Genomic DNA, 110,684 nt, shown 5'->3' with positions numbered 1-110,684 from the left:
AGGAGCTCACTTACGACGACATCGACGCCGCCGCCGACAAGCTGGACACCGGCAAGGAGGACATCAACAGCCTCCTGTCCGAGCTGCGCAGCCTGGTCCAGGAGCTGACCGAGAGCAGCTTCAGCACCAACGCCGCCTCCGTCTCGTTCCTCGACTCCTACGAGGAGGTCAGCGACGGCCTGGAGTCCGCCCTCGAGGCGATCCCGGCGATGGCGACCTCGCTGCGCCAGATGAAGACCGCGTTCGAGGACCTCGACAGCAGCCTCGCCTCCTCCTGAGGCGATCTCGTCCCGCGCACGGGGTCGGCAGCCACTGGCTGCCGACCCCGTGCTGGGAACGGACCCGGCACGGACCACGAGGGCAACGAGGGCAACGAGGGATACGGCGATGGTGAACGACAAAGAGAGCTACTGGTACGACGTGGCCACCGGCAGCGTCGTACGCGGCCCGGAGCGCAAGGACGGCTGGCTGGGCCCCTTCGGCACCGCCGAGGAGGCCGAGGAGGCGCCTGCGACCTTCATCGCCCACGCCCAGGCGTGGCTCAGCAGCGAGGAGGGGCAGCGCTACCTGGCGATGGCCGAGGAGGGCGGCGAGGAACTGAACCTCGACCTCGACAACGGGACAGGAGCCTGACCGTTGGCGATCATGCTCCCGGACAACCTGATCTGGATCATGGAGAAGATCGGGATCGACTGGCCCGACATCAACGAGGACGAGGTCCACAAGGCCGCCAACCTCACCCGCCAGCTCCGTGACGACCTCGAGGCGCTGATCCTCGCCGTCGACCGTCGCGTCGCCATCGACCTCGCCGACGGCGTGCGCAGCCGCGGTGGCGAGGCCTACGTCTCCGCCTGGAACACCACCCGGTCGCAGAACCTCCAGCAGGTGCTGGACGTCCTCGACCCCGTCGCGATCGGCATCGACGCGGCCGGCTACGTCGTGACCGGGCTCAAGACCAAGACGATCGCGCAGATCACCATCCAGGTCGCGACCCTGATCCCGATGCTCGCGCTCGGTCCGCTGGGTGCGGCCGCCGCCGCGGCCCGGATGATCGCGATGAAGTTCGCCATGGGCGTGCTCACCGACCTCGCCGTGTCGGCCGTCATCGACGCCGTCGACGAGCCGGTCATCAACGCGCTCAAGGACCAGGTGCCGCGACTGGTGCAGGCCGTGCTGGAGGCGCCCCTCGTCGAGGACACCGGCGCCGACCTCGGCGGCATGTACTTCGACCTGCAGGTCCTCGAGCAGGCGTCGGCCGACATGGACCAGAACGCCGGCGACCTCGAGTCGATCGTGACGCAGTACCTCTCGGACCTCGCGGCCCTGCACATCACGGAGTGAGCACATGAGCGTTCTCAAGCTGAAGTCGCTGTTCAACGACATCAAGTTCTCGATGGACTTCGCTGCCGTGCACCTCAACATCGGCCTGGCGCAGAAGCTGCGCAACCAGGGCCGGAGGCTCGACTCGGACGTGGTCCGGCTCCGCGACACCGACGCGGACGCCTCGCGCCTGGCGCAGTTCCGGCACAGCATCAACAACAACAGCACCCGCGACAACGACTCCGGGACCGACGACTACAAGCAGATGGTCGACATCCTGATCCGCCGCGGCGGCCTGCTCGACCACTACGCCGGTGCCCGCGACCTGAAGGGCTGGGCGGAGCTGAAGGACCTGGCGCCGAGCGCCCTCAAGGAGAAGGTCAGCAACGACGGCTGGCTGAAGACGATGCAGTACGTCAGCAACAACGCCGGGTTCCTGGGCCTGCGCTCGGTCGCCGCCACGGCGCACGCAGCGGCCGTCAGCGAGGTCCAGGCGTCGGTGGGCGAGGAGCTCAAGCCCGAGATCGTCCAGGAGATCCTCAACGAGGTCGTCAACCAGGTCAACGCCGGGGTCGAGGTGAACGGGGAGAAGATCTCCGTCGCCGACGTGCGCGACTACATGGCGTCGGTGACCGACGGCGCGGGCGACCGCCCGCAGTGGGACTTCGGTGCGGACGGCTGGAACTGATGAGCGGTGACGTCCCGCTCTGGTTCGACGCCTCGCCGCTGGAGCGGGACCGGTCGGTGGTGCGCCGCCTGGGGGCGCTGAAGCCCGGCGGCAAGGAGGGCAAGGGGACCGGCGACGGCGACGACGTCATCCGGGCCTTCGCCGCGGCCAACGGCCTCGACTACCGGGCGGCCGTCGGGCTCGACGTCCCCGACGCCCCGCAGCTGCCGGGACTGCACTTCGTGCACCGTTGCAAGGACGTCGTGGCGACGCGGACCGAGCCGTACGTCGAGCTCGGCAACCTCGGGCCGAAGCTCATGATCGGCGACAACTTCGAGCCGCACCGGGGTGGTTACATCGCGGTGCGCCACGGCCTGCCGCTGCCGCACGTCTACCTGGACGCCGGCAAGTTCGGCGCCCTGAGCCCGAAGAACGTGGTCGCGGCGGCGATCACCGTGGCGTCGTTCTTCGACGAGTCCGCAGGCGGCGACGACGACTCGCCGCTGGGGAAGTTCCGGAAGGCCGCGCCGCGGCTGGACCTCGGCCGGGGCAAGCTCAACTTCACCGCGCGCTGCCCGAAGGACGAGGCGGACCGGGCCCGGGCGCTGCTCACGGGTGAGCCGCTGGCCATCGCGAACGACATCGCGACCTCGTTCGACCTGGAGCTGTGCGACTCCTGGCTCTTCGCCTACAACAACTACGGCGAGGTGTCCACGACGCACGCGGACGTCTGGGCGTGGGTGTTCTCGACCGCGTCGCGGATGATCGACCTCGTGCACGCCCTCGCCGAGCTGATGCCTCCGGGCACGACCGTGGCCGCGCCGGGCCGGGACCTGCCCATCTACACCACGCGGCACGTGGAGCGGCCGTCCCGGGTCGAGGGCTCCCTCAAGTTCCTGAAGCGATCGCGGTGACCGGAACCCGTCGCCACCGTGACCACCGACGCAGGCGCACCGCCGGACTCGTCGGCGGGGTCGCCCTGGCCGTGGTCGCGTCCGGGTGCCAGGCCGGGCTGCCCGAGTCCGTCGTCAAGGGCTCCGAGGTCACCGTCGCCTGGTCCAGCGCGCTGACGAGCGCGAACCATGCCTCGCTCGCCGACGCGACGCCCGGCAACCGCGACGTGGCCGCGATGACCCGCGGGCGCTTCGCCGAGCTCGTCAAGGGCGCCGTGGTGCCTGACGAGGGCTTCGGGTCGGTCGAGGTCACCGGGGACGACCCGTTCACGGTCCGCTACGACCTGGCCGAGCCCACCTGGTCCGACGGCATCCCCGTCGACTCGGCGGACCTGGTGCTGGCGTGGGCCGCCGGCTCCGACGGCGAGGGCGGCTTCGACGCCGTACCCACCGGCCTGGCTGCGAGCGAGCGGCTGGCGTCGGTCGAGGAGTCGGACCGGGCGGTCGAGGTGGAGTTCTCCCGGCCCGTCCAGGACTGGCAGACCGCCCTGGACGTCGCCGTCCCGGCCCACGTGCTGGGCCAGCGGGCGCTCGACATCGAGGACCCGATGGAGGCCAAGAAGGCCGTCGTCGACGCCGTCCGTGACGAGGACGAGTCCACGCTGGAGAAGCTGGCAACCGAGTGGAACGAGGGCTTCCGGCTCTCCTCCGACGACATCGACGAGCAGCTGCTCGTCTCCAGCGGTCCCTACCGCGTGACCGACATCGCCGAGCAGGACTCCGGTGCCGTCAAGGTCGAGCTCGTCGCCAACGGCGAGTACACCGGCTCGCTGAACCCGTCGTTCGAGCGCGTCGAGCTGGTCGACATGTCGGACGAGGAGAAGGTCGCCGCCCTCGAGGCAGGTGACGTCGACGTCGCCCAGGTCGCGCCGGTCGTCGAGCGGCGCAAGCAGGTCCGCGCGCTCGAGCGCCGGGACTACGGCCTCGCCACCAGCCACGACGGCACCATGTGGGTCCTCGCGCTGCGCGCCGACGGCCCCTTCGAGCGCCGCGCCGCCCGCGCCGCCTTCCTGCGCGCCGTGCCGCGCGGCGACCTCGCCGAGGCCGGCGGGGGAGCCTGGGCCGACGCCTACACCTCGTCCAACACCGTCCTCTTCGAGCCCGACGGCGAGGGCTACGACATCGCCCAGGAGGACTCGCGCTTCGAGCGGGCCTTCGGCCGGCCCGCCAAGGACCCGGGTGCCGAGCGTGCCCGCGCCGGCGTGCCGGGCGGGACGAACGTGTGCGTGCTCTACGAGCGCTCCAGCCCCTTCGCGCAGCGGGCGTTCAAGGTGCTGCTGCGCTCGGTGGCCGAGGCCGGCTGGTCGCTGTCGGACTGCGGCACCTCCGAGCTCGCGGACCCGATGGCCGACGGCTCGGACTGGCAGGCGGCACTCGTGCGCGTGCCCGTGCCCCGCACCGCCGCCGACCTGACCCGCTGGTGGGGAGGCAACGGGCAGACCAACCTCCCCGGCCTCGAGAACACCCAGCGCGACGAGCTCATCGCCCGGTGGGACGGCGCGGCGGACCGGTACGACGCCCGCGACCTGCGGGCCCGCATCGAGCGCACCATCGTCGACGACGCGATCGCCCTGCCGGTCGCGATGAACCCGGTCGTCACCCTGCGCGTGCCCGGCCTCGACGGCGTCACCCCGCGGCCGGGCGCGACCGGGTCGCTCACGTCCGGGATCGCCGGGTGGAGCCGCACCGACCGCTGACCGGAGGCACCGGTCGGCCCGGGTAGGTTGGCGGTCATGACCGGACCTGTCACCACCGCCGACCTGCGCACGCGCCTCGCCGGGCTCCTCCCGGGCGTCCGATCGGACCTCGAGGCACTCGTGCGCATCCAGTCCGTGAGCGCCGACCCCGCCCGCCTCGACCAGGTCGAGGAGAGCGCGAGGGCCACGGCCGCCCTGTTCGCCGCCGAGGGGGTGGACGTCGAGATCGTGCGCGCGTACGACGGCGCGCCGCCCGCCGTCATCGGCGAGAAGAAGGGGCCCGAGGGCGCGCCCACCGTGCTGCTCTACGCCCACCACGACGTCCAGCCCGAGAACGACCACGCCGAGTGGGACTCCCCGCCGTGGGAGCCGACCGAGCGCAACGGCCGCCTCTACGCCCGCGGTGCCGCCGACGACAAGGCCGGCGTCATCACCCACGTCGCCGCGCTGCGCGCCTTCGGCGACGACCTCCCCGTGACCGTCAAGCTGTTCATCGAGGGGGAGGAGGAGGTCGGTTCCGACACCCTGCCCGAGCTGCTGAAGGCCTACCAGGACCGGCTCGCCGCCGACGTCATCGTCATCGCCGACTCCGGCAACTGGGACATCGGCGTCCCCGCGCTGACCACCTCGCTGCGCGGCCTGGTCCGCGTCGACGTCGAGGTCCGCACGCTCACCCACGCCGTGCACTCCGGCATGTGGGGCGGCCTGGCCCCCGACGCCCTGATCACCCTCTCGCGCCTCATCGCCTCGCTGCACGACGACCGCGGCAACCTCGTCGTCGAGGGCCTGCACTCCGGCCCGGCCGCCGACGTCGACTACCCCGAGGAGCGGTTGCGCGCCGAGTCCGGCGCCATCCCCGGCCTGGAGTGGATCGGCGAGGGCTCCGCCGTCGAGCGGCTCTGGACCAAGCCCGCGCTGAGCATCACCGGCCTCGACGCGCCGAAGGTCGACGGCGCCTCCAACACCCTCGTGCCCTCCGCCCGGGCCAAGATCTCGATGCGGATCGCGCCCGGCGACACCGCCGAGAACGCCCTCGCCTGCCTGACGCGCCACCTCGAGGCGCACGTGCCGTGGGGCGCGGAGCTCACCGTCACGGTCGTCGACACCGGCGAGGCCACCCAGATCGAGGCCACCGGCCCGGCGTACGACGCCGCCCGCGCCGCCTTCGCCGAGGCCTGGGACGGCACCGCCCCGGTCGACATGGGCGTCGGCGGCTCGATCCCGTTCATCGCGGAGTTCCTCGAGACCTTCCCGGACGCCTCCGTGCTCGTCACCGGCGTCGAGGACCCCGACACCCGCGCCCACGGCGCCAACGAGGGCCTGCACCTCGCCGAGTTCGAGAAGGTCCTCCTCGCCGAGGCCCTCCTCCTCCGCAACCTCGCCGGCTGACCCACCGCACCCCTCAACCCACCCGCGCCACCACGAAGTGCGTGGGTTCGCACCGCGAGGTGTGAGGGTTCGCACCGCGAGGTGTGAAGGTTCGCACCGCGAGGTGTGAAGGTTCGCGGCACGAAGTGCGGGTTGTGGTTGCGCGAGGTGCGAGTTGTGGTTGCACGAGGTGCGGGTTGGGGCTGCGCGAGGTGGCGGTCGTGGTCGTACGCCGACGCCACGACTCACACCTCGTGCCGCCAAGCCACGCATCTCGTGCCGCCACACCACGCATCTCGTGCCGCCACACCACGCACCTCGTGCCGCCAAGCCTCACACCTCGTGCCGCCACACCACGCACCTCGTCGTACGGCGTCCCGTTTCCCTCGAAAGTCGAGTGATTCTGTAGACTCACTGTTATGACGGTGACGGAGGACCGCGGACAGGTCGGCGAACGAACCCGGGTCGCGGTGATCGGCGGTGGCGCGAGTGGGGTGCTCACGGCGATCAACCTCCTGGTCCGCTCGGACGACCCCTCCCTCGAGGTCGTGATCCACGAGGCGAGCGGGATCGTCGGGCGAGGCATCGCCTACGGCACCAACGACCAGCGGCACCTGCTCAACGTCCGCGCGCGGCACATGAGCGCGTTCCCGGACTCGCCCTCCGACCTGCTCGACTGGGCGATGCGGACCGGGCGCAGCGACGACCCGCAGGGCTTCCTGCCGCGGGCTGACTACGCGATCTACCTGCAGGACCGGCTCGCCGACGTGGCCGACGACCGGCTGCGCGTGCAGGCCGGCCGCGTCATCGACGTCGTCGCGACCCCCGACGGGTTCGAGGTCGTCACCGAGCGGTCCCGCTCGCACGCGTCGTCCGTCGTGCTGTGCCACGGCAACCAGCCGCCGCGCCCGCTGGTCGCCGCCGCCACCGGCGAGGAGCTGCCCGAGGCGGCGTGGCACGTCGCCAACCCGTGGCAGCTCGCCCGCCTGCGCGCCCTCCCGGCCGACGCCTCCGTCGTGGTCGTCGGCACCGGCCTCACCGCCGTCGACACCGTGATCACGCTGCTCGAGGACGGCCCCGGCCGCGAGGTCACCATGCTCAGCCGCAACGGCCTCCTCCCGAAGCCGCACGTCGGCCAGGCGCACACCGCCTGGGTCACCCGCGTCCCGGAGGGCGACGGCCCGGTCACCGCCGACGAGGTCGCCGCGGTCGTCCGCGAGGAGTGCGCCGCCGCAGCCGAGCGCGGCGTCGGCTGGCGCGCGGTCGTCGACGGCCTCCGTCCGGCCACCCAGGACCTCTGGCGCCGGCTGCCGCACGACGAGCGCGTCCGCTTCCTCGAGGTCCACGCCCGCGAGTGGGAGATCCGCCGCCACCGGATGGCGCCCGACGTCGCCCTGCGCCTGCAGCGCTACCGCTACGAGGGTCGCCTGCACGTGCGCGCCGGACGCCTCGACACCGTCGAGGACCTCGGCGCCCGCTGCCGCATCGGCACCACCGCCGACCTGCCGTCGTACGATGTCGACGCGGTCGTCAACTGCACCGGCCCCCTGTCCGACGTGCACCAGAGCTCCGACCCGCTCATCCGCTCGCTGCTCGCGCGGGGGACCGTCCGCCCCGACCGCCTCGCGCTCGGCATCGACACCACCGAGGCCGGGCAGGTGGTCGACGCCGCCGGACACCCGGTCCCCGGCCTCCACGTCGTCGGCCCGCCCCGCAAGGGCACGCTGTGGGAGTCGACCGCGATCCCCGAGATCCGCGCCCAGGCCGCGCAGGTCGCCGCCGCCGTGGCGGAGCGCACGTCTCGCGGCAGCGTCGTCAACTGACGACCCCGGCCGGATCGCCGGTAGGCTGGAAGCCGTGTGCGGAGTCTTCGGTGTGTGGGCCCCGGGTGAGGACGTCGCCAAGCTGACCTACTTCGGTCTCTACGCCCTGCAGCACCGGGGGCAGGAGTCGGCCGGGATCTCGGTCAGCAACGGACGTCAGATCCTCGTCTACAAGGACATGGGACTCGTCTCCCAGGTCTTCGACGAGAACACCCTCGAGTCGTTCGCTGGGCACCTGGCCGTCGGCCACTGCCGCTACTCCACCACCGGTGCGAGCACGTGGCAGAACGCCCAGCCGACCTTCCGCCCGACCGAGGAGGGCTCGATCGCCCTCGGTCACAACGGCAACCTGATCAACACCGCCGCGCTGGCCCAGATGGTCCACGAGCTGCCGAGCGACGAGGGCGAGCTCGACATCCACGCCCGCGACCTCGAGGCGTCGACCAACGACACCAGCCTGGTCACGGCGCTCCTGGCACACCACCCGGACACGTCGCTGGAGTCCCGCGCGCTCGAGCTGCTCCCGCAGGTCGAGGGGGCCTTCTCGTTCGTCTTCATGAACGAGAACACCCTGTACGCCGCCCGCGACCCCGAGGGCATCCGCCCGCTCGTCCTGGGTCGCCTCGACCGCGGCTGGGTCGTCGCCAGCGAGGACTCCGCCCTCGCCACCGTCGGCGCCAGCGTGGTCCGCGAGGTCGAGCCCGGCGAGCTGATCGTCATCGACGAGGACGGCCTGCGCTCCCACAAGTTCTCCGAGCCGCGCCGCAAGGGCTGCGTGTTCGAGTACGTCTACCTCGCCCGCCCCGACGCCACCATCGCCGGTCGCAGCGTCCACGAGGCGCGCGTCGAGATGGGCCGCCAGCTGGCCCGCGAGTTCCCCGTCGAGGCCGACCTGGTCATCCCGGTCCCCGAGTCGGGGACGCCGGCCGCCTCCGGCTACGCCCTCGAGAGCGGCATCCCGTTCGGCCAGGGCTTCGTCAAGAACGCCTACGTCGGACGCACCTTCATCCAGCCCAGCCAGACCCTGCGCCAGCTCGGCATCCGGCTCAAGCTCAACGCCCTCGAGCACATGATCCGCGGCAAGCGCATCGTGGTGGTCGACGACTCCATCGTGCGCGGCAACACCCAGCGCGCCCAGGTGCGGATGCTGCGCGAGGCCGGTGCCACCGAGGTCCACGTCCGGATCTCCAGCCCGCCGGTCAAGTGGCCCTGCTTCTACGGCATCGACTTCGCCACCCGCGCGGAGCTGATCGCCAACGGCCTCGACGTCGACGAGATCGCCGCCAGCGTGGGCGCTGACAGCCTCGGCTACATCTCGCTGGAGGGCATGGTCGAGGCCACCCGCCAGCCGCAGAGCACCCTGTGCACGGCCTGCTTCACCGGCCAGTACCCGATCGAGCTCCCCGACGAGAGCCTGCTCGGCAAGCACCTGCTGGAGGCGACCCTCGAGCCGACCACGCACGGCGAGGCCCTCCCTGTTTTCAACAACCCGTGACCCCAACCGAGGAGACCGAGGGAACCGTGGCTGACAACGCGTACGCCCGAGCCGGCGTCGACATCGAGGCCGCGGACCGCGCCGTCGACCTGATGAAGGAGTGGGTCGAGAAGGCCCGCCGCCCGGAGATGATGGGCGGCCTCGGCGGGTTCGCCGGCCTCTTCGACGCGAGCGCCCTCACGTCGTACAAGCGTCCGCTGCTCGCGACCTCCACCGACGGCGTCGGCACCAAGGTCGCCGTCGCGCAGATGGTCGACAAGCACGACACCATCGGCTTCGACCTCGTCGGCATGGTCGTCGACGACCTGGTCGTCTGCGGCGCCGAGCCGCTCTTCATGACCGACTACATCGCGACCGGCAAGGTCGTGCCCGAGCGGATCGCCGCGATCGTCAAGGGCATCGCCGAGGCCTGCGTCGAGGCCGGGTGCGCGCTGGTCGGCGGCGAGACCGCCGAGCACCCGGGCCTGCTCGCGCCCGACGAGTACGACGTCGCGGGCGCCACCACCGGCGTCGTCGAGGCCGACGCGCTGCTCGGCGCCGACCTGGTCCGCCCCGGCGACGTCGTCGTCGCGATGGCGGCCAGCGGCCTGCACTCCAACGGCTACTCGCTCGCCCGCCACGTGTTCTTCACCCAGGCCGGCTGGACCGTCGACCGGCAGGTCGAGGAGTTCGGCCGCACGCTGGGGGAGGAGCTCCTCGAGCCCACCCGCATCTACACCAAGCCGGCCCTCGCGCTCGCCCGCGAGACCGAGACCCACGCGATGGCCCACATCACCGGCGGCGGCCTGGCCAACAACCTCGCCCGGGTGATGCCCGCCGAGCTCAAGGCCACCCTCGACCGCGGCACCTGGACCCCCGCCCCGGTCTTCGACGTCGTCCGCAAGGTCGGCGACGTCGCCCAGCCCGACCTCGAGGCCACCCTCAACTGCGGCGTCGGCATGGTCGCCCTCGTCGCCCCTGACTCCGTCGACGCCGCCCTGGCCCGCCTCGCGGACTTCGGCATCGACAGCTGGGTCGCCGGCGAGGTCAGCGAGGACCCGGAGCAGAAGGGCACCGTCGAGCTGGTCGGGCAGCACCCCGGCTGGTGACGCTGGCCACGCCTGCCGCTGGCAGGCACCGCCGGCGGCTCGCCTGAGGCCTCCCCAGCGTGCGGGAACAGCCACGGGCCATGTACCGTTGTCCTCACGAGACTCTGATTCAGCAGTCCGGGGCCCGGAGGGTCCCGGCCAAGTGTGCGAGGGGGCTGGACCCTATGGGCCGCGGCCGAGCGAAAGCCAAGCAGACCAAGGTCGCACGCGACCTGAAGTACCGCACTCACGACACGGATCTCTCTGCGCTGGCGCGCGAGCTCCACGGTGAGCCGGTGAAGCGTCCCGAGGACGACCTCGACGACGTCGACCTGGACAAGTGGTCGGACTACGCCGACCCCCGCGACTGAGTTCTTCTGCGCGAGCGCGTCGCCTGTCGTGCTCGCCGCACGGACCTCGCTGGCGCTCGGCCCGCGGGCGTCGCACGACGCGCCTCCGGCGCGGGAGCCGCGCTGCCGCGCACGCCGTTGCCTCCGGTAGGCGGTGACGTCCGCGTGGCGGCAAGCCGTTCGTAGCGCGAGCACGTAGCTCGTCGTTGCTCGCCCGTCGGTGGTCCGAGCGTGACTCAGCGCTGGGTGCTCAGCGCCCGGTGGTTGAGGTGTGAGGCGCGCCAGCGCCGAGCCTCGAAACCTCCGGGCCCTCGTGGCGGCCTGTGGCGGGCTGTGGCGACCCCGGACGGCGGACCAGCCGTCACTCAGTCGCGCTCGCGCATGACCACCAGGTCGCCGTGGGTGCCGTAGCCGGCGAGCGGACCCCCGAGCGGGCGGCCGTTGAAGGTCACCAGGCGCCAGCGGTCCCCGGGGACCGCCGGGTCCGGCGGGACGAGCGTGGGCCACGGGATGTTCGTCGGGTACGGCGCCGCCACGGTGCCGACCTCGCGCAGGTCGGTGTCGAACACCGGGAACCGACCTCGCACCGCCCGGCGGTTGTCCCGGCCGTCGCTGGCGAGCACCCGCCACGCGCCGTCGAGGCGCACCAGGGTGGTGCCCTCCGTCGCCGTACGGTCGCCGGCCGCGCCACGCAGCGACAGCTCGTCCAGGGACGGCCCCGAGGCGAGCACCGGGTGGAAGTCGAAGAACTTCCGCGCACTCACGTAGCCGACCAGCCACGACCCGTCGTCGTCGCGGACCAGGTGGGGGTCCCACACCCCGACGCTCGGCCCGTCCGTCGGCAGCGCGAGCGTCCGCGTCGGGAGCAGGTGCTGTCCGCGGGTCAGGTCGGCCGTCGTCTCGGCGAGGGTGACGCCGACCCGGGCGCCGCGCCGCGCCCGTGGGTCGGTCGGGAAGTCCGACCACGTGCTCGTGGCGACCAGCCAGCGGTCCCCGTCGCGCACGACGTGGGTGGCGTGGTCGCCGTAGCCGCCGGGCCGGTCGGGTCGTTGGAAGAACAGCACGGCACCGCGCCGCACCTCCCCCTGAGCGTCCAGAGTCCACGTCGAGGTGTGTGCCGTGCCGAAGAACCCGGGTCCCGCGCTGGTCGCGGAGACCATCACCGAGCCGTCGTCGAGGCGGTACGGCGTCCCGTCCGCCCACGTCACCAGCCGGACGTCCCTGAGCCCCAGCTGCCCGAACGTCCCGGCGCGCCAGCCGGTGACCGTCCCGGCCTCCGTCGAGGACCAGCCGGCGACCAGGCCGGCCAGCCAGGCCGGGTCGCGCACGTCGGCCGCCAGCGCCGCGCCGGGACGCGACAGGTCCACCCGCGCCCGGACGACCCAGGCGCCGTCCTCGAGCGTCAGCGCCGCGACGTGCGTGCCGGTCAGCGCCAGCGCGAGGCGGCCGGGGGAGCGGCGGACCTGGCCGTGGCGCCGGCTGCGGTGGACCCGCTCGTCGTCGCCGGAGCGGGTGGTGATGAAGACCCGGCCCTGGTCGACCGTCGAGGACAGCTGGGTCCCGTCCGGCCCGGCCAGGCTCGCCGTCGTACCCCCGCCGCGACCGGACAGTGACACCTCGACCGCGGCGAAGGGCGCGAGCAGGGGCAGCTGCCCCGTGCTCGACTGCTGAGCGCCGTCGTGCTGCTCCTCGACGAGCACGGTGCCCACGACGTCCACGGGCCGGTGGCGCGCGACGATCTCGAAGGCGGGCAGCACCCGCGCAGGCTCTCACGGAGAGGGTGGGGAACGCCGAAGGGCCCCGCAGAAGCGGGGCCCTTCGGTTGCACGTGGCCAGGGGCGGGGTCGAACCGCCGACCTACCGATTTTCAGTCGGTCGCTCGTACCAACTGAGCTACCTGGCCGGGCCCGCACACCATACCGGAGCACCTGCGAAGTCACGAAAGCGGCACCGCACCGTGGTCCCTCACCGGTCGGTCGCTGCCTGCCGTGGCTCGGTCGATGGGCGTGCGCGACGCCGCTCCCACTATGCTGAGCGGGCCGTCGCCGGGCACGTCCGGGCGACGGAGGGCCCCCATCGTCTAGCGGCCCAGGACACCGCCCTTTCACGGCGGGTACGCCGGTTCGAATCCGGTTGGGGGTGCTCGATGGCGCGGGTGGTGCTCCCGATTGGGTTCCTCGCTCGCGCATGGGTTAGAGTTCCATCCGCTTCACCGCGCAGTGAGAACTGCACGGGAAGGCGCCAAGGCCCCGTAGCGCAGTTGGTTAGCGCGCCGCCCTGTCACGGCGGAGGCCGCGGGTTCGAGTCCCGTCGGGGTCGCAAGAGACAGCCCGGACCGCAAGGTCCGGGCTGCTTGCTTTTTCCGCCCGGACCGGCGACCGGCACAATGGCCGCGTGCCGGTCGAGATGAGCCCCGAGGAGTTCGACGCGCTGGTGGACACCGCGCTCGACGAGATCCCCGAGGAGCTCGCGCGCCTGGTCCACAACGTCGTGGTCCTCGTCGAGGACGAGCCGCCCGAGGGCGAGCCCGACGACCTGCTGGGCCTGTACGACGGCGTGGCGCTCACCGAGCGCGACAGCGGCCTGGTGCCGCACCTGCCCGACCGGATCTTCCTCTTCCGCGGCCCCCTGCTCGACATGTGCGAGGACGCCGAGGAGCTCGCCGAGGAGGTCCGGATCACCGTCGTCCACGAGGTCGCCCACCACTTCGGCATCGACGACGCCCGCCTCCACGACCTCGGCTACGCCTGACCCGGCCCTGCTGTCAAGACCTTCGCGGTAGTCCCGGGTCAAAAGCACCTTCCAGCGGCGTGTCGCGGTGCTTTTGACCCGGGACTACCGCGGAAAGCCCCCGGACTACCGCGCCACGAGGAAGCCGACGGCGGCTGCGGCGAGGCCCAGAGCGACGGTGAGGGCGGCGTAGGCGGCGCCGCGGCGGGGGCCGAGGTCGCGGGTCTGCACGGCCAGGGAGGAGTACGTCGACAGGCCGCCGCAGAAGCCGGTGCCGGCCAGTGCGAGGGCGTGGCCGTCGAGGGCCCAGCCGGCGCAGAGGCCGAGCAGGAGGCTGGCAACGGTGTTGGCGGCCAGGGTGCCGTGGTGCCACCGGTCGTCGTACCGCTGGCCGAGGGCGTAGCGCAGGGCCGAGCCCGCGCCGCCGCCCAGGCCGACCAGGAGTGCGCCGAGGAGGCTCACAGCTCGTCCTCCCCGGGCAGCGGGGGAGCGAGGCGGCCCACGACCGCGACGGCGGCCAGGGCGGCCGCGAGCGTGCCGAGCACGTAGGCGGCGGCGAGGGCGGGCCGGCCGTCGGCGAGCAGCGCACGAGCCTGCTCCGAGGTCGCGGAGAAGGTCGTGAAGCCCCCGAGGAGGCCGGGACCGAGCCCGGCGGCCCAGACGGTCGAGCGGCGCGCCAGCGGGAGGAGCAGGAGCCCGGCGAGCAGTGCGGCGCCGGCGACGTTGACCGCGAAGGTGGTCCACGAGAAGCCGGGGCCGTCGGGCGCGAGTTCGACGGCGGCGTACCGGACCACGGCGCCGACCGCGCCGCCGACGGCGACCGCGGCGTAGTGGCGCGGTCCGACGGTCATGCGCCGAGCGTAGGGGGAGTGGCGGGTCAGAGCGCGCGGGAGGGGGCGCCGGAGCCGGCGCTGCCCTGCCAGGCCACCGGCGGGGCGCCGGCCGCCTGGCGGCGGAACTCGCCGAGGAACCAGATCTGGAAGGCGCGCTGCTCGGGCTCGCGCGGGGCGGTGAGCAGGCGCTGCGCCCGGCTGAACTCGTCGGCGGCGTCGAGCAGGTCGATCAGGCCGCCGATCTGCCGCGCGGTCTCGCGCGGCATCCGCAGGCGGAGGTCAACGGTGGTGCGGCCGCCGTCGTTGGCCTCGTCGACCTGCTCGCGGCCCATGTTGGAGCGCAGCGGCCGCTCGAGCGCGTCGAAGTGCTCGGAGAGGACCTTCGCCAGCGGGTAGTCGTCCTCGTGGGCGAGCGCGAGCAGACGGATCTCACGGCGCAGGTCGCGGTAGTGGCGCTGGAAGTGGCCGAACGCGACGACCGGGACGCCGTTGATCTGGACCGCGACCTCACCGACGCGGGTGTGGTCCTCGGCGAAGGGGCTGCGGGCGTAGGTGAGCTGGTACGGCGCCCCGCCCTCCTCGGACAGCTCCGGCGCCGGCTCGAACCAGACCGTCTTGCCGTCCTCCTCGATCTCCGCGCCCCACGCGATCGAGGCGCGGGCGACGATGTCGAGGCCGCGCCCGACCGTGGTCAGGCTGGCCAGCTGCGCCTCGTCGAGGGCGTCGAAGGCGTCGAGGTCGAAGGCGTCGAGGTCGAAGCCGCCGGCCTGGGTCGACGGCTGGGGCGCGATCGTCGATGCGTCGTGCACCTCGAAGCGGGGGTGCTCCGGCGTGCCGCTGACCTGCATCCGCACGGGCTGGTCGCCGTGCAGCACGGCGTTGGTCACCAGCTCGGAGATGCCGAGCTCGGCGCAGTCGACGAGGTCCTCGCGGCCGAGCTCCCGGCAGGTGGCCACGACCCAGCGGCGTGCGTCGTGCACGCTGCGCGGCCCGGGGGCCAGATCGAGGGTCTGCCGGTGCTGCACGGAGGAACCTTTCGCGGTGTCAGTGCCTGGGTCAGGGCGACATCGGCCTGATCCCGGGGGGTCTACCCGGTTGAACTCGCAACCAAACAACCGATTCTCACCCATTTGGTGACGGTCGCGACACGTACGGCGCCGCGCCGGACACCGCCCGGCACCGGCCCGCACAGTGCCGACACAGGGCCGGCACAGGGCCGGGAACGGCACGGACTGGTGGCGTCAAGGAAAAGTGACGGACGAGACCATGACCCAGTGTTGGGTATGCCGGAGCGGTAGCGGGAGAATGGTGGCGTGCGACACCCTGACGGTGACGTACCCCGACCGCGGACGGTCAGGCCCGCCGCCCGCAGCCACCCCAGCGCAGATGCGACTCAGGAGGAGCCATGGCAGCAGGCGACACCCAGCCGGAACCGTCCGACCGCGTGATCGTCCCCCGTTCCGACCGCCACCAGGTGGTCGTGATCGGCTCCGGCTTCGGTGGCCTGTTCGGCACCAAGGCCCTGCGCAAGGCGGACGTCGACGTGACGATGATCGCGAAGACGACCCACCACCTCTTCCAGCCGCTGCTCTACCAGGTGGCGACCGGCATCCTCTCCGAGGGCGAGATCGCCCCGCCGACCCGTGAGGTGCTGGCGGACCAGAAGAACGCCCAGGTCCTCCTCGGCGAGGTCACCGAGGTCGACCTCGAGCAGCGCCTGGTCACCTCCCACGTCCTCGGGCGCGAGCTGGTGACGCCGTACGACTCGCTGATCGTCGCCGCCGGCGCCGGCCAGTCCTACTTCGGCAACGACCACTTCGCCGAGTTCGCCCCCGGCATGAAGAGCATCGACGACGCCCTCGAGCTGCGCGGCCGGATCTTCGGCGCCTTCGAGATGGCCGAGCTCGGCGCGGCCCGCGGTGAGAACGTCGACCACCTGCTGACCTTCGTCGTCGTCGGTGCCGGCCCGACCGGCGTCGAGATGGCCGGCCAGATCGCCGAGCTCGCGCACCGCACGCTGACCCGCGACTTCCGCTCGATCAGCACCCGCAAGGCCCGCGTCATCCTCGTCGACGCCGCGCCGCAGGTGCTGCCGCCGTTCGGCAACAAGCTCGGCAAGTGGACCCAGGAGAAGCTGGAGAAGCTCGGCGTCGAGGTCATGCTCGGCGCGCTGGTCTCGCACGTCGACGAGCGCGGCCTGACCGTGAAGTACAAGGACGGCACCGAGAAGCGCATCGAGGCCGTCGCCAAGGTGTGGGCCGCGGGCGTCCAGGCCAACCCGCTCGGCAAGCAGCTCTCCGACCAGACCGGCGCCCCGCTCGACCGCGCCGGCCGGATCGCGGTCAACCCCGACCTCACGCTCCCGGGCTACCCCGAGGTGTTCGTGGTCGGCGACATGATCTCCCTCGACAACCTCCCCGGCGTCGCGCAGGTCGCCATCCAGGGCGCGAAGTACGCCGCCAAGGAGATCGACGGTCGACTCAAGGGCAAGCCGGCCCAGGGTCCGTTCAAGTACTTCGACAAGGGCTCGATGGCGATCATCAGCCGCTTCCGCGCGGTGGCGATGGTCGGCAAGCTCCGCATCACCGGCATCCTCGCCTGGCTCATGTGGCTCGTCGTCCACCTCTTCTACCTGACCGGCTTCAAGAACCGCGTCACCGCCGTCCTGCGCTGGGCGGTCTCCTTCATCGGCACCGGCCGCTCCGAGCGGACCTCGACCGAGCAGCAGATCTTCGCCCGGATGGCACTGTCCCGGCTCGAGCGCGGCGCCACCGACCTGGTCTCCCAGCCCGGCGAGTACGAGGACGCCGAGCGCCGTCGTGCCGAGCTCGAGGCGCAGGCGGCCGAGGAGGCGCGGCTGAGCGACGAGAACAAGCGTGGGGTGAAGGTCTCGGGCTGAGGCCGGCGCGGTCGCGGGAATCGCCGCTCCAGAGGTGATTCCCTCGCTTCCTGACCGTTGCAAGGGTCGGGAAGCAGCAGGAACGGTCAGGAAGTCCCGGCGTCGGGGACCCGGTCGCGCAGCGCCCGGGGGAGCAGGAACACGCCCTCGGCCTCGGCGGTCACGCCGTCCGGCCCGATCATCTGCGCCTTCGCCCAGGTCTTGATGCCGTCCTCGCGGTCCACCCACGCCTCGGCGCGCAGGTCGCCGAGCGGGGTGCCCTGGCGGTAGACGATCGTCAGGGTGCCGGTCATGCCCGGGCGGCCTCGGGCGCCGACGGCGTGCCCGAGCAGCTGGTCGAGCACGAGCGCGACCACGCCGCCGTGCACGAGCCCCGGCGGTCCCTCGAACGCCGGTCCGCAGTGGAACTCGCACTCCGCGTGCCCGTCGGGCTCGGTGTGCACCTGGATCGGCGGCGCGATCGGGTTCCGCATCCCGATGACGGGGTTGCCCCACGGCCGGCGCCGGCCGTTGAGCAGGTGTTCCTGGCCGAGGGTCTGCTGGCGTCGTACCTTGCGCAGGCGGGCGACGGCCGCCTCGACGTCCGCGGTCGCTGCGGCGACCTCCTCGGCGTCGACCTCCGACATCACGCACAGGTCGACCAGCTCGCGGGTCGCGGCGGCCAGCGGGCCCCACGTCGCCGTCTCGTGCTCGACCGCGGGGTCGGGGGTCTCGTCCCCGGGGAACGCCCAGTTCATGGCACCAGAGTAGAACACGTTCTCATTTGGCGAGCCCTGAAACCCGCTCGCGGGCGCCGACCGTGGGGTGGTGGGATGGACCCATGACTGCACTCGTGGCGCCGGACACCGCTCGCTGGGAGAGCTGGGCGGCGATGATCCGGGACTTCGGCGGTACGACGGAGATGCACGGCTCCGGCCACTGGTTCCTCGAGGGCGACCCGGTCCCCACGGCCGAGGGGTGCGCGGCGTACGTGCTGATGACCGAGGTCACCGCCCCGGCCGACCTCGACGGGACCCGGGTGCCGTCGTCGTACTTCTGGATCACCGACGGGACCGGCGCGCCCGACGACGAGGTCGTCGGCTTCCTGCACCTGCGCCACGGCCTCAACGACTTCCTGCTCGAGGAGGGCGGGCACATCGGCTACTCGGTGAAGCCGTCGGCCCGGCGCCGCGGGCACGCCACCGAGGCGCTGCGCCTCGGCGTCGTCGAGGCGGCGCGGCTGGGCATCGAGCGGGTGCTGGTGACCTGCGACGAGGACAACGACGCCTCGCGCCGCACCATCGAGGCGAACGGCGGCGAGCTCGAGGACGTCCGCAACGGCAAGCGCCGCTACTGGATCGTCAGCTGACCCCGGCGGCCTCGTCGCTCCAGCCGGGCCGCAGCTCCGGGCGGAGGCGGTAGAGCGCGCTGGTGAACCAGTGCGGGTCGACGACGCTGGAGTTCACCACGACCAGCGGCAGGCCGCGGCGCTCGAACAGCACCGTCCAGCGGCGGTCGCCGGGCTCGCCGACGATCGCGATGATCGTGTGGCCGCCCTTGATGTCGACGCGCTGGGTCTGGCCGCCGCGGGTGACCAGCAGCTGGCCGCGGCGGATGGTGAGCTTGGTGGTCACGCAGCTCGCGCGGATCGCCCACACCACCAGGGTCAGGAACGCGAGCACCCCCGCGATCCCGATCAGCGCGGGCGTGCGGTCCTGGCTGGCGACGTACCCGACCACGGCAGCGGAGAGCAGCGACACCAGCAGGACCCAGCCGAGCACCTTGCGCACGGTGTTGCGCACCGGGAAGTCGACGTCGGTCGTCGCCTCGAGCGCCTGCCGGTGCTCCTCCGGCTCGGTCCAGCGGCCGCGGCGCACGGTCTGCTTCGGCACCGGACGGCCCGCGGCGGGGGCGTCCTGCGGCGGTGCCTGGTACGACGACGGGGCGGGCGCGCTGACCCGCACCTTGCTCGACGGCTTGAGCACCGTCGGCTGCGCGGGCGGCGTCGGCTCGGGCTCCGGCGCCGGTGCGGCCTTCGCGCGGCCGCGCTCGCGACGCGGCTTGGCGGCGACGGGCTCGTCGGCGCCGAGCGCGTCGAGCACGGAGCGGCCCGCCTCGGTCGCGTCGGCCGCGGGGCGTGCGGGACGTTCGACCGGGCTGGTGCCGAGGGCGTCGAGGACGGAGCGGCCGGCGTTGCGGCTGTCCGGGCGCGGACCCTCAGCGGCGCTCAGCCGGGACGGCCGCTCGACCGACTCGGGGTCGGGGGCGACGTCGGGCTCGGGGGCGGACTCGCGGCGACGGGAGGTGGCGGGAGCAGCTGGGGCGGGGGTCGTCGTACCGCCGGACACGGAGCCCCGGGGCGCGCCGATGACGCGCGCGTCCTTGGCGTACGTCGCGCGCTTCGCCAGCCAGGCCCGGATGGTCTCGGTGTCCGGCCCGAACTCGTCGTTGCTCCCCATGGGCAGAGTCCTCCCTTTCCCTCACCCGCGCCGAGCGTACCCCGCCGTCCGGGCCCCGTCCCCGGTTCCCCGGTCCCGGCTGGCTGGTCCGTCCGGGCCAGTGGGAGCAGTCCTCCCGGGCCCGGCGCCGCCCGGTAGATTGAGAGTGATTCCCATCCCGGCCACCACGGAGGAGCGCGTGACCGACACCGACCGGCCCGCGACCGGCCTGCGCCCCACGCGCCAGCGCCTGGCGATCACCGCTGCCCTCCAGGCCTCCGTCGACTTCCAGAGCGCGCAGGAGGTCCACGACGCCGTCCGCCAGAACGGCGAGAAGGTCGGCCTCGCGACCGTCTACCGCACCCTGCAGGCGATGGCCGACGCCGGCGAGGTCGACGTCCGCCACAGCCCGGCGGGTGAGGCGACGTACCGCCGCTGCAGCACCTCGCACCACCACCACCTGGTGTGCCGTTCCTGCGGCCGGACCGTCGAGATCACCGGCTCCGCGGTCGAGAAGTGGGCCCACGCCGTCGCCGACGAGCACGGCTTCACCGAGGTCGCCCACACCGTCGAGCTCGTCGGCCTGTGCGCCGAGTGCTCGCGCCAGCAGCAGGCGCGGACGTCGTAGGCCCCGTGGGACTCGAACCCACAACCAAGAGATTAAAAGTCTCCTGCTCTGCCAATTGAGCTAGGGGCCCGGGAGATCGAAACTTACATCGGAACCACCCTCGGAAGGACATCCGTGTGGTTCGGCGCGATGTAGCCGCCCCGTGTGGGGCCAGTATGCCGGGCCGACTTCACGCCGCGGGCACTCGCCCTCGGCGGGCGCGGGACCCTGGCGGCGTTGCCATCCCAAGCTTGATGTTCCCTTGGCGTTCCTGGGGCGGCGCGACCTCCCCGGACGGTGAGAGCGCGTACGACCAACTGGCGCTTGTATGGGTACAGCCGGGTTATCGCTTCCGCTTCCCGTGGAGCCTTCTTGCGCTGGTCCCTCTGCCGGGCTCACAGCGGATCGTGATCGTCCTGCGGTGTGGCTGCGCCCACCCACTCGGCGAGGAGAAGGTGGCCGTGAGGGTTAGCCGCTATCGCGCTCTTGGCCCAAGTTTCGATAAGTCTTCGTGGTTGACGCGCCAGCCAAACGACTTCGGGGCGCCGCAGGAACACGCGTCGGCGCACCTCCCCGAGGTTGAAGCCGACGAGACTTTCCCAGAGCGAAAGAACACGTTCGGCGGCCTGCTCAGGTGACTCGCGCGGCGAATCCACTTCGCCACGGTTGCCTACGGCTGGCGCCCACACCTGTTCTGGGAGCGCAAGCGGTCCGCCCCGCCATTCGGTAGACGTATGACGAACTGGGCGTCGGCCGTTCCAGCCGCCTCCACCTCGGCCTGACATGCATCTCAGAGTAAGTGGATCGAGCGCCAGCCGCAGCCCGTGGTGCGACGGCGGTCTCGAGGCGAAGAGCTGGCACGTGCCCCACGACTAGCTCGGCTCTCGGACGACCGCTCTACGAAGGAAACTTCGGACCTTTCGGCCCGGACAGGAACTAGCGCCCCGCCCGGGGTGGAGGTGGTCATCGGAGGGCAGCCCAGGGATGCCTGCAGCCACATCCCGATCTGGTCACGCTGGGGGGATCCCCGGGACAGGGGTGCGGGGCTGGACCACAATGGGCAGTCGATGATCGGTGGGCCGCCCGGGCGCGCCGGGCCGTGATGGTGGTCGAGACGCGGAGGAGTGGCATGCACACGGGTCACCGTTCTGCGCTGCGCGCTCGCGTCAAGCCGGCCCAGGGCAGCGACCACGGCCTGACTGTCGGTTTCGCCATCCTGGTCATCCTGCTGGTCGCCGACCTGGTCACCGGCGTGGTCCTCACGGCGTCGTACGCGTCCGCGGTCATCGTGACCGCGCTGATCACCACGCCGCAGCGGACGGCGGTGGTCGCCGCCGTCACCCTCCCCCTGTCGCTGTCGTCGGGCTTCTGGCACGACTCGTTCGGCACCCGCGACTGGGTGGTGCGCTGCATCCTCGCTGCCCTCCTGTCGGCGGGGGCGCTCGTGGCGTCGCGGGTGTCCACCCGGCGGGAGGAGAGGCTGCAGCAGATGACCCGCATCGCGGACGTCGTCCAGCGGGCGCTGCTGCGGGCGATCCCGCCGGAGCTGGGCAACATCGCGATCGCGACCCGCTACCAGTCGGCGACCCAGGCCGCGGCGATCGGCGGTGACCTCTACGAGGCGGTCTCGACCGACCACGGGGTGCGCATCCTCGTCGGCGACGTGCGGGGCAAGGGCATCGAGGCCGCCGAGACGGCCGCGACCGTGCTCGGCGCGTTCAAGCACGCGGCGTCGCGGGCCCCCGACCTCGCGACCCTCGCGGCGACCCTGGACCGGGCCGTGTCCCTGGTCATCGACGAGGAGGACTTCGTCACCGCGCTCCTGGTCGAGGTCGACGGTGCGGAGCTGCGCGTGGCCAGCTGTGGTCACCACCCGCCGCTGCACATCACCGACGGCACCGGGACCGACCTCGACACCGGCGAGCCCTCGCCGCCGCTCGGGTTCGCGGTCGAGCCGGAGACGCGCAGCCACCCGTTCCCCGCGGGCAGCCGCGTCCTGCTCTACACCGACGGCCTGATCGAGGCGCGCAACGACAGCGGCGACTTCTTCGACCTCGACGCCGCCCACCAGGTCCTCGCAGCCGGCACCCCGGACGACGCCCTCGACGCGATCGTCCAGCGGGTCACCGCCCACGCCGGGCACCGGCTCGAGGACGACATCGCCCTGGTCCTGTTCGAGAACCTCGGCGACTCCCGCGCGGCCGCCAGGGCGTAGCGCCACCCCCCTGTTCCGATGCGTACGACGCGCCGGGACTTGCCCGAAATGGGTGAACCGCCCGCCGCCTGATCGGTGCGAACGTCGGTCCCACACCGACCACCCCCAGGAGCCCGCCGTGCGCCGTCGCTTCGTCTCGTCTCGGGTCGCGTTGATCGTCCTGGCCGTCGTGGCCGCCCTCCTCGCCGGCGTGGGCGCCGGGTCCCCGGCCACCGCCCAGCCGGCGCGACATCGACTCCTCCCGTCCGCCGTGCCCGCCGTGACGCCGCACGTCCTCGACGGCCGCGTCCATGCGCTCGCCGAGATCGGCCGCAAGGTCTACGTCGGCGGCACGTTCACGCTCACGCGCAACGCCGGCACGAGCGCGCAGCTCGCGACGCCGTACCTCTTCGCGTTCGACCGCGAGACCGGGCTCGTCGACGCGGCCTTCCAGCCCGGCCTCGACGCGAACGTCACTGCCCTGGCGCCCAGCGCCGACGGCTCGGCGCTCTACGTGGCCGGCACGTTCAAGAACGCCGGCGGCACCAAGGTCCGCAACATCATCAAGGTCGACGCCACGACCGGGGCGCTCGTCACGGCGTTCAAGAACCCCAGCCCCAACGGCGGGGTCCTCGACATCGAGCTCGTCGGCGACCGGCTGCTGCTCGCCGGGACCTTCACCACGGTGTGGGCCCAGCCGCGGCCGGGCCTGGCCTCCCTGGACGCGACCACCGGCGCGCTCGACGACTACCTGCAGGTCGCGGTCAGCACCAACCACAACTGGCCGTCGGGCACGGCCAAGGCGCCGGTGGGCGTCGGCAAGATCGCCGCCACGCTCGACGGGACGAAGCTGGTCGCGATCGGCAACTTCAAGAAGGCCGACGGGCTCGACCGTGACCAGGCGATGGTGATCCGCCTCGGCGAGACCGGCGCGAGCGTCGACCCGTCGTGGCGCACGCTGCGCTACACGCCGGCGTGCTCGAAGAACTCCTTCGACTCCTACGTCCGCGACGTCGACGTGTCGCCGGACGGCAGCTACTTCGTCATCGTCAGCAGCGGGGCGGGCTACAACGGCACCCTGTGCGACACGGCCGCCCGCTTCGACCTCGCCGTCACCGGCCAGGACGTGCAGCCGACGTGGCAGGCCGCGTCCGGCCAGGACTCGCTGCTGTCGGTCGCGGTCGCCGACAACGCCGTCTACGTCGGCGGGCACCAGAAGTGGATGAATGCCATCCAGAGCGGGGCCGACGAGCAGGCCGGCCAGGTGCCGCGCCCCGGGCTCGCCGCGCTCGACCCCGACAACGGGCTCCCGCTCAGCTGGAACCCCGGCCGCCATCCCCGCGGCGTCGGCGCGGAGGCCCTGCTCGCCACCGACCACGGTCTGTACGTCGGCAGCGACACCGAGTACGTCGGCAACCGCGAGCACCTCCGCCCGCGCCTGGCCTACTTCCCGATCGAGGGCGGCACGGCGCCGTACGCGGAGGCCGACGCGACCCTGCCGCGCAGCCTGTTCCGCCTGTCCGGCACCAGCGTCACCACGCGCACCTTCACCGGCTCCTCGATCACGCCCGCCAGCGCCGTCGCCACCAGCGGCGCGGGCAGCTGGAGCAACGTGCGCGGCGCGTTCATGGTCGGGTCGAAGCTGGTCTACGGCTGGACCGACAACCAGCTGCACTACCGGACCTTCGACGGCACCACCTTCGGGCCCGACCGGGTGATCAACCCCTACGTCGACCCGCTCTGGAGCACGGTCACCACGAGCGGCGGGTCGCAGACCTACCGCGGCCGGGCGCCCACCTTCTACGGCCAGATCTCCGGCCTCACCGGACTGACCTACGCCGACCACCGGATCTACTACACCCGCTCGGGGCAGAGCCGGGTCTACTGGCGGTGGTTCTCGCCCGAGAGCCTGGTCGTCGGTGCCGCCGAGTTCACCGTGCCGAGCTCGATCTTCCCGTCGCTGCGCGACGTGCGCAACCTCGTCCACGCCGACGGCAAGCTGTGGGCCGGCATGTCGACCAACCAGCTCTACAGCCTGCCGGTGAGCGACGGCGTGGCGACGGGCAGCTGGACCCGGGTGACCGGCAGCGGCATCGACACCAACCCGGTCTGGTCCAGCGGCACGACGTTCCTCGGCCCCGTCGCCAACCAGGCGCCGACGGCCGCCTTCACCTCCTCCTGCACCGGCCAGGCGTGCACCTTCGACGCGACCGGGGCCAGCGACCCGGACGGCACCGTCACGTCGTACGCCTGGGACCTCGGCGACGGCACCACCGCCACCGGGTCGCAGCCGAGCCGCGTGTACGCCGCCCCGGGCACCTACGACGTGACGCTGACGGTCACCGACGAGGACGGCGGCACCGGCACCGTCACCCAGCCCGTGGTCATCGAGGGTGTCGAGAGCGACGTGTCCTACCGTGACGCGACCGGCAAGGTCACCAACGGAACCAGCATCGTGTCCCCGGTGCCCGTGACGGCGGAGGAGGGCGACGGACTGCTGGCCGTCGTCTCGGCCTCCACGACCGCCGTACCGGCAGCGCCGGCGGGGTGGACGCAGGTCGGCAACCCGGTGCAGACCGACGCCATGACGACCGTGGTGTGGCAGAAGGTCGCCACCGCCACGGACGCCGGGCGCAACGTCACGGTCGTGCTGGGGGCGACGGCGGTGAAGGCGACGCTGACCGTGCTGGCCTACTCCGGCACCGACCCGGACGGCCCGGTCGCGGCGGTCGCCGGCAGCGCCGACACGACGGCCACCGCCACGCACTGCAGCCCGGTCGTCGACACGGCCGGGGGCTGGGTGGTGACGGTCTGGGCCGACCGGTCCGGGGCGACGACGGCCTTCACCGAGCCGGCCGGCTCGTCGGTGCGGCAGCGTCTGATCGGCACCGGAGGCGGCCACGTCGACCAGCTCGTCGTCGACACGGGCGGCCCCGTCGCGGCCGGTGCGTACGGCGACCAGGTGGCCACGGCGGATGCCGCTGCCAAGGGCACCAGCCTCACCATCGCCCTGCACTGACGCCTGTTCCGGCGGGGGATCGGGCCCCTGCCGGACCCATTTCCGGGACCGTCATGCGTGCGTAGCCAAACCTTCATCGAAGTTCGCGTGATCGATGCAGCAGAGAGGTTCCGTTGTCGCGCCAGATTGGTAGTGTCGTGCCTGCAGCGGCTGCAAGTTTCGGAAGGTTCAACGCCTGCGGAGATCTGTGGCCGACGGCGTATCTGGTTTGTGGTGTCCCAATCACGGGTCGGAGCGACGTGTCATCGCAGCCGCTGTGGGTCGCCGAGGTGGCGGCTCTCGCCCCGACAGAGGAGTAACGAGCAACATGGCTCAGGGCACCGTCAAGTGGTTCAGCGCCGAGAAGGGCTTCGGCTTCATCGAGCAGGAGGGTGGCGGCGACGACGTCTTCGTCCACTACTCGGCGATCCAGACCACCGGCTACAAGTCGCTGGAGGACAACCAGAAGGTCGAGTTCGACGTCACCCAGGGCCCGAAGGGCCCGCAGGCGGAGAACGTCCGTCCCCTCTGATCCAGGCTCGCCTGGAGGAGGAGACCAAGCGTCTTCACCCGGAGCCCCCGCCGGTCGGCGGGGGCTCCGGTAATTTTTCGGAGACTTTCGGGTTTGTCCTTGGCAAGTGGGGGGAAGATGGATGCGGAAGTCCGGATTGAGGCGCGTCGGAGGGAGGGGCTCGATGGCCGACCAGTTCGACGTGACCCTCGAGGACCGTGACCTCATGATCGAGGTGGAGCTCACCACCAACCTGATCATCGCGGCCAGTGCCTCCGACGAGCGCCTCTCGCTCGACGAGATCGACCGGATCCTGGGCGTCTCCGACCCTTCCTGAGTCGACCCTCGTCCCGGTGTGCCCCGGGACGGGAGCCGCCAGCCTGTGTGGTTCCGTGTGGTTCCGTGTGGTCCTGTGTGGTCCCGTGTGGTCCCGTCGGCGCGGTGGCCCGGCGAGCGCCCGCGCCGTGCCGGCCCAGCGCTCGTCGTACTCGCGCACCTTGTCTTGCATAGGGTAGGGGGGTATGGTTTCTGGCATGAGCGAGGGACAGCCGCACCAGCACAGCTACATCGCGAACCGCACCAAGGACGACTACCTCAAGCGGCTGCGCCGCATCGAGGGCCAGGTGCGCGGCCTGCAGCGGATGGTCGAGGAGGAGCAGTACTGCATCGACATCCTCACCCAGGTCTCCGCGGTGACGAAGGCGCTCCAGTCCGTCGCCCTCGGGCTGCTCGACGAGCACATGGCCCACTGCGTCGTGGACGCCGCACGCGAGGGAGGTGCGGAGGCCGACGTCAAGCTCAAGGAGGCCTCCGACGCCATCGCGCGGCTGGTCCGCTCCTGACACCCGAACCCAGAGAGGAACTCCCATGAGCACCACCCAGACCTTCACCGTCACCGGCATGACCTGCAACCACTGCGTCGCCTCCGTCACCGAGGAGGTCCAGGAGATCGCGGGCGTCGAGGACGTCGCCGTCGACCTGCCCACCGGTGCGGTCACCATCACCAGCGCCGAGCCCCTCGACCAGGCCGCCGTCAAGGCCGCCGTCGAGGAAGCCGGCTACCAGCTCGCATGAGCACCGCGGCGCGGCTGGCCGGCTTCGGCGCGGTCGCCGTCGTCGTCTTCGCCGTCGCCCTGCTCGTCGGCAAGGCGGCCGGCCCGGTCGGCGCCGGGGAGCCGGCGCCGACCCACGACACCCACGCGGGCGCGCCGGACGTCCCTGGCGACGGGGACCACCGCGTGCACGTCACGCCGGCGAGCGGGGCCGGCCAGCCCGGCGGCCTCCAGACGGCCCGGGACGGCTACGCCCTGCGGCTGGCCGACGACCGTGCCGAGGCCGGCCCGGCTGTCCCGGTGCGGTTCACCATCACCGGGCCGGACGGCGAGCCCGTGACGTCGTACGACGTCCAGCACGAGAAGCAGCTGCACCTCATCGCCGTACGCCGCGACCTGACCGGCTTCCAGCACGTGCACCCGGTCCTCCGCGGCGACACCTGGACGACCGAGCTCGCGCTCACGCCGGGCAGCTGGCGGATCTTCGCCGACTTCAAGGCGACCGGTGCTGCGGCGCTCACCCTGGGCACCGACCTCGCCGTCGACGGCGACTTCCGCGCGGCCACGCCCCGCGGCGAGCGGCGCACCTCGGAGGTCGACGGCTACCGGGTCACCCTCGACGGCGACCTGTCCGCCGGCGCCGACGCCCAGCTCGCGCTGAGCGTCAGCAAGGACGGCGAGCCGGTCACCGACCTCGAGCCCTACCTGGGCGCCTACGGCCACCTGGTCGCGCTGCGCGCCGGCGACCTCGCCTACCTCCACGTCCACCCGGACGGCGAGCCCGGCGACGGCACGACCGAGCCCGGCCCGGAGGTCGTCTTCCACACCACCGTCCCGAGCGACGGGACCTACCACCTCTACCTCGACTTCAAGCACGACGGCGTGGTCCGGACCGCGACCTTCACCATCGGGGCCGGGGGCACCGCGCACGGTGCCGATGGTGCTGTCGGGCACGAGGGGGACGAGCACGGAGAGAGCAGTGGACACACGCACTGACACCACGGGTGCCACGGGCGGCACGGGCGGCACCTCCGGCAGCGAGGTCGAGCTGCTGCTCACCGGCATGACCTGCGCGTCCTGCGCCAACCGGATCGAGCGCAAGCTCAACAAGCTCGACGGGGTCACCGCGACGGTCAACTACGCCACCGAGAAGGCGAAGGTCAGCTTCGCCGACAGCGTCACGACCGACGACCTGGTCGCCGCCGTCGAGGCCGCCGGCTACGGCGCCTCCCTGCCCCGGCCGCCCGCCGACGACGGGTCGGGCACGGGCGAGGGCAGCGCGGACGACCCGGTGCGCACACTGCGCCACCGGCTTCTCGTCTCCGCGGTGCTCACCGTGCCCGTCATCGCGATGGCGATGGTGCCGCGCCTCCAGGTCGACAACTGGCAGTGGCTGTCGCTGACCCTCGCCGCACCGGTCGTCGTGTGGGGTGCCTGGCCGTTCCACCGCTCGGCCTGGACGAACCTGCGCCACGGCACGTCGACCATGGACACGCTCATCTCGCTGGGCACGCTCGCCGCGCTCGGCTGGTCCGTGTACGCGCTGTTCTGGGGCACCGCCGGCACCCCGGGGATGAAGCACCCCTTCGAGCTCACCATCGAGCGCAGCGACGGCAGCGGCAACATCTACCTCGAGGCTGCGGCGGGGGTCACCACCTTCATCCTCGCCGGGCGCTACTTCGAGCAGCGCTCGAAGCGCCGGGCGGGCGCCGCCCTCCGGGCGCTGCTGGAGCTCGGCGCGAAGGAGGTCGCCGTCCTCGGTGCGGACGGCACGACGGAGACGAAGATCCCGGTCGACGACCTGTCGGTGGGCGACCGGTTCGTCGTACGCCCGGGGGAGAAGATCGCCACCGACGGCGTCGTCGAGCGCGGCACGTCGGCCGTGGACGCCTCGATGCTCACCGGCGAGTCGGTGCCGGTCGAGGTCGGGGAGGGCGACATCGTCGTCGGGGCCACCGTCAACGCCGGCGGCCGCCTCGTCGTCCGGGCGACCCGGGTCGGTGCGGACACCCAGCTGGCGCAGATGGCGCGCCTGGTCGAGGACGCACAGAACGGCAAGGCCGAGGTGCAGCGCCTGGCCGACCGGGTCTCCGGGGTCTTCGTGCCGCTGGTCATCCTGCTGTCCGCGGGCACGCTCGGCTTCTGGCTCGGCACCGGCAACGGCGTCGGCGCGGCGTTCACCGCCGCGGTCGCCGTGCTGATCATCGCCTGCCCGTGCGCCCTCGGCCTGGCGACCCCGACCGCGCTCATGGTCGGCACCGGTCGTGGCGCGCAGCTGGGCATCCTGATCAAGGGACCCGAGGTGCTCGAGTCGACACGTTCGGTCGACACGATCGTCCTCGACAAGACCGGCACGGTCACGACCGGCCGGATGGCGTTGCGCGACGTCGTCGCCGACGACGGCGAGGACCCGGCCGAGGTGCTGCGGTACGCCGGCGCGCTCGAGGACTCCTCCGAGCACCCCATCGCGCGGGCGGTCGCCGACGCTGCCCGCGAGCAGCACGGATCGCTGCCACCGGTCGAGGACTTCGCCAACGTCGAGGGCCTCGGCGTCCGGGGCGTCGTGGCCGACGCCGCCGAGGACGGGGTGTCGCACGCCGTGCTCGTCGGACGCCCGCAGCTGCTCGCCGAGTGGTCCCAGCACCTCTCGCCGCGGCTGCAGACCGCGCTCGAGGAGGCCCGCGCGGACGGCGGCACCGCGGTCGCGGTCGGCTGGGACGGCCGGGCGCGCGGCATCGTCGTGGTCGCCGACGCCGTGAAGGAGACGTCGTCGGCGGCGATCGCCGGCCTGCGCGAGCTCGGCCTCCGCCCGGTCCTGCTGACCGGTGACAACGCCGCCGTCGCCCGTACCGTCGCCGCCGAGGTCGGGATCGACCCCGGCGACGTCATCGCCGACGTGCTGCCTGCGGACAAGGTGGACGTCGTCAAACGGCTTCAGGGCGAGGGCAAGGTCGTCGCGATGGTCGGGGACGGCGTCAACGACGCCGCGGCGCTCGCCCAGGCCGACCTCGGGCTGGCGATGGGCACCGGCACCGACGTCGCGATCGAGGCCAGCGACCTGACCCTGGTCCGCGGCGACCTCCAGGTCGCGGTCGACGCGATCCGGCTGTCGCGGCGCACCCTGGCCACGATCAAGGGCAACCTGTTCTGGGCGTTCGCCTACAACGTCGCCGCCCTGCCGCTCGCCGCCGCCGGCCTGCTCAACCCGATGCTCGCCGGCGCCGCCATGGCCTTCTCGTCGGTCTTCGTCGTCACCAACAGCCTGCGCCTGCGCGCCTTCCGCTGATGGGTTGAGACGTCACTTGTGGCCGGTCGAGGCGTCACTTGTGGCCGGTCGAGACGTCACGTGTGGCGTGTCGAGGCGTCACGAACGGCAGGCCGCCGTACGTGACCACTCAACCTGCCGGAAGTGACCACTCGACGTGCCGGAAGTGACGTCTCGACCGCGCAGGTCAGCAGGCGGCGAAGAGGACCGGGCCCGAGGTGAGGTCGGAGATGACGGGGGAGCCGTCGACCGGGGTGAGGTCCATGGTGACGAGGGTGCCGTCGGCGGTGACCCGGCCGAGCTCGAAGCGCTCGGGGAAGGTGCCGCCCTGGCCGGGGGCCGGGCCGGCGGCGAGGCGGGAGCGGCTGTCGGCGTCGGCGCGGGCCTGCTCGTCGGTGTCGAGCACCAGCGCCACCCGCACGTCGCCGTCGGCCCGGGCTGCCATCGCGAACCCGGTGAGCGGGTGGACCCCGCCGGCGTCCTCGATCAGCTCCGCGCCGCGGGTACGGTCGACCGGGTCGGCGCCGCTCATCGCGAGCTCGCCGCAGGCGTGGTCGCCGGTGTAGACCACCGCTGCCAGCGGCTCCCCGAGGGCGGCTGCAGCCCGGCCGACCGGGTCGTCCACGTCGCCGCGCGCCACGTCGGCCCGCAGCCCGAGGAAGCCCGGGTCGTCGCTGGCGTAGACGATCCCTGCGTCCTCGTCGATCTCGATCGCACCGAGCTGCGGGGTGACCGGGCCGCTGAGCTCCTGGAGCTTGCCGGCGTCGGCGAACCACACGCCGTCGTCCTCGTCGGGCTCGATGAACCGGGCCTCGCGCAACCGCTCACGCAGCGCGTCGACGTCCGCGTCCTCGGGCAGGCCCAGGACGAGCAGCGCCCCGGCCCCGCCTTGTGCGAACAGCTCCCACTCCAGGGTGGCGGGGGAGAAGCCGAGGTCGTCCTGCATCGCCGCCGCGGAGTCGTCCAGCGCCGTCGCGCTCGTCAGGTCGCGGTCGTAGGCCTCGAGCAGGAAGTCGTCGACCTCGGCGCCCGTCGACCCGGCCGAGAGGTCGGTGCCCACCTCCGCGCGTACCTCCGCCCAGTCGGTCCAGCCGTAGCGGGCCGACGACTCCGGGGCGAGCGCGAGCGCCTCCTCCAGCGGAGTGCGCTCGTCGTCGCGGACGACCCAGACCATCACCAGCGCGGCGACGACGACGGCCAGCACGGCGCCGACGACCAGCCAGCGGCGGCGGGACCAGGCCAGGGCGGGTCGGCGCAACGGACGTTCTCCTCGGCGGGTCGGGGCGGGCCGGGCCCTAACCTAGTCGTGTGCCCGACATCCTCGCCGCCGGAGTGGTCGTCTTCCGCCCGGGCCGCGAGGTGCTCCTCGTCCACCGGCCTCGGTACGACGACTGGTCGTTCCCCAAGGGCAAGCTCGACCCCGGTGAGCACCCGGTCGCCGCGGCGGTGCGCGAGGTCGAGGAGGAGACCGGCCTCCGGGTGCGCCTCGGCCCCCCGCTGCCGTCGCAGCGCTACCCGGTGAACGGTCGCGGCAAGACCGTCCACTACTGGACCGGGCGGGTGACCGGCAGCGACGACGTGGCCGGCTATGAGCCCAACGACGAGATCGACGCCGTCGAGTGGGTGCCCCACGACGACGCTCGCGAACGGCTCACCTACGAGCACGACCGCCGGACCCTCCAGCAGGCGCGCCGGCTCCGTCGCCGTACCCACGCCGTCATCGTGCTGCGGCACGGTCTCGCCCTTGAGCGCGACGACTGGGAGGGCGAGGACGCCGACCGGCCGCTGCGGGCCGCGGGGGAGGAGCAGGCGGCGCGGCTGGTCGACCTGCTCGCGGCGTACGGCGTCCAGCGGGTCGTCACGTCGTCGAGCACCCGCTGCGTGCAGTCGGTGCGGCCCTACGCCGACGCGCACGGCCTCGACCTCGACCTGCGCCGCCGGCTCAGCGAGGAGAAGGCCACCGCGGGCGCCGTCGCCCGCATCGTCGAGGAGCTGCTCGCCGGCGACCAGCCCGCGGTGCTGTGCACGCACCGCCCCGTCCTGCCGCTCGCGTACGACGCCGCCGGGATCGCCCCCGACGACGTCGAGGAGCTGGCGAAGGCCGAGATGCTGGTGCTGCACGTGCGCAAGGGCGCGGTCGTGGCGGTCGAGCGGCACCAGCCACCCCGAGGCTGAGCCCGGCTGCTGTTGACGGCTGCTGTTGACGGCGGCTGAGCCTGGCTGGTGACGGCTGGTCGACCACTGTTCACCTTGCGTTCAGGTCGGGCCGGAGCTCGCGTCACCCGGGCTGCCTAGCTTGCGGAGTGTCCAGTCCGAACAGAGGGCCACGACGACCCTCACCTCCGAGAGGCATGTACTTGAACCTCACGCACCTCCGCCGCGCGGCCGTCCCCGGCATCGCCGCGATCGCCCTGCTGATGAGCGCCTGCAGCGCCGCGAACGAGTCCGGTGGCGACACCGGCGGCGACGGCGCCTCCACCGGCAGCCTGAGCGGCAACCTCAAGGGTGGCGGCGCCACCTCCCAGGAGAAGGCCCAGGAGGCCTGGAAGACCGCGTTCCAGGGCGAGCAGGGTGGCAACCTCACCATCGACTACGCCCTGCTCGGATCGACCGACGGCCGCAGCCAGTTCATCAACGAGGCACTGTCCTTCGCGGGCTCCGACTCCTACCTCAAGGACGAGGAGCTGGCCAGCGCCAAGGAGCGCTGCGACGGCAACGTGATCGAGATCCCGGCGTACATCTCCTCGATCGCCGTGGCGTTCAACGTCCCCGGCGTGGACTCGGTCAACCTCGACGCCGCGACCCTCGCCGGGATCTTCGACGGCAAGATCACGACGTGGGACGACCCCGCGATCGTCGCGCAGAACGACGGCGTCGAGCTGCCCGACCTGAAGATCTCGCCGGTGCACCGCTCCGACGACTCGGGCACGACGAAGAACTTCACCGACTACCTCAACAAGGTCGCCCCCGACGTGTGGCCCTACGAGGCCGAGGACGCCTTCCCCGTCTCCGGCGGCCTGTCGGCCGAGGGCACGTCCGGCGTCGTGAAGTCGATCGGTGACACCGAGGGCGCGATCGGGTACGCCGACGCGAGCCAGACCGGCGACCTCGACGTGGTGTCGGTCCAGGTCGGCGAGGAGTACGTCGCCCCGTCGCCCGAGGCCGCGGCGAAGACCGTCGAGGTCTCCCCGGTCGTCGCGGGCCGCGACGAGACCGACATCGCCGTCGACGTCGACCGCACCACCACCGAGGCCGGTGCCTACCCGGTGATCCTGCTGTCGTACCTCATCGCCTGCGAGACCTACGCCGACCAGGCCGAGGCCGACAACGTGCGGGGCTACCTCGAGTACATCGTCTCCGACGAGGGCCAGGCCGAGTCGGCCGAGCACGCCGGCTCCGCCGAGCTCTCCGACGAGACCGCCGCCCGCGTGCAGGAGATCGTCGCCGGGATCACGAGCCGGTGACGTGGTCGGGTGCGGCCGGCTCCTCCGGCCGCACCCGACCACGTCCCGGTCGTCCCGACGACCCGAGCCCACGTCGCACGAGGTGAACCCGTGACCGCCCGCCCTGCCGAGCGCACCGCCCCGACCACCGGACGTCCAGACCTGCCCGCCGACTGGACGAGCGTCCGCGGTGGCGTCGGTGACCGCATCTTCGCCGGTGGTGCGCTCGCCGCCGGCCTGACCATCCTCGCCGCCCTCGCCGGCGTCTTCGTCTTCCTGCTCGCCAAGGGGGCGACCGGCTTCGGCAAGCCCTCCGAGGTCTACGGCCCGCACGCCGAGAGCTTCCTCGGCTACGTCTTCCCGCTTCTGGTCGGGACGTTCACGGCCTCGGCCATCGCCCTGGTCATCGCGGTGCCGCTGGCCTTCGGGATCGCGCTCGTGATCAGTCACTACGCCCCGCGCTGGCTGTCCGCGCCCGCGGCCTTCGTGATCGACCTGCTCGCCGCCGTACCGTCGGTCGTGTACGGCCTGTGGGGCGCGTTCTTCCTGGCCAGGCAGCTGGTGCCGATGCACGAGTGGTTGCACGCGACCTTCGGCGGCTGGCCGGTCCTCGGCGCATTGTTCGGGGAGCCCAACACGGCCGGCCGCTCGATCCTGACCGCCGGCATCGTGCTGGCGGTGATGATCCTGCCGATCATCACCGCGATCACCCGCGAGGTCTTCTCCCGCACCCCTCGGCTGCACGAGGAGGCGGCGCTGGCGCTCGGCGCGACCCGCTGGGAGATGATCCGGATGACGGTCTTCCCCTACGCCCGGTCCGGCATGGTGTCCGCGGTGATGCTCGGCCTCGGCCGCGCGCTCGGGGAGACGATGGCCGTCACGATGGTGCTCTCGGTCGGCTTCGACCTGTCGTGGAACATCATCGCGCAGTCGAGCCCGACGTCGATCGCGGCCAACATCGCGCTCAAGTACAAGGAGCGCAGCGCCGACATGCTCGAGGTCCTCGTGGCGACCGGGCTGGTGCTCTTCCTGCTGACCTTCCTGGTGAACTTCGCGGCCCGATGGGTCATCGGCCGCAGCGAGAGGCGGATGGCCCGATGACGACGACCCTGCTGGCAGCTCCCGAGGAGAAGGAGCGGGTCCACGTCCCGCTGGTCCGCCCGCGGCTGCCGCGCCTGGCGCCCGCGGTCGTCGGTGGTACGGCGACCGCGCTGGCCCTGCTGCTGCTCGTGCTCGGCACCGGCCTCGTGACCGCGGCGGCCACCGGCGCGCTGGTGCACCTGCTGGTCCTGCCGCTGTGGGCGCTGGCCGTCGAGGGACGCCGCGGCGCGACCGACCGGATGATGACCGGCCTGGTGTGGGCGACGTTCACGATCGCCGTCGTACCGCTGGTGTCGCTGCTGTGGCGGGTGGTCAGCGAGGGTGCCGGCCGGATCGACGGCACCTTCCTGAGCTACTCGTTCTTCCGGACCCAGATCGAGCAGCCGGTCGGCATCTACCACGCCATCATCGGCACCCTGCTGGTCACGCTCGGGGCTGCCGCGATCTCGGTGCCCGTCGGGGTGATGGCGGCGATCTACCTGGTCGAGTACGGCAAGGGCAACAAGCTGGCCAAGGCGATCACCTTCCTGGTCGACGTGATGACCGGGATCCCCTCGATCGTGGCCGGCCTCTTCGCCTTCGCGCTGTTCACGCTGATCTTCGGGCCAGCGCACGTCTCCGGATTCGGCGGCTCCGTCGCGCTGTCGCTGCTGATGGTGCCGATCGTGGTGCGGGCGACCGAGGAGATGCTGCGCCTCGTGCCGGACGACCTGCGCGAGGCGTCGTACGCGCTGGGAACGCCGAAGTGGCGCACCATCGTGAAGATCGTGCTCCCCACCGCGCTCGGCGGCATCCTCACCGGCATCACGCTCGCGACCGCCCGCGTCATCGGCGAGACCGCGCCGCTGCTGCTGATCGCCGGCGCCACCGACCGCACCAACATGAACCTGTTCGACGGGGCGATGACCACGCTGCCGGTGCTGATCTACGGCCAGAACCTGCGCGGCGACGCGCCGGCCGAGGCGATCGCCTGGGGCGCCGCGTTCGTCCTCATCGTCATCGTCATGGTGCTCAACCTCGTCGCCCGCATCGTCGGCCGGGTCCTCGCACCGCCGACCCGCTGAGCGCGGGCCACCCAGACCGCAGAGAAGAGAAGGCAGAAACGCAGACATGGCCAAGAGCATCGACATCTCCGACGTCGACATCTACTACGGCGACTTCCTCGCGGTGCAGGGCGTCAACATGACCATCCGGGCCGGTGCGGTCACCGCGTTCATCGGCCCCTCCGGCTGCGGGAAGTCGACCTTCCTGCGCTCCCTCAACCGGATGCACGAGGTGATCCCCGGCGCCCGCGTCGAGGGCAAGATCGTCGTCGACGGCCAGGACCTCTACGACCCCGGCGTCGACCCGGTCGCGGTGCGCCGCCAGATCGGCATGGTCTTCCAGCGCCCGAACCCGTTCCCGACGATGTCGATCTACGACAACGTCCTCGCCGGGCTGAAGCTGAACGCCGGCAAGCTGAGGAAGTCCGAGGCCGACGACGTCGTCGAGCGCTCGCTGCGCGGCGCCAACCTCTGGAACGAGGTCAAGGACCGCCTCGGCAAGCCCGGCATGGGCCTCTCCGGCGGCCAGCAGCAGCGGCTGTGCATCGCCCGCGCCATCGCCGTCGAGCCCCAGGTGCTGCTCATGGACGAGCCCTGCTCCGCCCTCGACCCGATCTCCACCTCCGCGATCGAGGACCTCATCCACGAGCTCAAGGACGACTACACGATCGTCATCGTCACCCACAACATGCAGCAGGCCGCCCGCGTCTCCGACGACACCGGCTTCTTCAACCTCAAGGCGACCGGCCAGCCCGGCCACCTCGTCGAGTTCAACCCGACGAAGAAGATGTTCGCCAACCCCGACGACCCCGCCACCGAGGCCTACATCTCCGGCCGCTTCGGCTGATGCCGAGGCGTCACATGTGGCTCGTCGAGTGGTCACTTGTGGCCTGTTGAGTGGTCAGGTCCGGCCTGTTGAGGCGTCACTTCTGGCGCGTCGAGTGGTCACGTCGTACGACGGCGCGCGGGCCGACGCCTCGACGTGCCATGACTGACCACTCGACCCGCCACAAGTGACGTCTCGACCCGCCACAAGTGACGCCTCGACGTGCCGAATGTGACGCCTCGACGTGCCGGAAGTGACGTCTCGACGAGCCGGCGGGGGAGGGTCAGTTGCCGGGGATGACCGCGGCGAGTCCGAAGTAGGTGGCGATGGCGACCAGGGCAGCGGCGGGGATGGTCAGGACCCAGGCCACGACGATGCCACGGGCGACGCCCCAGCGGACCGCGCTGAAGCGCTTGGTCGCGCCCGAGCCCATGATCGCCGACGTGATCGTGTGGGTGGTCGACACCGGGGCGTGCAGGCCCATGGCCATCACGTAGAGCACGGTGGCGGCAACGCCCTCGGCGGCGAAGCCGCGCGGCGGGTCGAGGTCGATGATCTTCCGGCCGAGGGTGCGCATGATGCGCCAGCCGCCGGAGTAGGTGCCGGCTGCGATCGCGAGGGCTGCCGCCACGATGACCCACAGCGGGACGTCGTCGCCGTCGGAGTAGCCGCCCGCGACGAGCGCGAGCACGATGACGCCCATCGTCTTCTGGGCGTCCTGGAGGCCGTGGCCGAGCGACATGCCGGCGGCCGAGACGGTCTGCGCGTAGCGGAAGCCGCGGTTGATCCGGTGCGGGTTGGCCTTGCGGAAGGCCCACATGATCGCGGTCATGAAGAGGAAGGCGCCGAGGAAGCCGATGAGCGGCGAGGCGACCATCGGGATGGCGACCTTGTCCACGAGCGTGTCCCACTCGACCGTCGTCGCGCTGGCGACGCCGGCACCGACGATGCCGCCGATGAGGGCGTGCGAGGACGAGCTCGGGATGCCGAAGTACCAGGTGATCAGGTTCCACGTGATCGCACCGACCAGCGCTGCCAGGACGATGGTCAGCGCATGGATCCGATCGAGCTCGACCGCTGAGGAGCTGACCTCCTCGATCCTGATGATCCCCTGGATCGTCTGCGCGACGCCGACGCCGAGGAGGGCGCCGACGAAGTTGAGGATCGCCGCCATCGCGAGGGCGATGCGCGGCGTGAGCGCGCGCGTCGACACCGAGGTCGCGATGGCGTTCGCCGCGTCGTGGAAGCCGTTGGTGTAGTCGAAGACCAGCGCGATCACGACGACCGCGATGACCATCAGGAGGATGGAGTCCACGCTCCCGGTCAGCCTTCCTTGACGGCGATCTGCTCCACGATGTTCGCCACCGTCTCGAAGGCGTCGATGGCACCCTCGAGCGACTCGACGACGTCCTTCAGCTTCAGGACCTCGATCGTCGCGAACTCGCCGGAGAAGAGCTTGGCCAGGATGCGGCGGTGGTTGCGGTCACCGGTGTTCTCCAGGCGGTTGATCTCGATCCAGTAGTCCTCGAGCGACTTCATCGACTGCAGGCGCGGCATCGCGGCCGCGGTCAGCTCGGCGCAGCGCTGGAGCACGTCGACCTGGTCGGAGAGCTCGGCGGGCAGGTCGGCGACCTCGTAGAGCAGGATGAGGTCGACGGCCTCCTCCATCATGTCCATGACGTCGTCGAGGCCCGATCCGAGCGCGTAGATGTCCTCGCGGTCGAACGGCGTGACGAAGGTGCTGTTGACCTTCTTGACGATCTCGTGGGTCGTCTCGTCCGCGGCGTGCTCGGCGGCACGCATGCGCTCGGCGACCGACGCCTTGTCGGAACTCTCCGAGAGCATCTCGGCGAGCAAGTCAGCGCCACCGACGAGGTGCTGCGCGGACTTGGTGAAGAGGTCGTAGAACGAAGTGTCGACCGGACGCAGACGCAGACCCACATGGACTCCCGTTGAGGCGGAGACGAACGTCCCCATGCTAGGGGGTGCCGCTCACGTGAACGCAACCCGCGGGCACCCCCGGAGGTGTGTCGCCGCCCACGAAATGCCGGAGGTGCGGTGTCGTCGCAGGTCAGGGCGGCGTGTCGCTCCGCTCAGCCGGAGGTACGACGACGCCGGTTCCGGTCGATCAGCGTCTCCTGCAGGTGCACGGTGCCCGCATTTCTCGTCCAGCGGCCGTCGGCGCCGAGCTCCCAGGCCTCGGTGGTCGGGTCGAACGCGAGGTCCAGGAGGCGTCGTACCTCGTCGCGGCTGTGGTCGGGCAGCCGCACCAGCACCTCGACGCGCCGGTCGAGGTTGCGGTGCATCAGGTCGGCGGACCCGATCCAGGCAACCGGCTCGCCGCCGCCCTCGAAGGAGAACACCCGGCTGTGCTCGAGGTAGCGGCCCAGGATCGACCGCACCCGCACGTTCTCGCTCAGCCCGGGCACGCCCGGCCGCAGCGCGCAGATGCCGCGCACGAGCAGCTCGACCGGCACGCCCTCGCAGGAGGCGAGGTAGAGCGCGTCGATGACCTCCTCGTCGACCACGGAGTTGGCCTTGAACCGGATGCCGGCCGGGCGACCGGCGCGGTGGTGGCCGATCTCGCGGTGGATTTGCTCCACCAGCCCGGAACGCACGGAGTCCGGCGCGACCAGCAGCTGCTGGTAGGTCGCCTTGCGCGACCAGCCGGAGAGGTTGTTGAACAGGTGCGCGACGTCCTCGCCGATCACCTCGTCGGTCGTCAGCAGCCCCAGGTCCTCGTACATCCGCGACGTCTTGGGGTTGTAGTTGCCGGTGCCGATGTGGGTGTAGCGCCGGATGCCGTCCGGCTCGTCGCGCACGACCATCGCCAGCTTGCAGTGGGTCTTGAGCCCGACCAGGCCGTAGACGACGTGGCAGCCGGCGGTCTCCAGCTTGCGGGCCCAGCGGATGTTGGCCTGCTCGTCGAAGCGCGCCTTGATCTCGACCAGCACCAGGACCTGCTTGCCGGCCTCGGCGGCGTCGATGAGGGCGTCGATGATGGGGGAGTCGCCGGAGGTGCGGTAGAGCGTCTGCTTGATCGCCAGCACGTGGGGGTCCGCGGCGGCCTGCTCGATGAAGCGCTGCACCGACGTCGCGAACGAGTCGTACGGGTGGTGCACGAGGACGTCGCGGCGGCGCAGCGCCTTGAACACGTCGACGGGCGCGGCCGACTCCACCTCGGCGAGGCTCGGGTGGGTCGCCGGCACGAAGGAGGGGTACTTCAGGTCGTCGCGGGGCAGGTCGGCGATCGAGTGCAGCCCGCGCAGGTCGAGCGGCCCCGGCAGCCGGAAGACCTCCTCCTGGCTGATGTCGAGCTCGGAGACCAGCAGCTCCAGCACCGACGGGGCGATCGACTCCTCGACCTCCAGGCGCACCGGCGGCCCGAACTTCCGGCGCAGGAGCTCCTTCTCCAGGGCGGTGAGGAGGTTCTCGGCGTCGTCCTCCTCGACCTCGAGGTCCTCGTTGCGGGTGACCCGGAAGGTGTGCACCTCGAGCACCTCCATGCCGGGGAACAGCCGACCGAGGTGTGCGCCGATGACGTCCTCGAGCGGCACGAAGCGCGCGTTGCCGAGCGGGACGAAGCGGTCGAAGTTCGGCGGCACCTTCACGCGTGCGAAGTGCTCCTTGCCCGTCTTCGGGTTGCGTACGACGACGGCGAGGTTCAGCGACAGGCCCGAGATGTAGGGGAAGGGGTGCGCCGGGTCGACGGCCAGCGGCGTGAGCACCGGGTAGATGCGCTCCTTGAACAGCCGCTTGCAGTGCTTCTGCTCGCCGCGCTCGAGGTCGCTCCACCGGACCAGGGCGATGCCCTCCTCCTCCAGCGCGGGCACGATGGTGTCGCGGAAGACGCCGGCGTGGCGCTGGCTGAGCTCCTCCGTGCGGGCCCAGATCGCCTCCAGCACCGCCAGCGGCATCAGGCCGCTGGCGGCCCGCACGGCGAGGCCGGTCGCGATGCGCCGCTTCAGGCCGGCGACCCGGACCATGAAGAACTCGTCGAGGTTGCTGGTGAAGATCGCGAGGTAGCGGGCCCGCTCCAGCAACGGCAGCGTCTCGTCCTCGGCGAGCTCGAGCACGCGCTCGTTGAAGCGCAGCCATGACAGCTCGCGGTCGACGAACCGGTTCTCGACCGACCGGATCCGCTCGAGCACGGCCGGGTCCGGCTCGTAGTCACCGGCGTCGGTGGCCTCGTCAGCGGTCTCGTCCGCGCCCGGGTCCGGGACCACGCTCAGCGGCTCGGTCGCGTCGGCCTCGTCGCCGACGGGGTGCGGCTCGGTGCTCATGGATCGAGTGTGGCAGCCGGTGGTGAACAGCGGGTGGCGCCAGCACGACCCCACGATTCCCTACCTGTGAGTAGGTTGTGCTCCGTGAACCTGCGCTCCACGGTCGAGGCCACTGCCCTGCGGACGATCATGGGCCTGCCGGGTCCCGCCCTGCGCGCCGTCGCCGGCCGCCCCCTCGTGCTGGACGGGCAGGCCCTGGCCCCCGACCTCCAGGCGATGCTGCGCCTGCAGCGCATCGCGCGCAAGGGCGACCTGGGCGGCACCGACCTCGCCCGCGGCCGCGCCGCCATGCGCGCCAACGCGGCCCTGGTCGGGGGTGACCAGCCGATCGGCGCGGTCCGCGAGCTCACCGTGGCCGGCCTGCCGGCGCGCCACTACCTGCCGCACGGCGCCCGCCCCGCGACGCAGCCGCAGCCGGTGCTGCTGTTCTTCCACGGCGGCGGCTTCCTGTACGGCGACCTCGACTCCCACGACGCACCCTGCCGCGTGCTCGCGGAGGAGTCCGGCGTGCCGGTCCTCGCCGTCGAGTACGGCGTCGGACCCGAGCGAGCTTTCCCCGGCGGCTTCGACGACGCCGTCGCTGCCCTGCGCTGGGTCGTCGAGCACGCCGACGAGCTCGGCGTCGACCCGGGGCGGGTCGGCGTCGCCGGCGACTCCGCCGGCGGCAACATCGCCGCCTGGGCCGCGATCGAGGCTGCTCGCTCCGGCATCCCGCTGGCGTTCCAGCTGCTCGTCTACCCCTGCACCGACCCCGACCGCGACACCGAGAGCCTGCGGCTGTTCGGCGAGGGCTTCTACCTGACCGCGGACTCGATCGGTCAGTTCAACGAGGTCTACCTGCCGACCGCCGCCGACCGGTCCGACGCCCGGGTCAACCTGCTCGACGTCGAGCTCCCCGAGGGGCTCGCCCCCGCCCACGTCGTGACCGCGGGCTTCGACCCGCTGCGCGACGAGGGCGAGGCCTACGCCCGACGCCTGGCCGACGCCGGGGTGAAGGTCGAGCAGCGTCGCTTCGTGGACCAGATCCACGGCTTCCTCAACATCGTCGGGGTCGGCCGCACCAGCCGTGCCGCCGTGCTCGAGATCGCCGCGGCGCTGCGCGCCTCCCTCCGCTGAGGACGTCGGGTCACAGCTCGGGGCGGTACTCCCGCAACCGGCCGGTGAACTCCACCGAGTCGACCATCGAGGCATCGATGACGAACGGGTCGAGCCCGCGGCGGCCGAAGCGCACGGCCCAGGTCGGGCTGCCCGGCTCGCCGACGACCTGCACGTCGGTCTCCGGCCGGCGCAGGTCGAAGCGGTACGACGACTCGCCCTGCTGCACGTAGACCATCCCGCGCACCACGCTCACCTCGACCGGCACCACCCTGGTGCGCGCCGCGCCCCACGCGAGGCCGACCGTGAGCGCGATCATCACGACGCCGAACGGGCTCACGATCTTGCCGTTGAGGATCGTGAGCAGGGTGACCATGCCGGCGACCACCGCGGTCGCGCCGAGCACCAGCGAGAGCACCCGCGGGTCGCTCCCGTCGCCGACGAGACGGTCCTCCGTCGTACCGTCGAAGAGGGAGAGGTGGCTGTCGTCCGCCTGCGCGGCGAGGCTCGCCCTGGCCTCGGCGAGCTCGGCCTCCAGCTCGGCGACCCGGGCCTCCGCCTCCGCGCACCGGCGGGCGAGGGCGTCGCGCTCGGCGCTCAGCGCCGCGTGCTCGGGGTCGGTGCCTAGAGGTCCGGTCGCCATTGCCGCAGTGCCTCCAGGAAGAGGTGGGAGTCGACCATCCGGCTGTCGATGGCGACCGGGGACATGCTGCGGCGCAGGATGTTGATGCGCCAGTTGCGCGAGCCGGGCGTCCCGGTCTGCTCGATCTTGGTGTTCGGGCTGGTCAGGTCGAACTGGCTGCTGAAGTCGCCGACCACGACCTTGAGCACGCCCTGCTCGTCGATGGAGACCGACCGGGTGTTGCCGATCGCGCGGAGCGCGAACAGGAGCAGCGCGGTCGCCACCACCGTGAGCGTGGCGCTCAGCGGGATGTCGTCGAGGATCGTCTGCTGCCACGCCATGCGGCCGACGACCGCTGCGCACGCGACGGCGATCAGCAGCGAGACGACCGCGAGGCTGCCGCTGCCGCGCTTGGCGTGGAACGGGATCTTCCTCTGCTCGGCGGCCTTCGCGGGGGTGTCTGCGGCCAGGGCGGCCAGCGCCTCGCGGGCGGCGTCCTGGTGGGACGGCCGGCGCGGCGCGGCGGGCTCGGCCGGCGGCTCGACGACGGAGTCCTCGACCTCGATGACCGTGGTCGGCTCCTCGACCGGCTCCTCCGCGGCGACCGGCTCGGGCTCGACGGCGGGCTCGTCGGTGACGACCTCGGCCGCGGCGACGACCTCGGGCTCGGGCTCGATGACCGGCTCGGCCTCGAGGACCGGCTCGGGCTCGAGGACCGGCTCGGGCTCGAGGACCGGCTCGGGCTCGATGACGGGCTCGGGCTCGATGACGGGCTCGGGCGCGAGGACCGGCTCGGCCTCGACGACGGGCTCGTCGGTCGCGGCGTCCTCGTCGAAGGCGTCGTGCAGGGGCGACAGCTCCGCGGCGACGGGCTCGTCGGTCGCGAGGACCGGGTCCATCACCGAGTCGGGGGAGTCGGAGGCGTCCGCGGAGGTGCGCCACAGGGCCGGCAGGTCCGGCCGCACGACCACGACGTCCTCGGCCTCGTCGGCCGCGTCGACGTCGACCAGGTCGTCGGTCTCGTCCACCGGCTCGACGCCGGCACGCCACTGCTCGACGAGCGACGGCGCCTGCTCGATCTCGGCGAGCACGGCCGGGGCGACCGGCTCGGGGTCGGCGACCTCGCTCGACGACACGACGAAGGTCGCGTCGTCCTCGACGACGCCCACGTCCGACCCGTCCGCCTCGTACGACGCCAGCAGGTACGGCTCGTGCGGCAGCTCCTCGGCGACGGGCTCCTCGACAAGGGGCTCCTCGACGACCGGCTCCTCGACGACCGGCTCCTCGACGACCGGCTCCTCGACGACCGGCTCCTCGGCGACCGGCTCCTCGACGACCGGCTCCTCGATGACCGGCTCCTCATCGGCGGGCTCCTCGGCGACGGGCTCCTCGACGACCGGGACGGCACCCGCCGCCAGGCGAGCCCGGATCTGGGCCACGTGGTCGGTGAGCCCGGCGGTGGAGAGCTCCGCCTCGGCGCGGGCCCGGGCAGCCTCGGTGAGGGCCTCGTCGCGGTCCTGGGCGAGCGCACTCGCCCGGGTCTCGGCCTCGATGCGGGCCTCGGCGAGGGCGGTGGCGCGGGCCTCCGCCTCCAGGCGGGCCTGCAGCGCCTCCTCGAGCGCGCGCTCGCGCTCGGCGGCGAGCTCCAGCGCGCGGGCCTCGGCAGCAGCACGAGCCTCGGCCTGCTCGGCCGCGGCACGCTCGGCCTCGGCGCGGGCACGGGCGTGCTCGAGGGCGGCCTCGCGGGCCTGGGCCAGCTCGGCCTGGACCTCCTCGAGGGCGGCGGTGTGCGCGGCGGCGGCCTGCTCCAGCTCGGTGAGGGCGCTGGCGGCGCGGGCCTCGGCCTCGGTGCGGGCCTGGGCGGCCTCGGCCGCGAACTCCGCAGCCAGCGCCAGGGCCTCGGTCGCGGCCTTCTTCTCCTCGGCCAGGGCGGCGGCGGAGTCGTGGGCCGCTGCGGCGGCGGCCTGTGCCTCGCGCACCAGCTCCAGCTGCTCGCGGGCAGCCTCCTCGGCGAGTCGGCGGGCCTCGTGCGCCTCCTGGGCGCGCTGGGCCTGCTCGGCGGCGGACTCGTCGGCGGCGACGCGGGCGGCGGCCTGCTCGGCAGCGCGGGCGGCGGCCTCCTCCGAGCGCAGCTCGGCGGCCTCGGCGGTCTCGAGGGCGATCCGGGCGAGCTCGGCCTGCTCCAGCGCTGCCTGCTCCGCGGCCTGCCGGGCCTGGTGGGCCTCCTGGGCGAGGCGGGCGTGCTCGGCAGCGGCGCCCTCGGCAGCGGCGCGCTCGTCGACGGCCTGACGGGCCAGGGCGCCGTGCTCCTCCGCGCTCGCGGCGGCCTGCTCGGCGAGCAGGCGGGCCCGCTCCTCGGCGGCCTCGGCGGCGCGGTGCGCCTCCTGGGCGAGCGCAGCCTGCTGGTGGGCGGCCTCCTCGGCGAGCGCGCGGGCCTGGGCGATCTCGGCCGAGGTGCGCTCGGCGGCCTCGCGCTCCTCGAGCATCCGGCGGGCGAACTCGGCGTGCTCCGCAGCGCTGACCGCGGCGGCCTCGGCCATGACCCGGGCCCGCTCCTCGGCAGCGGCTCGCTCCTCGTGGGCCTGGCGGGCTGCCTCGGCAAAGCTGCTCGCGAGCGCCTCCGCCTCCTGGCGGGCAGCAGCGGCAGCGGCGGCCTGCTCGGCCTGCTCGCGAGCCTTCGCCTCGGCGGCCTCGCGCTCGGCGTGGGCGGCCGCGGCGAGCTCGGCCTGGGCGATGGCGTTGCGCTCCGCCTCCTCGCGGCGGGCGGCCTCGGCGTCGGCGAGCTCGGCACGCTCGCGGGCGGCGCGCTCGGCGGCCTCGCGAGCCTCGGCCTCGGCGCGGGCGAGCTCCTCGGCCTCGGCCCGGGCACGGTGCGCGGCCTCGGCGGTCTCGGCCTGCTCGCGGGCGAGGCGGTCGGCCTCGGCGCGCGCCTCGCTGGCGCGCTGCGCGGCCTCCTCGGCAGCGAGCCGCTCGGCCGCCTGCTCGGCGGCCGCCAGCTCGGCGTCGCGGCGCATGCGCGCGGCAAGGGCCGCGACCACGTCGGCGTTCGCGGGCGCCTCGGTCGGCTCCTCGGCGACGGTGGTGTCGTCGGCCTCGACGACCGGGGCGAGCTCGGCCTCGATCTCGGCGCGGGCCTGCGCCAGCACCTCGGCGGGCCGGCGCGGGACCTCCGGCGCCTGGTCGATGTCGGGGATGCGCTCCTCGAGCATCGGCGGCTCGACCGGCTCGGCCAGCGGGCGGGCTGCTGCCTTCGGCGCCGCTGCGGGCGAGGTACGCCGCCGCAGCCGGGCCAGGCCCTTGGGGGCGGGCACCGGCGTCGGCTCGGCGAACCCGCCGTCGACGGCCGCCGCGATCACGCGCTGGCCGGCCTCCTCGGCGGTGCTGCTGCGGTCGACCACGTCGCCGCTGAGGCCGCGGCGCGGCGCGGGCTCCTCGGCGGCAGGCTGCGCGGGCGCGGCCTCGTCGACGGTCTCCTCCGCCGGGGCCTCGTCGGCCCCGGCCTCGAGGCCGGGGTCCGTCCGGGGAGCGTCGTCGTCCACGTCGTCGATGCCCTCGTCCACCACGACCACGTCCTCGATCGGCGCGGTCAGCGGGTCGGGGAGGGGGTCGGTCAGCGGGTCGGGGGCCGGCGCGGCGGGCAGCTCGTCGACGGCGTCGACCGGCAGCACCACCTCGTCCTGCGCGGCGGGGGCGATGGGGTCGTTCAGCGGGTCCGCGACGGCGGGCCGGGTGGCGCGGGAGATGATCTCGGCCCAGTCGTCCCCGGCGATCGTGCCCTGGTCGGGATCGGCGAGCGGGGACGGGGCCGGCCAGGCCAGCGGAGCCTCGCCGTTGTACTCCGCGACCTCCGGCTCGTGGCGCACCCGCGCCATCCGCGCGGCGAGGCCGCCCTCGACCGGGGCGGGCTCCTCGCGGTTGACGGCGCGGTCGATCAGCGCCGCCCAGTCCTTCTCCTCCGGCCCCTGGTCGACGACCGGAGCGGTCTCGTCGGTGCCGTCGGTGCCGGCGCCGACGGTGTCGTCCGTGTGGTCGGCGCCGTCCTCGTCGCCGTCCTCGTCACCGTCCAGGGGGGCGGCCGCTGCTCCAGCCTCGACACCCGCGTCCTCGGTGACCGCCGCGTCCTCGGGGGTCTCCTCCGCGCCGGGCACCTCGTCGCCGGCCTCGACGAGGTCCACGAGGTCGTCTCGAGCGTCACCGGCGACGTCGTCCGGCACGACGAGCGCGGTCCAGTCCACGTCCTCGTCGTCCGTCGCGGTCGCCGCGGGACCGCTGCGCGCGCCCACCCGGGCGGCGATGTCGTCGGTGTCGTCGGGGTCCCCCAGCAGGTCGGCCGGCGGCTCGTGGGCCGCAGGCTCGGTCGGCGCGGGCGCGTCCTCGCCGTCGACGACGGCGGAGGTGTGGCTGCGGCGCAGCAGCTCCTGGAGGTCGTCCTCGTCGAGCTCGCCGACGACCGGGGCCTCCTGGTCGTGGCGGCGCCAGAGCCGTCCACGACGTCCCCGGCCGCGCGCAGGGCGCGACTCGGCAAGCCGGGCGTCCTCCGACCCCGGCTCGTCGTCAGGGACAGAGCTCATGGAAGGTAAATCTACTCAGGGGCCACGGAGTTACGGGGAATGTTCCGAAACCTCCGCACGGCGGTACTGGGCATGGGTGTCGGACGGGTCGTGGGTGAAGCCCACCTGCTCGTAGACGTGGCGGGCCGGGGCGTTGTCGGACTCGACGTAGAGGATCACCTCGGACACGCCGCGCGCGGCGAGGTGCTGGAGCCCGGCGACGGTCAGCAGCTTGCCCAGGCCGCGACCCTGGGCAGCGGGGTCGATCCCGACGACGTACACCTCGCCGGTGTGCTCGTCGTGCTGCTTGGTCCAGTGGAAGCCGAGCAGCCGTCCGTCGCGGTCGACGGCCAGCAGCAGCCCGGCCGGGTCGAACCACGGCTCAGCCGTGCGCTGGGCGAGGCCCTCGTGGTCCAGGGCCCCCTGCTCGGGGTGGTGGGCGAACGCGGCGGCGTTCACGGCGAGCAGGGCGTCGGCGTCGCCGGCGCCGTAGTCGCGGATCAGCACGCCCTCCGGCGGGCTCACCACCGGCAGGGGTACGACGGTGGGGCGTCGCATGACCCACAGCTCGCGCGTGCGGGCGAACTGCAGGCGGTCGGCCAGCGTGCGCGCGGCAGGGTGGTCTCCGTGGGACCAGGCCGTCAGGGGGCCAGGGGCCGCGGTCGCGAGCCCGGCCAGCCGGGTGCCGAGACCCCGACCGCGGGCGTCCGGGGTGACCACGAGGTCGAGCTCGGTGCCGCGGCGCAGGGCGAAGCCGTCGGCGGTCACGAAGGCCTCGACGTCGTCGAGGCCGTGGTGCTTGAGGCGCAGCAGCGCGGCCTCGTCGAGCGGCTCCGCGCCGTCGTGGGCGCTCGCCGCCGTCCGCACCGCCTCGATCGCGTCGAGCGCGGCGGGTCCGGTGAGGAGGGCGTCGGTGGGCACCCGGCGACGCTACCGACCCCCGTCGGACGGCCGGGGCACCACCCCCCGCGCCCACGGCCCCCGCGCCCGGTCCGGTGGAGGCGTTTACATGCGACGCCCCGCGCTGTAGACCTGCTCCATGAGGCTCAGGCACGCGGTGGGAGGGGCGGCGGCGACCCTGGGGGCGGTGGCCGTGCGGGACCTCGTCCAGAAGAAGCACGCACTCCGGCGGAACTTCCCGATCATCGGGCACGCCCGCTACTGGCTCGAGCGGGTCGGCCCGGAGCTCCGGCAGTACATCGTGACCAGCAACGAGGAGGAGCGGCCGTTCAGCCGCGACCAGCGCACCTGGATCTACGCCTCCAGCAAGGAGCAGAACAACTACTTCGGGTTCGGCACCGACGTCGACGTCGAGCACACCCAGGGCCACGCCTACATCAAGCAGCGCACCTTCGCCGACAAGCTGCCCAGCGACCACGACGCCAACTGGACGCTGCCCAGCGCCAAGGTGCTCGGCGGCCCCCGCGGCCGGGCGAAGGCCTTCCGCCCCGGCTCGGTCGTCAACGTGTCGGCGATGAGCTTCGGGTCGCTGTCGTCGAACGCGATCACCGCGCTCAACAAGGGCGCGGCCGCCGCCGGTTGCCTGCACAACACCGGCGAGGGCGCGATCTCGCCGTACCACCGCAACGGTGCCGAGCTCGTCGTCCAGATCGGCACCGCCTACTTCGGCTGCCGCGACGAGCACGGCCAGTTCTCCCTCGAGCGGCTCAAGGAGATGATCGCCTCGGCGCCGGTCCGTGCGATCGAGATCAAGCTCAGCCAGGGCGCCAAGCCCGGGCTCGGCGGCCTGCTGCCCGCCGCCAAGGTGACGCCGGAGATCGCCCAGATCCGCGGGATCCCGGAGGGCAAGGACTGCGCGTCGCCCTCGCGGCACACCGCCTTCCACGACGTCGACTCGATGCTGGACTTCGTCGAGATGCTGGCCGAGGAGACCGGGCTGCCGGTCGGCATCAAGTCCGCGGTCGGGTCGATGGAGTTCTGGGAGGAGCTCGCCCGGCTGATGGAGCCGCGCCAGCGCGGCGTCGACTTCATCACGTCGACGGCGGCGAGGGCGGCACCGGTGCGGCGCCGCTGATCTTCGCCGACTCGATCTCGCTGCCCTACCGGATGGGCTTCTCGCGGGTCTACGGCACGTTCGCCGAGCTGGGCCTGACCGACGACGTCACCTTCATCGGCTCGGCCAAGCTCGGCCTGCCCGACAACGCCGTGGTCGCCTTCGCGCTCGGGGCGGACATGATCAACGTGGCCCGTGAGGCGATGCTGTCCATCGGTTGCATCCAGGCGCAGAAGTGCCACACCGACCACTGTCCGACCGGGGTCGCCACCCAGAACCCCTGGCTGGTGCGCGGGCTCGACCCGGAGCTGAAGGCGGAGCGGGCGGCGGTCTACCTGCGCACCTTGCGCAAGGAGCTGACCCGGATCTCGGCGGCGATCGGCGTCCCGCACCCGTCCCTCATCACCTGCGCGGACGTCGACATCTTCAACGGCGACTACGAGGCCCGCTCACTGGCCTCCGTCTACGGCTACAAGGACGGCTGGGGCGAGCTCGGGCCTGCGCTCAGGGCCGAGGTCCTGAGGTTCATGCACCCCGAGGACCACTTCGACGAGCGCGGCGAGGAGACGCAGGGCCGCGAGGCCGAGCGTCGCCAGGACCAGCCCGGCCCACGGTGAGGCGAGCGGCTCAGGCGTCCTGCGCGTCGCGCTCGCTGACCCGTTGGGCGTCCTCCTCGGCCCCCTTGGTGGGCAGCACGAAGCGGTAGCCGACGTTGCGGACGGTGCCGATGAGGGTCTCGTTCTCAGGCCCGAGCTTGGCCCGCAGGCGACGGACGTGGACGTCGACGGTGCGCGTGCCGCCGAAGTAGTCGTAGCCCCAGACCTCCTGCAGCAGCTGCTGCCGGCTGAACACGCGGCCCGGGTGCTGGGCGAGGAACTTGAGGAGCTCGAACTCCTTGAACGTCAGGTCCAGGGGGCGGCCGCCGACCTTGGCGGTGTACGTCGCGTCGTCCACCACGACCTCGCCGGACCGGATCACGTGGGCCTCGGGGTCGGCGGCGTCACGGGCGGCAGCCAGGCGGCCGATCGCCAGCTTGATCCGCGCCTCCAGCTCCGCCGGGCCGCAGGTGTGCAGCACGACGTCGTCCATGCCCCAGTCGTGGTTGACCACGGCGAGGCCGCCCTCGGTCGCGACGAGGATGACCGGCACGTCGGTGCCCGTCGTACGGATCAGCCGGCACAGGTCGCGGGACCCGGCCAGGTCCTGCCGGCCGTCGACGAGGATCAGGTCCGAGTCGGGGGCCTCGAGCAGCGCGCTGCCCTCGGCGGGCAGGATCTTCACGTGGTGACCCAGCAGCGCGAGCCCCGGCAGGACCTCGGCCGACGGTTGCAGCGCGCTCGTCAGCAGAAGGAGAGTGCTCATCCTGGTCTCCTCACTGGACCCGCGGGGCGGGACCGTGTCGAGAGACCGAAACGCAACGCTGGGCCCCGGCCGGTTTTCGTGTGGGGGACGATACCGAAACAGGGTCGCAACCGGGAAGGACGAGTCCGTGAATGAGACCGAGGTCATCCGGGTCCGCTACTGGGCCGCCGCGCGCTCGGCGGCCGGCGTCGCCGAGGAGGCGGTCGAGGCCAGCGGGCCGCTGACGCTGGCCGAGCTGCGTGACGAGGTGGTGCGCCGGCACGACGACGGGCGCTTCGCCGACGTCGTCAAGGTGTGCTCGGTGCTGGTGGGCGAGCAGCCGGTGTCCTCCGGCGACCCGGGCGCGGTCGTGGTGCAGCCCGGCGACACCGTCGAGTTCCTCCCGCCGTTCGCCGGCGGCTGAGGGCCCGGCGAGAACCTGTTCCGCCCCACCACGGGCAAGCGCCGACATCCGGGACCCGGTGACACTAGACTCCCCGAGGTCGGTCGTCCCGTCGACGCCCGAACGCCGTCCAGAGGAGAGCAGTGCCCACCGAGACGACCGTGCGCCCCCAGCAGGCGGCCCGGCCCTTCGTCGCGCCCGCGGGCAGCAACGCGGTCGTCACGCTCGCCGCGATCGGCCTCGTCGTCGGCCTCGTCTACCTCGGCACCACCAACGACCTCGTCGTCGGCCTGGTGACCGTCGGCGCCGCGCTCTACATCGCGCTGCTGGCCGTGCTCGGGTCGACGCGGCTCGGGATCCTGACCCTCGCCGGCGCCTTCGCGACCGCGCCCGCCTACAAGGGCCTGGCGCCCGAGGGAGCCACGGTCACCCCGACCGACGCGCTGCTCGTCGTCGGCTTCGCGCTCCTGCTGCCCGAGATCCTGCGCGGGAAGCTGAAGCTCCCCCTGCCATACATCGTCGGCATCACCGTCGTGTTCACGTTCGGGTGGATCGCCACCATCCGCTCCGAGCGCTCGCTGGAGAGCGCCTTCGCGCTGATCTTCTGGCTGATCGTGATGACCGCGTTCCCGGTCGGGATCCTGCTGTGGCGCCCGGCCCGACGCGTCATCCACTTCCTCGCCTGGACCTACGTCGCCGGCCACGTCGCCAGCTGGGCCGGCGGAATCGTCACCGGCGGCATCACCCCGCAGGGCCGCCACTTCGGGATGACCAACCACCCGAACTACTTCGCCGAGGCCGCGATCATGGCGATCGCGCTGCTGATCTTCCTCTTCTTCGAGTACAAGCACTGGGTGCTCAAGACGGCGACCATGGGTGCCGCCGCCGTGTGCGGGATCTCCATCCTGTTCAGCGGCAGCCGTGGCGCCACGATCATCGTGGCCGTCCTCGTGCTGATGATCCCGATCGTGGAGCGCTCGGCCATCACCGGCTTCTTCTACGCGCTCGTCGGGGCCACCGTGGTCGCCGCGGCGCCGTACCTCCTCGAGATCACCGGCAACGCCTCCGCGATCGACCGCCTCCTCGGCGGGGGGTCCGCGTCCGGCTCCGACATCGCCCGCTCCGAGGGCCTGCGCGACGGCCTCAGCAGGTTCTGGGAGAGCCCGTTCTTCGGCGACGGCCTGATCGACCTGTTCGAGATCCACAACAACGTGCTGCAGGTCGCGGTCGGCATCGGCATCTTCGGCCTCGTCGGCTTCCTCCTGGTGATGTTCTCGCTCGCCCGGCCGCTGTTCGAGGACGTGCCCTACCGCCGGCTCTGCTACACCGTGTGGGGCTACCTGGGCTGGGGGCTGCTGATCCCCAGCCTCTACGACCGCACGCTGTGGATCCCGATGTGCCTGGCGGCCGTGTGCTGGGTGGCCTCCGCCGACTGGGGCGACGACCACCCCGACAAGGCGCGCTCGACCGCGCTGGCCGGCCCGGACGGGTCCGACGCCGCCGGGACCACCGGCACCACCGACACCACCGACACCACCGAGACCACCGACACGATGGCGAGGAACTGACATGCGGGTGCTCGTGACCGGAGGCGCCGGGTTCCTCGGCTCCCACCTCTGCGACCGGCTCGTGGCCGAGGGCCACGACGTCCTCTGCGTCGACAACTACTACACGGGCACCAAGGACAACATCGTCCAGCTGCTCGACAGCCACCGCTTCGAGCTCATGCGCCACGACGTCACGTTCCCGCTGTACGTCGAGGTCGACCGCATCTACAACCTCGCCTGCCCGGCGTCGCCGATCCACTACCAGCGTGACCCCGTGCAGACCACCAAGACCAGCGTCCACGGCGCGATCAACATGCTCGGCCTCGCCAAGCGGGTGCGCGCCCGGATCCTGCAGGCCAGCACCAGCGAGGTGTACGGCGACCCCGAGGTCCACCCGCAGGTCGAGGAGTACTGGGGCAAGGTCAACCCCATCGGCATCCGCAGCTGCTACGACGAGGGCAAGCGCGCCGCGGAGACCCTGTTCTTCGACTACTGGCGCCAGCACTCGCTCGAGATCAAGGTGATGCGGATCTTCAACACCTACGGTCCGCGGATGCACCCCGATGACGGCCGCGTCGTCAGCAACTTCATCGTCCAGGCCCTGCGCGGCGAGCCGATCACCATCTACGGCGACGGCCAGCAGACCCGCAGCTTCTGCTACGTCGACGACCTGATCGAGGGCATGTGGCGGCTGATGGAGAGCCCGGCCGACTTCACCGGCCCGGTCAACGTCGGCAACCCGACCGAGAACACCATGCTCGAGCTCGCCGAGGCCGTCATCCGGCTCGTCGGCGGCCGCTCGCGCATCGAGCACCGGCCGCTGCCCTCCGACGACCCGCGCCAGCGCCGCCCCGACATCAGCCTGGCCCGCAAGGAGCTGGACTGGGAGCCGACCGTCGCGCTCGAGGACGGGCTGCGGGAGACGATCGACTACTTCAAGCATCGTTTGAGCCTGTAGCCGCAAGCGCGGTGCCTGTTGTGCTCGCCCCTGTTGCGCGAGCGTGTCGCGGTTGGCTCCGGTAGAGGGCTGAGTCCGTCTGGCGGCAAGCCTTGGGTTCGCCGCGACCAACTCCGGGGCGCTCGGGCGGGCTGTGGCGGTGACAGTCCGGTGGGTCGGGCCGGTGGTTTCGGGGCTCGGCCGCGGGCGGCCTCGCACCTCAACCACCGGCGGCAGGGCCGGGTCGCGGCGTACCCGGACATGACAAGAGGCCGCCGCCCCCTCGGGGCGACGGCCTCTCGTGCAGGTGCGGGGTGGGCCTCAGGCGACGTCGGAGGACGGGATCGCGTCCTCGACGATGATCTCGCGGCGGCTGCGCAGGCGCGGCTGCCGGGTGTGGCGGTCGATGAGGTCCATGACGCCCTGGTAGTCCAGCGGCTTCTTGAGGTGGGCGACGATCAGCACCGTGGAGAGCAGGACGGTGAAGTCGAGGCGCAGGCGGTAGCCGTGCAGCACCGCGCGGCAGTAGGCGCCCTCGATCCGCAGCCGCTCGGAGTCGCTGAGCGAGTCGCGGCCGACGAGCTGGACCGGGCCGGTCAGGCCGGCCGGGGTGAGGAAGCGGTCGTCGGCGTAGGGGAACTCCTCACGCAGGCACTTCATCACGGCGTCCGGCAGCGGACGGTTGCCGACGATGCTCATCTCGCCGCGCAGCACGTGGATCAGCTGCGGGATCTCGGTCAGGCCGAGGCCCTCCAGGATCCGGCCCGGACGGGTGTAGAGCGGGGAGTCCGGCGGGATGTTGAGGAACCGGACGCCCTCGACGGGGACCGTCGTGCGGTTCACGAGCTTGTCGGCGTTCTTGACCATCGTCCGGAACTTGATCGTCCGGACCATCTCGCCGTTCCGCACCCACCGGTTCGACCGGTAGAAGACCGGGCGGCCCGACATCAGCAGGACCATGAGGCTGGCACCCAGCAGCACGGGCACCCAGGCGATGGCTGCGGTCACGGCTACGAACAGGTCGAACACGCGCTTCGTCCGCATCTAGTACCCACCTTCCCCGGAAAGGGATCTCTCCGTCACGCCGGGCTCGGGGGATGGCGTCACGGAACGTCTCGTCGAAGGCGTCAACGATCGAAGTGCGAAAGAGATACTCCTCACGATCAACCAAATTCGAGAGTCCGCGCCAAATGTCCGGTCCACGCTCCGCGCCTCCGCGGACGTGGCGAGCACCCGGCGGGCCAGGGCCTGGTAGCTCGCGTGCAGCCGGAGCCGCCCGCGGCGCTCGGCGGCGTCCACCAGCCGGCCCGGGTAGAGCACCGACAAGGTGGCGTCGCCGCCGGCGGCGCAGCACTCGTCGACGAGCTGCTGGAGCTGCTGCTCCACGACGGACTTCCACCCGCCGTAGTAGCGCCGGTCGGGGCCGGGGGCCAGGGCCAGCACGCTGGAGACGAACACGATGCGCACCGGCCGGCCCGCGGCGACGACCTGCTTGACGAACCCGAGGTCGCGCACCACCCCGCAGGCGTCGTACGACGTCCGCGGGGTCTCCGGGTGGACCGGGCCGAGCGCGGCGACGACCACGCGCAGTGGCCCCCTGCCGAGGTCGGTGACGCGCGGGGCGAGGTCGCGGGTGGAGGCGTCGACGACGTCGGCCGGGGTCAGCCCGGGGATCTCGGCGACCTGGGACGCGTCGAGCGCGTCACGGGCGATGGCGAGCACGGGCGCGCCGTCGAGCTGGGCGACCACCTCACGGCCGAGGCGGGTCTTCGGTCCGACCAGGACGACGGGGGAGCCGGTCATCGGCTGCTCCGCTCGAGGATCTCCTCGAACCGGTCGGCGCACCCCTTGAGCGCGAACTCCAGCTCGGCGAGGTCGCGCGATGCCTCGCCCAGCTCGTCGCGCACCTCGACGTCCGCGAGCACGTCGGCCGCCCACGCGGCGGCGCGGGGGAGGGCGTCCTCTGCGGGCGGCACCACGAGGCCGCCGGCGCGGTTGACGAGCGCAGCGGCGAGGTTCTCCGACGGCATCATGCCGAGCACCGGGCGGCCGGCGCACAGGTAGGACAACGTCTTCGACGGCACCGAGAAGGCGCCCGCCTGCTGCTCGAGCAGCACGACGAGGATGTCGCCGCTGCCGAGCACCTCGGAGAGCCGCTCGTACGGCTGGAACGGGAGCAGGGTCACCGGGACGTCGAGGCGCTCGGCCTCGGCGCGGATCACCTCGACCGCGGGGCCCTCGTTGACCACCACCAGGCGCACCGGGCGGCCGGCGTCGATGACCTGGCGGGCCAGGCCGACGAGCAGGGCCGGGTTGTGCTTGAGCCCGAGCGTGCCGGAGTAGAGGAGGGTCTGGGTGTCGTCGAGCTCCTGCTCGATCGCCCAGTCGTTCTTGCGGGCGACCGGCTGGATCTCGTCGAGCGGCGCCCAGTTCGGGATCACGGTGACCTTGTCGGCCGTGCCCCATTCCTCGTGGACCGGCACGAACGACGGGGCGATCACCACGACGGCCGCCGAGCGGCGGGACACCCAGCGCTCGGCGATGCTGAACACCGCCGCGACCAGCCGGAACATCCGGCCGAGCTTGTCGCCGGCGAAGGACTTCACGGCGACCGCGTAGACGTCCTGGTGCCACAGCACCCACGGACGGCGCAGCAGCATCATGCCGAGCGCGAACACGACGAGCGTGGGGATCTGCGCGTTCGACAGCATCGCCGTCTGGGCGCGGGTGCGGCGGACCTGCCGCAGCAGCTCCCAGCCCACCCGGGCCTCGAGCAGCACGCGGCGGACGAAGCGGTCCTTGGCGATCGGCTCGGTCGGCCCGACCGGGTCGAAGACGAGGGTCTCGCCGGGCTCGGCGACCAGGTGGCCCTTCCCGGACACCCAGCCCGGGCAGTAGGAGTGGGTCACCGCGTGCCCGCGCCGGGCGAGCTCACGGCTGAGCTCGACCTGGAACGGGTGCCCGGAGTAGTCGTGGACGAGGATGCGCACGCCGCTGCGGGGCCCCTCAGCCCTGCGCCCGCTTGACCTGGTCGTAGACCCAGGCGTAGGTCTTCGCCAGGCCGTCGGCGAGGCTGATCGACGGCTCCCAGTCGAAGACGCGCTTGATCTCGGTGTTGTCCGAGTTGCGCCCGCGCACGCCCTGCGGCGCGGAGAGGTCGTACTTGCGCTCGCACTTGATGCCGGCGATGTCCTCGACGATCGAGTAGAGCTGGTTGATCGTGACGAGCTCGGCGGAGCCGAGGTTGATCGGCTCGAGGTGGTCGCTGCCCAGGATCATCTGGGAGCCCTTCACGCAGTCGTCGATGTACATGAAGCTGCGGGTCTGCTCGCCGTCGCCCCAGATCTCGAGCTCGTGCTTGCCGGAGATGACGGCCTCCGCGATCTTGCGGCACACCGCGGCGGGAGCCTTCTCGCGGCCGCCGGTCCACGTGCCCTCCGGGCCGTAGACGTTGTGGTAGCGGGCGACACGGGTCTGCAGCCCGAAGTCCTCGCGGAAGTGGCGGGCCATGCGCTCGGTGAAGAGCTTCTCCCAGCCGTAGCCGTCCTCGGGCATGGCCGGGTAGGCGTCGGACTCCTTGAGGGCGGTCACCGACGGGTCGGTCTGCTTGTCGGCGGCGTAGACGCAGGCCGAGGAGGAGTAGAAGTAGCGCTCGACGTCGTACTTCTGCGCGGCCTGGAGCATGTGGGTGCTGGTCAGCACCGTCAGCATGCACAGCGCCTTGTTGTTCTCGATGAAGCCCATGCCGCCCATGTCGGCGGCGAGCATGTAGACCTCGCGCGCACCCCTGGTCGCCTTCTCCGCCTCCTCGAGGAGGGAGAGGTCGCCGACGACGTTCTCGGCGTCCGGGTGGACCTGGTACCACTCGTCGAGCGGCTTGACGTCGACCGACCGGACGGTCTTGCCCTGCGCGAGCAGGTCGGCGACCAGGTGGCCGCCGATGAAGCCGCCGCCACCGGCGACCAGGACGTCGACGTGCGCGTTCATGCAGTCATCTCCTCAGGAAAAACAAGTCTGTCTCGAACATCGCCCAACGCCCCCGCGATGTCCTTGCCAACGAGTGGAACGCCGTCTGGTCACGTGCCGGGCGACGGCGTCGGGGGTCTCAGCCCCACATTCCTCCGCGCCCGACCACCTTCGAGCGGACCTTGCCGACGAGGCCGGGGAAGCGCTCCTTCAGCCGCCCGAACTCCTCGGGCATGGACATCCGGGCGCTCTTGGCGGCGTCGCCGGACAGCTCGCGGGCAACGGCCTTCCACGCGCGGCGGCGCCACCGCTCCCACGCCTCGGCCTCCTCGGGGAGGAACGGCAGGGGAGGCGTGCCCCCGGCGCGTGCCTCGGCGCGCCAGGCGCGGCGCAGCTGTCGTGGGATGCGGCGACCGGTGGTGTCGTGGTGGTAGCGGTAGGCCGGGGCCGGCGGGAGGAACGCCTCCCACTTGCTGACCGCGGCGGCGTACTCCTTGCACAGCGCGTCGACCGCCGCGCTCTCGGTGCGCATGTGCGCCGTCGACATGTCGAACCGGGTCGAGAGCTCCTCGGGCCGGCTGGTGTCGAAGGCGTGGAAGTGGAAGAGGCGCAGTGGCTCACCGGTGCCGGCGATCGCGAACCCGTCCGCGTCGAGCGCCAGCGGCCGCTCGTGCAGGTTGACCACGCCGACGTTGTAGCCGTGGTGGCGGAAGCTGCGGGCGCGGAACAGGTCGGCGCCGACGTCCATCCACTTCTGGTCGACGAAGAGGGCGCTGAGGTAGTCGAACAGGCACTCCCACTCCAGGCGGGCCCACCACCAGTCGAGCGCCTCGACCGCGCGACGGTCGAAGCCGCCGAAGCCGAGGTTGAAGACACCGACGGTCAGCAGGTGCCCCTCGCTGACCGGGGCGTCCGGCGGCAGCGGGTGCAGGAAGTGCGGCGTCAGCAGGATGCCGCCCTCGCTGGCCTGCAGCTCGGGGAGGAGCTCGGGCATCGCGGACACGGCGAAGGTGTCCGGGTCGAGGTAGAAGACGTGCTCGCTCTCCTCGAGGAGACGCTTGAAGACGAGCGGCTTGATCGCGGTGGCGAACTCGACGAGGTCGTAGTAAGTGGCCAGCGCCAGCACCTGGCGGCGGTCGAGGCCGAGGAAGTCGGTGCCGACGATGCGCACGCCGGGGATGTCCGGCAGGTCGTGGTCCTCGGCGTGCTCGGCGTCGATGAGCAGCACGGTGAGCTCGGCGCCCTCGTGCTCCTGGAGGCTGTCGGCGAGCGCCAGCGCCTTGGGGAGGTAGTTCGTCGCGAGGATGGTGACGTAGGTCGTGCTCATCAGGACCTACCTCGCCGCCGTGCCGGGGGCAGCCGACTCGAGCGGCGCGGGCGTCGTGCGCGGGTGGCGCTCACGGGCCCACGCGATGAAGGCGTCGACGTCCTTGCCGGTCAGCAACGGGACGGCCTCCTTGACCTCCTCGTCGGACCAGTCCCACCACGCGATGTCGAGGAGCTCGGCGATCTGCTCCTCGGTGTATCGGTAGCGGATGACCCGTGCGGGGTTGCCGCCGACGATGGCGTACGGCGGGACGTCCTTGGTCACCACGGCGTTCGACGCCACGATCGCGCCGTGGCCGATCGTCACGCCGCCGCGGATGAAGGCGCGCTGGTAGACGAGGACGTCGGAGCCGATCACGGTGTCCGTCGAGGGCACCGGGTTGCCGTCCTGGCCCGCGCCGGGCATCCGGAAGTGGATCCGGAACGGGAACTGGCTGACCGTGTCGCTGGGGTGCTCGCCGCCGAGCATGACGATCGCGGTCTCCGACAGCGGGCTGTACTTGCCCACGACGAGCTTGCTGTCCTCGTGCTCGTAGTACTTGATGATCGGCAGGCTGTAGCAGTGCGCGCCGATCTCGAGGCGGCCGGCGCGCCTGAGCCGGTTCACCACGGCGAGGTTGGAGCCGACCACGGCGTCGTGGCCGCGCAGCAGAGCGTGCTTGAGCCAGCGCAGGAAGTACATGAGCAAGTTCGCTCACCCTTTCGGGATCGAGGACGCCGTCGTGGGGGTGTGCGTCCGCGCTCCTACCAACGTAAAGGAGGCTGACGGGTCACGCAGGCGAACGGTTCTCGCTGCCGGGCGGGCCCCCGGCCGTGGCGCCGGCCGGGCCGGTGTCCTCGGCTCCGCTGGTGCCTCCGTCCCCCGTGGTGCCACCGGTGCCCTCAGGGTCTCCGGCCGGGCCGCGGACCGCGCTGACCGCGATCCACCAGGCGACGGCGGCGACGGCCTGCCCGGCGGCCGTGCCCCAGTAGGCGCCGACGGCGCCGTCGACGAACACGCCGACGACACCGAGCGCGACGATGCCGAAGGTCGCGGTGATGTCGAGGCGCACCACGGTGCTGATCCGGCGCATGCCGGTGAGGTGGGCCCGCGGGCCGACGATGAGGCCGAGGCAGAGGATCTGGACGCAGGCCGGCACGAGCAGCGGCTCGGTCGCCTCCCACGTGTCGCTGAGGATGATCCGGCCGACCGAGTCCGGCACGACCAGCAGCAGGGCGCCGTTGACCGCGCCGATCGCGGTGGCGATGAGCGTCGTGCGCCGCAGGGTGCCCGACGGCGGACCGTCCTTGCCGGCGTTGGCCACCTCCGCGACGCCGGCGGCGACGGCCGCGGTCTGGAAGGTGACGTAGGGGCGGATCAGCAGCAGCGCGCCGCGCACGGCACCGAGGGCGCGCGCACCGGCGACCGCCGCGACGATGACGGAGAACCCGGCGGCGGCGCCCTGGAGCGCGGTGAACGACATCAGGAAGCGCCACGAGTACGGCCAGCGCTCACGCAGCCAGGCCAGGCCGCCACGTGCGGGCGGCCCGTGCTGGACGAAGACCAGCGTCGCCGCGGTGGCACCGGTGCCGACCCAGGCGACCACGAACCACAGCAGGGTCACCTCGTCGAGCAGCACGAGGGTCGTCATGGCCACCGCGATCAGCACCAGCCAGACGGTGTCGAGGACCAGCGAGTACGACGGCCGCTGCGTCGCGAAGCCGAGGTAGCGGCCCAGGTCGTGCAGCAGCAGGGCGGGGATGCCGATCGCGACGACCAGCGATTCCGCGGCGAGCGGCAGGTCGGTCACGAAGAGCACGAGCGCGACGACCGCGAACGCCACGCCCATCGCCGTACCCACGATCAGGGCGGCGCCGATCGGCGCCCCCGGCCGCTCGCGGGCGTCGTCGGGGTGGACCATCACCGGGTCGCCGACGAGCGAGCGCGTCACGCCCAGCCCGACCGACAAGATGATGATCAGCAGGCCGAAGTAGCCGAAGGCCTCCACGCCGAGCAGGTGGGCCGAGAGCAGCGCGACGATGACGTTCGAGGCTCCGGAGATGATCTGGTCGATGGTGATGAGGCTCAACCGTCGACCGGCGCCGTCGTGCAACGTGTCCCCTCGCGGTCGGAATGGTGGCCGCGCGGTGCCCGCGGCGGGCTGCGGCTGGGCTGCCGCGGCTGCGGCTGCGACCACGGTTCCCGCTTTACTCTACGAGCGGGCGGCCAAAGGGCTACGGTGTCGGCCGGTGTCCCGGTGACGAGAAGGAAGCACAACCCATGTCGACCTCCCTCGACCCACGCGAGTGGGCCGCACGTACCGTCAACTGGCCGCCGGCCCGCACGGCCGTCAAGCGCGCGGTGCACCTCGCCGCCCGCGGACGCGGTCGCGTGCTGACTGCGCGCGACGCGGTCCCGGACCCCGGCACGATCATCGCCGCTGGCCCGCAGAAGGCCGGCAGCCAGTGGATCAAGGCGCTCTTCGACCACCCGGTCGTGCGCGCGCAGACCGGCCTGCTGACCCTGCCGCAGCTCGACTACGAGCTCACCCCGCCGCGCAACGGCTTCCCGGCGGGCACCTACGTGCCCGGCTTCTACGGCACCTACCAGGACTACCTCGCGCTGCCGAAGCGCCACCCGCACAAGGTGGTCTACCTGGGCCGCGACCCGCGCAACGTCGTCGTGTCCGGCTACTGGTCGGCCGTCGAGACGCACCGGCCCACCCACCTCGAGGAGGCCGAGCGGCTGCGCCTGGAGCTAAAGCAGATGTCGATGGACGAGGCGCTGCTGAGGATCATCTCGCTGTGTGGCGGCCACTTCGCCGCCATGGCCTCCTGGGTCGGCGCCGACGACCCGGACGTCGCCCGCTTCCGCCTCGAGGACGTCGCCCGCGACTCCGAGGCCGTCGTGCGGGCGATGCTCGAGCACTGCGGCATCGAGCTGTCCGAGGCCGACCTGGCCACCCTGCTGCGCGACACGTCCAAGGACGCGCTGCGCGCCAAGGACCTCGCCCAGCGCAGCCCGGACAGCGAGTCGCACTACCGCAGCCGCGCCTCGCGCTACCAGGACGTGTTCAAGCCCGAGCACCACAAGGCGATCGAGGAGGTCGCCCCCGGCCTGGTCGAGCTGCTGGGCTACGAGCCGGCCTGAGCCGCCTGGTCGCGGGCCGGCCGGGCGTCGTACCTGCTGGCCGGTTCCCGGGGTGGTGGCCCTTGCCGTGGTCGACCGGGTCGGGAATCACCACGGAAGCGGTGATTCTTGCGACGCATGGGACAGGTGTGACCGTCCGCGTCGCGCCTCGTGCAGCGCGGACTTCCTGACCGCTCCTGGCACTTCCTGACCGTTGCAACGGTCAGGAAGCGCAGGAATCACCTCTGGAGAGGTGATTCCCGACCCCGCCAGGCCCGGGCCGAGCGCCCCTACCCCTCCAGCGCACCCCGGGTACGACGGATGGTGCGCTCCCACGTGAACGTCTCCGCCCACTCCCGGGCAGCGGCCAGCTCCGCCTCGTCCATCGACCCGGCCCGCAGCACGGCCTCGGCGAGCGCGGCGGGGGTCCAGTCGGCCATCACGGTCGCGTGGCCGCCGGCGACCTCGAGGCAGGCGGGCTCGGGGCCGATGACCACGGGCTTGCCGAGCGCCATCCCCTCGACGGTCGGCAGGCCGAAGCCCTCGAAGTCGCTCGGGAAGACCACCATCCGGGCGGAGGCGATTACCTGCTGGAACTCGTCGTCCGGCAGGAAGGGCGCCAGCTCCACGACGTGGGCGATGCCGCGCTCCTCGATCGCCGCCTGCAGGGCGGGCCTGCGGGCGTTGCCGACGCCGAGCACGAGCAACGGGGGTGCGTCCGCGCCGCGGGCGACGAGGTCGGCCCAGGCGTCGAGCAGCAGGTCGGGGTTCTTGTTCGTGTGGTGCGCGAAGGACACCGCCGGGCCGGTGCGGTCCGGCGCGGGCCAGTCGCGCACGTGGTCGGCGCCGAGGTGGGCGACCACCGCGGGCTTGCGGGCGGTCGACGGGTGCAGGCGGTGCAGGTCGTCGAGGCTGCGCTGCGAGATCGCGACGAAGGCGTCGGCCATCTGGTAGGTCCGGCCGTAGGAGACCGCGCGGATCAGCCGCCGGCCGCGGCTGAACTGCTCGGGCCGCAGCTCGTGGCGCAGGTCGAGGATGATCGTCGCGAGCCGCCCGGGGCCCAGCGAGAGGACCGAGGTCGTCGGGGCGGTGGCCAGCACCGCGTCCGGGCGCAGGCGTCGCGCGAGCGAGCGCATCCGCGTGGTCTGCGCCCACGGCCGCCCGACGACGTACGGGCGCGGCACGGGGAGCTTGTGCAGCGTGTGCGGCGTGCCCGCGCCGATCGAGGAGTCGGCGGGCACGGCGACGTGGAGCTCGTCGTCGGGGTAGACGTCGTGCCACTGCGCCAGCACCGCGTCGACGAGGGTCCGGATGCCGCCGAACTCGGCGGCCATCGCGTCGATGAGGATCTTCATCGCAGCAGCCCGCGCCGCGGGCTCAGCCCTCCCGCTTGTGGGCGACCAGCCGGCCGAGCTGGTCGATGTCGGCGTCGACCATCAGCTCGGCCAGGCCCTTGGCGTCGGTGCTGGGCTTCCAGCCGAGCACCTCGCGTGCCTTGGACGCGTCGCCGATGAGCGCGTCGACCTCGGTCGGGCGCTCGTAGGACTGGTCGTAGCGGACGTGGTCCTCCCAGTTGAGGCCGGCGTGGCTGAAGGCGTACTCGCAGAACTCCCGCACGGTCGTGCCGATGCCGGTGGCGAGCACGTAGTCCTGCGGCTCGTCGTGCTGCAGCATCCGCCACATGCCCTCGACGTACTCCTTGGCGTAGCCCCAGTCGCGGACCGCGTCGAGGTTGCCCAGGGTGAGGTGGTCGGTGATGCCGAGCTTGATCGACGCGACGCCGAGGGTGATCTTGCGGGTCACGAACGACTCGCCACGGCGCGGCGACTCGTGGTTGAAGAGGATGCCGGAGACGGCGAAGAGGTCGTAGGCCTCGCGGTAGTTCACCGTCACCCAGTGCGAGTAGAGCTTGGCGGCGCCGTACGGCGAGCGCGGGTAGAACACCGTGCGCTCGTCCTGCGGCGGCGGGGTGGCGCCGAACATCTCCGACGTGGACGCCTGGTAGAACCGGCAGTCGATCCCGGACGCCCGGATCGCCTCGAGCAGGCGCAGCGTGCCGACCGCGTCGGTGTTCGCGGTGTACTCGGGGAGCTCGAAGGACACCTTCACGTGGCTCTGCGCGCCGAGGTTGTAGACCTCGTGCGGCTCGATGTCGCGCACCAGGTTCACCAGGCTCACGCCGTCGGTGAGGTCGCCGTAGTGCAGGTGCAGGTCGGGTGTGCCGCCCAGGTGGTCGATCCGCGACCGGTTGAGCGTGGAGTGGCGCCGGACCAGGCCGTGCACCTCGTAGCCCTTCTCGAGGAGGAGCTCGGCCAGGTAGGAACCGTCCTGCCCGGTGATGCCGGTGATCAGCGCGCGCTTCATGGGCGGTGACCCTAGCGCGAGGTCGCCGGACTTTTCCGGCCGTCCGCAGGTTCGACGCTCAGGACTTCTCCATCCAGCGCCTGACCTCGGCCTCGATCTGCGCCTGGCGGCCCTCGCGGTGGAAGAACTTCAGCCGCTCCGGCAGCTCGCGCACCGGCTCCGCCGGGTTGCCGCGGTAGAGGGTCAGCTCGGCGTTCAGCTTGGTGGCCACCACCGAGCCGGCGGACACGATCGAGCGCGCCGGCACGTTCGTGCCGCTCTGCAGCGTGCAGCCCGACATCAGCACGCCGTAGTCGCCGAGGGTCACCTTGCTGCTCCCGAACCGGTCGGTGACCAGGTTGAGGTTGTGGGTCAGGATCGCCGAGCGGAAGCCCGCGATCGCCGCCTGCTTGCCCAGCTCGATCCGGTCGGTGACGTCGAGGTCGTGCGCAGTGGTGATCACGGCGTACTCGCCCATCACCAGCGACGGGTCGCGCCGCGGGTCGGAGTAGATCCCGGACGACGACGGCACGCCGACGATCCAGTTGCGGCTCGCGATGCTCGCGCCCTTCGCCATGCGCAGCTCGTCGAAGTCGCGGATCACGTTGAGGTGCCCGATCTGGGCGCCCTCCTCCATGGTCACCCGCGGCACCATCACCAGGCTGCGCCCGATGTACGCCGTGGGGTGGATCTCCCAGCCGAGGAGGCGTCGCGCAACGACGTGCTTGAGCCGTTGCGGCAGGAAGATCAGGAGCAATGCAAGGACACGCGTCATGGAAGTCCTCGAGAAGTGGTTGGATGCCGGGCGGGGGAGTCTATTGGACGAAGAAGGGACCAGCATGGGAACGACCGAGGCCGCGCCGAGCCACGAGCCGGATGTCCACTACGACCGCGTCCACGAGGCGTGGCGGTTGATCCTGGGCTCGGAGTTCCACTACGGCTACTTCGTCCCCAGCGGCATCCCGCTCGTCGACGCGACCGCCGCGCTCACCGAGCAGATGCTGCAGCGGGCCGGCATCACGCCGGGCGCCCGGGTGCTCGACGTCGGCTGCGGCACCGGGCACCAGTCCTGCCAGCTCGCCTCCGAGCACGGCGCCGAGGTCCTCGGCATCACGACGAGCGGCACCGGCGTGGCGGCCGCGACCGAGCTCGCCGCGTCCCGCGGGCTGGCCACCGCCCGCTTCGAGCAGCGCGACGGCACGGCCAACGGCCTGCCCGACGCCTCCTTCGACGTGGTCTGGGCCCTGGAGTCCTCCCACCTCATGCGTGACCGCAAGGGCCTGCTGTCGGAGTCCGCGCGGGTCCTCGTCCCCGGCGGCCGGTTCGTGCTGTGCGACATCATCCGCCGCCGCGAGATCCCCTTCCTCGAGGTCCGCGAGCGTCGCGACGAGTTCGCGCTGCTGCGCTCGGTCTACGGCGACGCGCACATGCTGCCGCTCGACGACTACGCCGCGATGCTCACCGAGGTCGGCATGGAGGTCGACGACCTGACCGACATCAGCGACGAGACGCTGCCGACCTTCGCCGCCTGGCGGGCCAACTGCGAGGAGCACGCCGACGAGATCACCCGGCTGATCGGCGCCGACGGCCTCGACGAGTACGTCCGCTCCACCCACGTGCTCGAGGCGTTCTGGAACGACCGCACCCTCGGGTACGGCATCCTGCGGGCCACCAAGCCCGCCTGACCGGAGTGCGGACAGGCCTCGTGACCTGACCCGCCCCCGACCGTTGGGGTGGGAGAACCGCCAGACCGAGCGTGTTGTGGTTGTCGTGCAGTGTCGAAAGGATCAGTAGTGACCGTGGATCGTGCCCGGGCCGTCATCGTGGAGTTCCTCCAGCGAGCCAACAAGGAGTTCGGGGAGCTGACCGACGACCTCAGCCTGTACGGCGGCGGGCTGGAGCTCGACTCGCTCGAGGCTGCCGAGCTCTCGGCCGTGCTCGAGGACGAGTTCGGGTCGGACCCGTTCTCCACCGGTGACACCCTCCCCGAGACCGTCGGCGAGGTCCTCGCCTTCTACAACGCCGCATGACCGCTCCCATCGAGGCGCGCGTCGCCCTGGTCACCGGCGGCAGCCGCGGCCTGGGTGCGGGGATCGTGGAGGACCTGCTCGCGCAGGGCTACGCGGTCGCCACCTGCTCCCGCTCCCGCACCGACCAGGTCGAGCTGTGGGAGAAGGAGCACCCCGACCGCTTCCACTTCCAGACCGCCGACGTCTCCGTCGAGGCCGACGCCACCCGCTACGTCAAGGACACGGTCGCCCGCTGGGGTCGTATCGACGTCCTCGTCAACAACGCGGGCGTCGCCGGCGAGGGCATGATCGCGCTCACCGACGACGGCATGATCGACCGCGTCGTCGACCTCAACATCAAGGGCACGCTCTACGTCACCCGGGCCGCCAGCCGCACCATGCTGGCCCGGCGCAGCGGCGCGATCGTCAACATCTCCTCGGTCGTCGGCCTGTCCGGCTACCGCGGCCTGTCCGTCTACAGCGCCACCAAGGCCGCCCTCGACGGCATGACCCGCTCCCTGGCGCGCGAGCTCGGCTCGCGCGGCATCACGGTCAACAGCGTGGCCCCCGGCTACCTGCGCACCGAGATGAGCCACGGCCTCGACGCGGACCAGCTCAAGCAGATCGAGCGCCGTACGCCGCTGGGCCGGCTCGGCGATGCCGAGGACGTCGCCCGCGTGGTGTCCTTCCTCGTCGCCCCGGAGAACCGGTTCATGACCGGCCAGGTCCTCGTCGTCGACGGTGGCCTGACGGCGTAATCGGCGCGAGCGCACGCGGTTGTCTCCGGTAGGTGGCTGGGTTCGCGCGGCGGCAAGCCGGGCGTAGGTGGCCCGAGCGTTGTTCCCGGTGGTCGAGGTGCGAGGAGCGCCGGCGACGAGCCTTCTCCGGTGGTTGAGGTGCGAGGAGCGCCAGCGACGAGCCTCGAAACCTCCGGGCCGTCCCGGCGGGCTGTGGCCCGTTCAGAGGTAGGAGACGTCCTCCTCGACCCCGGTGCGCACGCGCTCGAGGTCGACCTCGACCATCCGGGTGACGAGGTCGGCGAACGACGTCGTCGCCCGCCAGCCGATCGCGGCGGCGGCCGGCTCGGGGTCGGCGCGCAGCACCTTCGAGTCCGCGGGGCGCACCAGCGCGGGGTCCTGCACGATCCGTGACCACGGGTCGTCGACCCCGGCGGCGGCGAAGGCGACCTCGACCAGGTCGGCGAGGGAGTGGTCGACGCCGGTGCCCAGCGGCAGGTCCACCGGCTCGTCGCGACGCAGCATGCGGACGAACGCGTCGACGTACTCGGCGGCATGGCCCCAGTCGCGGCGCACGTCCAGGGTGCCGAGGGTCAGCTGGTCCTGGCGTCCCAGCGCGATCTCCGCGGCGCCGCGGGTGATCTTGCGGAAGACGAAGCCCAGCGGGCGCACCGGGCTCTCGTGCACGTAGAGCCGCGCGTACGACGCCGGCAGGCCCTCGCTGCGCGCCTTCTCCACGACCCGCTCGGCGTCGGCCTTGGCCCGTGCGTAGGGGCTGTCGGCCGCCTGGCCGACCACCTCCGCGGACGAGGCCTGGAAGAAGCGGACCTCACGGCCGCGGGCGGCGATGTCGTGGGCCGCGGCGACGAGGTCGACGACGGCGTCGTGGTTGACCCGACGGGTGAGCTCGGGCTCCTGCCAGCTGCGGCCCACCGAGCTGAGCGCAGCGAGGTTGTAGACCTCCTGTGGCGCCACGTCAGTCACGAGCGCGCGCAGCTCGGGGCCGTCGGTGATGTCGACCTCGCGCAGCTCGACACCGTCGAGGTAGGCGTCGACGCGGGGACCGGTCGCACTGCCGGGCCGGACGACGCCGACCACCCGCATCCCGTCGGCGAGCAGGCGGCGGGCGAGGTAGATGCCGTCCTGCCCGGTCACGCCGGTGACCAGTGCGGTGCGGGTCATGCGGCGAGCAGCTGGTCGAGGGCGTCCATGACGGCGGCGGGGGAGAGCTCGATGTCCTGCATCAGCTCGTTGTCACCGGTGCGCTCCGGCGTCGGCGCGACCAGGTAGCGGTAGCGCGAGTCCGCGATGTTGGCGGTCATCGCCCAGTAGCAGTGGACGGTGTAGCCGGGGGCGAACATCTCCAGCACCCGCACGCCGGGGCGGCAGAAGGCGAGGTTGGTCAGTGCCGCGCCGTGCGGGGCGACGACGACACGAGCGGCCGCGAAGTGGTCGACCTGCTCCTGCACGGACAGGCTGCCGGGGTCGACGCAGGTGAAGCCGCGCGCCTGGAGGGCGGCGCGGACAGCGTCCTCCTGCACCATCCGGCGGGTGTGGGGCGTCGTGCCGCGGGTGACGTAGATCTTCTCCGGCAGGCCGGTCGTCCGCTGCGGCGGCAGGTGCTCGCGCAACCACGCCTGCGACTCGGGCGGGGCGTCCATCACCGCGTTCGGCAGCGACGGCACGAGCAGCCGCTTCGCCTGCAGGTGCAGGCCGGGCCCGGGGGTGACGACGCGGTCCGGCTCGATGCCGAGCATCGCCAACAGCTGCTTCTGGTAGCCGGTGTGCCGGTCCAGGACCCACACGTCCGGCTCGATGTCGCCGAACGCCTCGCGCAGCAGCCCGATCCGGGGCAGCTCGTCGGTGACGAAGTGGTAGAAGTTGTGGCCGGTCCCGCGCGCGGAGAGGACGGCGACGGTGCCGTCGACGACCTCGGGCCGCGACGGCCACGGGTTCCAGAACACCGGGTGCTCCCGCCACGACGAGATGCCGAAGTAGTGGCTGGTCTCGTGGTCGAGGATGCCGCCGGCGGTGACGACGGCGCCGTGGCGGCTGATCAGCCGGCCGCCGGCGAGCTCGAGGACGAACCGCTCGGGGATCGTCGTGCGCGTCCGGTCCGAGAGGAAGGTCAGCCCGGCCGGGTCGCCCGGCGGCGCCGGGCGCTCCAGGGTGACGGCTGCACCGAGCGAGTGCAGGGTCGCCGATCCGGGCTCGGCCGCGACCGTGGCCCGTGACGTCGTCGAGCCGGTGCGCACGCCGTCGCGCAGCGGACCGGTCGTGTGCCGGGACACCGCGCCGATGGCGAGGGCCCCGGCCCGGTGGCCGCGCTTGACCAGCGGCCACAGCGGCTGGAGCTGACTTGGCAGCCGGCTCATCGGTGCCTCACGCGCGCCGGAGCCAGATCATCCCGAGTCCGGGCTCGGTGCCGTCCTCCTGGTGGTACGGCGAGAGCCCGAGCGGCTCGAGGAAGCCGAGCAGCTCGTCGAGGGAGTGGCCCGGGACGGGGTGGTACTCCAGCGCCACGGCCTTCACGTCCGACCACGACGAGGGGGATGAGCGCAGCACGACGTCGTACTCGGCGCCCTCGACGTCCATCTTCACCAGCTCGACCGGCCGGCCGTCGGCACGCGCCGCGGCGACGGCGTTGTCGAAGGACACCGCCGGCACGACGACCTCGGTGCCGTTCGGGGCGGTGATGCCGTTGAGCACGCTGGCGTCGCCGTTGTCGATCAGCGAGAACTCGCCGTCCTCACCCGCGAGCGCCGCCGCGTGCACGGTCACCCGCTGGGCGAGGCCGTTGTCGCGCACGTTGCGCTCGGCGTACGACGCACTGGTCGGCGACGCCTCGTAGACGTGCACCGTCGCGCGGGGCAGCTGGTCGGCGACCGCGAGCGCGAAGCAGCCCACCTGCCCACCGATGTCGAGCACCGCGGCGTCGGGGGAGAGGCCACGGGTCAGCTCGGCCATCCCGTAGGCGTCGTCGGCGAAGATCTCGTAGATCGGGTAGCGCGCGCCGTCCGCGTTCGGGATCGTCACCTGGAAGCCGTTGCGCAGGCGCAGCGTCATCTCGTCGCGCGCGAACCGGGTCCGCTGCGTGCCGAGGTCCCAGAAGACCGTCGGGAAGTTGCGGAACAGTCCGGGCGTCTGCCGGATGCGCTTGCTGAGGTGGGAGGCGCTGCGGAGGGCAGGCACGTCGGTCCCTTCGGTCAGGACTTGCGCCAGTAGGCGCCGTTGCCGTCGATGTCGATGATCTCGTCGGTGATGCCGTGCTGCTCGCGGTAGTCGTGCACGGCCCGGCCGGCCTGGTCGGGCAGCGTGCCGTAGTCGTCGATGATGCAGAACCCGCCCGGCGACAGCTTCGGGTAGAGCGCGTCGAGGGCCTGGATGGTCGACTCGTAGAGGTCGCCGTCGAGGCGGATCAGCGCGTACTTCTCCGCCGGGGCGGTGGGCAGGGTGTCCTTGAACCAGCCGACCAGGAACTTCACCTGGTCGTCGAGCAGGCCGTAGCGCTCGAAGTTGTGGCGGACGGCGGCCTCGCCGACCGAGAGGCCGGTCTGCAGGTAGAAGGTGTCGCCGGCGTCGGCCGGGAAGTCCTTGACGTTGGGGGCGGGCAGGCCCTGGAAGGAGTCGGCGAGCCACACGGTGCGCTTGGTGTCGCCCCACGCCTTGAGGTTGGCGCGCATGAAGATGCACGCGCCGCCGCGCCACACGCCGGTCTCGATCAGGTCACCGGGGACGTCCTCCTCGATGATGGTCGCGATCGCGTCCTGGATGTTCTGCATCCGCTTGAGGCCGATCATCGACTCCGAGCGCGACGGCCAGTCGCTGCCGGTCTCGCGCAGCGCCGGGTCGTAGGGCTTCTTGTAGGCGATCTCGAAGCCGAACTTCTGCGCAGCGGTGCCGGCCGCGTTGGCGAGCCGCTTCTTCATCGAGGGCGAGCCTGCGGTGCGGACCCCGCCGAGGATGGAGTCGTTGTCCTCCATCAGGGCGCCCGTCAGGGTGCGCTTCATCAGGTCGAGGTAGAGCTCACGAAGCTCGTCGGGGGTCGTCGTCACCGGGCGAAGATAGCAGCAGAAACGGGGCCGGAGGCGGCTCCGGTGAAGATTCCCGGAACACGTTCCATCCGGCCCCGTTCGAGGCTGCGCCCACGGCCGTGGGCAGGGGATTTTCGTGCGCTCGTTCAGGCGCGGCGGCGGCCGCCCGACGACGCGCTCGCCTTGCCGCGGCCGGTCGGCGCGGTCTCCTCGTAGTAGTAGTAGTAGTACGAGCCGACGGCGCGCTTGGCGACCATGTTGACGACCACGCCGTACAGGCGGGCGCCGACCTGGTTGAGGCGGTTGATCGCCTCGTTGACCTGGTCCTTGGTCGTCTTGGCGTGCCGCACGACGACGATCACGCCGTCAGCCAGCTTCGCCAGCACCGACGCGTCGGCGACCGGCAGCAGCGGCGGGGCGTCGATGATGACCATGTCGTACGACGAGCGCAGGCGACGGATCAGGTCGTGGGTGATCTTCGACTGCAGGATCTCGGTCGGGTTCGGCGGCTTCGCGCCGCTGGCCAGCACGTGCAGGCCGCTGGCCTCGTGGACCTGGATCGCGTCGTGGATCTCGGTCTTGCCGACCAGCGCGGTCGTCAGGCCGATCGCCGGGTCGAGGCCGAGCGTGCTCGCCACCCGCGGGCGGCGGAGGTCGGCATCGATGATCAGCGTGTTGCGGCCGGTCTGGGCCAGCGCGACGGCGAGGTTCGTCGACGTCATCGTCTTGCCCTCGCCCGGCACGGCGCTGCTGATGACCAGGCAGCGCGGCTGGTGGTCGAGGTCGATGAACTGCAGGTTCGTGCGCAGCAGGCGGAACGCCTCGGTGCGCGCCGCGAACCCGCCCAGGTCGGTGAGCAGCGGCGCCGAGCGGATGTCGCCGTCGAAGCCGATGCTGGCCAGGACCGGCGACTCGGTGAGCTCGGCGACGTGGTCCGCCGTACGGATGGTGCGGTCGAGCAGCTCGCGGGCGACCGCGAGGCCGACGCCGAGCAGGAGGCCGATGAGCGCTGCGATGATGAAGTTCAGCAGCGTGCGCGGGCTGACCTTGTCGGGGTTGTACGTGGGCTGGTCGGTCTGCTTGAGCTGGACCGTGGTCTCGCCGCCGGTCAGCTGCTCGAGCGTCTGGATGAAGTCGGTGTACTGCTCCGTGGTGACGCTGGCGATCTTCTGCGCCTCGCGGGGGTCCTCGTCCTTGACCTTCAGCTCGATGAGCGAGGTGGCCTCGACGACCTCGGCGCTGATCCGGTCCGCCAGCTTCTCGGGCGTCGTCTCGAGGGCAAGCTGGTCGATGATCCGCTCCGCCAGCTCGGTGCTCTTCGCGACCTTGGCGTAGGTCGCGGCGCGCTGGGTCACCGTGAAGTAGGTCGAGTAGGAGTCGCTCGCGTCGCGCACGTCGACGGTGAGCAGCACGCGTGCCTTCGACTCGTACATCGGCGTACGGGTGAACGTGATCCCCGCGGCGACGCCGAGTGCGAGCGCCAACAGGAGCACCACAGTCAGCCAGCGACGCCGCAGCACGACCAGAAACTGCTTGAAGTCCAAGACCCAACCCTTGCTGTCGGTACCGTGTGCCACGGACAAGTGAGGTGATCCTAGTCAACAGCAGGCGGCTTCCGGTGAGTGACCACCACAACGGCCCTGGGGGCGTGTCGAGGTGACCGAGGGATCCGCCGACGAGCGGGTGCGCCGGCGGCGACGGTCCACCCCCACGCGACGACTCGTCCGCCGCCTGCGCCGGCTCCGGCAGGAGCAGCCCCGCGTCCTCGTCCTCGCAGCGGTCGGCGCGGTCGCCGCGCTCGCCGTCGCGTGGGCCGCCTGGGTGGTCTGGGCGGCCAACCACGACCTGTCGCGCGTGCGCGACAGCGCGACGATCATGCGCGCCGCGCTGGTCCGCGCCGACGCCGAGGGCGCTCGCAAGGCGATGGCGGAGTACCGCGACGCCGCCGGCTCCGCCCACGACCGCACCTCCGGCCCGACCTGGGCCGTCCTCGAGGCGCTGCCCGTGCTCGGCGACGACGCCGAGGGCATCGCCACGGTCGCCGAGGTGCTCGACGACATCGGCGAGGACGGCCTCGGCCCGATCGCCGACGCCGCCGACCTCGTGACCGCAGAGACCTTCCAGCCCGACGCCGGCCGGTTCCCCGTCGAGCAGATCGCCGCGATGGTCGAGCCGGCCCGGGAGAGCGAGGCGGCCTTCGACGCCGCCGCCGACCGGCTGGCCGAGCTCGACCCCGACGACTACGTCGGCCCGGTGCGCAACCAGCTCGACCGGCTCCGCACGCTGGTCACCGACGCCCGCGAGACCCTCGGGTCGACGTACCGCGCCGCGCGGATCATCCCCCGGATGATGGGCGCCGACCGCGACCGGCACTACCTGCTGGTGATGCAGAACAACGCGGAGCTGCGCAGCGGCGGCGGCCTGCCGGGCGCGCTGTCGCTGGTGCGGATGCGCGACGGGCGCGTCGACATCGTCGAGCAGTCCGACATGTCCGAGATCGGGCGCAACACCGACCCCGTCGTCCGCCTGACCGCCGAGGAGCGGCGCATCTTCGGGCGGATCCTCGGGCGCGCCGCCGTTGACGCGACGCTGACCCCGGACTTCCAGCGCTCCGCCGAGATCATCCGCGCCCGCTGGGAGCGCGAGATCGGCGGCAGCCTCGACGGCATGTTCTTCATCGACCCGGTCGCCGTGTCGTACCTGCTGCGCGGCACCGGCCCCGTCGACGTCCCCGGCTTCCGCCCGGTCGACGCCGGCAACGTGGTCTGGGCGGTGGAGAACGAGATCTACCGCCTCACCGACGACCGCTCGATCCACAGCGACTACCAGCAGGCCGTCGCCGAGGCGGTCTTCGACGCCTTCGCCGCCGGCCGCGGCAGCTCCGCGGAGGCGATCCGCGGCCTGGTGACCGCGGTGCAGGAGGGCCGGATCCGGATGGCGGCCTTCGAGTCGGAGACGCAGGATGAGATCGCCGGCACGATGATCGCCGGGGAGTTCTCCGACCGGGCCAGCCACGTGCCCGAGGTCGGCGTCTTCATCAACGACGGCGGCCCGACGAAGATGCAGTACTACCTGCGCTACGACGCCCGGATCATCTCCCGCTCCTGCGTCGACGACGAGCAGGTCATCTCCGGCTCGATCGACTTCCACAGCGACACCCCGCCCGACGCCCGCTCCCTGCCCCCGGCGATCACGGGGGAGGGCTACCCGGGCCTGCGCGTCGAACCGGGCGACCAGCTGCTCGTCGTCTACGTGACCTCACCGGTCGGCGGCGACGTCGAGGAGCTCTCCATCGACGGCCAGCGCCTGGCGAACCCGGTCGTCGAGCGGCTCGCCGGCCGCGGCCTGGTCCGGATCGGCATCGAGCTGGAGCCCCAGTCGCGCCACTCGGTGGAGTTCGTGATGCGCAGCGGCCCCGACCAGACCGCCGACGCCCGCCTGTCGGTCACCCCCGGCGCCTTCCCGGGCAGCCCCAACACCACCGTGCCGACCTCCTGCGCCGTGCGGTGAGCGCCGCGGGGGCGGGTGGCCGCTTGGGTTGGGTACGCGTGTACCTGGTGGCCGGTTCTGGGACTTGTTGGCTGTTGCAGCGGCCAACAAGTTCGGGAATCGCCGCCGAAGCGGTGAATCCCGGGGCGCGTGTGACCACTGTGACCACCGTGATCGAGGCACCCGTACTTCCTGACCGTTCCCCTCGCTTCCTGGCCATTGCAACGGTCAGGAACCACCGGTATCACCGCTGAAGCGGCGATCCCACGCCCACCAACCACGAGCGATCTCACATCACGGACACCCGTCTCATCATCTGATACTCGATTAGGGCGAGCGCGGTAAAGCCGCCTACTCTCTTCCACATGTCGACGACTCTGCTGCTGACCAAGCGGCGCGCGGTGGACAACTGCCGCGTCAGCTCGGCGCTGTGTCGACCCTGCTGACGGGTTTCTGAACCGGCGGCGTCTGCCTGCCACCTCCCCGTCTCCTCCCGGCGCTCCTGCGCCCCGGGCCCCTGCGTCCTGTGCGCCGCCGCGCTGCCCAGCAGCACCGCTCGTATCCGCACCGCCATCAACCGCGCAATCCCAGTTAGGAACACCATGAGCCGCGAGAACTCGCTCGTCTCCGTCCAGTGGGTCGAGGACAACCTCGACAACCCCAAGGTGGTCGTCATCGAGGTCGACGAGGACACCTCGGCCTACGACAAGGGCCACATCCGCAACGCGATCAAGCTCGACTGGACCACCGACCTGCAGGACCAGGTCCGTCGCGACTTCGTGAACAAGGAGCAGTTCGAGGCGCTCCTGTCCGAGCGCGGTGTCTCCAACGACGACACCGTCGTGCTCTACGGCGGCAACAACAACTGGTTCGCCGCGTACGCCTACTGGTACTTCAAGCTCTACGGCCACCAGGACGTCAAGCTCATGGACGGCGGCCGCAAGAAGTGGGAGCTGGACAGCCGCGAGCTGACCGACGAGCTGCCGCAGCGCGCCGCGACCACCTACACCGCGCAGGAGCAGGACCGCTCCATCCGCGCGTTCCGCGACGAGGTCGTCGCCGCGATCGGTTCGCAGAACCTGGTCGACGTGCGCAGCCCCGACGAGTACGCCGGCCGCCTGCTCGCCCCGGCCCACCTGCCGCAGGAGCAGTCGCAGCGCGCGGGCCACATCCCCACCTCGGTCAACGTGCCGTGGAGCAAGAACTGCAATGACGACGGCACCTTCAAGTCCGACGACGAGCTCAAGGCGCTCTACGACGAGGTCGGCTTCGACGAGGGCAAGGACACCATCGCCCTGTGCCGCATCGGCGAGCGCTCCTCGCTGACCTGGTTCGTGCTGCAGGAGATCCTCGGCAAGAAGAACGTCAAGAACTACGACGGTTCGTGGACCGAGTACGGCTCCCTCGTCGGCGTCCCGATCGCGCTCGGTGACGAGCCGGGTGACGCCTGATGTGCGGCGCGACGGTCGGTGGCCTCTCCACTGAGGGCATCAACGTGACCAAGGAGGCCGTGATCCAGGGCCAGGTCGTGCGTGGTGCCGGCGACGACGCGACGCCGGTCTCCGGCGCCTACGTCCGCCTGCTCGACGCCAGCGGCGAGTTCACCGCCGAGGTCCCCACCTCGGCCACCGGGCACTTCCGCTTCTTCGCCGGCAACGGCAAGTGGACGCTGCGCACCCTCGCCCCCAAGGCCGACCCGGTCGACCGCGCCGTCCAGGCGCAGACCGGCTCGGTCGCCGAGGTCCTCATCGCCATCTGAGGCCTGTGACGTACGACGGCGGCGGCTCCCGGAATCCGGGAGCCGCCGTCGGCGTTGGAGGACAGCTGTGAGCCCAGGGATCGTCATCCTCGTCCTGGCCGTGGTCGCCGCGGCCGGGTTCGGCCTGCACCGGCGCCGGGTCGACGGCCGCTTCGCCGGCCACGCCCGGACGCACGCAGCGGGCGAGCCCGGCACCGGACCCGCCCCCGCGCCGGCGGTCGCCGAGGACGTGCCGCACGAGCCCTCCGCCTGGGAGCGGCTCAGCGCCTCCGTCCCGCACGCCGAGCTGGGGGAGCGGGCGACGCTGGTCCAGTTCTCCAGCGCCTTCTGCGCGCCCTGCCGCACCACCCGCGTGGTGCTCGCCGACGTCGCCGAGCGGCACGACGGCATCGCCCACGTCGAGGTCGACGCCGAGCAGCACCTCGCGCTGGTCCGCGAGCTCGACGTCCGTCGTACCCCCACCACCCTGGTGCTCGACCGCGCCGGCCGTGAGGTCACCCGCGCCGCCGGTGCACCGCGCCGCGAGCAGGTGCTCGCGGCCCTGCCCCTCACCGAGGAGTCACGATGAGCCAGCAGTCCGGCATCGACCCCCGCGGGCCGCGGTTCACCGCCGCCGTCACCTTCGTGATCTTCGCGGTGGCGCTGCTGCTGTCCGACGCCCAGCCCGCCGTGGCGGCCGTGCTCACCGGCATCCAGGCGGTGTTCTTCGCGATCGGCGCCGGCCTCGGCGTGCAGAAGACGCCGACCGGGCTGGTCTTCCGCTCGCTCGTCCGCCCGCGGCTCACGCCGCCGGCCGAGCTCGAGGACCCGGCGCCGCCGCGGTTCGCCCAGGCCGTCGGGCTGGTCTTCGCCGTCGTCGCCACGCTCGGCTTCGCGACCGGCGCGGTGCTGCTCGGCCAGGTGTTCGCCGGGTTCGCGATCGTCGCGGCCTTCCTCAACGCCGCCTTCGCGTTCTGCCTGGGCTGCGAGATGTACCTGCTCGGGCTGCGCCTGCGCCCGGCGCGCGGCTGAGCCGCCAGAGCCGAGAGCGCCGCCAGAGCAGCCAGGGCCGCCAGAGCGGTCAGGGTGACTCGAGCAGCACGGTGAACGGGCCGTCGTTGACCGAGGAGACCTCCATCATCGCGCCGAAGACCCCGCGCTCGACGTGCGTCCCGGCCTCCTCGAGCGCGGCGCACACCGCCTCGTAGAGCGGCTCGCTCACCGGTCCCGGGGCCGCCGCGGTCCACGACGGGCGGCGACCCTTGCGCGCCTCGCCGTACAGCGTGAACTGCGAGACGACGAGCACCGGTGCGCCCTCCTCGGCGACCGACCGCTCGTCGCGCAGGATGCGCAGGTCGCGGATCTTGCGGGCCATCCACGCCACCTCGTCCGGCCCGTCGTCGTGGGTGACGCCGAGGTAGACCAGCAGGCCGGGGTCGCTGATGGCGCCGACGACGGCACCCTCCACGACGACCGAGGCCGAGGTGACACGTTGCAGGACGGCGCGCATGCGCCCATCCTGCCGGGCGTTCAGCCGGCGGCGGCCAGGCCCCCGGGCTTGGTCACGTCGCCTGCGGCCCCGTCGACCGGACGCTGCTCGCTCGCCGGCGCGGCAGCCGCCGGGGCCAGCTTCCCGGGCTTGCGGGCGTAGGCCTCGAGCACGATCCGCGGCGCCCAGCCCCGGTCGATGAACCGGTCGGTCGCGCGGCCGACCGCCCCGGCGGCGCGGGCGGGGACGCCCATCGACGCCAGGTAGGCACCGGAGTTCAGCGAGTAGCGGGCCCGCGGGATGACCTCGACGTCGACGAAGCCGACGGCGCGCAGGGCAGCCGTCATGCTCTCGGCGGTGTGCAGGTGCCAGTGGTGCGGGGCGATCCGGCGGTCGACCCAGCGCGACATCCGGCCGCGGGCGGCGGCGGTCACCGCGAGCGCGGCGGTGTCGACCTTCGAGCGACGCGGCGTCTGCAGGAAGAGCGTGCCGCCCGGCTTGAGCACGTCGAACGAGCTCTGCAGCAGCGCCTCCGGCTCGGCGACGTGGGCCAGCACGCACCACATCGTGACCGCGTCCTGCTCCGGCACGTCCAGGGTGGAGAGGTCGCCGAGGTCGACCTCGACGTCGTACGAGCGCTTCGCGAGCGCGACGTTGGCCTCCATCAGGTCGTTGCCGCGCACCCGGAAGCCGCGCTCGCGCGCGACCGCGAGGAACTGGGCGTCACCCGTGCCGATGTCGTAGAGGAGGCGGTCCTGCGGGCCGCCGTCGAGGCGGGCGGCCAGCTCGTCGAGCACCTCGGCCTGCGCGGCCTCCGCCGCGTGGTTGCGCTTCAGGGCGACCCAGGCGGCGCGGTCCTCGACGCTGATCTCGTCGAGGCTCACCGTGTCCGGGAGCACCAGCTCGGCGCGCTCGGACCAGCCGACCAGGCCGCAGGAGCGGCAGCGGAAGTTGCTGCGCCCCGTCCGGCGCGACACGGGGTAGGACTTCAGCCATGCCGACGCACAGGCTGGACATGCGGTGACGGACATCGCCGTAGGAGCCTCCGGACCACCGTGGCGTAGGAGAAGGGGGGTGCACGGCGGTGTGAGCACACCCTAAGGCGCGCGACGCGCGCGTGGAGGTCGGTCCCGTAAATTTTCGTGAGGCGTCCAAAGATTTCGACCGACGGCCGCCGCTCGCCCAGGGGCGCGCTCAGTAGACGAGCGCCTGGGCCCCCTCGGCCAACGCCTCCTCGACGAAGACCGGCGCCCCGGCGATCCGGGCGCCGGGGACGAGGTCGTCGACGTCCAGCGAGCGGCGGGCGGCGCACTGGCCGCACACGGTGACCGTGCCGGAGGCGAGCACGGTGTCCAGCAGGTCGGGCAGGGGAGTGGCCAGCGGCAGGTCGAGCTCGGCGGCCCGGCCGGGCACGGCGAGCCACGCCGCCTCGCCGGTCAGCCAGAGCGACACGGGCACCCCGGAGGCGGCCGCCGTGGCGGCCACGGTGAACCCCTGGTTGCACCGCTCGGGCGCGTCGGTGCCGCAGGTGACCTTCACGACGAGTGAGCGCGCCATGGGAAGCAGCCTAGAATGGCGCGTCGTGGCCTTCGAACTCCCCGACAACCTGCACCCCGACTGCGGTCCCATCGCCTGGATGCTCGGCACCTGGCGGGGCAACGGCCACGGCGACTACCCGACGATCGAGTCGTTCCAGTTCGGCCAGGAGCTGATCTTCACCCACGACGGCCGGCCGTTCTTCCACTACATGGCGCGCGCCTGGATCATCGACGACAAGGGCGAGAAGGTCCGCGACGCCGCCATCGAGACCGGCTTCATCCGCGCCGTCGGTGACGGCAAGTTCGAGATCCTGCTGACCCACAACACGGGCATGGCGGAGATCTGGCACGGCGAGGCCGCCGACGGCAAGTTCGAGTGGACGACCGACGCCGTGGCCCGCACCGAGACCGCGAAGGAGTACGCCGCCGGCAAGCGCCTCTACGGCAACGTGGAGGGCGACCTGCTCTACGCCTTCGACATGGCCGCGATGGGCCAGCCGCTTCAACCGCACCTGTGGGCGAGGCTGAGGCGTGCCTGACCGATCCGACACCGTCGACTGGCGAGCCGCGCTCCGGGACCGCGGCTACCGGCTCACGCCCCAGCGTGAGCTGATCCTCGCCGCCGTCGACGAGCTCGGCCACGCCACGCCCGACGAGGTCCTGGCGAAGGTCCAGGAGACCGCGAGCACCGTCAACGCCTCCACCGTCTACCGCACCCTGGAGGTGCTGGAGGAGCTCGGGCTGGTGCGCCACGCCCACTTCTCGGACCGCGCCCCGACGTACCACTCCGTGCGGGGCCACGAGCACTTCCACCTCGTCTGCCGGGGCTGCCACAGCATCACCTCGATCGACACCGCGGAGGCGGACCCGCTCGTCGAGACCCTCCGGGCCCGGGGCTTCGAGCCGGACCTGGGGCACCTGACCGTCTTCGGCCAATGCGCCGACTGCCAAGGAGGGTCGTCATGACGACCGTGCTGACCTACGGGACCTTCGACCTGTTCCACATCGGCCACCTGCGGCTCATCCAGCGCCTGGCCGCGATGGGGGACCGGCTGATCGTCGGGGTCTCCACCGACGAGTTCAACGCCGGCAAGGGCAAGAAGTCGGTGGTGTCGTACGACGACCGCGCGGCCATCGTCGAGTCGATCAAGGGCGTCGACCTGGTCCTGCCCGAACGGTCCTGGGACCAGAAGCGGTCCGACATCGTGGAGCACGGTGTCGACCTCTTCGTCATGGGCGACGACTGGACCGGGAAGTTCGACGACCTCTCCGACGTTTGTGAAGTGCGCTACCTGCCTCGCACCTCGGGGGTGTCGAGCACGGAGATCAAGGAGATGCTCCGCACCCTGGACCCCGTCCACATCGAGGAGATGCAGGGAGCGCTGACCACCCTGACCCGCCTCCTCGAGCACTACCGGGACCTGACATGACCGAGAACGCCCAGCCCAGCCCGCTCCTCGCCCTCCCGGGGGCGGTCGCCGGCGACGGGGTCGACGCCCCGGTGGCTGCCCACTACGGCAGCCTCTTCGGCGAGCAGCGCGCCCTCGAGGCCGGCGAGGGGTTCGTCGACCTCTCGCACCGCGACGTCCTGCGCGTCACCGGTCCCGATCGGCTGACTTGGCTGCACTCGCTGACGACCCAGTACTTCGAGGGCCTCGAGCCCGGCCGCTGGGTCTCCGCACTCGTGCTGAGCCCGCAGGGCCACGTCGAGCACGCGTTCACCGGCGTCGACGACGGCGAGGCGTTCACCGCGCACACCGAGCCGGGCCGGGCCGCCGCGCTCATCGGGTTCCTCGAGCGGATGATCTTCATGATGCGCGTCGAGGTCGCCGACGTCACCGCCGAGACCGCGGTGGCGTGGCGACCCGGTCGCTACGACCTCGTGCCGCGCGAGCGGCTGACGGCGTACGCCGAGGCGGCCGGTCCCGCAGCCGGGCTGTGGGCCTTCGAGGCGCTGCGCATCGCCCGCGGCGAGCCCCGCTTCGGCATCGACACCGACGCGCGCACCATCCCCAACGAGGTCGGCTGGCTGGACGCGGAGCAGGCGCCGGGCTGGGCCGCGGTGCACATGGACAAGGGCTGCTACCGCGGGCAGGAGACGGTCGCCCGGGTGCACAACCTCGGCCGGCCGCCGCGCCGGCTCACCCTGCTCCACCTCGACGGCTCCGAGAACCGGCTCCCGACGGCCGGTGCGGAGGTGCTCCCGGCCGGCGGCGGTCGCGCGGTCGGCTTCGTGGGTTCCTCGGCCCGCCACCACGAGCTCGGGCCGATCGCGCTCGCCGTGCTCAAGCGCAACACCGACGTCGCGGCCCCGCTGGTCGTCGACGGCCTGCCGGCCGCCCAGGAGGTCGTGGTCGACCCCGAGGTCGGCTTGCACTTCCGGCCCTCGCGCTGACCGGTCGGACATTCCTTCCGGGGCCCAAAGTCCCGGTTCTACGGGGGTTTCTACCTACCTTCGAGGGTCCCGCCTGTGACCTATCGCTCATGATCTGCCAACCTCCGGACCGTCCGGCGGAGCTCGTGTTGACTGTCCCGAAGTCGCACCGGACAGAGGTGCGGCAGGCACCAATACAAACGTTGGGGAGAGTCAAACTCACATGAAGCAGATCGTTGTCGGCCTCATCGCGGCCGCCATGGTGACCTTCGGACTCGGGGTGGGAGCCGCCGAGGCGTACGTGCCGGACGTCAAGGTCGTCCAGGTGAAGGCGAAGAGCACCATCAAGAAGAACGCCAAGCCCTCCATCCGGGTCAAGGCCAAGAGCGGCAACGCGCGCCCGGTCGGCTGGGGCCAGGTCCGCTGCGTCTCGCTGAACGGCAAGAAGGTCTTCAAGGCCTCGGGCGCCGTGAAGAACGGTGTCGTCCCGGCCCCGAAGATCGCGCGCAAGGGCGTCTACAACTGCTCGGTCAAGTTCACGGGCAAGGGCAAGTTCGTCACCCGCTCGTTCAACCACCGCGCCGTCGTTCGCTGACGACGCCAGTCGTGCAGTTCGGGTCGTTCTCGACCCGATCGTGATTCGCGGCTGAGGACCCCGGGCCCGCCCGGGGTCCTCAGTCACGTTCCGACACGTGGCAGCAGGGCGCGTCCGCGCCCGCCCACGTCGTCGTCTGTTGGTGTGTAGTGCCATTTCTTGGGGGGTTGGGGTGAGCTCGAGGAACCGTTGGGTCCTCGCGGCGGTCGGTGGGGTCGTGGTGCTGGCCGGAGCGTGGTGCGCGTACACCGCGTGGCAGGTGCAGGGCGACCTGGACGACGCCGTACGCCACGCAGAGGCGGTCCAGGCGGCCGTCGAGGCGCGCGACCCCGAGGCGCTGCGCGACGAGCTCGACGCCCTGCGCGACGCGAGCAGCGCCGCCGCCGACCGCACGTCGGGACCGACCTGGGCCGTGCTGACCAAGGTGCCGTGGTTCGGCGACGACGCCGCCGGCATCGAGCTGGTCAGCGACGTCCTCGACGACCTCGCCGCCGACGGCATCGAGCCCCTCGTCACGGTCTCCGAGCGCGTCGACGAGCTGCTGCCCCGCGACGGTGGCGCCGACCTCGCCGTGATCGACGAGCTCTCCGGTCCCGTCAGCCAGGCCGCGGCCGCCTTCGCCCGCGCCGACGAGCGCCTGCAGGACGTCGACCCCAGCGGCTACGTCGGCCGCCTGCACACGCGCTTCACCGACTTCCGGCGTCGCGTCGACTCCGCGGCCAGCGGCCTGCGCTCCGCCCGGATCGCCACCGACGTCCTGCCGACCATGCTCGGCGACGAGGGCAAGCGACGGCACCTGCTGGTCTTCCAGAACAACGCCGAGGTGCGCGCCACGGGCGGCCTGCCCGGCGCCGTGTCCTACCTCGAGGCGGAGGACGGCCGGATCGCGCTCACCCACCACGTGGCGGGCAGCGCGCTCGGCCGGACACCGACGTCGGTGCTGCCGCTCACCGACGCCGAGGTCGAGCTCTACGACGACTACCTCGGCCGCTACTTCGTCGACGCCAACATGACGCCGGACGTGCCCCGCGCCGCGGACCTGATGGTCGCCCGCTGGCACCAGGAGTACCCGGCGCGTCCCGTCGACGGCGTCGTCATGGTCGACGCGGTCGCGATCTCCTACCTGCTGGAGGCCACCGGCCCGATCACCGTGGACGGCGTCGAGCTGACCGGTGACAACCTCGTGGACGAGCTGCTCCACGAGTCCTACGTCCGCCTGCCCGAGCCGGCCGCCCAGGACGCCTTCTTCGCGGAGGTGGCCGGGGAGACCTTCGCCCGGTTCACGCGAGGGGTGGGCGACCCCACGGCGATGCTGCGGGCCCTCGCCCGCGGCGTGGACGAGCGCCGGGTGTTCGTGACGTCCTACGACGACGACGTCCGGACCGCGCTCGACGGCACCGCGATCGCGGGCGAGATGGTGACCGATGCCGGCGTCACCAGCCCGCAGGTCGAGGTCACCCTGAACGACACCACCGGCGCGAAGATGTCCTACTACCTGCGCTACGACGTCGACGTGGTCCCGGTCTCCTGCGTGGACGGCGTGCAGTCGTTCAGCACGAAGGCCCGGCTGCGCTCGACGGCGCCGGCCGACGCGGCCGACCTGCCGGCGTACATCACCGGCGGCGGCACCTACGGCGTCGACCCCGGCAGCCAGGTCGTGACGGTGCGGATCTTCGGACCGGTCGGAGGTACCGTGGGCCAGCTCGAGTTCAACGGTGAACCGATGGACCTGATCCGCGCGGACCAGGACGGGCGCCCCGTGGGGATGACCTACGTCCAGCTGGACCCGGGGCAGACCGTCGACCTGGCCTGGACGATGAAGAGTGGCGCGGGCCAGACCGGCGACGCCGTCGTGGCCGTCACTCCGACGATCGAGAAGCGCAACAGCCGGGAAGTGCTGGCGACAGCCTGCCGGCGCGCGGACTAGGAGCGTCCGCGTGTTCGAGGGAGCAACAAGGGGGAGGAGCAGCTGTGGAGCTGCATGACTACATCCGGATCGTCCGGCGACGATGGATCTCGATCCTGGTCGTCGTCGTGCTCGCCGCAGCCGCGGCGGCCGGGGTGACGGCACTGCAGACGCCGCAGTACGCGTCGACCGCGCGTCTCTTCGTGACGACGTCGCAGATCGACCAGGCGCAGCTGCTGCAGGGGAGCCAGTTCTCCGCGCAGCGCGTGAAGTCCTACGCCGACCTCATCACCAGCCGTGAGCTCGCCAAGCGGGTCATCAGCGACACGGAGATCGACGCCAAGCCCGAGGAGATGGCGGAGAAGGTGGAGGCCCGTGCGGTCCTCGACACCGTCAACCTCGAGATCACCGTCACCGACACCGACGCCAGCCGCGCCCAGCTGATCGCGCAGTCGTACGCCGAGCAGCTCAGTGACCTCGTGCGCGAGCTCGAGACCCAGGCGGGCGCCACCAGCGCGCCGATCAAGGCGACCATCGTCGACAACGCGTCGTACTCCGACTCCGCCGTCTCCCCGCAGCCCAAGCGCAACGTGGGTCTCGGTGTCGTGCTCGGCCTGCTCGTCGGCCTCGGCCTCGCCGTCCTGCGCGAGCTGCTCGACACCCGGATCAAGTCGTCGGAGGACGTCGCGGAGATCACCGACGCCCCCGCGCTGGGCACGATCGTGTTCGACTCGGCTACCGAGAAGACCCCGTTGCTGACCCAGCTCTCGTCGCACTCGCCGCGCGCGGAGTCCTTCCGCGTGCTGCGCACGAACCTGCAGTTCGTCGACGTCGACAGCGAGCACAAGGTCTTCGTCGTCACCTCGGCCGTGCCCGGCGAGGGCAAGACGTCCACCGCGCTGAACCTCGCCATCAGCCTGGCCCAGGGCGGCGCCCGCACCCTGCTGGTCGAGGCCGACCTGCGCCGCCCCATGGCCGCCAAGCGCCTCGGCCTCGACGAGGCCGTCGGCGTCACGACCGTCCTGGTCGGCAAGGCCGACCTCGCCGACGTCACCCAGCAGCACGAGGAGTCCGGCCTCGAGTTCGTCGCCGCCGGCTCCGTGCCGCCCAACCCGGCCGAGCTCATCCAGTCGCGCGCGATGGACGACTTCCTCGCCCAGGCACGTGCGGACTACGACGTCGTCATCCTCGACGCCCCGCCCCTGCTCCCCGTTACCGACTCGGCGCTCCTCGCCGCCAAGTCCGACGGCGCGATCGTCGTGCTCAGCCACGCCCGCGTCACCCGCGACCAGGTCCGCCTCTCGATCGACCGCCTCGAGCAGGTGGACGCCCACGTCGCCGGCCTCGTTCTCAACAAGGTGCCGGTCAAGGGCAAGTCGTACGGCTATGGCTACGGCTACGGTTACGGCTATAGCCCTGGGGCTTCGTCGGAGTCCGCCGCACTGTCCGACCAGCCGGGCACCGCCGGATGAGCAGGACGAGAGCGGGCGCCGAGGACGTCACCGCTGTCATAGTCAGCTTCAACAACGCTGAATTGACCAAGCAGTGCGTCGAAGCCCTGTCTGCGGCCCACGTCCCTCGGGCGATCATCTGGGACAACTCGACCATCAAGGCGGAGTCCTACGCTCTCCGCGCACTAATGGACAGCGGTAGCGTCGAAGTCCTGTCGGACGGCGCCAACCATGGGTTCGGCGCCGGTAACAACAGAGCTGTCGCCGAGGTGGAGTCCGAGTACGTCCTCTTGGTGAACCCGGACTGTCTCGTCAACCCGGACACCGTGGGGGTCTTGCGAGATGTTCTCGCCGATGCGCCCGACATAGGGATTGTCGCGCCCCGCATGATGTATCCCGACGGAACGTACGGGTACGCAGGTGGACCCCGACCGTCGATGCTCAAGGAGCTGGCAGCAGCGACCCGCATCGACGAACGTCTGCCCCCCCGAGTCAGGCGCACAGCAGTCCGGGTGTTCGAGCGGGTGACGGGCCAGCGAGGTCTCATCGCTAGTGTCTCGGGCGGAGCTGAGCTCGACCTCGACTGGGTGTCAGCCTTCTGTGTTCTCCTGCCGACCGCCGTGTATCGATCTGTGGCAGGTTTCGACGAGCGATTCTTCCTCTACTTCGAGGATGTCGACCTGTGTGAACGCATCCGCGCCGCTGGATATCGAGTTGTGCTCGCCCGTCAGGCTTCCGCCCTTCACTACGAGAGCACGTCGACCTCGACGGCGAAGAGCGAGCAGTACTGGCGCGGGCTGACCACCTACTTCATCATTCGCGGTGCGCGGTTCCAAGCGTCCTTGGCAAGCGTCGTAGGAAGAGTTGCGCGAAGTTGAAGATCTTGTTCGTCGCTCCCTGGGTTCCGCAGGCGGAGCGCCCCAGAAGCCTCGGTCTGCTCCAGCACCTCGCGGATCACCACGAAGTGCACGTTGTCGTCGTGGCGTGGTCGGCAGCCGAGGAGGAGAAGGCATCCGACCTGCCAGGCGCCACGGTACGCGTCGTGCGCCAGTCGAAATGGCGGGGAATTGCCAGAGCTGGTGCTGCCTTGGTCACGGGACGCAGCCTCCAGCAGGCCTTCGTGGGTTCGAGAGCCCTGCGGCGGCTCCTCGTCGGAATCGGTGAGGCTCAGAGCTTCGACCTCGCGTACCTGAACGTCATCCGTAGTGCGCAGCTCGTGGATGTGGTGGCAGCGACCAGGACGATCGTCGACCTCGACGAGTTCCGAAGTGCGTACTACGCACAGGTTGCCGAGCGATCCGCCTCTCCCTTGTCGCGGGTGGTCGGCCGGATCGAAGCTCCCCGGATGCGGCGCGCTGAAGCCCAAATCATCGAGCGGGTGGATAGGTACCTGGTGTCGTCTCCGGTGGACGTGGTGCCGGGAGACGAACGCGCCCGGCTGGTTCGGAGCCCCCACCAGATGCCGGAGGTCGGCGACCGGCAGAGCGACCACCGTGACGAGATGATCTTCGTCGGGCGGATGAGCTACTCCGCCAATGTCGAGGCGGTGGAGTGGTTCGCCAACAAAGTCTGGCCCGACCTGGCGCGACGCCGCCCCGAGATGACGTGGTCGGTCGTCGGTGCGGATCCGGTGCGGTCGATCAGGGCGCTTTCCAGCCAGGGCATTGCGGTGACGGGCCGAGTTCCCTCAGTTGCTGAGTTCTACCGGCGCTGCGCCGTCGCGATCGTTCCCGTGACCCTGGCGACAGGGGTACAGATGAAGCTGATCGAGGCGCTGTACATCGGTGCGCCAGTCGTTGCGAGTCGGCTAGCAGCAGACCAAGCCGGAGTTGTCGATGGCGTGCACTGCTTGACCGCCGACACACCCGAGGAATGGGTTTCGGCCGTGGAACGGGTTCTCAGCGACCCTGTGGCGGCGGCTCACGTTGCCAGGTCCGGTCAGGCGTGGGCGAGAGCAAACTACGAATCTGGTGTGATCTCGGCTGCGCTCGACGCGGTGATCAACGAAGTCTCGTGGGCGGACTAGCGTGCTCCTTGTCGCAGTCGCCTGCGTGCTCGTCGTTGCTCCGCTTGTCGTGCACGACATCGCGCGGAAGCCAAGTCGTGGGCTCGGTCTCTACCTCTTAGCTCTCGTCGCTGTCCCCTACTGGATAGGAGCGTCGATCGGAGGGCGGTTCCTCCCAGTCGCAGTCATTGCTGGAGTCGGATGCCTGGTGATGCTGCGGCGGTCTGGTGAGCGCCGACTCGCGTTCCCGGACCTGGTCGTGATGGCGATGGTCGCTGTCCTGCTCTTGTTGTGGCTCCTCGGACTGTCCCTGGGCGAGCACGTCGTCGCCGCTGTAACAGTGATCCTGGTTCCGTTCCTCCTGGGGCGGCGACTGGGGAGCCCTGAGTACCGGGCGTCAGTCACGGAGACCCTTGCTGTGGCCGGAACCTGTGTCGCAGCTCTGGGGTTGATCGAGTTCCTCCTCGACTTCCACCCCTTCCAGGGGCTGACCCTCGGAACCGGTCCGGATCGCATCTGGAGTCCGATCCAGTATCGCGCAGGGTTTCCTCGCTCGGAGCTCGGATTCGGTCATTCGATCGCGTACGGCAACTTCGTCGCGATCTGCGTGCCCTTCGCGGTGATGAGCAGGCGCAACGGATTCGTACGCGCTGGGATGATCGCAGTGATGATGGCCGGGATCTGTGTCTCATTCAGCCGGAATGCGATCCTGGCCGGCGGGATCGCACTCGTGCTAGCGATCGTCCTCGAGCGCCGGGCGTCGGGGGTCTCTTTCGGTCGCGTCATGGTCCTCGGTGTGGTGGGGCTCCTCGCTGCCGTGACTCTTCCTGTGTACTTCGACGCCATTGGCTCGCGCGGCGAGCTTGCGAGCAGTAGTGCCTATCGATCGGGCTATCTCACAGTGCTGGGGGACATCCGGGCCTTCGGTCTGGCCGCCGACATCTACACCCATGACTCGCTCGGTCGGTTCGCCTGGCTCGCCGCGGGCTACCCTGGTGGGAAGATCGTCACGCTTGACAGCACGCCGCTCCTGTGGGCCCTGCAGTTCGGCTGGATCGTTCTCGGTCTCTTCCTCCTGTTCCTCCTGTGGTCCGGGCTCGCGCTTGTACGACGACCGAGCGCCGCGACGATCGCACTCGTCTCGCAGACGATCACCATCGCCACGGTTGCTCCCATCACCCAGTACCCGTACCTCTACTGGTTGATCGCTGGAATAGCGGTGTCCTGGGCGTGCAACCACAGACTTCACCGACCACCGCAACCTGACGACGACGCGACAGCCCGGCCGCCGATGACGAGGACCGGGCGATGAGTCGGAGCAGGTTGCGACGCAATGTCCTGTTCATGGTCGCGTTGCAGCTGGTGAACTACGCCGCACCTTTGCTCGTGGTCCCTTACCTCACTCGCACCCTGGGGATATCGGGCTATGGGATCGTGGCTACCGGCCTCGCGTTGATCCAGGCCGCAGTGGTGATCACTGACTTCGGGCTTAGCATGCTGGCTCCAGCTGAAGTAGTCGCCACGCTGGAGAAGGACCGTTCTGCTGACCGGCTCGTGACCGCTGTCCTCACCGTTCGAGCAGTCATGGCCATCGGTGTGTCGACAGTGGCGGTCGCCCTCTCAATGTCCGCCGCTGGAGATCGCGCTGATCTGTGGCTTGCCATCATCCTCGGGATCGTCGGGCTCTCGATCCAGCCCACCTGGTACTTCCAGGCCATGGAGCGCATGGGCTGGATCACGACTTACGTCGTGGTCACGCGCCTGCTCTACGTGATCGCCGTGATGGCCTTTGTCCACAGCGGCACCAACCCAACCCTTGTTGTCGTCTGGTTCGGGGCTGCGAACGTGCTCGGAGCCATCTGCGGTCTCGTTGCGATGCGCAGGGTGGGGTATCGCTACCAGCAGCCTGATGTCGGGCTGGTCGTCGGCCTGGCGAGGCGTTCCCTGGAGTTCTTCTTGTCGCGTGTCGCTGTCGCCAGTTACACGGCCGGAGGCGTCGTCTTCCTGGGGCTGGTTGCAGGGCCTCGCGAGGCGGGCGACCTCGGAGTGGCGCAACAGCTCTACCTCGTCGGACAGACTGCGATCGGCGCTGTGGTGCAGGCCATCTATCCCCACATGCTCCGCCTGAAGGACTTCGCCCTCCTGCGTCGCATGCTGCTGGCGACGGCAGTCCTCACGTCGGCTGCGCCGGTTATCATGCTGGTCTTCGGCGACTTCCTCATCAGACTTGTCTACGGCGTTCCACCGGACTCCATCCACGAGGTGGCAGTTCTCTACCTTGCCGCACTGCCGATCTCGTCGTGCTCTGCGCTCATCGGATATCCCCTCTTCGGGGCGCTGGGTCGCCTTGATGTCGCGAATCGCACCGTCATCGGCGCCGGACTGCTTCAGGCGGCATGGTTGTGTGGCCTGTACGTCTCGGGCCACGCAAGTGCGGAGCTCGTCGTCGTGGGAGTTCTGCTCGTTGAGGTGTTGCTGCTCGTGACTCGCCTCGCGATCTGGCGGAAGCTCGCCTCGTCCTCTGCTTCAGGGGCCGCGTCTGTCCGGGAGGGAGGTGTCCACCTTGGCTGAGCTTCGGCGATTGATCCTCCTGGTGGCAACGCTGCCCCTTGTCCTCCTGCGACCTCTCGTCCCGGTCGACCGGTCGCTGTGGATCTTCGGCGCCTGGTTCGGGGAGAAGTATGCTGACAATTCCCGCCACCTCTTCGAGCACGTCGTCCGGCATTGCCCGGAAGTGACGCCCGTCTGGTTCAGCGCGCGACGCGATGTCAGGGAGGCGGCCGTTGCCAGTGGGGGGCTGGCAGCCCATCCATGGTCGATACGCGGTCTGCTGTGGTCCCTGCGGGCCGGATGCGGGATCGTGTCCAACTCTGAACGCGACCTCAACCCGTACCTGCAACCCCGGCACGTGCTCAATCTCTGGCACGGCTTTCCGTTGAAGAGAATCAGGCTGGACAATCCGCACGAGAATCGGCGTGCTCGGCTGAAGGGCATTCTGCACCGGTTGCTTCCACACTCCGCGTGGCGGATGGACCTGGGCGTTGCCAGTCTCGGGGACGAACACGCCGAGCTGATGGCATCGGCATTCGGCGTCGATCGCGATGCGGTGAGAACTGACGGATATCCGAGGAACGACGCGCTACTGGGTTCGACGGAGGGGCGCACAGGTTCGATCACGCGCGTCGCCTACCTCCCCACCTTCAGGGACAGGAGCTCGTTCTCGCCGACGACATCCCTCTCCGAGGCGCTTGCCGATGGGCTCGATGGTGCCCTGGGAGAGCTGGGGATCGAGCTGATAGTCCGACCTCATCCAGTTGATCGGGGACGACTTCCCGATGGCCTGCAGAACGTGCGCAGCGATGAGTCGTCGACGGACGTGCATGACTTCCTTCGCGACGTCGACATCCTGATCACCGACTACTCATCCATTTATGTGGACTTCCTGCTCACGGGCAGGCCGATCGTCTTCGCGCCCTTCGACCTCGACTCCTACCTGGGGTGCGATCGGCCGATGTACTTTCGCTACGAGGAAGTCACCCCGGGGCCGCGGTGCAGTGACTGGAGCGAGGTCCTGTCTGCGTTAGGTCGATTCGTTGATGATCCGGATTGGTGTCGAGCGGAGAGGGTGCAGGCGCGGGAACGTTGGCACCTGCACGACGACGACAGGTCGTGCGCTCGCACTGTCGCCTATCTTCGGGACCGGTTGAACGTGTGAGTCGGACGCGGGTACGTGACCTGCGTTCCTGGTGCCAGCCGTTTGCGTACCCGCGGGTGTCGTGACCGGCCCGGTCGGGACGGCGGCGCCGGTGGTGGCAGTGCGGGACTAGTAGGCGCCGTCGGAGCCGACGACAGCCCTCACGGTCCGCGTGAGGATCGCGAGGTCCTGGAGCATCGACCAGTTGTCGACGTAGTAGAGGTCGAGGCGCATGGCTTCTTCGGCGCTGAGGTTGCTGCGGCCGGAGACCTGCCACAGGCCGGTGATGCCGGGGCGGACGAGGAGGCGGCGGACCATGCCGCCCTGGTACTCGTCGACCTCGCGCTGCACCTGGGGGCGGGGGCCGACCAGGCTCATGTCGCCGCGCAGGACGTTGAAGAACTGGGGCAGCTCGTCGATCGAGTAACGGCGCAGCCACTTGCCCGGCTTCGTGATGCGCGGGTCGTCCTTCACCTTGAACAGCAGGGCGTTCTGGCCCACCTGCTGGCGCAGTGCGTCCACCTTGGCGTCGGCGTCGACGACCATCGTGCGGAACTTGAGGCAGTCGAACGGCTGGCCGTCGCGACCGATGCGGGAGTGGCGGTAGAGGACCGGACCGCCGTCGTGGAGCTTGATCCGGAGCGCGGCGAACAGGAAGACGGGGGAGAGGAGCGCGATCAGCGACGCGGAGCCGGCGACGTCGAAGGCGCGCTTGCGCCAGCGGATCGCGCGCTCCCAGCGCGGGTGGTCGACGTGGATGAGCGGGACCCCGCCTACCGGGCGGACCTGCAACCGCTCCTCGGAGATGTCGGCGAGGGCCGGAGCGATGACCACATTGGTCTTGTGCTGCTCGAGCGACCAGACCAGCTCCTTCATGTGCTGGCTGGAGGGGGCAACGCCGCCGGTGAGGACGGTGAGCTCGACGCCGGTCTCGGCGGCGATCTCGACGAGGTCGGTGGTGCAGCCGAGGACGGGCACGCCGCCGGGGGTCTCGCCGTCGCTGGGCTGGATGTCGGTGACGGCGCCGACGACGCTGTAGCCGAGCCAGTTCTCGCGGCTCAGCACGCCGCTGAGCTCGTCGACGCGGTCGACGGTGCCGGCGAGCAGGACGCGACGCTGGAGGTGGCCACGGCGCCGTGCGCGCTTGAGGGACTGGCGGGCCAGGAGGCGGCCGCACAGCAGCAGGACCGGGCCGATGACGAACGCGAGCAGGAAGAAGCCACGGGAGAGGTCGTACTTCGCCAGGTAGCAGGCCACGCCTGTCGCGCTGGCGGTGATCATGCTGGCGTTGAAGACCCGCTTGAACTCGTCAGGGCCGGCACCGAGGAGGTCGCGGCGGTAGCCGCCGAGCAGGGCGATGACGCCGATCCAGGCGGCGATGATCTGCGCCCCGATGAGGGGCAGGTGCCTGCGGACGCCGCTGGACGAGTCGAAGACCTCGAGCTGCTCACGCCCGAGGAGGGCGAGCAGGCCGGTGGCCCCGAGCACTGCGATGTCGAGCACCAGCAGGCTCGCTGGCAGCAGCACGAGGTGCCGTGCACGTGGTGTCGGCGCTCCGACCTGCAATTGGTCGCGCGTGAATGACGACAAGCTTGTTCCCTACCCGAATGCGCACGCGCTGTGCCTCCCCACGAAGCCCTTCGAGATCGCGTGCATCGAAAACGCTATTCGGCAGGGAACGGCCGCGCAGGAGAACTTCGAGCCAGGTCCGTCGCCTTCCTCACGTACGAAAGAGGGGGCCAGATCGCCGTACTTTCGGCGTTCTGGGCTTGCGGTGCAGGAACGACGAACGGCGCCCACCCTCGCGGGTGGACGCCGTCCGGTTGGCTGCAGGCTGGCCTGGGTCAGCCGTTGATCATGCCGGCACCGACGGTGACGCCGGTCGCCTCGTCGATCAGGATGAACGAGCCGGTGGTGCGGTTCTTCGAGTACGGGTCGGCCAGCAGCGGCACCGTGGTGCGCAGCGTGACGCGCCCGATCTCGTTGACGCCGAGCTCGCGGGTCTCCTGGTCGCGGTGCAGGGTGTTGACGTCCAGGCGGTACTGGATGTCCTTCACCAGGGCGCGGCCCGTGCGGGTGGTGTGCTTGATGGCCAGCTTCTGCCGCGGCTGCAGCGGGGTGGTGGTCATCCAGCAGATCATCGCGTCGATGTCCTGCGTCGGCGTCGGCGCGTTCTTGATGCGCGCGATGGTGTCGCCGCGGGAGACGTCGACGTCGTCCTCGAGGTGGATCGTCACGCTCATCGGCGGGAACGCCTCGGAGATCTCCTTGTCGAACAGGTCGATCCGCGAGATCTTCGACGTCATGCCCGAGGGCAGGACGACGACCTCGTCGCCCGGCTTGAGGACGCCGCCCGCGACCTGGCCCGCGTAGCCGCGGTAGTCGTGGAACTCGTCCGACTTCGGCCGGATGACGTACTGCACCGGGAACCGCGCGTCGATCAGGTCGCGGTCCGAGGCGACGTGGACGTGCTCGAGGTGGTGCATGAGCGTGGGACCGGAGTACCACGACATGTGCTCCGAGCGGGTCACCACGTTGTCGCCCTTGAGCGCCGAGATCGGGATGACCTCGAGGTCGGGGACGTTGAGCTTCGTCGCGAACTGCGTGAACTCGGCGTAGATCCGGTCGTAGACCTCCTGCGAGTAGTCGACGAGGTCCATCTTGTTCACGGCCAGCACCAGGTGCGGGACGCGGAGCAGCGACAGGATCACCGCGTGCCGGCGGGACTGCTCGGTGAGGCCCTGGCGGGCGTCGACGAGCACCAGGCCGAGGTCGGCGGTGGAGGCGCCGGTGACCATGTTCCGGGTGTACTGCACGTGCCCGGGGGTGTCGGCGATGATGAACTTGCGGTTCGGGGTCGCGAAGTAGCGGTACGCCACGTCGATCGTGATGCCCTGCTCGCGCTCGGAGCGCAGGCCGTCGGTCAGCAGCGCGAGGTCGGTGTAGTCGTACCCCTTGGCCTCGCTGGTCGCCTCGACCGCCTCGAGCTGGTCCTCGAAGATCGACTTCGAGTCGAGCAGCAGCCGCCCGATGAGGGTGGACTTGCCGTCGTCGACCGAGCCTGCCGTCGCGAAGCGCAGGAGGTCCATGTTGGTTCCGGCCATCAGAAGTAGCCCTCCTTCTTGCGGTCCTCCATGGCTGCTTCCGAGAACCGGTCGTCACCACGGGTGGCGCCGCGCTCGGTCACGCGGGCCACGGCGACCTCCTCGATGATCTCCTGGATGGTGCTGGCGGTGCTCTCCACGCAACCGGTGAGGGTCAGGTCGCCGACCGTGCGAAAGCGCACCGTCCGCTCCTCAGCGACCTCGCCGTCGCGCAGCGGATTGTGCTCGCTCTCGGTGAGCAGCATCCCGTCGCGCTGGAAGACGCGGCGCTGGTGGGAGAAGTAGATGCTGGGGATCTCGATGCCCTCGCGGCCGATGTAGTCCCAGATGTCCAGCTCGGTCCAGTTCGAGATCGGGAAGATCCGCATGTGCTCGCCCTCGTGCAGGCGGCCGTTGTAGAGGTTCCAGAGCTCGGGACGCTGGTTCTTCGGGTCCCACTGGCCGAACTCGTCGCGGTGGGAGTAGACGCGCTCCTTGGCGCGTGCCTTCTCCTCGTCGCGGCGACCGCCACCGAAGGCGGCGGTGAAGCCGTTCTCCTCGATGGCGTTGAGCAGGGTGCCGATCTGGAGGCGGTTGCGCGAGGTCTTGCCGTCGTCGACGACGATGCCGTCGGCGATCGCCTGCTCGACGCTGGCGACGATGAGCTTCACGCCGAGGCGGTCGACCCAGTTGTCGCGGGTCTGGAGGACCTCGGGGAAGTCGTAGCCGGTGTCGACCTGGAGGACCGGGAACGGGATCCGCGCCGGGTAGAACGCCTTCTCCGCCAGGCGCATCATGACGATGGAGTCCTTGCCGCCCGAGAACATCAGCACGGGCTTCTCGAACTCGGCGGCCACCTCCCGGAAGATGTGGATCGACTCGGCTTCCAGCTGGTCCAGCTGGCTGAGCCGGTAGTCGCTGTGGGTCTGGGACATGCTCTGCATGGTGCCATGCACGGCCTGTCACCCCGGCATCGCCACGGGGCCGATAGACAAATCGACGAGTTTCGTGCGGAAGTCGTCCTAGAGTGCGGGCGTGGCCGCTGACTTCGTCGCCCGACTGGGCTCGCGGGCCACCGTGCCCGCGGAGGTCCGCACCACCTGGGAGGTGCCGGAGTACGTCGGCGCGCTGGCGCGGGAGGTCACCGACGACGAGCTGCGGCGGATCGCGCGGCAGGCCCGGGCGGTGCGTCGTACCGACCCTGAGAGGGTGCGCGCCGTGCTCACGGCCCTGGCCCGGCCCCCGGCGGCGGAGCTGAACAAGGCGCGGATCGGCGCGGAGGCCGGGATCCCGCCCACCACCGTCGGGCCGTACGTCGACGTGCTGGTCGCGCTCGGCGTCGTGCGCCTGATCCCCGGGTGCCGGTCCCCAGCCGCGCGTCGGGCGATCGGGCGTCCGCAGGTGGTGTTCGAGGACCCGGCCCTGGCCCGCCACCTCGCCGGTCTGGGGCCGACGGACCTCCTCGCCTTCTCCCGGCGCCGCCAGCTGGCACCGCTGCTGCGGGGCATGGTGGCCGCCGAGCTGCTGCGCCAGCAGGCCACCAGCGTCGTCGAGCACCGGGTCAGCCACCTGCGCGAGCGCAACGGCCTCGAGGTCGCCATCGTGGTCGAGCTGCCCGACAACACCCTCTACGCCCTCGAGGTACTCACGGCCGGCAGCCTGCGGCCGCACCAGTTCGCCCGGCTCGAGGCCCTGGCGCGCCGCGCCGGCGCCCGCTTCCGGGGCGGCGTCGTCCTCAACACCGCGACGGCGGGGCACCGCTACGGACCACGGCTGTGGGGACTGCCGATCGCGTCGGTATGGGAGTGACCTGCGTGGGGACCTGACGTGACGTGACGGCGGCCGCGACGTTGAGCCCGGTGTGAGGACCTCCCAGCGCCCCTGCCCGGTGGTGACGCCGTGAAGATCACCGTCGTCGGCACCGGCTACGTCGGCATGTCCAACGCCGTCATCCTCGCCCAGCACCACGACGTCTGGGCGCTCGACGTCGACGCCGAGCGGGTCGCGATGGTCAACCGGCGCGAGTCGCCGATCATCGACCCCGAGCTGCAGGAGTACCTCGCCGAGCGCGAGCTGTCGCTCACCGCGACCCTCGACAAGGAGGAGGCCTATCGCGACGCCTCCTTCGTCGTGATCGCGACGCCGACCGACTACGACCCGGTCACCAACTACTTCGACACCTCCACGGTCGAGGCGGTCGCGGCCGACGCGATCGCGGCGAACCCGGCGGCGACGATCATCATCAAGTCGACCGTGCCGGTCGGCTTCACGTCCCGGCTGTGCGAGCGCCACCTCGGCGCGTCGATCATCTTCAGTCCGGAGTTCCTGCGCGAGGGCCGGGCGCTGCACGACAACCTGTACCCGTCGCGCATCGTGGTGGGCTCCGACAGCGAGGCCGGCCACCAGTTCGCGAAGCTGATGCTCCACGGTGCCCTCGACGACGACGTCCCGGTGCTCTTCACCGGCGCCACCGAGGCCGAGGCGATCAAGCTCTTCTCCAACACCTACCTCGCCCTGCGCGTGGCCTACTTCAACGAGCTCGACACCTACGCCTCGATCCACGGCCTCGACTCCAGGCAGATCATCGAGGGCGTCGGGCTCGACCCCCGCATCGGTGCGCACTACAACAACCCGTCCTTCGGGTACGGCGGCTACTGCCTGCCCAAGGACACCAAGCAGCTCCAGGCCAACTACCGCCACGTCCCGCAGAACCTGATCAGCGCGATCGTGGACGCCAACACCACGCGCAAGGACTTCATCGCCGCCGACATCCTCGCCCGCCGCCCCCGGGTGGTCGGCGTCTACCGGCTCACCATGAAGCAGGGCTCGGACAACTTCCGGATGTCCTCGGTGCAGGGCGTGATGAAGCGGATCAAGGCCAAGGGCGTCGAGGTCATCGTCTACGAGCCGGAGCTGGAGGGGGACGCCTTCTTCAACTCCGAGGTGGTCCGCGACCTCGGAGAGTTCAAGAAGCGCTCCGACGTCATCATCGCCAACCGGCGCACCGAGGCCCTGGCGGACGTCGCGGCGAAGGTCTACACCCGCGACATCTACGGCCGGGACTAGACCACCCGCCTCGTCCGACTGCGCCGAGGGCGCACCTGCGCCCCGGGACGAACGTCCCAGGGATTTGAACCATTGTGATGGTTGGTTGCCTCGGACCCGCTGCCTACCGTGGATCCATGGAGACACTGCTCACCCTCGGCGCCCTGTGGGTCGCCGGCGCCACGGCCCTGACCCTGGCGCTCGGGCGGGCCGCGGCCAGCGACGAGCCCTTCCGGCTCGAGCAGCGGGCCCGCGTGCGCGCCTAGGAGGTCCCGGCGTCCCGGTCGCCCGTCGTCGGCGCCCGGTGACCGCTCCGGCCCGCCCCGAGGGACTCGATCTCGCTGACCGTCGGTGCCCCGAACATCGGCAGCCCGTGCCGCTTGCGGAGCACGCCCCACACCAGCGGGACCAGCAGCAGCATCGCGACGCCGATGAGGGCGACCAGGACCGCCTCCAGGGTCTCGTGCCCTTCGCCGAACGGGTGCAGGCCCGCCTTGAAGAGCAGGGCCACCCCCGACATCGTCAGCACGATCACGATGCCGCGACGGATGACCGACTGCGGCACGCGCGGCGCGATCCGGGAGCCGATCAGGGTGCCCGGCACGGAGCCGATCACGAGCGGGACCAGCAGTTCCCAGTCGAGGCCGTGGATGGCGATGTTCGCGATCGCCGCGCTCAGCACCAGCGGCACCGCCTGGACCAGGTCCGTGCCGACGAGGCGGACGGCCGACAGGCCGGGGTAGAGCATCAGCAGCGCGATCATGATGACCGAGCCCGAACCGACGCTGGTGATGCCGACCAGTAGGCCGCCGAGCATGCCGACGAGCAGGGTCGGGACCGGCCGGATCGGCGGGTTGTCGTCCGGCATGACCGCCCCGCTGCGGACGCGGCCGAGGTTGATGTAGAGGCGCAGTGCGTACGTCGACGCGGCGAACAGCAGGGCGATGCCGATGCAGAGCTTGAGCGTCTTCTCGAGGTCGGCGGGGTCGTCGGTCAGCGCGTCGACCAGGTAGGGGCCGATGAACGCCATGGGGACCGATCCCGCGATCAACCACCCGGCCAGGCGCAGGTTGGGGGAGCCCTCGCGGGCGTGCGTGATCGCGCCACCTGTCTTGTAGATCGCGGCAGCGGTGAGGTCCGCGGTCACAATCGCCGAGGTGTGGCCGACGCCGAGGAAGATCAGCGCAGGCGTCATCAGGGCGCCACCGCCCATGCCGGTCAGGCCGACCACGATGCCGACGAAGAAGCCCGCGGCTGCGATCGAGAGCGCGGTGAGGGTGATCCACTCGGTCATGGCGTGCCTGTCTCGGGAGTGGCCAGCCGCGGCAGCACGGCCGCGAGCAGGGCGTCGATCTGGTCGGCGGATGCCTCCGCGGCCGCCCGGCCACGTCGGTAGGGGTCGCGCACGTCGTGCGCGTCGACGGCACCGGCCCGGCGGTGCCCGGCGGCGGTGACCAGCGCGGCGCCCGTCAGGGACGGGTCGACGCGCTCGATGGTCTCCGCGAACTGCCCGAGGGTGAAGACCTTGCGGAAGGCGCCCGGCACCTCCTCGAGGACGAACGCGCGGTGCGAGGCCTCGGCGGTGAGCACGAGGTCGGCGTCGTTGATCATCTCGCGGGTCAGCCGGCGGCTGGCGAAGGTCTCGGCGACGTCGGCGTCGATGCCGCGGTCGGCGAGCACGACCGCCATGGTCGCGTCGACGTGGTGAGAGCGGAACCCGTGGGTCCCCGCGCTGGAGAACTCGACGTCGGGACGTCCCTGGGTCATCGCCCGCGCCCGCAGCTCCATGTACGGCGAGCGGCAGATGTTGGCGGTGCACACGAAGAGCACGCGCAGCGGGCCGCCGGTTCCGCCCGGGCGGGCGGGGGAGCTGCTGCTCTGGGTGACCGTCCGGGAGGCCCGGTTGCGCTCCGCGGGCGGCTCCGGCGTGGCCCGCGGCCCACGCAGGTCCATGATCCCCTCGGACGCGAGGGCGGCGAGCACGTCGTCGAGCGCGTCGTCGATGGAGCGGCCGGTCGTGTCGACCCGGACGTCGGCGTCCTCGGGCTCCTCGTAGGGGGAGGAGATGCCGGTGAACTCGGGGATCTCGCCACGGCGGGCCTTGGCGTACAGGCCCTTGCGGTCGCGGCGCTCGCACTCCTCCAGCGGCGTGGCGACGTGGACGAGGAAGAACCGCCCGCCCGCCTGCTCGACCATCGCCCGCACCTGCTGCCGGGTCTCGTCGAACGGCGCGATCGGGCTGCAGATCGCGACCCCTCGGTGCCGGGCGATCTCCGCGGCCACCCAGCCGATCCGGCGGATGTTGGTCTCGCGGTCGGCCTTCGAGAAGGTCAGGCCCGCGGAGAGGTTCCGGCGCACGACGTCACCGTCGAGGCTGGTGATGGTCCGGGTGCCCTGCTCGAGCACGCGGTCCATCAGCGCGCGGGCGAGGGTCGACTTGCCGCTGCCGGACAGGCCGGTGAAGAAGAGCACGAGGCCCTGGTCGGCGGGTGCGGGACGCTCCTGCGCCTCGATGTCGGCCAGCTCCGGCAGCGTCCGGCCGCCGGGCTCGAGCTCGACGACGTCGTCGGCGCCGGCGTACCAGGACAGCACCGACTGCCGCAGCGAGGCGTCGGCGTCGGACCCGTGGTCGGTCAGCGGGATCGCGACGACCGCTGCGTCGAGCATCGCTGCGACCCGCACGGTGGCCCGGAGCAGGCCGACCGGGCCGACCGCCGGCGTCCCGACGCCGACGAGGGCGGCGAGCAGGACCGGGCCGAGCCCGCGCAGCTGCTCGAGCTGGGTGTCGGTGACGAGGTCGGTCACCGGGACGACGGTGCGTCCGGCGTACCGCTCACGGGCCTCCTCCGGGGGGAGGTACAGGGAGCGGAACGCGCCGAACTGCGCGTGGGTCAGCGGCTCGACGCTGAGGCCGCGCAGGGTCCGGGAGACGCGGGCGAGGGGAAGGCCCTCGGGGTCGACGAGCTCGACCGGGTGGCCCTCGTCGAGGTGGGTCTCGAGGTCCTCGGGCAGGTCGAGGGTGATCGGGCTGCCCGGCTCGTTGAAGCCGACGATGGGGCCGGCTGCGCCGGAGGTCAGCAGCTCCAGGTCGTCGAGCTCCCGCGGGGTCGGGCAGTGCTGGGGGACGGAGGGACTCGACACGGACGTGATCGTACAGAGTCGAGTGAGTTGATCCCATTTGAAGACTGATAGTCGGGACCTTGCACCGGACCGGGTCGAGGTGCCGGTAGCTCGTGTGAACGAGTTCACGGACCGCCTGCTTGCAAAGTGCTAACTCTTGCTAGCACCATGGGTCGTATGGCCAAGGGAAAGGTCGGGAAGACCGTCGGGTCGCTCGGTGACTACCTCAAGGAGCAGCGGGTGTCGGCCCGCCTCTCGTTGAGGCAGCTCGCCGACCAGGCAGGTGTTTCCAACCCGTATCTCAGCCAGATCGAGCGCGGCCTCCGCAAGCCGTCCGCCGAGGTCCTCCAGCAGATCGCGAAGGCCCTCCGGATCTCCGCGGAGCAGCTCTACATCCGGGCAGGGATCCTCAGCCCGGACGACGGCGTCGGTGGTTCGGTCGAGCTCGCCATCCTCGGCGACACCGGCCTGACCGAGCGGCAGAAGCAGTCGCTCCTCGACGTTTACGCCTCGTTCCTCGCCCTCAACGCCGCCGAGGCGGGGGAGCCCGAGGACGAGCCGGACGCCGACGACGCCGACAGCGCTCCGATCCCGACCGAGAACGATCCCGGCAGCACCACCACCAACGAAGGATGAACTCAATGCCCAAGCTTGACCTCCCCAAGCTCGACCTCCCGAAGATCGACGTCCCCTCGATCGACCTGAAGGCGATCGACCTGCCGGAGCTCCCCCCGGCCGCCGCGAAGCCGATCTACGCCGGCGTCGGTGCCACCGACCTCGCCGTGGAGAAGGTCGTCGCCTACGTCGCCGAGGTCCAGGCCAAGGTCACCGCCCGCGTCGCCGAGGTCCAGAAGGACGTCACCACCCGCGTCGCCGGCGTGCAGAGCTCCGTGAAGGCGTTCGAGCTGCCGCAGCCGAAGTCCCTCCAGGGCAAGGCCGAGGCGAAGATCGCCGAGCTGCAGGCCGACGCCAAGGCCCTCCCGGCCAAGGTGCAGAGCAACGTCAAGGGCGCCTACGACGAGAACGTCGCCGTCGCGACCGCGCTGTACGCCGACCTCGCCAAGCGCGGTGAGGGCGTCGTCGTGAAGCTGCGCTCGGGTGAGGCCCCGAAGCCGGCCGCCCCGGCCAAGAAGGCCCCGGCCGCCAAGGCGCCCGCCGAGAAGGCCGAGGCCGCCCCGGCGAAGAAGGCTGCCGCCAAGAAGGCTCCGGCCAAGAAGGCTGCCGCGAAGAAGGCGCCGGCCAGGAAGGCTGCCGCGAAGAAGGCGCCCGCGAAGAAGGCTCCGGCCAAGAAGGCGCCCGCCGCGTCGGCTCCGGCCACCGAGGCCACGCCCGCCAGCTGAGCGAGCACCGCACAGCATCACGACCCCGGGGACTCCCCCGGGGTCGTGGTCGTTCTCGGGGCGGTACGACGCCCCGCCACCCCGTAGGATCGAGTCACCATGCAGGACGTCTTTCTTCCCCGGCTGCCCGAGGGCCTCGAGCTCGGCTGGGCGATCGAGGGCTGGGTCTTCGTGATCGTCGCCTTCGTCGTCCTCGTCGTGAAGGTCTTCGCGCTCGTCAGCGCGCTGCTCTACTCCAACGAGGCGTACCACGCGGCCGACAAGCTCAACAAGACGACCTGGTGCGCGATCCTCGGCGTCGGCGTCCTGCTGCACGTGGTCCCCGTCCCGCTGACGCTGGTCAACCTCGCACTGCTCGTCGCCGCGCTCGTCTACCTCGCCGACGTGCGCCCCGCCCTCGCCGGCCTGCGCCGACGCTGACGGTCACGCCGCTGCGCACCGCTGACGGCGGCGCACCGGACTGTCCCCGGCACAGCCCGCCTGTCGGGCCCGCTGGGTCTGCCGCTGGTTGAGGTGTGAGGCGCGCCAGCGCCGAGCCTCGAAACCTGCGGCACCGGTGCACGGACTGTGCCCACTACAGCCCGTCTTGCAGGCCCGGTGGTTTCGAGGCTCGGCCGCGGGCGGCCTCGCACCTCAACGAGCTGGATGGCGCGAGTGCGTCGCTCGTTCCTCGCGCCGCGCTGCCGCGCCGCGGTTGCCTCCGGTGCAGGGCTGGCTTGGCCTGGCGGCAAGACCGCCGGCACGCGCGACCTCGCCTCCCTGCGCCTCCGGTCGCTCGTCCCTCGCTCCGTGCGGCTCTGGGCCGGCTCGGTCGCGCGTACGCCGGCCCTGCGCCCGCTGGTTGAGGCGTGAGGCGCGCTAGCGCCGAGCCTCGAAACCTGCGGCACCGGTGCACCGGGCTGTGACCGGGACAGTCCGCCTGGCCGGCCCGGAGGTTTCGAGGCTCCTCGCTGGCGCTCGTCGCACCTCAACCACCGGGGGTGGAGCGACGCGCTCGCGCCGCGGGCGTGGTCAGGCTTGCCGCCAGGCGGTCTCAGCCATGTACCGGGGGCAACGGCGCGCGCGGCAGCGCGGCGCCCGCGCCGGAGGCGCGTCGGCGACAAGCGCGGGCCGAAGCGGAGCGAGTGCCCGTGCGCGGTCGTCGACAGGCGACGCGCTCGCGCCAGACCTACAGCAGGTCGAAGAGCTGGCCGCGCTCGTCGGTGCCGGGGACGAAGGCCTGGGCGATCTCGCCGGTGCCGCCGACGCGGAGCTCGCCGTCGCTCTCGTCGGCGAAGGCGACGTCGCCGCGGTGCAGGCGGAGCACCTCGTCGCGGCGGTTGACCAGGGCCACCTCGCCGCCGGTGCACACGAGCAGGCGGGTGCCGGAGGCGGGGAGCACGACGCCGGCGGGGTCGGCGGGGGAGCTCTGCGTGACCGACAGGGCGAAGTCGTCGCAGGGGGCGAACACGTCGGTGGAGTAGTTGAAGACGCGCGGCTCGACGCGGGCGGCGCGGGAGGTGCCCTCCTCCAGGCACTGCACGAGGCCCTGGGCGTCGATGTGCTTGGTGGTCAGGCCGGCGCGCAGCACGTTGTCGGAGGAGACCATGACCTCGAGGCACAGGCCCTTGAGGTGCGCATGGATGATGCCGGTGGCGAGGTACGCCGCCTCGCCGGGCTGCAGGGTGAGCCGGTTCAGCAGCAGCGAGATGATCACGCCGACGTCGCCGGGGCAGTGCTCGGCGATCTCGACGGCGGTCTCGAAGGCGCGGCGCACGTCGCGGCCGGCGTCCAGCGCCTTCTCGCAGGCGGTGACGACCTCGCCCACGGTGTCGGGCGCGGGCGGCTCGGCGAGCAGGCCCTCGATGAGCCGGATGATCCCGTTGAACCCCGAGTGCACCGTGAGGCTGGACATCAGCTGGTCGGCGAGCGGGTGCTCGAGGGCCTGCAGCACCCGCATGATCTCCGAGGTGCGGCGCAGGCCCACGAGGGTGTCGAAGGTGCTGAGCGCGTAGACCATCTCGGGCTTCGGGTGCGGGTCCTTGAAGACGCGCGCGGGGGAGTCGAGCGGGATGCCCGCGTCCTCCTCGGCGGCGAACCCGGCGGCGGCGCGAGCGGCGTCGGGGTGCACCTGGATGGAGAGCGGCCGCTCGGCAGCGAGCACCTTCAGCATGAAGTCCAGCTCGCCGGCGACCTCGGTCAGCGGCTGCTCGTCCCCGGAGGGCTGGACCACGCGCGCGGTCCCGAGCGGGTGGGTGCCGATCCAGACCTCGGCGACCCGGCTGCCGTCGGCGTCCTGGCGCTGGAAACCGGGGATGGCGTGGGTGGAGCCCCAGTCGTACGACTGGGTGGGACAGCTGAGCGCGCGCATCGGGTCAGTCTAGATGGGAGAGGTACTCGGTCAGTGCGACATCGGCGTCGGTGCTCACGAACCCGGTGGCCGCGATCTTGTCGAGCGCCAGCGTGCTGTGGAGCGGCCGCGGCGCGAGGTCCTTGCCGGCGCCGTACTCCTCCGTGGTCACCGACGAGACCCGGGCCGGGTCGTGCCCGGTGAGCTCGAAGACCCGGCGCGCGTAGTCGGCCCACGAACGGGGCTCGCCGCCGTTGGTGACGTTGTAGGTGCCGTACGGCGCGCCGCTGGTCACCAGGTGGTGGGTGGCACGCGCGAGCTCGGCGGCGAAGGTGAGCCGGCCGACCTGGTCGTCGACGACCGCCGGGTCGACACCGTCGGCGGCCAGCCGGGCCATCGTGCGCACGAAGTTGTGGCCGTCGCCGATCACCCACGAGGTGCGCAGCACGTAGTGCTTCGGGGCGGTGCCGACGGCGAGGTCGCCGGCTGCCTTGGTCTGGCCGTAGACACCGAGGGGCGCGAACGGCTCGTCCTCGCGGTGGCCGCCCTCGACCGCGGCACCGTCGAAGACGTAGTCGGTCGAGTAGTGCACGAGCGTGATCCCGTGCCGTGCGGCAACCGCCGCGAGCGCTGCGGGCGCGGCCGCGTTCGCCGCCCACGCGGCGGTCCTTCCTTCAGACGTCTCCGCGCGGTCGACCGCGGTGTAGGCGGCGGCGTTGACGATCAGGTCGTAGTCCTGCCACGGCCAGGCCGCCAGCGCCTTCGGGTCGGTGATGTCGAGCTCGTCGAGGTCGACGAGGGTGGCGTCGGGGAAGAGGGGGGCGAGCGCGCGGCCGAGCTGGCCGTTGCACCCGGTGACCAGCGTGCGCTTGGGCTGCATCGGGGTGACCTCGGCCAGCCGCGGGTTCACCCGGTCCTTGTCGGAGACCTCGGCCTCGTCGAGCGGGATCGGCCACGGGATGCCCGCGGTCTCGTCGGCGAGGTGCACCGCAGGGTAGGAGAACCCGGGCACGTAGTGGTCGTTGACGAGGTAGGAGTAGACGGTCCCGTCCTCGAGCGCCTGGTAGGAGTTGCCGACGCCGCGCGGCACGAAGACGGCGACGCCCTCGTCGACCTCGGTCCAGAAGGTCGCGCCGAAGCTGTCGCCGGCGCGCAGGTCCACCCAGGCGGCGAAGACGCGGCCGCTGGCGACCGAGACGAGCTTGTCCCACGGCTCGGCGTGCACGCCGCGGGTCACCCCGCGGGTGGCGTTGAAGCTGATGTTGTTCTGCACCGGGCCGAAGTCGGGCAGGCCCTGGGCGACCATGCGCTCGCGGTGCCAGTTCTCCTTGAACCAGCCGCGCGCGTCGCGGTGCACGGCGAGGTCGAGGACGACCAGCCCCGGGATGGGGGTCGTCTGCACACCGGTCACCGGGTCACTGCCCCTTCGCGGCGTACGCCGCCTCGGTGGCGGCCTTCGCCGGGCGCCACCAGTCGGCGTTGTCCTGGTACCAGCGCACCGTCTGCTCGAGGCCGGAGGAGAAGTCGGCGTACTGAGGCGTCCAGCCCAGCTCGGTGCGCAGCTTGGTGGAGTCGATGGCGTAGCGCAGGTCGTGCCCGGCGCGGTCGGTGACGTGCTCGAAGTCGTCACGGCCGCGGCCCATCAGCTCGAGGATCATCTGCACGACCTCGAGGTTGGACTTCTCGCCGTCGGCGCCGATCAGGTAGGTCTCGCCGATCCGGCCGCGCTCGAGGATCGTGAGCACGGCGGAGGAGTGGTCCTCGGTGTGGATCCAGTCGCGCACGTTCTCGCCGGTGCCGTAGAGGCGGGGGCGCCGGCCCTCGATGACCTCGGTGATCTGGCGGGGGATGAACTTCTCCACGTGCTGCCACGGGCCGTAGTTGTTCGAGCAGTTCGAGATCGTCGCCTGCACGCCGAAGCTGCGCACCCAGGCGCGGACCAGGTGGTCGGAGCCCGCCTTCGACGCGGAGTACGGCGACGACGGCTGGTACGGCGTGTGCTCGGTGAACCGCTGCGGGTCGTCGAGCTCGAGGTCGCCGTACACCTCGTCGGTGGAGACGTGGTGGAAGCGCACGCCCGCCTTGCGTACCGCCTCGAGCAGCGTGAACGTGCCGACCAGGTTGGTGCGGATGAACGGCGAGGGGTCGTCGAGCGAGTTGTCGTTGTGCGACTCGGCGGCGTAGTGCACGACCGCGTCGGCCTCGCCCACGAGCGGCTCGACGACCTCGGCGTCGGCGATGTCACCCTCGACCAGCCGCACCCGGTCACCCGGCAGCCCCGCCAGCGACTCGCGCGACGCGGCGTACGTCATCTTGTCGAGGACGGTCACCGCCGCGTCGGTGTGACGGACGACGTGGTGGACGAAGTTGGAGCCGATGAAGCCGGCTCCACCCGTGACGAGGATGCGGTGCACGGCGGGCAGTCTAGGTGTGCTGCCCCGCGCCAGCCCGGTTTAGGCGACAATGGCCGCCGTCACCCACGGCGAAGGAGCGGGAAATCACATGCGCGGGATCATCCTCGCCGGCGGCACCGGCAGCCGACTGCACCCGATCACCCATGCGATCAGCAAGCAGCTGATGCCGATCTACGACAAGCCGATGATCTACTACCCGCTCTCCACGCTGATGCTGGCGGGGATCCGTGAGGTGCTGGTCATCACGACACCGCACGAGTCCGACCAGTTCCAGCGGCTGCTGGGCGACGGCTCGCAGTTCGGCATCGAGATCACCTACGCCGTCCAGCCCTCGCCCGACGGGCTCGCCCAGGCGTTCCTGATCGGCGAGGAGCACCTCGCCGGCGGCGGCGCCGGCCTGGTCCTCGGCGACAACATCTTCTACGGCGCCGGGCTCGGCACCCAGCTGTCCCGCTTCGCTGACCTCGACGGTGCCGCGGTCTTCGGCTACCGCGTGGCCGACCCGACGGCGTACGGCGTCGTGGAGTTCGACGACCAGGGCCGCGCCCTGTCGCTGGAGGAGAAGCCGGAGAAGCCGCGCAGCCCGTTCGCGGTGCCCGGCCTCTACTTCTACGGCGCGGACGTGGTGGAGAAGGCGAGGACGCTGGAGCCGTCCGCCCGCGGCGAGCTGGAGATCACCGACCTCAACCGGATGTACCTCGAGGAGGGGCGCCTCGAGGTCGAGGTGCTGCCGCGCGGCACCGCGTGGCTCGACACGGGGACCTTCGACGACCTCAACGACGCCAGCAACTTCGTGCGCGCGCTCGAGGCGCGGCAGGGCACCAAGGTCGGTGCGCCCGAGGAAGTCGCCTGGCGCCTCGGGTTCATCGACGACGCCCAGCTGGCCACCCTGGCCGAGGGCCTGCTGAAGAGCGGCTACGGCCGCTACCTGCTCAGCCTGCTCGACGAGAAGCACCACGGCTGAGACCGAGGCCACGCCCGCGGTGGTCCGTTGACCAGCCCGCGCCGGGCCGGCTGGGTATCGTCGCGGGCATGAAGGTCCTCGTCACCGGCGGAGCCGGCTACATCGGCTCCATCACCGCCAAGGCGCTCGAGCAGGCCGGCCACGTGCCGGTCGTCCTCGACTCGCTGCTCACCGGCCCGCGGCAGTACGTCGGCGACCGGATCTTCTACGAGGGCGACATCGCCGACCGGGCGCTGCTGCGCCGCATCGTCGAGGAGCACCCCGACATCCACGCGACCATCCACATGGCCGCGCGCATCGTCGTGCCCGAGTCGGTGCAGAAGCCTTACGAGTACTACCGCGACAACGTCACCAAGTCGCTGGAGATGTTCGACGAGCTCACCGCACTCGGCAAGCCGCGCATCATCTTCTCCTCGACCGCGTCGCTCTACGCGATGACACCGCAGTTCGAGGTCACCGAGGAGGACCCGGTCGATCCGACGTCCCCCTACGCGCGGACGAAGCGGATGATGGAGCAGGTCCTCGAGGACCTCTCCCGCGCCAGCGACCTGCGCGCGATCATCCTGCGCTACTTCAACCCGATCGGGGCCGACCCGGACCTCACGACCGGCTACCACCTGCGCGACGCCACGCACGTCGTACCGCTGATGGCGCAGACGGCCCTCGGCTACCGCGACACCTTCACCCTCACCGGCACCGACCACCCGACCCGCGACGGCACGGGCATCCGCGACTACATCCACGTCTGGGACCTCGCCCGCGCCCACGTGCGCGCCGTGGAGGAGTTCGACGCCGTGCTGTCCAAGGTCGACGGCACCTACACCTACATCAACCTCGGCGGCGGTGACGGCGTCACCGTGCGCGAGCTCCTCGCCGCGGTCGAGCGCGTCGTCGGCAAGCCGGTCCCGGTCACCGAGGCCCCGCCTCGCCCCGGCGACGCCCCCGGCGCCTTCGCCAACGCCGACAAGGCCCGCGAGCTGCTGGGCTGGCGCACCGAGCTCTCCCTCGACGAGGCCATCGCCTCCGCCCTGGCCTGGGGCGAGAAGCGGCAGGAGATCCTCGGGTACGCGTAGCGGCTCTCGGGACCGGGCTGTGGCGGGCACAGCCCGGTGCACCGGAGCCGCAGGTTTCGAGGCTCGGCGCAGGGGTGCCTTGCACCTCAACCAGCGGCGGTTGGGCGTGCGGCACGTCCTGTCTCGTGCTGGATCGGCGACGGTGGTGCCCGGTGGTTGAGGTGCGACGAGCGCCAGCGAGGAGCCTCGAAACCTCCGGGCCCGGCGGGCTGACTGTGATGGGCACAGTCCCTGCGCCGGTGCGCTGGTTTCGAGGCTCGGCGCTGGGGCGCCTCGCACCTCAACCAGCGGCTGGGCGTCGGCGGTGGGCGGCCTGGCACCTCAACCAGCGGCGGGGCGTCGGCCGCGGGCGGCCCTCTCCCTCAACCGGCGGCAGTCGGTAGGGCGCGACTGGAGCCGGGCTCCAGTCGCGCACAAGCACGGCTCAAGGAGCCTCCCCGACGGTGGGTGCCGAACCCACCGATCCAGGAGGCACCTCGATGTCCACCCTTCATCACCTCGGCCGCGCGGCCGCGCTCCACCCGTGGCGCGTGCTCGGCGCGTGGCTCGTGGCGCTGGTCGCGCTCGGCGGCCTCGCCGCGACGGCCGGCGGCACGCTCCAGGACAACTGGAACGTGCCCGGCACACCCGCGCAGCGCGGGATCGACACCCTGCGTGAGCACTTCCCCGACGCGGGCGGCTCCTCCGCGCAGGTCGTCCTGCACGACGACGGCCCGCTCGACGAGCGGGTCGTCAACGACGTCCTCGACCGGCTCGCGGCCACCGAGCACGTCGCGACGGCCACCCCGCGCTGGTCCGAGGACCGCGACACCGCACTGCTCCAGGTCCAGTACGACGTGCCGACCACCGACAACGACATCGTCGGTGACCTCGCCCCGCTCGAGGCGGCCGGTCAGCCGGCCGAGGACGCCGGCTACCAGGTGGAGCTCGGTGGCGAGCTGCCGAGCACCGCGACCGAGATCGAGGGCCGCGGCGAGCTGATCGGCATCGTGGTCGCCCTGCTGCTCCTCGTCGTCGCGTTCGGCTCCGTCGTCGCCGCCGGGCTGCCCGTCGCCACCGCGGTCGGCGGCCTGGTCGCCGGCTCGTCCGGCGTCATCGTGCTGGCCGGCCTCGTCGACGTCTCGCCGACCGCGCCGACGGTCGCCACGATGGTCGGCCTCGGCGTCGGTATCGACTACGCGCTGCTGATCGTCACCCGGCACGTCGAGCGGCTCCGCGCCGGCGACACCCCGGTCGAGGCAGCCGGCCGCGCCGTCGGCACCGCCGGTCGCGCCGTCGTCGGCGCCGGCCTCACCGTCCTGGTGTCCCTGATGGGCCTCGGGCTCGCCGGCCTGCCGACCTTCTCGGCCTTCGGCATCGCGACCGCGATCTCGGTCCTCGGCGTCATGGCCGCCGCGCTCACCCTGGTGCCCGCGCTCTGCGCCCTCGCCGGGCAGCGGGTGGCCCCCCGCCGCGAGCGCCGCGAGGAGACCGGCGACACGCGGGACTCCAGCCGCGAGCCGCTCGTCGCCCGCTGGGCGGTCCGTGTCAGCCGTCGCCCGGTCGCGTGGGCGCTGCTCGCCCTCACCGTGATGACCGCGCTCGCCGCACCGGCGCTCGGGATGCGCACGTGGCCGCAGGACGGGGGCTCCGACCCGCTCGGCACCACCACCCGCGCGGCGCACGACCTGGTCGCCGACGAGTTCGGGCCGGGTGCGAACGGGCCGATCACGCTCGTCGCGGAGCTCGACCGCGTCACGCGCGCCGAGGTCGACACCCTGCGGCAGCGCATCGACGCCCGCGCCGACATCGCGGCCTCGGGGCCGGTCAGCGTCTCCCCGGACGGCGCCCTCGCCGTCTGGGACGTCGAGCCGACCACCGCCCCCAGCGACGAGGCCACCATGGACACCCTGACCGAGCTGCGCGCCGACGTACTGCCCGACGGCGTCGACGCCACCGGCTACGTGCCCATCCTCGGTGACATCTCCGAGATGCTGGCCGACCGGCTCTGGGTCGTCGTCGGCTTCGTGGTCGCGGTGTCGGTCGTGCTGCTGGCCCTGATGTTCCGCTCGGTCGTCGTGCC

Annotated in this window: 106 protein-coding genes and 4 tRNA genes (1 of these 110 only partly in view); 67 read left to right on the top strand and 43 right to left on the bottom strand. The window is 71.6% G+C overall.

The genetic code is table 11. The annotated features are described in order from the left end of the window. The 11 genes from NOCJ54_RS24080 to NOCJ54_RS0105800 form a co-directional block, all read left to right on the top strand. Nucleotides 1-278: WXG100 family type VII secretion target (locus tag NOCJ54_RS24080; RefSeq protein ID WP_036516955.1), on the top strand; the 278-nt coding region annotated here is incomplete at its 5' end. 109 nt (nucleotides 279-387) lie between these two features. Continuing rightward, nucleotides 388-633, top strand: coding sequence for a hypothetical protein (locus tag NOCJ54_RS0105845; RefSeq protein ID WP_028654752.1), 246 nt, complete (start codon nucleotides 388-390; stop codon nucleotides 631-633). Between the two features lie 12 nt (nucleotides 634-645). Next, the gene (locus NOCJ54_RS0105840) at nucleotides 646-1,341 is read left to right on the top strand and encodes a WXG100-like domain-containing protein (protein ID WP_442937298.1); all 696 of its coding nucleotides are present in this window, start codon (nucleotides 646-648) and stop codon (nucleotides 1,339-1,341) included. A 4-nt stretch (nucleotides 1,342-1,345) separates the two neighbouring features. After that, complete coding sequence (locus NOCJ54_RS0105835; RefSeq protein WP_028654750.1) at nucleotides 1,346-2,008, top strand: hypothetical protein; 663 nt, start codon at nucleotides 1,346-1,348, stop codon at nucleotides 2,006-2,008. Continuing rightward, nucleotides 2,008-2,901: a hypothetical protein gene (locus NOCJ54_RS0105830; RefSeq protein WP_028654749.1), complete on the top strand. Its 894-nt coding sequence runs from the start codon at nucleotides 2,008-2,010 to the stop codon at nucleotides 2,899-2,901. Before NOCJ54_RS0105835 ends, NOCJ54_RS0105830 begins: the two co-directional genes overlap by 1 nt. Next, on the top strand, nucleotides 2,898-4,637 hold the full coding sequence (locus NOCJ54_RS24075) for an ABC transporter substrate-binding protein (protein WP_051485505.1): 1,740 nt from the start codon (nucleotides 2,898-2,900) through the stop codon (nucleotides 4,635-4,637). Before NOCJ54_RS0105830 ends, NOCJ54_RS24075 begins: the two co-directional genes overlap by 4 nt. Nucleotides 4,638-4,673: 36 nt before the next feature. Next, nucleotides 4,674-6,026: a dipeptidase gene (locus NOCJ54_RS0105820; RefSeq protein ID WP_028654748.1), complete on the top strand. Its 1,353-nt coding sequence runs from the start codon at nucleotides 4,674-4,676 to the stop codon at nucleotides 6,024-6,026. A 398-nt stretch (nucleotides 6,027-6,424) separates the two neighbouring features. Next, nucleotides 6,425-7,828: an FAD/NAD(P)-binding protein gene (locus tag NOCJ54_RS0105815; protein ID WP_051485504.1), complete on the top strand. Its 1,404-nt coding sequence runs from the start codon at nucleotides 6,425-6,427 to the stop codon at nucleotides 7,826-7,828. A gap of 13 nt (nucleotides 7,829-7,841) precedes the next feature. Beyond that, entirely contained in the window at nucleotides 7,842-9,323 is a 1,482-nt protein-coding gene (gene purF, locus NOCJ54_RS24070; RefSeq protein ID WP_051485517.1) for an amidophosphoribosyltransferase, read from the top strand. A 26-nt stretch (nucleotides 9,324-9,349) separates the two neighbouring features. Continuing rightward, nucleotides 9,350-10,411: a phosphoribosylformylglycinamidine cyclo-ligase gene (purM, locus tag NOCJ54_RS0105805; protein ID WP_028654746.1), complete on the top strand. Its 1,062-nt coding sequence runs from the start codon at nucleotides 9,350-9,352 to the stop codon at nucleotides 10,409-10,411. 164 nt (nucleotides 10,412-10,575) lie between these two features. Next, nucleotides 10,576-10,761: a DUF3073 domain-containing protein gene (locus NOCJ54_RS0105800; protein WP_028654745.1), complete on the top strand. Its 186-nt coding sequence runs from the start codon at nucleotides 10,576-10,578 to the stop codon at nucleotides 10,759-10,761. A gap of 344 nt (nucleotides 10,762-11,105) precedes the next feature. On the opposite strand, the gene NOCJ54_RS0105795 is transcribed toward NOCJ54_RS0105800, so the two are convergent. Together NOCJ54_RS0105795 and NOCJ54_RS0105790 are read right to left on the bottom strand one after the other, a co-directional pair. Continuing rightward, nucleotides 11,106-12,497 carry a hypothetical protein gene (locus NOCJ54_RS0105795; RefSeq protein ID WP_028654744.1) on the bottom strand — a complete coding sequence of 464 codons (1,392 nt, stop codon included), beginning with the start codon at nucleotides 12,495-12,497 and terminating at the stop codon, nucleotides 11,106-11,108. 72 nt (nucleotides 12,498-12,569) lie between these two features. Beyond that, a tRNA-Phe gene (locus tag NOCJ54_RS0105790) sits at nucleotides 12,570-12,643 on the bottom strand. A gap of 166 nt (nucleotides 12,644-12,809) precedes the next feature. On the opposite strand from NOCJ54_RS0105790, the gene NOCJ54_RS0105785 reads away from it, so the two are divergent. The 3 genes from NOCJ54_RS0105785 (at nucleotide 12,810) to NOCJ54_RS0105775 (ending at nucleotide 13,491) form a co-directional block, all read left to right on the top strand. Beyond that, nucleotides 12,810-12,882 (top strand) — tRNA-Glu (locus NOCJ54_RS0105785). Between the two features lie 103 nt (nucleotides 12,883-12,985). Beyond that, nucleotides 12,986-13,059: transfer RNA gene (locus NOCJ54_RS0105780), tRNA-Asp, on the top strand. Between the two features lie 75 nt (nucleotides 13,060-13,134). Continuing rightward, nucleotides 13,135-13,491: a metallopeptidase family protein gene (locus NOCJ54_RS0105775; RefSeq protein ID WP_028654743.1), complete on the top strand. Its 357-nt coding sequence runs from the start codon at nucleotides 13,135-13,137 to the stop codon at nucleotides 13,489-13,491. 105 nt (nucleotides 13,492-13,596) lie between these two features. Here NOCJ54_RS0105775 and NOCJ54_RS0105770 read toward each other — a convergent pair whose 3' ends face one another. From NOCJ54_RS0105770 to NOCJ54_RS0105760, 3 genes are read right to left on the bottom strand one after another with little or no spacing between them, the layout of a single operon-like run. Further along, on the bottom strand, nucleotides 13,597-13,932 hold the full coding sequence (locus NOCJ54_RS0105770; protein WP_028654742.1) for a fluoride efflux transporter FluC: 336 nt from the start codon (nucleotides 13,930-13,932) through the stop codon (nucleotides 13,597-13,599). After that, complete coding sequence (locus NOCJ54_RS0105765; protein WP_028654741.1) at nucleotides 13,929-14,321, bottom strand: CrcB family protein; 393 nt, start codon at nucleotides 14,319-14,321, stop codon at nucleotides 13,929-13,931. Before NOCJ54_RS0105765 ends, NOCJ54_RS0105770 begins: the two co-directional genes overlap by 4 nt. 26 nt (nucleotides 14,322-14,347) lie before the next feature. Continuing rightward, entirely contained in the window at nucleotides 14,348-15,328 is a 981-nt protein-coding gene (locus tag NOCJ54_RS0105760; protein ID WP_028654740.1) for an ATP-binding protein, read from the bottom strand. A gap of 380 nt (nucleotides 15,329-15,708) precedes the next feature. Between NOCJ54_RS0105760 and NOCJ54_RS0105755 the strand changes: the two genes are divergently transcribed. Further along, nucleotides 15,709-17,202, top strand: a complete 1,494-nt coding sequence (locus NOCJ54_RS0105755; protein WP_051485503.1) for an NAD(P)/FAD-dependent oxidoreductase — start codon at nucleotides 15,709-15,711, stop codon at nucleotides 17,200-17,202. Nucleotides 17,203-17,288: 86 nt separating this feature from the next. On the opposite strand, the gene NOCJ54_RS0105750 is transcribed toward NOCJ54_RS0105755, so the two are convergent. Further along, a complete protein-coding gene (locus NOCJ54_RS0105750; RefSeq protein ID WP_028654738.1) occupies nucleotides 17,289-17,939 on the bottom strand; it encodes a PaaI family thioesterase in 651 nt (216 codons plus the stop codon). A gap of 83 nt (nucleotides 17,940-18,022) precedes the next feature. Here NOCJ54_RS0105750 and NOCJ54_RS0105745 point away from each other — a divergent pair, with 83 nt between their 5' ends. Next, nucleotides 18,023-18,550, top strand: a complete 528-nt coding sequence (locus tag NOCJ54_RS0105745; RefSeq protein ID WP_028654737.1) for a GNAT family N-acetyltransferase — start codon at nucleotides 18,023-18,025, stop codon at nucleotides 18,548-18,550. On the opposite strand, the gene NOCJ54_RS0105740 is transcribed toward NOCJ54_RS0105745, so the two are convergent. Further along, nucleotides 18,543-19,640, bottom strand: a complete 1,098-nt coding sequence (locus tag NOCJ54_RS0105740) for a hypothetical protein (protein WP_028654736.1) — start codon at nucleotides 19,638-19,640, stop codon at nucleotides 18,543-18,545. The two genes, NOCJ54_RS0105745 and NOCJ54_RS0105740, sit on opposite strands and share 8 nt — an antisense overlap. A gap of 178 nt (nucleotides 19,641-19,818) precedes the next feature. Between NOCJ54_RS0105740 and NOCJ54_RS28060 the strand changes: the two genes are divergently transcribed. Continuing rightward, nucleotides 19,819-20,247, top strand: coding sequence for a Fur family transcriptional regulator (locus NOCJ54_RS28060; protein ID WP_028654735.1), 429 nt, complete (start codon nucleotides 19,819-19,821; stop codon nucleotides 20,245-20,247). On the opposite strand, the gene NOCJ54_RS0105730 is transcribed toward NOCJ54_RS28060, so the two are convergent. Both NOCJ54_RS0105730 and NOCJ54_RS29335 read right to left on the bottom strand, forming a co-directional pair. Further along, a tRNA-Lys gene (locus tag NOCJ54_RS0105730) sits at nucleotides 20,245-20,317 on the bottom strand. The two genes, NOCJ54_RS28060 and NOCJ54_RS0105730, sit on opposite strands and share 3 nt — an antisense overlap. Nucleotides 20,318-20,621: 304 nt before the next feature. Further along, complete coding sequence (locus NOCJ54_RS29335; protein ID WP_157514798.1) at nucleotides 20,622-20,882, bottom strand: hypothetical protein; 261 nt, start codon at nucleotides 20,880-20,882, stop codon at nucleotides 20,622-20,624. A 473-nt stretch (nucleotides 20,883-21,355) separates the two neighbouring features. Between NOCJ54_RS29335 and NOCJ54_RS24060 the strand changes: the two genes are divergently transcribed. The 8 genes from NOCJ54_RS24060 to NOCJ54_RS24055 all read left to right on the top strand — a co-directional run bounded on the left by NOCJ54_RS24060 (nucleotide 21,356) and on the right by NOCJ54_RS24055 (nucleotide 30,267). Continuing rightward, complete coding sequence (locus NOCJ54_RS24060; protein ID WP_051485501.1) at nucleotides 21,356-22,441, top strand: PP2C family protein-serine/threonine phosphatase; 1,086 nt, start codon at nucleotides 21,356-21,358, stop codon at nucleotides 22,439-22,441. A gap of 118 nt (nucleotides 22,442-22,559) precedes the next feature. Continuing rightward, on the top strand, nucleotides 22,560-25,439 hold the full coding sequence (locus tag NOCJ54_RS0105715; protein WP_028654733.1) for a PKD domain-containing protein: 2,880 nt from the start codon (nucleotides 22,560-22,562) through the stop codon (nucleotides 25,437-25,439). Between the two features lie 307 nt (nucleotides 25,440-25,746). Continuing rightward, on the top strand, nucleotides 25,747-25,950 hold the full coding sequence (locus NOCJ54_RS0105710; RefSeq protein WP_028654732.1) for a cold-shock protein: 204 nt from the start codon (nucleotides 25,747-25,749) through the stop codon (nucleotides 25,948-25,950). Nucleotides 25,951-26,113: 163 nt separating this feature from the next. Continuing rightward, nucleotides 26,114-26,266 (top strand): hypothetical protein, encoded by a 153-nt coding sequence (locus tag NOCJ54_RS29790; protein WP_186449941.1) that lies wholly within the window; start codon nucleotides 26,114-26,116, stop codon nucleotides 26,264-26,266. Nucleotides 26,267-26,462: 196 nt separating this feature from the next. Then, the gene (locus tag NOCJ54_RS0105700; RefSeq protein ID WP_028654731.1) at nucleotides 26,463-26,771 is read left to right on the top strand and encodes a metal-sensitive transcriptional regulator; all 309 of its coding nucleotides are present in this window, start codon (nucleotides 26,463-26,465) and stop codon (nucleotides 26,769-26,771) included. A gap of 25 nt (nucleotides 26,772-26,796) precedes the next feature. Then, entirely contained in the window at nucleotides 26,797-27,003 is a 207-nt protein-coding gene (locus tag NOCJ54_RS0105695; protein WP_028654730.1) for a heavy-metal-associated domain-containing protein, read from the top strand. After that, nucleotides 27,000-27,977, top strand: coding sequence for a hypothetical protein (locus NOCJ54_RS0105690; RefSeq protein WP_028654729.1), 978 nt, complete (start codon nucleotides 27,000-27,002; stop codon nucleotides 27,975-27,977). The genes NOCJ54_RS0105695 and NOCJ54_RS0105690 overlap by 4 nt, the downstream gene beginning before the upstream one ends. Before the next feature lie 67 nt (nucleotides 27,978-28,044). Next, on the top strand, nucleotides 28,045-30,267 hold the full coding sequence (locus NOCJ54_RS24055) for a heavy metal translocating P-type ATPase (RefSeq protein ID WP_051485516.1): 2,223 nt from the start codon (nucleotides 28,045-28,047) through the stop codon (nucleotides 30,265-30,267). Between the two features lie 166 nt (nucleotides 30,268-30,433). On the opposite strand, the gene NOCJ54_RS0105680 is transcribed toward NOCJ54_RS24055, so the two are convergent. After that, entirely contained in the window at nucleotides 30,434-31,504 is a 1,071-nt protein-coding gene (locus NOCJ54_RS0105680) for a hypothetical protein (protein WP_028654728.1), read from the bottom strand. Between the two features lie 50 nt (nucleotides 31,505-31,554). On the opposite strand from NOCJ54_RS0105680, the gene NOCJ54_RS0105675 reads away from it, so the two are divergent. From NOCJ54_RS0105675 to pstB, 5 genes are all read left to right on the top strand, one after another. Beyond that, nucleotides 31,555-32,421, top strand: coding sequence for an NUDIX hydrolase (locus tag NOCJ54_RS0105675; protein WP_028654727.1), 867 nt, complete (start codon nucleotides 31,555-31,557; stop codon nucleotides 32,419-32,421). Nucleotides 32,422-32,603: 182 nt separating this feature from the next. Further along, complete coding sequence (gene pstS, locus NOCJ54_RS0105670) at nucleotides 32,604-33,710, top strand: phosphate ABC transporter substrate-binding protein PstS (RefSeq protein ID WP_198020127.1); 1,107 nt, start codon at nucleotides 32,604-32,606, stop codon at nucleotides 33,708-33,710. A 90-nt stretch (nucleotides 33,711-33,800) separates the two neighbouring features. Beyond that, a complete protein-coding gene (gene pstC, locus NOCJ54_RS0105665; protein ID WP_198020125.1) occupies nucleotides 33,801-34,790 on the top strand; it encodes a phosphate ABC transporter permease subunit PstC in 990 nt (329 codons plus the stop codon). Continuing rightward, the gene (gene pstA / locus NOCJ54_RS0105660; protein ID WP_036516952.1) at nucleotides 34,787-35,854 is read left to right on the top strand and encodes a phosphate ABC transporter permease PstA; all 1,068 of its coding nucleotides are present in this window, start codon (nucleotides 34,787-34,789) and stop codon (nucleotides 35,852-35,854) included. The genes pstC and pstA overlap by 4 nt, the downstream gene beginning before the upstream one ends. 46 nt (nucleotides 35,855-35,900) lie before the next feature. Beyond that, a complete protein-coding gene (pstB, locus tag NOCJ54_RS0105655) occupies nucleotides 35,901-36,680 on the top strand; it encodes a phosphate ABC transporter ATP-binding protein PstB (protein WP_028654723.1) in 780 nt (259 codons plus the stop codon). 262 nt (nucleotides 36,681-36,942) lie between these two features. Here pstB and NOCJ54_RS0105650 read toward each other — a convergent pair whose 3' ends face one another. The 3 genes from NOCJ54_RS0105650 to NOCJ54_RS24050 all read right to left on the bottom strand — a co-directional run bounded on the left by NOCJ54_RS0105650 (nucleotide 36,943) and on the right by NOCJ54_RS24050 (nucleotide 40,942). Continuing rightward, nucleotides 36,943-37,956: an inorganic phosphate transporter gene (locus NOCJ54_RS0105650; protein WP_036517027.1), complete on the bottom strand. Its 1,014-nt coding sequence runs from the start codon at nucleotides 37,954-37,956 to the stop codon at nucleotides 36,943-36,945. A 26-nt stretch (nucleotides 37,957-37,982) separates the two neighbouring features. After that, complete coding sequence (locus NOCJ54_RS0105645) at nucleotides 37,983-38,600, bottom strand: DUF47 domain-containing protein (protein ID WP_028654721.1); 618 nt, start codon at nucleotides 38,598-38,600, stop codon at nucleotides 37,983-37,985. A 152-nt stretch (nucleotides 38,601-38,752) separates the two neighbouring features. Continuing rightward, nucleotides 38,753-40,942 carry an RNA degradosome polyphosphate kinase gene (locus tag NOCJ54_RS24050; RefSeq protein WP_084254937.1) on the bottom strand — a complete coding sequence of 730 codons (2,190 nt, stop codon included), beginning with the start codon at nucleotides 40,940-40,942 and terminating at the stop codon, nucleotides 38,753-38,755. An 84-nt stretch (nucleotides 40,943-41,026) separates the two neighbouring features. On the opposite strand from NOCJ54_RS24050, the gene NOCJ54_RS0105635 reads away from it, so the two are divergent. Then, nucleotides 41,027-42,058, top strand: a complete 1,032-nt coding sequence (locus NOCJ54_RS0105635) for an alpha/beta hydrolase (RefSeq protein ID WP_232221682.1) — start codon at nucleotides 41,027-41,029, stop codon at nucleotides 42,056-42,058. 10 nt (nucleotides 42,059-42,068) lie between these two features. Here the strand turns inward: NOCJ54_RS0105635 and NOCJ54_RS0105630 are convergent, their stop codons facing one another. The 3 genes from NOCJ54_RS0105630 to mshD are packed head-to-tail and all read right to left on the bottom strand — an operon-like array spanning nucleotide 42,069 to nucleotide 48,130. Next, nucleotides 42,069-42,680 carry a hypothetical protein gene (locus NOCJ54_RS0105630; RefSeq protein ID WP_028654719.1) on the bottom strand — a complete coding sequence of 204 codons (612 nt, stop codon included), beginning with the start codon at nucleotides 42,678-42,680 and terminating at the stop codon, nucleotides 42,069-42,071. Continuing rightward, nucleotides 42,662-47,230, bottom strand: coding sequence for a hypothetical protein (locus tag NOCJ54_RS28055; protein WP_051485500.1), 4,569 nt, complete (start codon nucleotides 47,228-47,230; stop codon nucleotides 42,662-42,664). The genes NOCJ54_RS0105630 and NOCJ54_RS28055 overlap by 19 nt, the downstream gene beginning before the upstream one ends. A 30-nt stretch (nucleotides 47,231-47,260) precedes the next feature. Then, nucleotides 47,261-48,130 (bottom strand): mycothiol synthase, encoded by an 870-nt coding sequence (mshD, locus tag NOCJ54_RS0105620; RefSeq protein WP_036516951.1) that lies wholly within the window; start codon nucleotides 48,128-48,130, stop codon nucleotides 47,261-47,263. Between the two features lie 118 nt (nucleotides 48,131-48,248). Here mshD and NOCJ54_RS30480 point away from each other — a divergent pair, with 118 nt between their 5' ends. Next, nucleotides 48,249-49,244 carry an FMN-binding glutamate synthase family protein gene (locus tag NOCJ54_RS30480; RefSeq protein WP_269634517.1) on the top strand — a complete coding sequence of 332 codons (996 nt, stop codon included), beginning with the start codon at nucleotides 48,249-48,251 and terminating at the stop codon, nucleotides 49,242-49,244. Then, the gene (locus NOCJ54_RS30475) at nucleotides 49,148-49,840 is read left to right on the top strand and encodes a glutamate synthase-related protein (RefSeq protein ID WP_269634519.1); all 693 of its coding nucleotides are present in this window, start codon (nucleotides 49,148-49,150) and stop codon (nucleotides 49,838-49,840) included. Before NOCJ54_RS30480 ends, NOCJ54_RS30475 begins: the two co-directional genes overlap by 97 nt. A gap of 10 nt (nucleotides 49,841-49,850) precedes the next feature. Here NOCJ54_RS30475 and NOCJ54_RS0105610 read toward each other — a convergent pair whose 3' ends face one another. Next, nucleotides 49,851-50,585, bottom strand: coding sequence for a response regulator transcription factor (locus NOCJ54_RS0105610; RefSeq protein ID WP_028654717.1), 735 nt, complete (start codon nucleotides 50,583-50,585; stop codon nucleotides 49,851-49,853). Between the two features lie 127 nt (nucleotides 50,586-50,712). Between NOCJ54_RS0105610 and NOCJ54_RS0105605 the strand changes: the two genes are divergently transcribed. The 3 genes from NOCJ54_RS0105605 to NOCJ54_RS0105595 all read left to right on the top strand — a co-directional run bounded on the left by NOCJ54_RS0105605 (nucleotide 50,713) and on the right by NOCJ54_RS0105595 (nucleotide 53,472). After that, entirely contained in the window at nucleotides 50,713-50,988 is a 276-nt protein-coding gene (locus NOCJ54_RS0105605) for a MoaD/ThiS family protein (RefSeq protein WP_028654716.1), read from the top strand. Nucleotides 50,989-51,110: 122 nt separating this feature from the next. Continuing rightward, on the top strand, nucleotides 51,111-52,535 hold the full coding sequence (locus NOCJ54_RS0105600; RefSeq protein WP_028654715.1) for an O-antigen ligase family protein: 1,425 nt from the start codon (nucleotides 51,111-51,113) through the stop codon (nucleotides 52,533-52,535). A gap of 1 nt (nucleotide 52,536) precedes the next feature. Continuing rightward, nucleotides 52,537-53,472 carry a UDP-glucuronic acid decarboxylase family protein gene (locus NOCJ54_RS0105595; protein ID WP_028654714.1) on the top strand — a complete coding sequence of 312 codons (936 nt, stop codon included), beginning with the start codon at nucleotides 52,537-52,539 and terminating at the stop codon, nucleotides 53,470-53,472. A 300-nt stretch (nucleotides 53,473-53,772) separates the two neighbouring features. Here NOCJ54_RS0105595 and NOCJ54_RS24025 read toward each other — a convergent pair whose 3' ends face one another. From NOCJ54_RS24025 to NOCJ54_RS0105560, 7 genes are all read right to left on the bottom strand, one after another. Further along, nucleotides 53,773-54,495, bottom strand: coding sequence for a sugar transferase (locus NOCJ54_RS24025; protein WP_028654713.1), 723 nt, complete (start codon nucleotides 54,493-54,495; stop codon nucleotides 53,773-53,775). After that, the gene (locus NOCJ54_RS0105585; protein WP_028654712.1) at nucleotides 54,496-55,254 is read right to left on the bottom strand and encodes a hypothetical protein; all 759 of its coding nucleotides are present in this window, start codon (nucleotides 55,252-55,254) and stop codon (nucleotides 54,496-54,498) included. Continuing rightward, nucleotides 55,251-56,441 carry a glycosyltransferase family 4 protein gene (locus NOCJ54_RS0105580; RefSeq protein WP_028654711.1) on the bottom strand — a complete coding sequence of 397 codons (1,191 nt, stop codon included), beginning with the start codon at nucleotides 56,439-56,441 and terminating at the stop codon, nucleotides 55,251-55,253. Before NOCJ54_RS0105580 ends, NOCJ54_RS0105585 begins: the two co-directional genes overlap by 4 nt. A gap of 16 nt (nucleotides 56,442-56,457) precedes the next feature. Beyond that, the gene (locus NOCJ54_RS0105575; RefSeq protein WP_028654710.1) at nucleotides 56,458-57,438 is read right to left on the bottom strand and encodes an NAD-dependent epimerase/dehydratase family protein; all 981 of its coding nucleotides are present in this window, start codon (nucleotides 57,436-57,438) and stop codon (nucleotides 56,458-56,460) included. 118 nt (nucleotides 57,439-57,556) lie between these two features. Next, nucleotides 57,557-58,744 carry a hypothetical protein gene (locus NOCJ54_RS0105570; RefSeq protein WP_028654709.1) on the bottom strand — a complete coding sequence of 396 codons (1,188 nt, stop codon included), beginning with the start codon at nucleotides 58,742-58,744 and terminating at the stop codon, nucleotides 57,557-57,559. A 6-nt stretch (nucleotides 58,745-58,750) separates the two neighbouring features. Then, the gene (locus NOCJ54_RS30470) at nucleotides 58,751-59,425 is read right to left on the bottom strand and encodes a CatB-related O-acetyltransferase (RefSeq protein WP_051485499.1); all 675 of its coding nucleotides are present in this window, start codon (nucleotides 59,423-59,425) and stop codon (nucleotides 58,751-58,753) included. 88 nt (nucleotides 59,426-59,513) lie between these two features. Beyond that, nucleotides 59,514-60,812, bottom strand: a complete 1,299-nt coding sequence (locus NOCJ54_RS0105560; protein ID WP_028654708.1) for a hypothetical protein — start codon at nucleotides 60,810-60,812, stop codon at nucleotides 59,514-59,516. Between the two features lie 191 nt (nucleotides 60,813-61,003). On the opposite strand from NOCJ54_RS0105560, the gene NOCJ54_RS0105555 reads away from it, so the two are divergent. Continuing rightward, complete coding sequence (locus NOCJ54_RS0105555) at nucleotides 61,004-61,873, top strand: sulfotransferase domain-containing protein (protein WP_028654707.1); 870 nt, start codon at nucleotides 61,004-61,006, stop codon at nucleotides 61,871-61,873. Between the two features lie 269 nt (nucleotides 61,874-62,142). Here the strand turns inward: NOCJ54_RS0105555 and NOCJ54_RS0105550 are convergent, their stop codons facing one another. The 3 genes from NOCJ54_RS0105550 to NOCJ54_RS0105540 are packed head-to-tail and all read right to left on the bottom strand — an operon-like array spanning nucleotide 62,143 to nucleotide 64,970. Beyond that, on the bottom strand, nucleotides 62,143-63,207 hold the full coding sequence (locus tag NOCJ54_RS0105550) for a glycosyltransferase (protein WP_028654706.1): 1,065 nt from the start codon (nucleotides 63,205-63,207) through the stop codon (nucleotides 62,143-62,145). A 22-nt stretch (nucleotides 63,208-63,229) separates the two neighbouring features. Then, nucleotides 63,230-64,216 (bottom strand): GDP-mannose 4,6-dehydratase, encoded by a 987-nt coding sequence (gene gmd / locus NOCJ54_RS0105545; RefSeq protein ID WP_028654705.1) that lies wholly within the window; start codon nucleotides 64,214-64,216, stop codon nucleotides 63,230-63,232. Nucleotides 64,217-64,274: 58 nt separating this feature from the next. Next, a complete protein-coding gene (locus NOCJ54_RS0105540; RefSeq protein ID WP_198020123.1) occupies nucleotides 64,275-64,970 on the bottom strand; it encodes an acyltransferase in 696 nt (231 codons plus the stop codon). A 64-nt stretch (nucleotides 64,971-65,034) separates the two neighbouring features. Between NOCJ54_RS0105540 and NOCJ54_RS28050 the strand changes: the two genes are divergently transcribed. From NOCJ54_RS28050 to NOCJ54_RS0105525, 3 genes are all read left to right on the top strand, one after another. Then, nucleotides 65,035-65,880 (top strand): methyltransferase domain-containing protein, encoded by an 846-nt coding sequence (locus tag NOCJ54_RS28050; RefSeq protein ID WP_051485498.1) that lies wholly within the window; start codon nucleotides 65,035-65,037, stop codon nucleotides 65,878-65,880. Nucleotides 65,881-65,988: 108 nt separating this feature from the next. Further along, the gene (locus NOCJ54_RS0105530) at nucleotides 65,989-66,225 is read left to right on the top strand and encodes an acyl carrier protein (protein WP_028654703.1); all 237 of its coding nucleotides are present in this window, start codon (nucleotides 65,989-65,991) and stop codon (nucleotides 66,223-66,225) included. Next, nucleotides 66,222-66,962: an SDR family NAD(P)-dependent oxidoreductase gene (locus NOCJ54_RS0105525; protein WP_028654702.1), complete on the top strand. Its 741-nt coding sequence runs from the start codon at nucleotides 66,222-66,224 to the stop codon at nucleotides 66,960-66,962. The genes NOCJ54_RS0105530 and NOCJ54_RS0105525 overlap by 4 nt, the downstream gene beginning before the upstream one ends. A gap of 201 nt (nucleotides 66,963-67,163) precedes the next feature. Here NOCJ54_RS0105525 and NOCJ54_RS0105520 read toward each other — a convergent pair whose 3' ends face one another. From NOCJ54_RS0105520 to NOCJ54_RS24010, 5 genes are all read right to left on the bottom strand, one after another. After that, entirely contained in the window at nucleotides 67,164-68,123 is a 960-nt protein-coding gene (locus NOCJ54_RS0105520; RefSeq protein ID WP_028654701.1) for a GDP-mannose 4,6-dehydratase, read from the bottom strand. After that, nucleotides 68,120-69,316 carry a glycosyltransferase family 61 protein gene (locus NOCJ54_RS0105515; RefSeq protein WP_028654700.1) on the bottom strand — a complete coding sequence of 399 codons (1,197 nt, stop codon included), beginning with the start codon at nucleotides 69,314-69,316 and terminating at the stop codon, nucleotides 68,120-68,122. The genes NOCJ54_RS0105520 and NOCJ54_RS0105515 overlap by 4 nt, the downstream gene beginning before the upstream one ends. A gap of 7 nt (nucleotides 69,317-69,323) precedes the next feature. Next, nucleotides 69,324-70,133: an FkbM family methyltransferase gene (locus NOCJ54_RS0105510; protein WP_028654699.1), complete on the bottom strand. Its 810-nt coding sequence runs from the start codon at nucleotides 70,131-70,133 to the stop codon at nucleotides 69,324-69,326. A 14-nt stretch (nucleotides 70,134-70,147) separates the two neighbouring features. Next, nucleotides 70,148-70,996, bottom strand: a complete 849-nt coding sequence (locus NOCJ54_RS0105505; RefSeq protein WP_028654698.1) for a TylF/MycF family methyltransferase — start codon at nucleotides 70,994-70,996, stop codon at nucleotides 70,148-70,150. 125 nt (nucleotides 70,997-71,121) lie between these two features. Continuing rightward, nucleotides 71,122-72,519 (bottom strand): polysaccharide biosynthesis tyrosine autokinase, encoded by a 1,398-nt coding sequence (locus NOCJ54_RS24010; protein WP_051485497.1) that lies wholly within the window; start codon nucleotides 72,517-72,519, stop codon nucleotides 71,122-71,124. 112 nt (nucleotides 72,520-72,631) lie between these two features. Here NOCJ54_RS24010 and NOCJ54_RS0105495 point away from each other — a divergent pair, with 112 nt between their 5' ends. The 6 genes from NOCJ54_RS0105495 (at nucleotide 72,632) to NOCJ54_RS0105470 (ending at nucleotide 77,234) form a co-directional block, all read left to right on the top strand. After that, the gene (locus NOCJ54_RS0105495; protein WP_028654697.1) at nucleotides 72,632-74,485 is read left to right on the top strand and encodes a DUF4012 domain-containing protein; all 1,854 of its coding nucleotides are present in this window, start codon (nucleotides 72,632-72,634) and stop codon (nucleotides 74,483-74,485) included. A 344-nt stretch (nucleotides 74,486-74,829) separates the two neighbouring features. Continuing rightward, nucleotides 74,830-74,910, top strand: coding sequence for a putative leader peptide (locus NOCJ54_RS30670; protein ID WP_372449664.1), 81 nt, complete (start codon nucleotides 74,830-74,832; stop codon nucleotides 74,908-74,910). A gap of 156 nt (nucleotides 74,911-75,066) precedes the next feature. Then, nucleotides 75,067-75,915 (top strand): sulfurtransferase, encoded by an 849-nt coding sequence (locus NOCJ54_RS0105485; RefSeq protein WP_028654695.1) that lies wholly within the window; start codon nucleotides 75,067-75,069, stop codon nucleotides 75,913-75,915. Continuing rightward, nucleotides 75,915-76,223 carry a DUF1416 domain-containing protein gene (locus NOCJ54_RS0105480; protein ID WP_028654694.1) on the top strand — a complete coding sequence of 103 codons (309 nt, stop codon included), beginning with the start codon at nucleotides 75,915-75,917 and terminating at the stop codon, nucleotides 76,221-76,223. Before NOCJ54_RS0105485 ends, NOCJ54_RS0105480 begins: the two co-directional genes overlap by 1 nt. 67 nt (nucleotides 76,224-76,290) lie before the next feature. Continuing rightward, entirely contained in the window at nucleotides 76,291-76,791 is a 501-nt protein-coding gene (locus tag NOCJ54_RS24005) for a TlpA family protein disulfide reductase (RefSeq protein WP_028654693.1), read from the top strand. After that, nucleotides 76,788-77,234 carry a DUF4395 domain-containing protein gene (locus NOCJ54_RS0105470; RefSeq protein WP_028654692.1) on the top strand — a complete coding sequence of 149 codons (447 nt, stop codon included), beginning with the start codon at nucleotides 76,788-76,790 and terminating at the stop codon, nucleotides 77,232-77,234. The genes NOCJ54_RS24005 and NOCJ54_RS0105470 overlap by 4 nt, the downstream gene beginning before the upstream one ends. A gap of 49 nt (nucleotides 77,235-77,283) precedes the next feature. Here the strand turns inward: NOCJ54_RS0105470 and dtd are convergent, their stop codons facing one another. The 3 genes from dtd to NOCJ54_RS0105455 all read right to left on the bottom strand — a co-directional run bounded on the left by dtd (nucleotide 77,284) and on the right by NOCJ54_RS0105455 (nucleotide 79,248). Then, a complete protein-coding gene (gene dtd, locus NOCJ54_RS0105465) occupies nucleotides 77,284-77,712 on the bottom strand; it encodes a D-aminoacyl-tRNA deacylase (RefSeq protein ID WP_028654691.1) in 429 nt (142 codons plus the stop codon). A 20-nt stretch (nucleotides 77,713-77,732) separates the two neighbouring features. Continuing rightward, the gene (locus tag NOCJ54_RS0105460; protein WP_028654690.1) at nucleotides 77,733-78,668 is read right to left on the bottom strand and encodes a class I SAM-dependent methyltransferase; all 936 of its coding nucleotides are present in this window, start codon (nucleotides 78,666-78,668) and stop codon (nucleotides 77,733-77,735) included. A 217-nt stretch (nucleotides 78,669-78,885) separates the two neighbouring features. Next, nucleotides 78,886-79,248, bottom strand: coding sequence for a DsrE family protein (locus NOCJ54_RS0105455; RefSeq protein WP_028654689.1), 363 nt, complete (start codon nucleotides 79,246-79,248; stop codon nucleotides 78,886-78,888). Nucleotides 79,249-79,273: 25 nt separating this feature from the next. On the opposite strand from NOCJ54_RS0105455, the gene NOCJ54_RS0105450 reads away from it, so the two are divergent. The 12 genes from NOCJ54_RS0105450 to NOCJ54_RS0105395 all read left to right on the top strand — a co-directional run bounded on the left by NOCJ54_RS0105450 (nucleotide 79,274) and on the right by NOCJ54_RS0105395 (nucleotide 91,275). Continuing rightward, the gene (locus tag NOCJ54_RS0105450; protein WP_028654688.1) at nucleotides 79,274-79,768 is read left to right on the top strand and encodes an FABP family protein; all 495 of its coding nucleotides are present in this window, start codon (nucleotides 79,274-79,276) and stop codon (nucleotides 79,766-79,768) included. Then, nucleotides 79,761-80,195, top strand: coding sequence for a Fur family transcriptional regulator (locus tag NOCJ54_RS0105445; RefSeq protein WP_028654687.1), 435 nt, complete (start codon nucleotides 79,761-79,763; stop codon nucleotides 80,193-80,195). Before NOCJ54_RS0105450 ends, NOCJ54_RS0105445 begins: the two co-directional genes overlap by 8 nt. After that, entirely contained in the window at nucleotides 80,192-80,659 is a 468-nt protein-coding gene (gene tagD / locus NOCJ54_RS0105440; RefSeq protein ID WP_036516949.1) for a glycerol-3-phosphate cytidylyltransferase, read from the top strand. The genes NOCJ54_RS0105445 and tagD overlap by 4 nt, the downstream gene beginning before the upstream one ends. Further along, nucleotides 80,656-81,624 carry a CAF17-like 4Fe-4S cluster assembly/insertion protein YgfZ gene (ygfZ, locus tag NOCJ54_RS0105435; RefSeq protein ID WP_028654685.1) on the top strand — a complete coding sequence of 323 codons (969 nt, stop codon included), beginning with the start codon at nucleotides 80,656-80,658 and terminating at the stop codon, nucleotides 81,622-81,624. The genes tagD and ygfZ overlap by 4 nt, the downstream gene beginning before the upstream one ends. A gap of 202 nt (nucleotides 81,625-81,826) precedes the next feature. Further along, entirely contained in the window at nucleotides 81,827-82,198 is a 372-nt protein-coding gene (locus tag NOCJ54_RS0105430; protein WP_028654684.1) for a hypothetical protein, read from the top strand. Between the two features lie 172 nt (nucleotides 82,199-82,370). Further along, entirely contained in the window at nucleotides 82,371-84,125 is a 1,755-nt protein-coding gene (locus NOCJ54_RS0105425) for a DUF4012 domain-containing protein (RefSeq protein WP_157514796.1), read from the top strand. A 44-nt stretch (nucleotides 84,126-84,169) separates the two neighbouring features. Then, the gene (locus NOCJ54_RS24000; RefSeq protein ID WP_051485496.1) at nucleotides 84,170-85,576 is read left to right on the top strand and encodes a polysaccharide biosynthesis tyrosine autokinase; all 1,407 of its coding nucleotides are present in this window, start codon (nucleotides 84,170-84,172) and stop codon (nucleotides 85,574-85,576) included. Then, the gene (locus tag NOCJ54_RS0105415) at nucleotides 85,573-86,433 is read left to right on the top strand and encodes a glycosyltransferase family 2 protein (RefSeq protein WP_028654682.1); all 861 of its coding nucleotides are present in this window, start codon (nucleotides 85,573-85,575) and stop codon (nucleotides 86,431-86,433) included. Before NOCJ54_RS24000 ends, NOCJ54_RS0105415 begins: the two co-directional genes overlap by 4 nt. Then, nucleotides 86,430-87,581, top strand: a complete 1,152-nt coding sequence (locus NOCJ54_RS0105410) for a glycosyltransferase family 4 protein (protein WP_028654681.1) — start codon at nucleotides 86,430-86,432, stop codon at nucleotides 87,579-87,581. Before NOCJ54_RS0105415 ends, NOCJ54_RS0105410 begins: the two co-directional genes overlap by 4 nt. Before the next feature lies 1 nt (nucleotide 87,582). After that, complete coding sequence (locus NOCJ54_RS0105405; RefSeq protein WP_036516947.1) at nucleotides 87,583-88,872, top strand: hypothetical protein; 1,290 nt, start codon at nucleotides 87,583-87,585, stop codon at nucleotides 88,870-88,872. Next, nucleotides 88,869-90,131: an oligosaccharide flippase family protein gene (locus NOCJ54_RS0105400; RefSeq protein WP_028654679.1), complete on the top strand. Its 1,263-nt coding sequence runs from the start codon at nucleotides 88,869-88,871 to the stop codon at nucleotides 90,129-90,131. The genes NOCJ54_RS0105405 and NOCJ54_RS0105400 overlap by 4 nt, the downstream gene beginning before the upstream one ends. Next, complete coding sequence (locus tag NOCJ54_RS0105395; RefSeq protein WP_198020121.1) at nucleotides 90,124-91,275, top strand: CDP-glycerol glycerophosphotransferase family protein; 1,152 nt, start codon at nucleotides 90,124-90,126, stop codon at nucleotides 91,273-91,275. Before NOCJ54_RS0105400 ends, NOCJ54_RS0105395 begins: the two co-directional genes overlap by 8 nt. Nucleotides 91,276-91,383: 108 nt before the next feature. On the opposite strand, the gene NOCJ54_RS0105390 is transcribed toward NOCJ54_RS0105395, so the two are convergent. The 3 genes from NOCJ54_RS0105390 to cysD form a co-directional block, all read right to left on the bottom strand. After that, nucleotides 91,384-92,757 carry a sugar transferase gene (locus NOCJ54_RS0105390; RefSeq protein ID WP_198020119.1) on the bottom strand — a complete coding sequence of 458 codons (1,374 nt, stop codon included), beginning with the start codon at nucleotides 92,755-92,757 and terminating at the stop codon, nucleotides 91,384-91,386. 341 nt (nucleotides 92,758-93,098) lie between these two features. Then, on the bottom strand, nucleotides 93,099-94,358 hold the full coding sequence (locus NOCJ54_RS0105385) for a sulfate adenylyltransferase subunit 1 (protein ID WP_036516944.1): 1,260 nt from the start codon (nucleotides 94,356-94,358) through the stop codon (nucleotides 93,099-93,101). Further along, nucleotides 94,358-95,272, bottom strand: coding sequence for a sulfate adenylyltransferase subunit CysD (cysD, locus tag NOCJ54_RS0105380; RefSeq protein WP_028654675.1), 915 nt, complete (start codon nucleotides 95,270-95,272; stop codon nucleotides 94,358-94,360). Before cysD ends, NOCJ54_RS0105385 begins: the two co-directional genes overlap by 1 nt. Nucleotides 95,273-95,372: 100 nt before the next feature. On the opposite strand from cysD, the gene NOCJ54_RS0105375 reads away from it, so the two are divergent. The 3 genes from NOCJ54_RS0105375 to NOCJ54_RS30465 all read left to right on the top strand — a co-directional run bounded on the left by NOCJ54_RS0105375 (nucleotide 95,373) and on the right by NOCJ54_RS30465 (nucleotide 97,648). Beyond that, nucleotides 95,373-96,146, top strand: coding sequence for a DUF4143 domain-containing protein (locus tag NOCJ54_RS0105375; RefSeq protein WP_028654674.1), 774 nt, complete (start codon nucleotides 95,373-95,375; stop codon nucleotides 96,144-96,146). Between the two features lie 90 nt (nucleotides 96,147-96,236). After that, on the top strand, nucleotides 96,237-97,403 hold the full coding sequence (locus tag NOCJ54_RS0105370) for a nucleotide sugar dehydrogenase (RefSeq protein ID WP_028654673.1): 1,167 nt from the start codon (nucleotides 96,237-96,239) through the stop codon (nucleotides 97,401-97,403). 116 nt (nucleotides 97,404-97,519) lie between these two features. Further along, nucleotides 97,520-97,648, top strand: coding sequence for a hypothetical protein (locus NOCJ54_RS30465; protein WP_261376750.1), 129 nt, complete (start codon nucleotides 97,520-97,522; stop codon nucleotides 97,646-97,648). Here NOCJ54_RS30465 and NOCJ54_RS23995 read toward each other — a convergent pair. Together NOCJ54_RS23995 and cysC are read right to left on the bottom strand one after the other, a co-directional pair. Then, nucleotides 97,645-98,676: a sulfite exporter TauE/SafE family protein gene (locus tag NOCJ54_RS23995; protein WP_051485495.1), complete on the bottom strand. Its 1,032-nt coding sequence runs from the start codon at nucleotides 98,674-98,676 to the stop codon at nucleotides 97,645-97,647. The two genes, NOCJ54_RS30465 and NOCJ54_RS23995, sit on opposite strands and share 4 nt — an antisense overlap. Next, nucleotides 98,673-100,523 (bottom strand): adenylyl-sulfate kinase, encoded by a 1,851-nt coding sequence (cysC, locus tag NOCJ54_RS23990; RefSeq protein ID WP_036516942.1) that lies wholly within the window; start codon nucleotides 100,521-100,523, stop codon nucleotides 98,673-98,675. Before cysC ends, NOCJ54_RS23995 begins: the two co-directional genes overlap by 4 nt. A 156-nt stretch (nucleotides 100,524-100,679) precedes the next feature. On the opposite strand from cysC, the gene NOCJ54_RS23985 reads away from it, so the two are divergent. From NOCJ54_RS23985 to NOCJ54_RS0105340, 3 genes are all read left to right on the top strand, one after another. Then, nucleotides 100,680-101,138, top strand: coding sequence for a helix-turn-helix domain-containing protein (locus NOCJ54_RS23985; protein ID WP_036516940.1), 459 nt, complete (start codon nucleotides 100,680-100,682; stop codon nucleotides 101,136-101,138). Between the two features lie 5 nt (nucleotides 101,139-101,143). After that, nucleotides 101,144-101,842 carry a hypothetical protein gene (locus NOCJ54_RS29785; RefSeq protein WP_198020117.1) on the top strand — a complete coding sequence of 233 codons (699 nt, stop codon included), beginning with the start codon at nucleotides 101,144-101,146 and terminating at the stop codon, nucleotides 101,840-101,842. A gap of 99 nt (nucleotides 101,843-101,941) precedes the next feature. Next, nucleotides 101,942-102,262, top strand: a complete 321-nt coding sequence (locus tag NOCJ54_RS0105340) for a DUF2516 family protein (protein ID WP_051485494.1) — start codon at nucleotides 101,942-101,944, stop codon at nucleotides 102,260-102,262. 748 nt (nucleotides 102,263-103,010) lie between these two features. On the opposite strand, the gene manA is transcribed toward NOCJ54_RS0105340, so the two are convergent. The 3 genes from manA to rfbB are packed head-to-tail and all read right to left on the bottom strand — an operon-like array spanning nucleotide 103,011 to nucleotide 106,585. Further along, complete coding sequence (gene manA / locus NOCJ54_RS23975) at nucleotides 103,011-104,192, bottom strand: mannose-6-phosphate isomerase, class I (RefSeq protein WP_051485493.1); 1,182 nt, start codon at nucleotides 104,190-104,192, stop codon at nucleotides 103,011-103,013. A gap of 4 nt (nucleotides 104,193-104,196) precedes the next feature. Further along, nucleotides 104,197-105,582 (bottom strand): sugar nucleotide-binding protein, encoded by a 1,386-nt coding sequence (locus NOCJ54_RS0105325; RefSeq protein WP_028654670.1) that lies wholly within the window; start codon nucleotides 105,580-105,582, stop codon nucleotides 104,197-104,199. A gap of 4 nt (nucleotides 105,583-105,586) precedes the next feature. Continuing rightward, nucleotides 105,587-106,585: a dTDP-glucose 4,6-dehydratase gene (gene rfbB, locus NOCJ54_RS0105320; protein ID WP_028654669.1), complete on the bottom strand. Its 999-nt coding sequence runs from the start codon at nucleotides 106,583-106,585 to the stop codon at nucleotides 105,587-105,589. Nucleotides 106,586-106,673: 88 nt separating this feature from the next. Here rfbB and rfbA point away from each other — a divergent pair, with 88 nt between their 5' ends. The 3 genes from rfbA to NOCJ54_RS23970 form a co-directional block, all read left to right on the top strand. Next, nucleotides 106,674-107,549: a glucose-1-phosphate thymidylyltransferase RfbA gene (rfbA, locus tag NOCJ54_RS0105315; protein ID WP_028654668.1), complete on the top strand. Its 876-nt coding sequence runs from the start codon at nucleotides 106,674-106,676 to the stop codon at nucleotides 107,547-107,549. Nucleotides 107,550-107,617: 68 nt separating this feature from the next. Next, nucleotides 107,618-108,622: a UDP-glucose 4-epimerase GalE gene (galE, locus tag NOCJ54_RS0105310; RefSeq protein ID WP_028654667.1), complete on the top strand. Its 1,005-nt coding sequence runs from the start codon at nucleotides 107,618-107,620 to the stop codon at nucleotides 108,620-108,622. A 479-nt stretch (nucleotides 108,623-109,101) separates the two neighbouring features. Further along, nucleotides 109,102-110,684: the 5' portion of an MMPL family transporter gene (locus NOCJ54_RS23970; RefSeq protein WP_157514795.1), read on the top strand. It continues 610 nt past the right edge of the window; 1,583 of the gene's 2,193 nt are visible here — the first part of the coding sequence; the start codon lies at nucleotides 109,102-109,104; the stop codon falls past the right edge of the window.

Origin of the sequence: Nocardioides sp. J54 (genome assembly GCF_000519005.1) — a bacterium.
Taxonomy (GTDB): Bacteria; Actinomycetota; Actinomycetes; order Propionibacteriales; family Nocardioidaceae; genus Nocardioides.
The sequence above is the reverse complement of the archived record's forward strand: the minus strand, read 5'-3'. Positions and strand labels throughout refer to the sequence as shown.

Excerpts from the sequence above, each read along its gene's own strand:
- NOCJ54_RS0105815 (WP_051485504.1), top strand. The coding sequence starts at position 6,425 with ATGACGGTGACGGAGGACCGCGGACAGGTCGGCGAACGAACCCGGGTC.
- NOCJ54_RS0105520 (WP_028654701.1), bottom strand. The coding sequence starts at position 68,123 with ATGACCCGCACCGCACTGGTCACCGGCGTGACCGGGCAGGACGGCATC.
- NOCJ54_RS0105630 (WP_028654719.1), bottom strand. The coding sequence starts at position 42,680 with ATGGCGACCGGACCTCTAGGCACCGACCCCGAGCACGCGGCGCTGAGC.
- NOCJ54_RS0105700 (WP_028654731.1), top strand. The coding sequence starts at position 26,463 with ATGAGCGAGGGACAGCCGCACCAGCACAGCTACATCGCGAACCGCACC.
- NOCJ54_RS0105570 (WP_028654709.1), bottom strand. The coding sequence starts at position 58,744 with ATGAGCACGACCTACGTCACCATCCTCGCGACGAACTACCTCCCCAAG.
- NOCJ54_RS0105610 (WP_028654717.1), bottom strand. The coding sequence starts at position 50,585 with ATGAGCACTCTCCTTCTGCTGACGAGCGCGCTGCAACCGTCGGCCGAG.
- NOCJ54_RS0105400 (WP_028654679.1), top strand. The coding sequence starts at position 88,869 with ATGAGTCGGAGCAGGTTGCGACGCAATGTCCTGTTCATGGTCGCGTTG.
- NOCJ54_RS23995 (WP_051485495.1), bottom strand. The coding sequence starts at position 98,676 with ATGACCGAGTGGATCACCCTCACCGCGCTCTCGATCGCAGCCGCGGGC.
- NOCJ54_RS0105750 (WP_028654738.1), bottom strand. The coding sequence starts at position 17,939 with ATGAACTGGGCGTTCCCCGGGGACGAGACCCCCGACCCCGCGGTCGAG.
- NOCJ54_RS0105455 (WP_028654689.1), bottom strand. The coding sequence starts at position 79,248 with ATGGCGCGCTCACTCGTCGTGAAGGTCACCTGCGGCACCGACGCGCCC.
- NOCJ54_RS0105585 (WP_028654712.1), bottom strand. The coding sequence starts at position 55,254 with ATGACCGGCTCCCCCGTCGTCCTGGTCGGACCGAAGACCCGCCTCGGC.
- NOCJ54_RS0105745 (WP_028654737.1), top strand. The coding sequence starts at position 18,023 with ATGACTGCACTCGTGGCGCCGGACACCGCTCGCTGGGAGAGCTGGGCG.
- dtd (WP_028654691.1), bottom strand. The coding sequence starts at position 77,712 with ATGCGCGCCGTCCTGCAACGTGTCACCTCGGCCTCGGTCGTCGTGGAG.
- NOCJ54_RS0105800 (WP_028654745.1), top strand. The coding sequence starts at position 10,576 with ATGGGCCGCGGCCGAGCGAAAGCCAAGCAGACCAAGGTCGCACGCGAC.
- NOCJ54_RS29785 (WP_198020117.1), top strand. The coding sequence starts at position 101,144 with ATGCCCAAGCTTGACCTCCCCAAGCTCGACCTCCCGAAGATCGACGTC.
- NOCJ54_RS30465 (WP_261376750.1), top strand. The coding sequence starts at position 97,520 with ATGGAGACACTGCTCACCCTCGGCGCCCTGTGGGTCGCCGGCGCCACG.
- NOCJ54_RS30670 (WP_372449664.1), top strand. The coding sequence starts at position 74,830 with ATGTCGACGACTCTGCTGCTGACCAAGCGGCGCGCGGTGGACAACTGC.
- NOCJ54_RS0105830 (WP_028654749.1), top strand. The coding sequence starts at position 2,008 with ATGAGCGGTGACGTCCCGCTCTGGTTCGACGCCTCGCCGCTGGAGCGG.
- gmd (WP_028654705.1), bottom strand. The coding sequence starts at position 64,216 with ATGAAGCGCGCGCTGATCACCGGCATCACCGGGCAGGACGGTTCCTAC.
- NOCJ54_RS0105710 (WP_028654732.1), top strand. The coding sequence starts at position 25,747 with ATGGCTCAGGGCACCGTCAAGTGGTTCAGCGCCGAGAAGGGCTTCGGC.
- NOCJ54_RS0105385 (WP_036516944.1), bottom strand. The coding sequence starts at position 94,358 with ATGGCCGGAACCAACATGGACCTCCTGCGCTTCGCGACGGCAGGCTCG.
- NOCJ54_RS0105485 (WP_028654695.1), top strand. The coding sequence starts at position 75,067 with ATGAGCCGCGAGAACTCGCTCGTCTCCGTCCAGTGGGTCGAGGACAAC.
- NOCJ54_RS24025 (WP_028654713.1), bottom strand. The coding sequence starts at position 54,495 with ATGCGGACGAAGCGCGTGTTCGACCTGTTCGTAGCCGTGACCGCAGCC.
- rfbA (WP_028654668.1), top strand. The coding sequence starts at position 106,674 with ATGCGCGGGATCATCCTCGCCGGCGGCACCGGCAGCCGACTGCACCCG.
- NOCJ54_RS30480 (WP_269634517.1), top strand. The coding sequence starts at position 48,249 with ATGAGGCTCAGGCACGCGGTGGGAGGGGCGGCGGCGACCCTGGGGGCG.
- pstB (WP_028654723.1), top strand. The coding sequence starts at position 35,901 with ATGGCCAAGAGCATCGACATCTCCGACGTCGACATCTACTACGGCGAC.
- ygfZ (WP_028654685.1), top strand. The coding sequence starts at position 80,656 with ATGACCGAGAACGCCCAGCCCAGCCCGCTCCTCGCCCTCCCGGGGGCG.
- galE (WP_028654667.1), top strand. The coding sequence starts at position 107,618 with ATGAAGGTCCTCGTCACCGGCGGAGCCGGCTACATCGGCTCCATCACC.
- manA (WP_051485493.1), bottom strand. The coding sequence starts at position 104,192 with ATGCGCGCGCTCAGCTGTCCCACCCAGTCGTACGACTGGGGCTCCACC.
- NOCJ54_RS0105515 (WP_028654700.1), bottom strand. The coding sequence starts at position 69,316 with ATGAGCCGGCTGCCAAGTCAGCTCCAGCCGCTGTGGCCGCTGGTCAAG.
- NOCJ54_RS28050 (WP_051485498.1), top strand. The coding sequence starts at position 65,035 with ATGGGAACGACCGAGGCCGCGCCGAGCCACGAGCCGGATGTCCACTAC.
- NOCJ54_RS0105415 (WP_028654682.1), top strand. The coding sequence starts at position 85,573 with ATGAGCAGGACGAGAGCGGGCGCCGAGGACGTCACCGCTGTCATAGTC.
- pstA (WP_036516952.1), top strand. The coding sequence starts at position 34,787 with ATGACGACGACCCTGCTGGCAGCTCCCGAGGAGAAGGAGCGGGTCCAC.
- NOCJ54_RS0105690 (WP_028654729.1), top strand. The coding sequence starts at position 27,000 with ATGAGCACCGCGGCGCGGCTGGCCGGCTTCGGCGCGGTCGCCGTCGTC.
- NOCJ54_RS0105835 (WP_028654750.1), top strand. The coding sequence starts at position 1,346 with ATGAGCGTTCTCAAGCTGAAGTCGCTGTTCAACGACATCAAGTTCTCG.
- NOCJ54_RS28055 (WP_051485500.1), bottom strand. The coding sequence starts at position 47,230 with ATGAGCTCTGTCCCTGACGACGAGCCGGGGTCGGAGGACGCCCGGCTT.
- NOCJ54_RS0105540 (WP_198020123.1), bottom strand. The coding sequence starts at position 64,970 with ATGACGCGTGTCCTTGCATTGCTCCTGATCTTCCTGCCGCAACGGCTC.
- NOCJ54_RS0105470 (WP_028654692.1), top strand. The coding sequence starts at position 76,788 with ATGAGCCAGCAGTCCGGCATCGACCCCCGCGGGCCGCGGTTCACCGCC.
- NOCJ54_RS0105820 (WP_028654748.1), top strand. The coding sequence starts at position 4,674 with ATGACCGGACCTGTCACCACCGCCGACCTGCGCACGCGCCTCGCCGGG.
- NOCJ54_RS0105845 (WP_028654752.1), top strand. The coding sequence starts at position 388 with ATGGTGAACGACAAAGAGAGCTACTGGTACGACGTGGCCACCGGCAGC.
- NOCJ54_RS29790 (WP_186449941.1), top strand. The coding sequence starts at position 26,114 with ATGGCCGACCAGTTCGACGTGACCCTCGAGGACCGTGACCTCATGATC.
- NOCJ54_RS0105650 (WP_036517027.1), bottom strand. The coding sequence starts at position 37,956 with ATGGTCATCGCGGTCGTCGTGATCGCGCTGGTCTTCGACTACACCAAC.
- NOCJ54_RS0105480 (WP_028654694.1), top strand. The coding sequence starts at position 75,915 with ATGTGCGGCGCGACGGTCGGTGGCCTCTCCACTGAGGGCATCAACGTG.
- NOCJ54_RS24050 (WP_084254937.1), bottom strand. The coding sequence starts at position 40,942 with ATGAGCACCGAGCCGCACCCCGTCGGCGACGAGGCCGACGCGACCGAG.
- NOCJ54_RS24060 (WP_051485501.1), top strand. The coding sequence starts at position 21,356 with ATGCACACGGGTCACCGTTCTGCGCTGCGCGCTCGCGTCAAGCCGGCC.
- NOCJ54_RS0105575 (WP_028654710.1), bottom strand. The coding sequence starts at position 57,438 with ATGAACGCGCACGTCGACGTCCTGGTCGCCGGTGGCGGCGGCTTCATC.
- NOCJ54_RS0105550 (WP_028654706.1), bottom strand. The coding sequence starts at position 63,207 with ATGAAGATCCTCATCGACGCGATGGCCGCCGAGTTCGGCGGCATCCGG.
- NOCJ54_RS0105430 (WP_028654684.1), top strand. The coding sequence starts at position 81,827 with ATGAAGCAGATCGTTGTCGGCCTCATCGCGGCCGCCATGGTGACCTTC.
- NOCJ54_RS0105340 (WP_051485494.1), top strand. The coding sequence starts at position 101,942 with ATGCAGGACGTCTTTCTTCCCCGGCTGCCCGAGGGCCTCGAGCTCGGC.
- NOCJ54_RS0105755 (WP_051485503.1), top strand. The coding sequence starts at position 15,709 with ATGGCAGCAGGCGACACCCAGCCGGAACCGTCCGACCGCGTGATCGTC.
- NOCJ54_RS0105595 (WP_028654714.1), top strand. The coding sequence starts at position 52,537 with ATGCGGGTGCTCGTGACCGGAGGCGCCGGGTTCCTCGGCTCCCACCTC.
- NOCJ54_RS0105765 (WP_028654741.1), bottom strand. The coding sequence starts at position 14,321 with ATGACCGTCGGACCGCGCCACTACGCCGCGGTCGCCGTCGGCGGCGCG.
- cysD (WP_028654675.1), bottom strand. The coding sequence starts at position 95,272 with ATGTCCCAGACCCACAGCGACTACCGGCTCAGCCAGCTGGACCAGCTG.
- NOCJ54_RS0105555 (WP_028654707.1), top strand. The coding sequence starts at position 61,004 with ATGTCGACCTCCCTCGACCCACGCGAGTGGGCCGCACGTACCGTCAAC.
- tagD (WP_036516949.1), top strand. The coding sequence starts at position 80,192 with ATGACGACCGTGCTGACCTACGGGACCTTCGACCTGTTCCACATCGGC.
- NOCJ54_RS0105525 (WP_028654702.1), top strand. The coding sequence starts at position 66,222 with ATGACCGCTCCCATCGAGGCGCGCGTCGCCCTGGTCACCGGCGGCAGC.
- NOCJ54_RS30470 (WP_051485499.1), bottom strand. The coding sequence starts at position 59,425 with ATGTACTTCCTGCGCTGGCTCAAGCACGCTCTGCTGCGCGGCCACGAC.
- NOCJ54_RS0105740 (WP_028654736.1), bottom strand. The coding sequence starts at position 19,640 with ATGGGGAGCAACGACGAGTTCGGGCCGGACACCGAGACCATCCGGGCC.
- NOCJ54_RS0105840 (WP_442937298.1), top strand. The coding sequence starts at position 646 with ATGCTCCCGGACAACCTGATCTGGATCATGGAGAAGATCGGGATCGAC.
- NOCJ54_RS23985 (WP_036516940.1), top strand. The coding sequence starts at position 100,680 with ATGGCCAAGGGAAAGGTCGGGAAGACCGTCGGGTCGCTCGGTGACTAC.
- NOCJ54_RS24055 (WP_051485516.1), top strand. The coding sequence starts at position 28,045 with ATGACCTGCGCGTCCTGCGCCAACCGGATCGAGCGCAAGCTCAACAAG.
- NOCJ54_RS0105695 (WP_028654730.1), top strand. The coding sequence starts at position 26,797 with ATGAGCACCACCCAGACCTTCACCGTCACCGGCATGACCTGCAACCAC.